General features: G+C 36.3%; 106 protein-coding genes and 6 tRNA genes (2 of these 112 cut by a window edge). 75 read left to right on the top strand and 37 right to left on the bottom strand.

The annotated features are described in order from the left end of the window. Nucleotides 1-1,251: the 5' portion of a sigma-54 interaction domain-containing protein gene (locus tag BXY82_RS00830; protein WP_133756289.1), read on the bottom strand. Its footprint begins 18 nt before the window's first position; only the first 1,251 of its 1,269 coding nucleotides appear in the window; it begins with the start codon at nt 1,249-1,251; its stop codon lies off the left edge, out of view. Nucleotides 1,252-1,309: 58 nt separating this feature from the next. Continuing rightward, nucleotides 1,310-2,755 carry a tRNA (N6-isopentenyl adenosine(37)-C2)-methylthiotransferase MiaB gene (gene miaB / locus BXY82_RS00825; RefSeq protein WP_133756288.1) on the bottom strand — a complete coding sequence of 482 codons (1,446 nt, stop codon included), beginning with the start codon at nt 2,753-2,755 and terminating at the stop codon, nt 1,310-1,312. A gap of 165 nt (nt 2,756-2,920) precedes the next feature. Here miaB and BXY82_RS00820 point away from each other — a divergent pair, with 165 nt between their 5' ends. The 9 genes from BXY82_RS00820 (at nt 2,921) to BXY82_RS00780 (ending at nt 14,802) form a co-directional block, all read left to right on the top strand. Further along, complete coding sequence (locus BXY82_RS00820) at nt 2,921-3,703, top strand: hypothetical protein (RefSeq protein ID WP_133756287.1); 783 nt, start codon at nt 2,921-2,923, stop codon at nt 3,701-3,703. 73 nt (nt 3,704-3,776) lie between these two features. Beyond that, entirely contained in the window at nt 3,777-5,003 is a 1,227-nt protein-coding gene (locus BXY82_RS00815) for an LVIVD repeat-containing protein (RefSeq protein ID WP_166643239.1), read from the top strand. A 150-nt stretch (nt 5,004-5,153) separates the two neighbouring features. Then, nucleotides 5,154-7,670 carry a type I DNA topoisomerase gene (gene topA / locus BXY82_RS00810; protein ID WP_133756285.1) on the top strand — a complete coding sequence of 839 codons (2,517 nt, stop codon included), beginning with the start codon at nt 5,154-5,156 and terminating at the stop codon, nt 7,668-7,670. Between the two features lie 3 nt (nt 7,671-7,673). Beyond that, complete coding sequence (locus tag BXY82_RS00805) at nt 7,674-8,840, top strand: formimidoylglutamase (protein WP_133756284.1); 1,167 nt, start codon at nt 7,674-7,676, stop codon at nt 8,838-8,840. Nucleotides 8,841-9,011: 171 nt separating this feature from the next. Further along, nucleotides 9,012-10,382: a T9SS ring complex lipoprotein PorK/GldK gene (gene porK / locus BXY82_RS00800; protein WP_166643257.1), complete on the top strand. Its 1,371-nt coding sequence runs from the start codon at nt 9,012-9,014 to the stop codon at nt 10,380-10,382. A 63-nt stretch (nt 10,383-10,445) separates the two neighbouring features. Beyond that, on the top strand, nt 10,446-11,069 hold the full coding sequence (gene porL, locus BXY82_RS00795; protein WP_133756282.1) for a type IX secretion system motor protein PorL/GldL: 624 nt from the start codon (nt 10,446-10,448) through the stop codon (nt 11,067-11,069). Nucleotides 11,070-11,116: 47 nt separating this feature from the next. Beyond that, complete coding sequence (gene porM, locus BXY82_RS00790) at nt 11,117-12,661, top strand: type IX secretion system motor protein PorM/GldM (protein WP_133756281.1); 1,545 nt, start codon at nt 11,117-11,119, stop codon at nt 12,659-12,661. 67 nt (nt 12,662-12,728) lie between these two features. Then, nucleotides 12,729-13,628, top strand: a complete 900-nt coding sequence (gene porN, locus BXY82_RS00785; protein ID WP_133756280.1) for a type IX secretion system ring subunit PorN/GldN — start codon at nt 12,729-12,731, stop codon at nt 13,626-13,628. 124 nt (nt 13,629-13,752) lie between these two features. Further along, entirely contained in the window at nt 13,753-14,802 is a 1,050-nt protein-coding gene (locus tag BXY82_RS00780; RefSeq protein ID WP_133756279.1) for an NAD(P)/FAD-dependent oxidoreductase, read from the top strand. Between the two features lie 47 nt (nt 14,803-14,849). On the opposite strand, the gene BXY82_RS00775 is transcribed toward BXY82_RS00780, so the two are convergent. Then, nucleotides 14,850-15,242: a DUF983 domain-containing protein gene (locus tag BXY82_RS00775; RefSeq protein ID WP_133756278.1), complete on the bottom strand. Its 393-nt coding sequence runs from the start codon at nt 15,240-15,242 to the stop codon at nt 14,850-14,852. Between the two features lie 83 nt (nt 15,243-15,325). On the opposite strand from BXY82_RS00775, the gene BXY82_RS00770 reads away from it, so the two are divergent. The 27 genes from BXY82_RS00770 to BXY82_RS00640 all read left to right on the top strand — a co-directional run bounded on the left by BXY82_RS00770 (nt 15,326) and on the right by BXY82_RS00640 (nt 42,384). Next, nucleotides 15,326-17,233: an ABC-F family ATP-binding cassette domain-containing protein gene (locus BXY82_RS00770; RefSeq protein WP_133756277.1), complete on the top strand. Its 1,908-nt coding sequence runs from the start codon at nt 15,326-15,328 to the stop codon at nt 17,231-17,233. A gap of 4 nt (nt 17,234-17,237) precedes the next feature. Then, the gene (locus tag BXY82_RS00765; RefSeq protein WP_133756276.1) at nt 17,238-17,420 is read left to right on the top strand and encodes a CPXCG motif-containing cysteine-rich protein; all 183 of its coding nucleotides are present in this window, start codon (nt 17,238-17,240) and stop codon (nt 17,418-17,420) included. Nucleotides 17,421-17,503: 83 nt separating this feature from the next. Further along, on the top strand, nt 17,504-18,784 hold the full coding sequence (locus BXY82_RS00760; protein WP_133756275.1) for a DUF2851 family protein: 1,281 nt from the start codon (nt 17,504-17,506) through the stop codon (nt 18,782-18,784). Nucleotides 18,785-18,919: 135 nt separating this feature from the next. Then, the gene (locus BXY82_RS00755) at nt 18,920-20,125 is read left to right on the top strand and encodes a S8 family peptidase (RefSeq protein WP_133756274.1); all 1,206 of its coding nucleotides are present in this window, start codon (nt 18,920-18,922) and stop codon (nt 20,123-20,125) included. Between the two features lie 74 nt (nt 20,126-20,199). Continuing rightward, nucleotides 20,200-20,427, top strand: coding sequence for a PspC domain-containing protein (locus BXY82_RS00750; protein ID WP_133756273.1), 228 nt, complete (start codon nt 20,200-20,202; stop codon nt 20,425-20,427). 274 nt (nt 20,428-20,701) lie between these two features. Continuing rightward, nucleotides 20,702-22,771: an amino acid carrier protein gene (locus BXY82_RS00745; RefSeq protein WP_133756272.1), complete on the top strand. Its 2,070-nt coding sequence runs from the start codon at nt 20,702-20,704 to the stop codon at nt 22,769-22,771. Between the two features lie 12 nt (nt 22,772-22,783). Continuing rightward, nucleotides 22,784-23,677: a ComEA family DNA-binding protein gene (locus tag BXY82_RS00740; protein WP_133756271.1), complete on the top strand. Its 894-nt coding sequence runs from the start codon at nt 22,784-22,786 to the stop codon at nt 23,675-23,677. A gap of 19 nt (nt 23,678-23,696) precedes the next feature. Continuing rightward, nucleotides 23,697-24,863: an acyl-CoA dehydrogenase family protein gene (locus BXY82_RS00735; protein WP_133756270.1), complete on the top strand. Its 1,167-nt coding sequence runs from the start codon at nt 23,697-23,699 to the stop codon at nt 24,861-24,863. A 216-nt stretch (nt 24,864-25,079) separates the two neighbouring features. Next, entirely contained in the window at nt 25,080-26,504 is a 1,425-nt protein-coding gene (locus BXY82_RS00730; protein WP_133756269.1) for a carboxypeptidase-like regulatory domain-containing protein, read from the top strand. 189 nt (nt 26,505-26,693) lie between these two features. Continuing rightward, a complete protein-coding gene (gene rpsU, locus BXY82_RS00725) occupies nt 26,694-26,888 on the top strand; it encodes a 30S ribosomal protein S21 (RefSeq protein WP_133756268.1) in 195 nt (64 codons plus the stop codon). A 94-nt stretch (nt 26,889-26,982) separates the two neighbouring features. After that, entirely contained in the window at nt 26,983-27,885 is a 903-nt protein-coding gene (locus tag BXY82_RS00720) for a tyrosine-type recombinase/integrase (protein ID WP_133756267.1), read from the top strand. A gap of 95 nt (nt 27,886-27,980) precedes the next feature. Further along, nucleotides 27,981-28,283: a ribosome hibernation-promoting factor, HPF/YfiA family gene (hpf, locus tag BXY82_RS00715; protein ID WP_133756266.1), complete on the top strand. Its 303-nt coding sequence runs from the start codon at nt 27,981-27,983 to the stop codon at nt 28,281-28,283. A gap of 112 nt (nt 28,284-28,395) precedes the next feature. Continuing rightward, nucleotides 28,396-28,469: transfer RNA gene (locus BXY82_RS00710), tRNA-Thr, on the top strand. A 91-nt stretch (nt 28,470-28,560) separates the two neighbouring features. Continuing rightward, nucleotides 28,561-28,642 (top strand) — tRNA-Tyr (locus BXY82_RS00705). A gap of 176 nt (nt 28,643-28,818) precedes the next feature. After that, a tRNA-Gly gene (locus BXY82_RS00700) sits at nt 28,819-28,891 on the top strand. A gap of 160 nt (nt 28,892-29,051) precedes the next feature. Then, nucleotides 29,052-29,123 (top strand) — tRNA-Thr (locus BXY82_RS00695). A 70-nt stretch (nt 29,124-29,193) separates the two neighbouring features. Next, nucleotides 29,194-30,381 carry an elongation factor Tu gene (gene tuf / locus BXY82_RS00690; protein WP_133756265.1) on the top strand — a complete coding sequence of 396 codons (1,188 nt, stop codon included), beginning with the start codon at nt 29,194-29,196 and terminating at the stop codon, nt 30,379-30,381. Nucleotides 30,382-30,442: 61 nt separating this feature from the next. Beyond that, nucleotides 30,443-30,515, top strand: a tRNA-Trp gene (locus BXY82_RS00685). 88 nt (nt 30,516-30,603) lie between these two features. Further along, on the top strand, nt 30,604-30,798 hold the full coding sequence (gene secE, locus BXY82_RS00680; RefSeq protein ID WP_133756264.1) for a preprotein translocase subunit SecE: 195 nt from the start codon (nt 30,604-30,606) through the stop codon (nt 30,796-30,798). Nucleotides 30,799-30,812: 14 nt separating this feature from the next. Next, entirely contained in the window at nt 30,813-31,370 is a 558-nt protein-coding gene (nusG, locus tag BXY82_RS00675; RefSeq protein ID WP_133756263.1) for a transcription termination/antitermination protein NusG, read from the top strand. A 68-nt stretch (nt 31,371-31,438) separates the two neighbouring features. Continuing rightward, entirely contained in the window at nt 31,439-31,876 is a 438-nt protein-coding gene (gene rplK / locus BXY82_RS00670) for a 50S ribosomal protein L11 (protein ID WP_133756262.1), read from the top strand. A gap of 12 nt (nt 31,877-31,888) precedes the next feature. Further along, a complete protein-coding gene (gene rplA / locus BXY82_RS00665) occupies nt 31,889-32,578 on the top strand; it encodes a 50S ribosomal protein L1 (RefSeq protein ID WP_133756261.1) in 690 nt (229 codons plus the stop codon). A gap of 18 nt (nt 32,579-32,596) precedes the next feature. Next, a complete protein-coding gene (gene rplJ / locus BXY82_RS00660) occupies nt 32,597-33,118 on the top strand; it encodes a 50S ribosomal protein L10 (RefSeq protein WP_133756260.1) in 522 nt (173 codons plus the stop codon). Nucleotides 33,119-33,177: 59 nt separating this feature from the next. Continuing rightward, nucleotides 33,178-33,552, top strand: a complete 375-nt coding sequence (gene rplL / locus BXY82_RS00655) for a 50S ribosomal protein L7/L12 (RefSeq protein WP_133756259.1) — start codon at nt 33,178-33,180, stop codon at nt 33,550-33,552. A gap of 125 nt (nt 33,553-33,677) precedes the next feature. Next, nucleotides 33,678-37,490, top strand: coding sequence for a DNA-directed RNA polymerase subunit beta (gene rpoB, locus BXY82_RS00650; protein ID WP_133756258.1), 3,813 nt, complete (start codon nt 33,678-33,680; stop codon nt 37,488-37,490). A gap of 93 nt (nt 37,491-37,583) precedes the next feature. Continuing rightward, nucleotides 37,584-41,885 carry a DNA-directed RNA polymerase subunit beta' gene (gene rpoC, locus BXY82_RS00645; protein WP_133756257.1) on the top strand — a complete coding sequence of 1,434 codons (4,302 nt, stop codon included), beginning with the start codon at nt 37,584-37,586 and terminating at the stop codon, nt 41,883-41,885. Nucleotides 41,886-42,066: 181 nt separating this feature from the next. Continuing rightward, nucleotides 42,067-42,384 carry a DUF3467 domain-containing protein gene (locus BXY82_RS00640; protein ID WP_133756256.1) on the top strand — a complete coding sequence of 106 codons (318 nt, stop codon included), beginning with the start codon at nt 42,067-42,069 and terminating at the stop codon, nt 42,382-42,384. 55 nt (nt 42,385-42,439) lie between these two features. Here the strand turns inward: BXY82_RS00640 and BXY82_RS00635 are convergent, their stop codons facing one another. Both BXY82_RS00635 and BXY82_RS00630 read right to left on the bottom strand, forming a co-directional pair. Further along, entirely contained in the window at nt 42,440-42,667 is a 228-nt protein-coding gene (locus BXY82_RS00635) for a (4Fe-4S)-binding protein (RefSeq protein ID WP_133756255.1), read from the bottom strand. Between the two features lie 214 nt (nt 42,668-42,881). Further along, nucleotides 42,882-44,471: a peptide chain release factor 3 gene (locus tag BXY82_RS00630; protein WP_133756254.1), complete on the bottom strand. Its 1,590-nt coding sequence runs from the start codon at nt 44,469-44,471 to the stop codon at nt 42,882-42,884. 127 nt (nt 44,472-44,598) lie between these two features. Between BXY82_RS00630 and idi the strand changes: the two genes are divergently transcribed. The 5 genes from idi (at nt 44,599) to BXY82_RS00605 (ending at nt 47,006) form a co-directional block, all read left to right on the top strand. Next, nucleotides 44,599-45,126 carry an isopentenyl-diphosphate Delta-isomerase gene (gene idi, locus BXY82_RS00625; RefSeq protein ID WP_133756253.1) on the top strand — a complete coding sequence of 176 codons (528 nt, stop codon included), beginning with the start codon at nt 44,599-44,601 and terminating at the stop codon, nt 45,124-45,126. Next, nucleotides 45,123-45,533 (top strand): 6-pyruvoyl trahydropterin synthase family protein, encoded by a 411-nt coding sequence (locus tag BXY82_RS00620; protein ID WP_133756252.1) that lies wholly within the window; start codon nt 45,123-45,125, stop codon nt 45,531-45,533. Before idi ends, BXY82_RS00620 begins: the two co-directional genes overlap by 4 nt. A gap of 24 nt (nt 45,534-45,557) precedes the next feature. Then, complete coding sequence (locus BXY82_RS00615) at nt 45,558-46,529, top strand: type I phosphomannose isomerase catalytic subunit (protein WP_133756251.1); 972 nt, start codon at nt 45,558-45,560, stop codon at nt 46,527-46,529. Nucleotides 46,530-46,604: 75 nt separating this feature from the next. Beyond that, nucleotides 46,605-46,874, top strand: coding sequence for a hypothetical protein (locus BXY82_RS00610; RefSeq protein WP_133756250.1), 270 nt, complete (start codon nt 46,605-46,607; stop codon nt 46,872-46,874). 58 nt (nt 46,875-46,932) lie between these two features. Further along, nucleotides 46,933-47,006, top strand: a tRNA-Thr gene (locus tag BXY82_RS00605). A gap of 204 nt (nt 47,007-47,210) precedes the next feature. Here the strand turns inward: BXY82_RS00605 and BXY82_RS00600 are convergent. The 5 genes from BXY82_RS00600 to BXY82_RS00580 form a co-directional block, all read right to left on the bottom strand. After that, nucleotides 47,211-49,538 carry a transglycosylase domain-containing protein gene (locus BXY82_RS00600; protein WP_133756249.1) on the bottom strand — a complete coding sequence of 776 codons (2,328 nt, stop codon included), beginning with the start codon at nt 49,536-49,538 and terminating at the stop codon, nt 47,211-47,213. Between the two features lie 104 nt (nt 49,539-49,642). Further along, nucleotides 49,643-50,335, bottom strand: coding sequence for a DUF4369 domain-containing protein (locus BXY82_RS00595; RefSeq protein WP_133756248.1), 693 nt, complete (start codon nt 50,333-50,335; stop codon nt 49,643-49,645). A 51-nt stretch (nt 50,336-50,386) separates the two neighbouring features. Next, entirely contained in the window at nt 50,387-51,601 is a 1,215-nt protein-coding gene (locus tag BXY82_RS00590; protein WP_243835709.1) for a DUF819 family protein, read from the bottom strand. A gap of 713 nt (nt 51,602-52,314) precedes the next feature. Further along, a complete protein-coding gene (locus BXY82_RS00585) occupies nt 52,315-53,235 on the bottom strand; it encodes an alpha/beta hydrolase (RefSeq protein ID WP_133756246.1) in 921 nt (306 codons plus the stop codon). A 367-nt stretch (nt 53,236-53,602) separates the two neighbouring features. Beyond that, nucleotides 53,603-54,199, bottom strand: a complete 597-nt coding sequence (locus BXY82_RS00580) for an alpha-ketoglutarate-dependent dioxygenase AlkB family protein (RefSeq protein WP_133756245.1) — start codon at nt 54,197-54,199, stop codon at nt 53,603-53,605. 33 nt (nt 54,200-54,232) lie between these two features. Between BXY82_RS00580 and BXY82_RS00575 the strand changes: the two genes are divergently transcribed. After that, nucleotides 54,233-54,913, top strand: a complete 681-nt coding sequence (locus BXY82_RS00575) for a M15 family metallopeptidase (RefSeq protein ID WP_133757380.1) — start codon at nt 54,233-54,235, stop codon at nt 54,911-54,913. A gap of 9 nt (nt 54,914-54,922) precedes the next feature. On the opposite strand, the gene BXY82_RS00570 is transcribed toward BXY82_RS00575, so the two are convergent. The 4 genes from BXY82_RS00570 to BXY82_RS00555 all read right to left on the bottom strand — a co-directional run bounded on the left by BXY82_RS00570 (nt 54,923) and on the right by BXY82_RS00555 (nt 58,745). Then, nucleotides 54,923-56,806: a M1 family metallopeptidase gene (locus tag BXY82_RS00570; RefSeq protein ID WP_133756244.1), complete on the bottom strand. Its 1,884-nt coding sequence runs from the start codon at nt 56,804-56,806 to the stop codon at nt 54,923-54,925. A gap of 49 nt (nt 56,807-56,855) precedes the next feature. Continuing rightward, nucleotides 56,856-57,215, bottom strand: coding sequence for a DoxX family protein (locus BXY82_RS00565; protein WP_133756243.1), 360 nt, complete (start codon nt 57,213-57,215; stop codon nt 56,856-56,858). 6 nt (nt 57,216-57,221) lie between these two features. Then, nucleotides 57,222-58,220 (bottom strand): peptidase associated/transthyretin-like domain-containing protein, encoded by a 999-nt coding sequence (locus BXY82_RS00560; protein WP_243835644.1) that lies wholly within the window; start codon nt 58,218-58,220, stop codon nt 57,222-57,224. Between the two features lie 180 nt (nt 58,221-58,400). Further along, a complete protein-coding gene (locus BXY82_RS00555; protein ID WP_133756242.1) occupies nt 58,401-58,745 on the bottom strand; it encodes a DUF6249 domain-containing protein in 345 nt (114 codons plus the stop codon). Nucleotides 58,746-58,886: 141 nt separating this feature from the next. Here BXY82_RS00555 and BXY82_RS00550 point away from each other — a divergent pair, with 141 nt between their 5' ends. Together BXY82_RS00550 and BXY82_RS00545 are read left to right on the top strand one after the other, a co-directional pair. Beyond that, nucleotides 58,887-59,477, top strand: a complete 591-nt coding sequence (locus tag BXY82_RS00550; RefSeq protein ID WP_133756241.1) for an RNA polymerase sigma factor — start codon at nt 58,887-58,889, stop codon at nt 59,475-59,477. Next, nucleotides 59,458-59,871, top strand: a complete 414-nt coding sequence (locus BXY82_RS00545) for a hypothetical protein (protein WP_133756240.1) — start codon at nt 59,458-59,460, stop codon at nt 59,869-59,871. The genes BXY82_RS00550 and BXY82_RS00545 overlap by 20 nt, the downstream gene beginning before the upstream one ends. On the opposite strand, the gene BXY82_RS00540 is transcribed toward BXY82_RS00545, so the two are convergent. The 5 genes from BXY82_RS00540 to BXY82_RS00520 form a co-directional block, all read right to left on the bottom strand. Next, nucleotides 59,868-60,194: a DMT family transporter gene (locus tag BXY82_RS00540; RefSeq protein ID WP_133756239.1), complete on the bottom strand. Its 327-nt coding sequence runs from the start codon at nt 60,192-60,194 to the stop codon at nt 59,868-59,870. The genes BXY82_RS00545 and BXY82_RS00540 overlap by 4 nt on opposite strands. A 45-nt stretch (nt 60,195-60,239) precedes the next feature. Beyond that, the gene (locus BXY82_RS00535) at nt 60,240-61,481 is read right to left on the bottom strand and encodes a DEAD/DEAH box helicase (RefSeq protein ID WP_133756238.1); all 1,242 of its coding nucleotides are present in this window, start codon (nt 61,479-61,481) and stop codon (nt 60,240-60,242) included. A gap of 62 nt (nt 61,482-61,543) precedes the next feature. Then, nucleotides 61,544-61,696, bottom strand: coding sequence for an SsrA-binding protein (locus BXY82_RS00530; protein ID WP_133756237.1), 153 nt, complete (start codon nt 61,694-61,696; stop codon nt 61,544-61,546). A 704-nt stretch (nt 61,697-62,400) separates the two neighbouring features. After that, nucleotides 62,401-64,140 (bottom strand): M56 family metallopeptidase, encoded by a 1,740-nt coding sequence (locus tag BXY82_RS00525; RefSeq protein WP_133756236.1) that lies wholly within the window; start codon nt 64,138-64,140, stop codon nt 62,401-62,403. A 2-nt stretch (nt 64,141-64,142) separates the two neighbouring features. Beyond that, a complete protein-coding gene (locus tag BXY82_RS00520) occupies nt 64,143-64,511 on the bottom strand; it encodes a BlaI/MecI/CopY family transcriptional regulator (RefSeq protein WP_133756235.1) in 369 nt (122 codons plus the stop codon). Nucleotides 64,512-64,763: 252 nt separating this feature from the next. On the opposite strand from BXY82_RS00520, the gene BXY82_RS00515 reads away from it, so the two are divergent. The 6 genes from BXY82_RS00515 to BXY82_RS00495 all read left to right on the top strand — a co-directional run bounded on the left by BXY82_RS00515 (nt 64,764) and on the right by BXY82_RS00495 (nt 73,790). Beyond that, on the top strand, nt 64,764-65,717 hold the full coding sequence (locus tag BXY82_RS00515; protein ID WP_133756234.1) for a calcium/sodium antiporter: 954 nt from the start codon (nt 64,764-64,766) through the stop codon (nt 65,715-65,717). A 120-nt stretch (nt 65,718-65,837) separates the two neighbouring features. After that, nucleotides 65,838-68,024, top strand: a complete 2,187-nt coding sequence (locus BXY82_RS00510; RefSeq protein ID WP_133756233.1) for a glutamine synthetase III family protein — start codon at nt 65,838-65,840, stop codon at nt 68,022-68,024. Between the two features lie 244 nt (nt 68,025-68,268). Continuing rightward, the gene (locus BXY82_RS15400) at nt 68,269-68,421 is read left to right on the top strand and encodes a hypothetical protein (RefSeq protein WP_166643238.1); all 153 of its coding nucleotides are present in this window, start codon (nt 68,269-68,271) and stop codon (nt 68,419-68,421) included. 306 nt (nt 68,422-68,727) lie between these two features. Continuing rightward, nucleotides 68,728-69,906 carry an AIR synthase related protein gene (locus BXY82_RS00505; protein ID WP_133756232.1) on the top strand — a complete coding sequence of 393 codons (1,179 nt, stop codon included), beginning with the start codon at nt 68,728-68,730 and terminating at the stop codon, nt 69,904-69,906. Between the two features lie 34 nt (nt 69,907-69,940). After that, nucleotides 69,941-71,041, top strand: a complete 1,101-nt coding sequence (locus BXY82_RS00500) for a DUF3078 domain-containing protein (RefSeq protein ID WP_243835643.1) — start codon at nt 69,941-69,943, stop codon at nt 71,039-71,041. Between the two features lie 196 nt (nt 71,042-71,237). Then, complete coding sequence (locus BXY82_RS00495) at nt 71,238-73,790, top strand: adenosylcobalamin-dependent ribonucleoside-diphosphate reductase (RefSeq protein ID WP_133756231.1); 2,553 nt, start codon at nt 71,238-71,240, stop codon at nt 73,788-73,790. Nucleotides 73,791-73,842: 52 nt separating this feature from the next. Here the strand turns inward: BXY82_RS00495 and BXY82_RS00490 are convergent, their stop codons facing one another. Then, the gene (locus BXY82_RS00490; RefSeq protein WP_133756230.1) at nt 73,843-74,502 is read right to left on the bottom strand and encodes an ATP-binding cassette domain-containing protein; all 660 of its coding nucleotides are present in this window, start codon (nt 74,500-74,502) and stop codon (nt 73,843-73,845) included. A 565-nt stretch (nt 74,503-75,067) separates the two neighbouring features. Here BXY82_RS00490 and prfA point away from each other — a divergent pair. Genes prfA through BXY82_RS00470 form a run of 3 tightly spaced genes read left to right on the top strand, consistent with a single transcriptional unit; the run spans nt 75,068 to nt 77,790 of the window. Then, nucleotides 75,068-76,144 carry a peptide chain release factor 1 gene (gene prfA, locus BXY82_RS00480; protein ID WP_133756228.1) on the top strand — a complete coding sequence of 359 codons (1,077 nt, stop codon included), beginning with the start codon at nt 75,068-75,070 and terminating at the stop codon, nt 76,142-76,144. Nucleotides 76,145-76,177: 33 nt separating this feature from the next. After that, the gene (gene pyrF / locus BXY82_RS00475) at nt 76,178-76,993 is read left to right on the top strand and encodes an orotidine-5'-phosphate decarboxylase (protein ID WP_133756227.1); all 816 of its coding nucleotides are present in this window, start codon (nt 76,178-76,180) and stop codon (nt 76,991-76,993) included. 14 nt (nt 76,994-77,007) lie between these two features. Beyond that, nucleotides 77,008-77,790 carry an ABC transporter substrate-binding protein gene (locus BXY82_RS00470; RefSeq protein ID WP_133756226.1) on the top strand — a complete coding sequence of 261 codons (783 nt, stop codon included), beginning with the start codon at nt 77,008-77,010 and terminating at the stop codon, nt 77,788-77,790. Here BXY82_RS00470 and BXY82_RS00465 read toward each other — a convergent pair. From BXY82_RS00465 to BXY82_RS00455, 3 genes are all read right to left on the bottom strand, one after another. After that, nucleotides 77,765-77,992 (bottom strand): hypothetical protein, encoded by a 228-nt coding sequence (locus BXY82_RS00465; RefSeq protein ID WP_133756225.1) that lies wholly within the window; start codon nt 77,990-77,992, stop codon nt 77,765-77,767. The two genes, BXY82_RS00470 and BXY82_RS00465, sit on opposite strands and share 26 nt — an antisense overlap. Nucleotides 77,993-78,067: 75 nt before the next feature. Then, a complete protein-coding gene (locus tag BXY82_RS00460) occupies nt 78,068-78,271 on the bottom strand; it encodes a Lacal_2735 family protein (protein ID WP_133756224.1) in 204 nt (67 codons plus the stop codon). A gap of 239 nt (nt 78,272-78,510) precedes the next feature. After that, nucleotides 78,511-79,215, bottom strand: a complete 705-nt coding sequence (locus BXY82_RS00455) for a DUF4197 domain-containing protein (RefSeq protein ID WP_133756223.1) — start codon at nt 79,213-79,215, stop codon at nt 78,511-78,513. A gap of 282 nt (nt 79,216-79,497) precedes the next feature. On the opposite strand from BXY82_RS00455, the gene BXY82_RS00450 reads away from it, so the two are divergent. Both BXY82_RS00450 and BXY82_RS00445 read left to right on the top strand, forming a co-directional pair. Further along, nucleotides 79,498-82,920 carry a methylmalonyl-CoA mutase family protein gene (locus tag BXY82_RS00450; protein WP_133756222.1) on the top strand — a complete coding sequence of 1,141 codons (3,423 nt, stop codon included), beginning with the start codon at nt 79,498-79,500 and terminating at the stop codon, nt 82,918-82,920. Nucleotides 82,921-83,527: 607 nt separating this feature from the next. After that, nucleotides 83,528-84,067, top strand: coding sequence for a sigma-70 family RNA polymerase sigma factor (locus BXY82_RS00445; protein WP_133756221.1), 540 nt, complete (start codon nt 83,528-83,530; stop codon nt 84,065-84,067). Between the two features lie 36 nt (nt 84,068-84,103). Here the strand turns inward: BXY82_RS00445 and BXY82_RS00440 are convergent, their stop codons facing one another. Next, entirely contained in the window at nt 84,104-84,499 is a 396-nt protein-coding gene (locus BXY82_RS00440) for a hypothetical protein (protein ID WP_133756220.1), read from the bottom strand. 119 nt (nt 84,500-84,618) lie between these two features. Here BXY82_RS00440 and BXY82_RS00435 point away from each other — a divergent pair, with 119 nt between their 5' ends. Then, complete coding sequence (locus BXY82_RS00435) at nt 84,619-85,062, top strand: Lrp/AsnC family transcriptional regulator (protein WP_133756219.1); 444 nt, start codon at nt 84,619-84,621, stop codon at nt 85,060-85,062. Between the two features lie 18 nt (nt 85,063-85,080). Here BXY82_RS00435 and BXY82_RS00430 read toward each other — a convergent pair whose 3' ends face one another. Together BXY82_RS00430 and BXY82_RS00425 are read right to left on the bottom strand one after the other, a co-directional pair. Then, entirely contained in the window at nt 85,081-86,052 is a 972-nt protein-coding gene (locus BXY82_RS00430; RefSeq protein ID WP_133756218.1) for a YpdA family putative bacillithiol disulfide reductase, read from the bottom strand. 1 nt (nt 86,053) lies between these two features. Then, on the bottom strand, nt 86,054-87,286 hold the full coding sequence (locus BXY82_RS00425) for an MFS transporter (RefSeq protein WP_133756217.1): 1,233 nt from the start codon (nt 87,284-87,286) through the stop codon (nt 86,054-86,056). A 262-nt stretch (nt 87,287-87,548) separates the two neighbouring features. Here BXY82_RS00425 and BXY82_RS00420 point away from each other — a divergent pair, with 262 nt between their 5' ends. Further along, on the top strand, nt 87,549-88,151 hold the full coding sequence (locus tag BXY82_RS00420; protein ID WP_133756216.1) for a DUF1684 domain-containing protein: 603 nt from the start codon (nt 87,549-87,551) through the stop codon (nt 88,149-88,151). Between the two features lie 50 nt (nt 88,152-88,201). On the opposite strand, the gene crcB is transcribed toward BXY82_RS00420, so the two are convergent. Both crcB and BXY82_RS00410 read right to left on the bottom strand, forming a co-directional pair. After that, nucleotides 88,202-88,570 (bottom strand): fluoride efflux transporter CrcB, encoded by a 369-nt coding sequence (gene crcB / locus BXY82_RS00415; protein WP_133756215.1) that lies wholly within the window; start codon nt 88,568-88,570, stop codon nt 88,202-88,204. Then, entirely contained in the window at nt 88,567-89,535 is a 969-nt protein-coding gene (locus tag BXY82_RS00410) for a GyrI-like domain-containing protein (protein ID WP_133756214.1), read from the bottom strand. Before BXY82_RS00410 ends, crcB begins: the two co-directional genes overlap by 4 nt. A 92-nt stretch (nt 89,536-89,627) precedes the next feature. Here BXY82_RS00410 and BXY82_RS00405 point away from each other — a divergent pair, with 92 nt between their 5' ends. Continuing rightward, complete coding sequence (locus BXY82_RS00405; protein WP_133756213.1) at nt 89,628-91,676, top strand: dipeptidyl-peptidase 3 family protein; 2,049 nt, start codon at nt 89,628-89,630, stop codon at nt 91,674-91,676. A gap of 123 nt (nt 91,677-91,799) precedes the next feature. Here BXY82_RS00405 and BXY82_RS00400 read toward each other — a convergent pair whose 3' ends face one another. Beyond that, nucleotides 91,800-92,231, bottom strand: coding sequence for a hypothetical protein (locus tag BXY82_RS00400; protein WP_166643237.1), 432 nt, complete (start codon nt 92,229-92,231; stop codon nt 91,800-91,802). A gap of 339 nt (nt 92,232-92,570) precedes the next feature. Continuing rightward, nucleotides 92,571-92,756: a hypothetical protein gene (locus tag BXY82_RS00395; RefSeq protein WP_133756211.1), complete on the bottom strand. Its 186-nt coding sequence runs from the start codon at nt 92,754-92,756 to the stop codon at nt 92,571-92,573. A 127-nt stretch (nt 92,757-92,883) separates the two neighbouring features. On the opposite strand from BXY82_RS00395, the gene BXY82_RS00390 reads away from it, so the two are divergent. Beyond that, complete coding sequence (locus BXY82_RS00390; RefSeq protein ID WP_133756210.1) at nt 92,884-93,273, top strand: pyrophosphohydrolase domain-containing protein; 390 nt, start codon at nt 92,884-92,886, stop codon at nt 93,271-93,273. A gap of 67 nt (nt 93,274-93,340) precedes the next feature. Here the strand turns inward: BXY82_RS00390 and BXY82_RS00385 are convergent, their stop codons facing one another. Next, nucleotides 93,341-94,408 (bottom strand): branched-chain amino acid aminotransferase, encoded by a 1,068-nt coding sequence (locus tag BXY82_RS00385; protein WP_133756209.1) that lies wholly within the window; start codon nt 94,406-94,408, stop codon nt 93,341-93,343. 114 nt (nt 94,409-94,522) lie between these two features. Between BXY82_RS00385 and BXY82_RS00380 the strand changes: the two genes are divergently transcribed. The 14 genes from BXY82_RS00380 to BXY82_RS00315 all read left to right on the top strand — a co-directional run bounded on the left by BXY82_RS00380 (nt 94,523) and on the right by BXY82_RS00315 (nt 107,691). Beyond that, on the top strand, nt 94,523-95,029 hold the full coding sequence (locus BXY82_RS00380) for a DUF4920 domain-containing protein (protein WP_133756208.1): 507 nt from the start codon (nt 94,523-94,525) through the stop codon (nt 95,027-95,029). A 3-nt stretch (nt 95,030-95,032) separates the two neighbouring features. After that, nucleotides 95,033-95,737, top strand: coding sequence for a tRNA (5-methylaminomethyl-2-thiouridine)(34)-methyltransferase MnmD (mnmD, locus tag BXY82_RS00375; protein WP_133756207.1), 705 nt, complete (start codon nt 95,033-95,035; stop codon nt 95,735-95,737). Between the two features lie 176 nt (nt 95,738-95,913). Then, nucleotides 95,914-96,834 carry a TIGR01777 family oxidoreductase gene (locus BXY82_RS00370; RefSeq protein ID WP_133756206.1) on the top strand — a complete coding sequence of 307 codons (921 nt, stop codon included), beginning with the start codon at nt 95,914-95,916 and terminating at the stop codon, nt 96,832-96,834. A gap of 290 nt (nt 96,835-97,124) precedes the next feature. Next, the gene (locus BXY82_RS00365; RefSeq protein WP_133756205.1) at nt 97,125-97,655 is read left to right on the top strand and encodes a nucleotide exchange factor GrpE; all 531 of its coding nucleotides are present in this window, start codon (nt 97,125-97,127) and stop codon (nt 97,653-97,655) included. A gap of 43 nt (nt 97,656-97,698) precedes the next feature. After that, nucleotides 97,699-98,820, top strand: a complete 1,122-nt coding sequence (gene dnaJ / locus BXY82_RS00360; protein ID WP_133756204.1) for a molecular chaperone DnaJ — start codon at nt 97,699-97,701, stop codon at nt 98,818-98,820. A gap of 256 nt (nt 98,821-99,076) precedes the next feature. Next, nucleotides 99,077-100,003, top strand: coding sequence for an ABC transporter ATP-binding protein (locus tag BXY82_RS00355; protein ID WP_133756203.1), 927 nt, complete (start codon nt 99,077-99,079; stop codon nt 100,001-100,003). 3 nt (nt 100,004-100,006) lie between these two features. Next, the gene (locus BXY82_RS00350) at nt 100,007-101,320 is read left to right on the top strand and encodes an ABC transporter permease (RefSeq protein WP_133756202.1); all 1,314 of its coding nucleotides are present in this window, start codon (nt 100,007-100,009) and stop codon (nt 101,318-101,320) included. 7 nt (nt 101,321-101,327) lie between these two features. Continuing rightward, nucleotides 101,328-102,170, top strand: a complete 843-nt coding sequence (locus BXY82_RS00345; RefSeq protein WP_133756201.1) for a mechanosensitive ion channel family protein — start codon at nt 101,328-101,330, stop codon at nt 102,168-102,170. A 4-nt stretch (nt 102,171-102,174) separates the two neighbouring features. Further along, complete coding sequence (locus BXY82_RS00340; protein WP_133756200.1) at nt 102,175-103,059, top strand: hypothetical protein; 885 nt, start codon at nt 102,175-102,177, stop codon at nt 103,057-103,059. Between the two features lie 2 nt (nt 103,060-103,061). Further along, nucleotides 103,062-104,225: a sigma-54-dependent transcriptional regulator gene (locus BXY82_RS00335; protein WP_133756199.1), complete on the top strand. Its 1,164-nt coding sequence runs from the start codon at nt 103,062-103,064 to the stop codon at nt 104,223-104,225. A gap of 6 nt (nt 104,226-104,231) precedes the next feature. Then, nucleotides 104,232-104,786 (top strand): hypothetical protein, encoded by a 555-nt coding sequence (locus BXY82_RS00330; protein ID WP_133756198.1) that lies wholly within the window; start codon nt 104,232-104,234, stop codon nt 104,784-104,786. Between the two features lie 53 nt (nt 104,787-104,839). Next, nucleotides 104,840-105,718, top strand: a complete 879-nt coding sequence (locus BXY82_RS00325) for a PPK2 family polyphosphate kinase (RefSeq protein WP_133756197.1) — start codon at nt 104,840-104,842, stop codon at nt 105,716-105,718. Nucleotides 105,719-105,814: 96 nt separating this feature from the next. Then, the gene (locus BXY82_RS00320) at nt 105,815-107,218 is read left to right on the top strand and encodes a M20/M25/M40 family metallo-hydrolase (protein WP_133756196.1); all 1,404 of its coding nucleotides are present in this window, start codon (nt 105,815-105,817) and stop codon (nt 107,216-107,218) included. A gap of 8 nt (nt 107,219-107,226) precedes the next feature. Next, entirely contained in the window at nt 107,227-107,691 is a 465-nt protein-coding gene (locus BXY82_RS00315) for a type II secretion system protein GspG (protein WP_133756195.1), read from the top strand. Between the two features lie 72 nt (nt 107,692-107,763). Here the strand turns inward: BXY82_RS00315 and BXY82_RS00310 are convergent, their stop codons facing one another. The 3 genes from BXY82_RS00310 to lysA form a co-directional block, all read right to left on the bottom strand. Continuing rightward, complete coding sequence (locus BXY82_RS00310) at nt 107,764-108,537, bottom strand: DUF1206 domain-containing protein (RefSeq protein WP_133756194.1); 774 nt, start codon at nt 108,535-108,537, stop codon at nt 107,764-107,766. A 172-nt stretch (nt 108,538-108,709) separates the two neighbouring features. Then, the gene (locus BXY82_RS00305; RefSeq protein WP_133756193.1) at nt 108,710-109,747 is read right to left on the bottom strand and encodes an AI-2E family transporter; all 1,038 of its coding nucleotides are present in this window, start codon (nt 109,745-109,747) and stop codon (nt 108,710-108,712) included. A 101-nt stretch (nt 109,748-109,848) separates the two neighbouring features. After that, a complete protein-coding gene (lysA, locus tag BXY82_RS00300; protein WP_133756192.1) occupies nt 109,849-111,060 on the bottom strand; it encodes a diaminopimelate decarboxylase in 1,212 nt (403 codons plus the stop codon). 239 nt (nt 111,061-111,299) lie between these two features. Here lysA and sucC point away from each other — a divergent pair, with 239 nt between their 5' ends. Further along, the gene (gene sucC, locus BXY82_RS00295; RefSeq protein ID WP_133756191.1) at nt 111,300-112,490 is read left to right on the top strand and encodes an ADP-forming succinate--CoA ligase subunit beta; all 1,191 of its coding nucleotides are present in this window, start codon (nt 111,300-111,302) and stop codon (nt 112,488-112,490) included. A 109-nt stretch (nt 112,491-112,599) separates the two neighbouring features. Here the strand turns inward: sucC and BXY82_RS00290 are convergent, their stop codons facing one another. Together BXY82_RS00290 and BXY82_RS00285 are read right to left on the bottom strand one after the other, a co-directional pair. Further along, a complete protein-coding gene (locus BXY82_RS00290) occupies nt 112,600-112,860 on the bottom strand; it encodes a DUF1456 family protein (protein ID WP_133756190.1) in 261 nt (86 codons plus the stop codon). Nucleotides 112,861-112,909: 49 nt separating this feature from the next. Next, nucleotides 112,910-113,719 carry an alpha/beta hydrolase gene (locus tag BXY82_RS00285; RefSeq protein ID WP_133756189.1) on the bottom strand — a complete coding sequence of 270 codons (810 nt, stop codon included), beginning with the start codon at nt 113,717-113,719 and terminating at the stop codon, nt 112,910-112,912. Nucleotides 113,720-113,983: 264 nt separating this feature from the next. On the opposite strand from BXY82_RS00285, the gene BXY82_RS00280 reads away from it, so the two are divergent. Then, nucleotides 113,984-114,385, top strand: coding sequence for a TerB family tellurite resistance protein (locus BXY82_RS00280; RefSeq protein WP_133756188.1), 402 nt, complete (start codon nt 113,984-113,986; stop codon nt 114,383-114,385). A 203-nt stretch (nt 114,386-114,588) separates the two neighbouring features. Here the strand turns inward: BXY82_RS00280 and uvrB are convergent, their stop codons facing one another. Beyond that, nucleotides 114,589-115,343, bottom strand: partial view of an excinuclease ABC subunit UvrB gene (gene uvrB / locus BXY82_RS00275; protein ID WP_133756187.1) — the end only. The gene runs 1,249 nt beyond the window's last position; the window shows 755 of its 2,004 coding nt (coding positions 1,250-2,004); its start codon lies beyond the right edge, outside the window — the gene reads right to left on this strand; its stop codon occupies nt 114,589-114,591.

Here is a 115,343-nt window from a genome sequence, read left to right as displayed (position 1 = left end):
AATTTTTCTATATAATGTACGCTCGCTAATGCCCAATTCAGCAGCTGCCAGTTTGCGTTTCCCTTGATGACGTTCTAATGATTTTTTAATCAATTCCAATTCTTTGTCATGAAGTGATAAGGTTTCTTCCTCTTCAACTTCTTCCGCAAAATAATACTTATCATTGGATTCATCAATAGCTTCTGACAGTTGATTCATTTTTTCTGGAATGGATAGCACTTCCAAATCTTCAATAGTATCTTCGTAGTTTTCTTCGTCATCTTCATCACCATAAATTTTTTGAATCAAACCTTCATTCTTTTTCTGAACATCATGAGTAGTGCCACTTTTCATCAGTTCCATGGTCAATTTTTTCAGATCATTTAAATCGCCTTTCATATCAAATAGCACTTTATAAAGTATCTCGCGCTCACTGCTAAAATCGCTTTCGCTCTTCGAATTTTTTATGACCGCTGGGAGATTATCCTCATAATTGGGTAAATATTCCTTTAAAGTCGCCGCATTAATAGTCCGGGTTTGTTCTAAAACGGAGATTTGTTCAGCAGCATTGCGCAATTGTCTGATGTTTCCATTCCATCTATTTTTTAAAAGCACCTCAACTGCTTCTTCTGTTAGTTTTATCGTTGGCATCTTGTATTTAAGTGCAAAATCACTAGCAAACTTTCGGAACAATAAATGGATATCCTCTTTCCGTTCGCGTAATGGAGGAAGGTGGATCTCAATTGTGCTAAGCCTATAATAAAGATCTTCTCTAAATTTTTCTTTTTTAATGGCTTCAAACATGTTCACGTTAGTAGCCGCTACAATACGCACATTTGTTTTTTGAACTTTACTGGATCCTACCTTAATAAACTCGCCATTTTCCAGCACACGTAGTAAACGTACCTGGGTAGTTAATGGCAACTCACCAACTTCATCAAGGAAGATAGTACCGCCATCAGCTACTTCAAAATAACCTTCACGGGTTTGGGTGGCTCCGGTAAACGCGCCTTTTTCATGACCAAAAAGTTCGCTGTCAATAGTACCTTCTGGAATTGCACCACAGTTTACCGCTATGTATTTTCCGTGTTTGCGATGCGACAATTGGTGTATAATTTTTGGAATGCTTTCCTTACCAACACCACTTTCTCCAGTAACCAACACTGAAATGTCTGTTGGGGCAACTTGGATGGCTTTTTCTATAGATCGGTTGAGTTTGGGGTCATTCCCAATAATTCCGAAACGTTGTTTTATGGCTTGAATTGATTCCATTTAAATAATATTATGAATACTTTTATAATTAGTAATAAATGTTTAGACTTAAGTTTTCTTAGTCATTCATCGCATAACCAATAGCTTCTCCAATTAAAGTAGCGCTTGTACAATCTGTAATGTTAACATTTACCAAGTCGCCAATTTGGTACTGTGCTTTTGGGAATACGGCCACTACATTTTGAGAAGTTCTTCCTGACCATTCTTGATTCGATTTTTTCGATTCCCGTTCAATCAACACCTCTACTGTTGTGTTTAAAAATGCTTTCGTCCTGTATTCGCTATGCTGTCTTTGTAATTGAACAATGTCATCCAATCGTCTTTTTTTAATCGCTTCAGGAACATCATCTTCCATTTTTCGTTCAGCTAAAGTTCCCGGACGTTCTGAATAGGTAAACATATATCCGAAATTATATTTTACATACTCCATTAAACTTAAGGTATCCTGATGGTCTTCTTCCGTTTCAGTTGGGAAACCTGCAATCATGTCTTGAGAGATGGAGCAGTTTGGTAAGATGCGTCTGATATTGTCTATAAGTTCAAAATATTCCTCACGTGTGTGTAGACGATTCATTTCCTTAAGAATTCTGTTGCTGCCACTTTGCACAGGTAAATGGATATGGTCACAAATGTTTTTGTGCTTTGCCATTGTTTCAATCACATCCAAAGTTAAATCCTGAGGATTGGAGGTTGAAAAACGGATGCGCATTTTAGGATACGCCTTAGCACATAAATCAAGCAAATTGGCAAAATTTACGGCTGTGGCCTTTTGAATATCACTAGCTTTGTCAAAATCCTTTTTGAGTCCGCCGCCATACCACAAGTAGCTATCTACATTTTGTCCTAGTAGTGTAATTTCTTTAAATCCTCTATCCCATAGATCCCTAACTTCTTCTAAAATACTTTGTGGATCACGGCTGCGCTCTCGTCCACGCGTAAAAGGAACTACGCAAAATGTACACATGTTATCACAGCCACGGGTTATGGATACAAATGCTGATACGCCGTTAGAGTTTAGTCTCACTGGAGATATGTCGCCATAAGTTTCATCTTTGCTCAAGATGACGTTAATAGCGTCTCGCCCTTCTTCAACTTCTGCCAATAAATTAGGAAGGTCTTTGTAAGCGTCAGGACCAACAACAAGATCTACAATTTTTTCTTCTTCTAAAAATTTGCTTTTTAAACGTTCAGCCATACAGCCTAGTACCCCAACCTTCATCTTTGGATTGATGCGCTTAACGGCGTTATATTTTTCAAGTCTTTTACGAACAGTTTGTTCAGCTTTATCCCGAATAGAGCAGGTGTTTACCAATACCAAATCTGCCTCATCCAGGCTTTGAGTGGTATTATAGCCGTTTTTAAGAAGAATGGACGCCACAATTTCACTGTCACTAAAGTTCATGGAGCAGCCATAACTTTCTATAAAAAGTTTTCGGGTGTTACCATTTTTAGGTTCGAGTACTAGAGATTCTCCTTGTTTGCTTTCGTCAATAATTTTCTCCATAAGGCTTTTAAAACGTCTGAATTTGAATTTTTACACTTCTATAAAATGCAACTGCAAAGATAAGATTAATTTAATGATTGTGACAAAGTGACAGTACTTAAAAATGTTTTGATTTTGTTAAATATTTATGGTTTCTTTGAATACTAACCAACTAAAAACCAAAAAATGACACCAAATGAATTTCAATCCAAATTGGCTAACGCAAAGGCCTTAGATTTTGGAACACTATTTAATCAATCGATAGAACTCTTTAAGAAAAGCTGGTTACAAGGCTTTTTGATGCAATTGTTTATCATGATTTTGATGTTGCCTTTTATACTTATCATATATGTACCTCTAATTATGGCAATTGTCGCACAATCTGAATCTGGAGATTTTGATCCTAATAATGTCAACGGATTGTTGGAAGGCTTTACAGTGGTGTACGGATTGTTGTTTTTCTTGGGCATAATGGTTGTTGCTGCCATGCAATTGGCACTTAATGCTGCTTTTTTCAGGATACTAAAAGCGTTAGATGAGGGTGCAGAAGTGCGTACCTCAGATTTATTTTATTATTTGAAAGGTGCCTATTTCGGAAAATTACTGCTGCTTATGTTTGTAACCGTATTAATTGCAGTTCCAGCAGCCTTGGCGTTTTATTTACCATTGATATACGTAATGGTCCCTCTCGCTTTTTTTGCTGTAATTTTTGCATTTAATCCAGAATGGTCTGTGGGGGATATTGTGGCTTCCAGTTTCAGACTTGGCAATAAAAAATGGGTTTTAACATTTGGGCTCCTTGTTGTTTCGTATATATTAATGATGATCCTCACTTTGGTAACCTGTGGTATAGGAAGTTTGTTTTTAGCGCCATTTATGTTTCATCCTATATATTTTATATATAAGGAAACCATCGGATTTGAAGATACTAGTGAATTGAACCAAATAGGTATTAAGAAAGAATTTTAACGCAACCTTTTCTAATTCCGGGCATCTATTAAGTAGTGTTATTCAGTCATCTACTTTAATACCGCCAATGCTTATGAAACCGTTATTATTTGTTCTTATTATTATTAGTCTGTTTTCGTGTCAAACTGACGATGCAGATTATGAAATGGTAGCTGTGGCTATTCCTGAAATGATGTCCAAGTCTGAATTTAGAAAGTCGGTTAAAGTGCAGGCTGCCAAACCTACAGTAAATGTTGGTAAAATTTACGCTTACCAAGATTTCATATTTATAACTGATGCATTTAAGGGGGTACATATTATTGATAATTCTAATCCGTCAGCACCAAAAGCTATCGCTTACTTAAAGATTCCTGGCAATGAGGATATTTCTATAAAAAACAATTATCTCTACGCTGACAGTGCAACGGATCTAGTTGTTTTTGATATTTCAGATATTACTAACGTACAAGTTGTTGATCGGTTAGAAGATGTGTTTTCAATTTATGACTATCAAATTCCTCGTGATGCAGAGTATGCCGACTTTAGTAATTATGATTTTGAAAACAACGTTGTTATCAGTTGGCGCATCGTGAAAGAACGGCGTGAAAAGGTTGATAATAGTTTGTTAGTATTTAATGATGCGGCATTTTCAACTGCAGCAGAAAGTAGTGTTGGTGTTGGAGGGTCCTTAGCACGTTTTCAAATTATAGACAATTATTTATATACTGTTGGATCTTCAGCCCTTTCCATATTTAATATTTCAAATTTGGCGAACCCTATATTTGAGAACTTACAGTATGCAGGATGGAGTATTGAAACCATGTTCTATGCAGATCATCATTTGTATTTGGGTGGGACCAATGGGATGTATATTTACAGTTTAGAAAATTCTAACATCCCAGAATATGTGTCACAATTTGTACATTGGGAAGGCTGCGACCCTGTTGTGGTAGATGGCAATTATGCATATTTAACACTGAGAGGTGGTAATGCTTGCGGCCAAATGGAAAGTGTGTTGGAAGTTATCGATATAACTGACAAAACCAATCCCACTTTGGCGAGTAGACATATTTTAGACAACCCTTATGGTTTAGGGTTTAAAGGTGCAGCGTTGTATGTGTGTGATGGTACTTCTGGCCTAAAAGTTTTTGATAAGACCAATCCTTTAGAACTTCAGCAAACCCAATCATTTACAGATATTTATGCTAAGGATGTCATTCCACTACATAATAGTCTCTTAATGATAGGGGAAAAAGCCCTGTATCAATATAGTTACAATGAAAATGCCTTACAATTGATAAGTACATTTCATCTCGATTAAAATGCTCTTCACAATTTTAAAAGCCTGAATGTTCAGGCTTTTTTTGTTTGTCATCAGTATTCGGTAAACGGCATATAAATAGGCTTAAATTTTTTAAATTAGGCTGAATAATTATTTTTCATATACATTTGTAGCCACAAAAAATCAGATATGGCGAAGAACTTAGTTATTGTTGAGTCCCCTGCGAAGGCTAAAACTATTGAGAAATTTTTAGGTAAAGATTATAAGGTAGAGTCCAGTTTTGGACATATTGCCGACTTGCCTTCAAAAGAATTAGGGGTGGATGTTGATGGCGATTTTAAACCTAAATATGAAGTTTCCAAAGATAAAAAAGCAGTTGTAAAAAAACTGAAAGACTTAGCAAAGAAAGCCGATATGGTTTGGTTAGCGAGTGATGAAGACCGCGAGGGTGAGGCCATTGCTTGGCACTTAGCTGAGACACTAAAACTTGATAAAGCTAAAACTAAACGCATTGTTTTTCATGAGATTACAAAAACTGCTATTCTTAAGGCGATAGAGAATCCGCGTGATATTGATTATCATTTAGTAGATGCGCAACAAGCACGACGTGTATTGGATAGGATTGTTGGGTATGAATTATCACCAGTATTATGGCGCAAGGTTAAAGGCGGACTCTCAGCAGGTCGCGTTCAATCTGTTTCTGTAAGATTGATTGTAGAGCGCGAAAGGGATATTCAAAATTTCACTCCAGAGGCATCGTACAGAATTGATGCTGAATTTTCAAATGAAGACGGGCAATCCTTCAAAGCAAAACTTCCTAAAAACTTTGCAACCAAAGAGGAGGCTTATAAATTTTTAGAATCAAATGCTTCAGCCTCATTTAAAGTAGCTGAACTGGATAAAAAACCGGCAAAGAAATCACCAGCGGCCCCATTTACAACTTCTACATTGCAACAAGAGGCATCACGTAAATTGTATTTTTCAGTGTCCAAAACCATGACCATGGCACAACGCTTGTACGAAGCTGGGTTGATTACCTATATGAGAACTGATAGTGTCAATCTATCTGATGATGCCCGTAAGGGCGCAGAAGCTGAAATTAAAGAGGCTTACGGTAACAAATATAGTAAACCACGTAATTATAAAGGTAAGAGCAAAGGCGCACAAGAGGCGCATGAGGCTATTAGACCTACTGATTTTTCTGTACATACGGTACAGTTGGATAGAGATCAGGCAAGATTATACGATTTGATTTGGAAACGGGCTATTGCTTCTCAAATGAGTGAAGCTGAATTGGAGCGTACCAACGTCAAGATTAGCGCCTCTACCCATAAAGAATTATTTGCCGCCAACGGCGAAGTCATCACTTTTGATGGTTTTTTGAAAGTGTATTTAGAAGGTACTGATGATGAAGAAACTGAACAGGAAGGGATGTTACCAGCAATGCGCACTAATGAAACCTTGCTCAATTCTTACATAACAGCTACTGAGCGTTACACCCGACCACCATATAGGTACACTGAGGCCTCCTTAGTTAAGCAATTGGAAGAACTGGGAATTGGTCGTCCATCAACCTATGCACCAACCATTTCAACCATCCAAAACAGAAATTACGTAGAGAAAGGTACCGTAGAAGGTATAGAGCGAGATTACACACAGTTGACTTTAAAAGAAGGGAAAGTTAAAGATATACAATTGTCTGAAAAAGTAGGTTCAGATAAAGGGAAGTTGGTGCCAACAGATATTGGTATGATTGTAACTGATTTTCTAGTCAATCATTTTGAAAGTATCCTTGATTACAATTTTACGGCCAAAGTAGAAGCAGATTTTGACGAAATTGCTGAGGGTAAGGAAGATTGGACCAAAATGATGAAGAATTTTTACAAAGATTTTCATCCACAGGTGGAAGATGTGCAGGAAAATGCTGAGCGCGAATCTGGAGAGCGTATCTTGGGTACAGATCCGAAAACCGGCCGTCAGGTAAGTGTGCGATTGGGCAAATTCGGACCAATGGTTCAAATAGGAACGGTTGAAGAAGAAGAAAAGCCATTATTTGCCAGTTTGTCACCAGATCAGCAACTAAACACGATTACCTATGAAGAAGCTATGGATTTGTTTCAGCTGCCAAAATTATTGGGCACATATAAAGGAGAAGAAGTTGAGGTTAATAACGGTCGTTTTGGACCTTACGTAAAATTTGGAGATAAATTTGTGTCCTTACCAAAAGGAATGGAAGCTTTAAATGTAGAATTGGACCTTGCCATAGATTTGATAAAGGAGAAGGAAAAGGCAGACGCACCCATATATATGTATAAAGATTTACCCGTGCAAAAAGGTAAAGGTCGCTTTGGTCCGTTTATCAAATGGAATGATATGTTTATAAACGTCAACAAAAAATACGATTGGGATAATTTGTCTGACGAGGATATCGTACAATTGATAGAAGATAAAATTCAAAAAGAAATTGATAAGGTCATTCATAATTGGGAAGATGAGGGTATACGTATTGAAAAGGCCCGTTGGGGAAGACACAACATTGTAAAAGGTAAAACCAAAGTTGAGTTGGACAAGTCTGTAGACGTTTCTGAATTTACTTTAGAAAAAGCCAAAGCGCTATTAGAGGCTAAAGCACCTAAAAAGAAAACCGCTAAAAAAGCTACAAAGAAAAAAACGACAAAGAAAACAGCATCTGCTAAAAAGAAATAATTCATGACGTTTAACTTTCTATCGCCAGTTTCAGACGTTGTATTGGCTCAAAATGAGTTGTTGTTGCCGCAGACCCTAGGTAAAAAATTGAAAATACATACCAAAGCGCATGGTCTTCCTGATCTCGATAACGTGAAAATTGCCATTATTGGAGTTCTTGAAAATAGGAATGATGTTAATTATATAGGGGCCGAGGTAAACTTAGATGCTATACGAACTGTCTTTTACAATCTGTATCCAGGCAATTGGCACACTAATTTAGCTGATTTGGGTGATATTTTGAAGGGCGATAGTGTAGAGGACACGTATTTTGCCTTACGAACTACTATAACTATTCTGCTTGAGAAAAAAATCATCCCAATAATTTTAGGAGGAAGTCAAGATTTAACCTATCCTATATATAGAGCATATGATAGTATTGCCCCAATGGTAAATGTGGTGAACGTGGATAGTAACTTTGATTTAGGCGATTCCACACAGCCTATAAAAAATAATAGTTATTTAGGAAAGATCATATTAGAACAGCCTTATAACCTTTTTAATTACTCCACCATCGGTTACCAAACCTATTTCAACTCACAAGAAGAAATAGATTTGATGGAAAAACTTTATTTTGAAGCTTATCGCTTAGGAGAGGTCTCCAATGCCATCAATTTAGTTGAGCCTGTCATGCGAGATGCACATATTGTAAGTGTGGATTTAAAAGTGATAAAAGCCTCTGAAGTCTCTAAACCGCAAAAATATTCGCCAAACGGTTTTGATGGTAAGGAGATATGTACCATTGCCCGATATGCCGGAATCAGTAATAAAGTAGGGTCTTTTGGGATCTATGAGTACCAAAACGCCGCTGAAGATCATGTTACTGCCATGTTGGTAGCCCAAATTATGTGGTATTTTATTGAAGGCGTAAATTGCCGGGTAAGTGAAAATGTATTAGATGACACAGTTAACTACCAAAAGTTCAACGTGTTAATTGACGATGATGAGCTTGTTTTTTATAAAAGCAATAAAACGGGGCGTTGGTGGATTGAAATTCCTTTTTTACCAGATGTCAATAATAAATTAAAGAAGCATACGTTATTACCTTGTACATATGAGGATTATACAGAGGCGATGCAAGGTAAAATCCCCGAGAGGTGGTATAAAGCCTACAAAAAGAACACATATTAGGTCTTTATAACAACCTAAATTTCATCGATGAAATGCTTGCTTTTTGGGATGAAATGCAAAAAAAGTGAAAAAAAAATTGTTTTTTTGAAAATATATAGATATGTTTACTCCCTCAAAAAATACAAACTGAACATTTAAGACTAAATAATTTAACCTCGAGTTTATATGAATATGAAGAAGTTCGCTTTATTAACCGCTGTTTTAGCTCTATTAGCTAGTTGTAATTCTGGAGACAGAGGAGAGCTGGTAGGAGTTAAAGGAAAGAAATGGCATCCAGAAAAACCTTACGGAATGACCCTAGTACCTGGTGGTTCTTTCATTATGGGTAAATCTGATGATGATTTGGCCGGCATACAAGATGCTCCAACCAAAACTGCCACAGTTAGAGCCTTTTACATGGACGAAACTGAAATTACAAATAGTGAATACCGTCAGTTCGTGAACTGGGTTAGAGATTCTACTATTAGAACCAAATTGGCAATCATTGCTGATGAACTAGGTTTGACTCCTGGAGATGGAGGTACCGGAGAATTTGCATTTAAAGATGCAGATCCTGAAAACATGACTGTATATGAAAAGTACATGTATGATAACTATAGTGGTTTAGGCCCTACAGGTTACGAAGGCCGAAAACTCAACAAGGATGTAAAACTGATTTTTGATACCAGTAAATATCCTGACGAGTACTACGCTGAGGTTATGGATACCATGTATCTTCCTATAGAAGAATCATATAATGGTCAGCGTACTTGGGATGTTAAAAAATTTAAGTTTCAGTACACGTATATGGACATTCAAAAAGCGGCTAAAAACAGAGATTTGAAACGTAAGGACGTATTAATTACTGAAGAGGTTGCAATATATCCTGATACTACCGCTTGGATCAGAGATTTTGCTTACTCTTATAATGAACCAATGCATAATGATTATTTCTGGCATGATGCTTACGGCGAGTATCCAGTTGTAGGTGTATCTTGGAAACAAGCTAATGCATTTACAAAATGGAGAACATTATACAAAAATGCTGATCAGAAAAGTAGAGGCAAACAACATGTCAATTCTTTCAGACTACCATCTGAAGCGGAATGGGAGTATGCTGCTCGAGGCGGATTACAAGGTGCAACATTCCCTTGGGGTGGGCCTTATGCTAAAAATGACAGAGGTTGTTTCTTGGCAAATTTTAAACCTTTACGTGGAGATTACGCGGCAGATATGGCATTATATACTGTTGAGGCAAAGTCTTATGAGCCTAATGATTACAACTTATATAATATGGCTGGTAACGTATCAGAATGGGTAAATGGATCTTATGATCCAGCATCCTATGAATACATGTCTACTATCAACCCTAATGTGAATGATCCAAATAATCAACGTAAGGTAGTGCGTGGAGGTTCATGGAAAGATGTGGCTTACTTCCTACAAGTAAGTTCAAGAGATTATGAATATGCAGATTCTGCCAGAAGTTATATCGGATTTAGAACTGTACAGGATTATATGGGTACAGATATTACTTCAAACGCAGCAATTAACAACAATTAATACAACCAAAACTAAATATTAATCTACTTAAGAAATCTATCTTAACTAAAACACACACACATTATGGCAATTAGTAAAAAAGCAATGAACATGGTATACGGCCTCGGTGCCGCAGTAGTAATTCTCGGTGCCCTTTTTAAAATCATGCACTGGCCAGGAGGAAATGAAATGCTTATCGCAGGATTGGTAACGGAGGCCCTAGTATTCGCAATTTCGGCATTTGAACCTGTTGATAACGACTTGGATTGGTCATTGGTATACCCTGAATTAGCGGGTGGACAAAGTATTGATAGAAAGAAAGAACAACCTAAGGATGCAGAAGGTCTTTTATCTAAAAAATTAGACGAGTTACTTAAAGATGCAAAAATTGATGGCGAGCTTATGGCAAGTTTAGGAAACAGCATTAAAAACTTTGAAGGCGCTGCAAAAGGTATTAGCCCAACTGTAGATTCTATTGCTGCTACTAAAAAGTATGGTGAAGAAATGTCCCTGGCCGCTGCGCAAATGGAATCATTAAACAGTCTTTACAAAGTACAGATGGATTCTGCAAGTAGACAAGCTGCTATCAATGAAGAAGCTGTTGAGAACGCTGAGAAACTTAAAGAGCAAATGAAGTCTTTGGCGTCTAACCTATCATCTTTAAATGGTGTTTACGGTGGAATGCTATCAGCAATGAACAGAAACTAATTAGGAATTAGTCGATAACCAAACCAACAACTAAAAAACTAATTAGAATGGCAGGAGGAAAATTATCCCCAAGACAAAAAATGATTAACCTTATGTATTTAGTGTTTATCGCAATGATGGCACTTAATATGTCCAAAGAAGTGCTTTCAGCATTTGGGTTAATGAACGAAAGAATCAGTGATTCTAATGCATCGGCAACTGTACGTAATGCTGCCTTTATGCAAGGTTTAGCAGATAAGGTGGAAGAGCAACCAGCTAAATACCAACCATTAAAAGCAAAAGCAGACGCTATTGATAAGCTGTCATCTGACTTCAATTCTTATATAGAGAATGTAAAAACGGAATTATTGAAATCTGTGGATGATCCATCTGAATACGAAAAAATGGATCGAACTGATTTCCTTGATGAAAAATGGTTCACTGGCGATAGAGTTACTAAAGCTGGTGAAGAGTTTTTAGCTCAGATTAAAGCGTATCGAGAAGGTGTTATTGAGATTTTAGGTGAAGACAATAAAGATATTCAAGCCGATATTCAGAAGAAATTTGCTACTGAAGATGTTAAAACATCTGAAGGTATTTCAAAGGGATGGTTAAACTATCACTTTGAAGGTTTCCCGATGGTAGCTTCTTTAACTAAATTAACTCAAATGCAAGCGGATGTTAAGACGGCTGAATCTGAAGTATTATCTTCTATGTTAGCAGGTAAACTTAAAATTGAAGCTTCCTTAACAAACTTTGACGCGATTGTTGTACCGGACAAAACTGCCTTCTTTAGTGGAGAAGAATTTACTGGAACAATAATTCTAGGAAAGAAAGATCAAACTTTAAGAGCTGATAAAGTTATCATTAACGGTAAAGAACTTTCTCCAGATGCAATGCAAGCTGGTAAAACCTTATTGAAGTTTCCTGCCGGTGGAGTAGGAGAAAGAGAGATTGTTGGTGAATTTCAGTTTAAAGAAGGAGATTCTATCATTACCATTCCTGTAAAAAGTAGTTATGCTGTAGTTCCTAAACCAAACTCTGCAACTATTTCTGCAGACAAAATGAACGTAGTATACCGTGGTGTAGCCAACCCTATGACAATTTCTTTTGCGGGTGTGCCTGATAATAATGTTAACGCATCTGCACCGGGTCTATCTAAAAGCTCTGGTACTGGAAAATATGTTATGAACCCTGGTTCTGGTAAGGAAGTAACCATTAATGTAACAGGAACGCTACCTGATGGCACTAAAGTAAGTGACAGATCTACATTTAGAATTAAGGATATTCCTAAGCCATCTGGTACAATTGCTGGACAACCGGATAACGTGAGTCTACCAAAAAGTAACGTAGAAATTGCAACTGTTGATGCAAAGTTATTTGATTTTGACTTCGATTTAAATATCAATGTAACCTCATTTAAGATAAAAGTCCCTGGTCAACCAACGGTTACTGTTAATGGTAACAGAATGAACGATCAGGCAAGAAGTGCGCTTCGTAAAGCCTCTAGAGGTGATGCGGTACAAATCTTTGAAATTAAATCACAAATTCAAGGCAATAGCAACATAAAATTACTTCCGGCGTCTCCAGTATTTATAGAAATATCTAATTAATATACTATAGGTATTGTTGCAACGTTGAATAAGAATGAAGGTAACATCCCAAATAATAATAAAAAAGATGAAATTAAAATATTGTTTATTAACCGTTTTAAGTATGGGGTTGGCAGTGAGTTCGTTTGGTCAAAGCAACCTGCTTAACGCTAAGACACCAGATGAGATTGGTGTAAAATCTGATGCTCAAAAAGCAATGGATAACGACAAACCGCTTGAATACGGTTATGTTGATGATAGAGATATCATGTTTTCAAAAATGACTTGGGAAAAAATTGTTCTAGATGAGCGTGTCAATTTTCCACTCTACTATCCTGTAGACACGAATAATATAGGATCTAATAGACGATCTTTATTTGATGTGTTATGGAAGAACGTAAGGGAAGGAAAGATTAAGAATGTTTATGATGATTCTTATTTTACTACAAAACGTAACCCTAGAGATATCCAGTCTATCATGTCAAAAACTGATACCTTAGACATTGGATACCAACAATACAACTCTGAAGGCTTTGTCTCTCCAGAATACATCATCAAAAGAGATATTCAGTCTTATGACATTAGTGCTTACCTAATTAAGGGATTATGGTACTTTGATAAGCGTCAAGGCGAATTAAAATACAGGCTCTTAGGTATTGCTCCAGCAGCGCCTGATGTTAACTTTATTGATTCAGAAGATGAAGCCAACAAGCAACCAATTGCATTATTCTGGGTGTTTTATCCTGAAGTTAGAGATGTTTTGCATCAAGCTAAAGCATTTAACAACAAGAATAGTTCTATGCCATTCTCGTATGATCACTTGCTGAATTCAAGACGTTTTAATGGATACATGTACAAAGAAGAAAATGTATATGGAGACAGAGAGGTTAAAGAGTATGTGGCTGACAACGCATTAATGCAGCTTTTGGAATCTGATCGGATAAAAGATAAGATTCGTGATTTTGAACAAGACATGTGGGCCTATTAAAGTAGGGCCATTATATAAAAAGCAACGTCCACTTTTAAAGTGGACGTTTTTTTTGGTTTAGAGTGACCATCTTCAGGTTCTCTATAGTTTTAATTAACTGCAATTAAATAGTACTTTTGTGGATATGAAACAGGTAGATTATATAATTGTTGGTTGTGGCTTAGCGGGTATTTCATTTTGTGAAGAGCTTAGAGCTCAGAACAAATCATTTGTCGTGTTTGATGATCATTCTCAACAATCTTCCATTGTCGCTGCTGGATTATATAATCCGGTCATACTAAAACGTTTTACCGCGGTTTGGAAGGCTAAAGAGCAATTAACACTTTCAGCTTCCTTTTATGAACACTTAGAAAAGTTATTGGGCGTCAAGTTGGATTACAAACTTCCTGTGTATAGACGGTTTGCATCCATTGAAGAACAAAATGATTGGTTTACTGCCTCAGATCAACCTACATTGGCCGTATATCTGCATCCCAAAGTCATGAGCAATACAAATCCCGCTATTGAAGCCCCATTCGGATTTGGAAAAGTGCTGGAAACGGGTCGTATTGATACGTCAACTCTACTTCAGCATTATAAGCTCTATCTAAAAACCAATAACAATTATATTACTGAACGTTTTGATTATGCTGCACTTTCAATAGACGAGTCGCATGTGAATTACAAGAATATTAACGCTAGATTTGTGGTTTTTGCTGAGGGTTTTGGTATGGTTCAAAACCCATTTTTTAATCACTTACCGCTCAATGTTGCAAAGGGTGAAGTCCTGACCATTAAAGCGCCGGAACTGAAAATGGAATTCATCTTAAAGTCGTCCATTTTTGTGGTGCCTGAATTGGATGATTGTTATTCGGTAGGAGCCACTTACAATTGGGAAGACAAAACCCATGCCATCACGTCCAAAGCTAAAACCGAACTTATAGAAAAGTTAAAAGGTTTGCTTAGTTGTCAATTTGAAGTGCTGAATCAAGTTGCCGGCATCCGACCCACTGTTAAAGATAGAAGGCCTTTAGTGGGAAAACACCCTAAGCACCATAATATTGCAATTCTCAATGGTTTGGGCACTCGAGGGGTAATGATTGGTCCGTATGTGGCCAAAAGTCTATTTCAGCATTTAGAATATGGCACAGCACTTGAACGCGATATTGATATCAAGCGATTCCATTCGAAATAGCCATGCCATGTGCCTTTAATTGAACACAGCTATTATCAGTAAATTTATTATTTGGGATGTTTTTTTGCGAGGTTCTCATCAAAACTCATAAACATATTAATCCAAATGTTGCGAGACAAGCGCATGATAATTGGCATGAAAACCACTAGGGTAATCACAATGACAATAAATGCTGTGGTAAGTGTAGCACTAAAAAAGAAAAAACTGATAATAAAGGCAGCTACTGCAAACGCCACACCCAAACCATAACTCACATACATTGAGCCAAAAAAGAAAGAAGGCTCCATACGGTATTTGGTCTGACAATGGGAGCATTTTTCCTTGATTTTAAGTGTGTCAGCCATCATATAAGGATTCGGATTAAAATACATGGATTCCTCATGACATTTCGGACAGGTGCCCGTAAAAATACTATATAGTTTACTTCCTTTATTTATCATGGATAATGTTTACTTTTGCATTTTCAAATAAATTACAAAATTAAGATTTTTAAAATCAATGTTTTGTAACAATCCTTACAATAATGCTCAATATACATAATCTTTCCATTTCATTTCAGGGAGAATACCTTTTTGAAGATATCACTTTTAGACTCGGCGCCGGTGACCGGATTGGCCTTATCGGAAAAAATGGTGCAGGTAAATCTACCATGCTCAAAATTCTATCGAAAGAAATGGAGCCAGATTCAGGACAAATTGCTGCTGATAAAAATTTGAGCATTGGTTTTCTAAAACAGGATATTGATTTTGTTTTGGGTAGAACTGTGTTGGAAGAGGCCTATGAAGCCTTCCATGAAATTAAGGAACTAGAGGCCAAAATAGAGCATATCAATGAGCAATTGCTATTACGCACAGATTATGAAAGCGAACTATATCATCAACTGATGGTTGATTTGAGCGAGTTTCAGCACCAATATGAAATTATTGGCGGTTACAATTATCAAGGTGAAACAGAAAAGATTCTTCAAGGCTTAGGTTTTAAGCGCGATGATTTTAATAAGCTGACAGATACTTTCTCTGGTGGTTGGCGTATGCGTATTGAGCTAGCCAAACTATTGCTTCAGAATAATGATATCCTTTTATTGGATGAGCCTACCAACCATTTGGATATTGAATCTATAATATGGCTTGAAGGTTTCTTAAAAAATTATATTGGTGCAGTGGTTATTGTATCGCATGATAAGATGTTTTTAGATAATGTGACCAATCGTACTATTGAGATTTCCCTTGGAAGAATTTACGATTACAAAAAAGCATATTCAGACTATTTGGTACTTCGTAATGAACTTAAGACCCAACAACTGGCATCACAAAAAAATCAGCAAAAGCAAATTGAACAAACTGAAAAACTAATTGAAAAGTTTAGAGCTAAAGCTTCTAAAGCAACCATGGCACAATCGCTTATCAAAAAATTAGATCGTATGGATCGAATTGAGGTGGATGAGGATGACAATAGTGTGATGACGCTAAACTTTCCAGTTTCAGTAACACCAGGTAAAGTTGTGGTTGAAGCTGACCACATTTCTAAGCGCTACGGCGACTTGCAGGTGTTAAAAAATATTCACCTTAATGTAGAACGCGGGAGCAAGATTGCTTTTGTTGGTCAAAATGGTCAAGGAAAATCTACTTTGGCTAAAATTATTGTAGGCGAATTGAAGTATGAGGGCCATTTAAAGCTCGGTCATAATGTGCAAATTGGATATTTTGCCCAGAATCAAGCAGAATATTTAGATGGAAACAAAACCGTATTGGATACTATGATTGATGCTGCTAATGAGAAAAACAGAAGTAAAGTCCGTGATATCCTCGGGTCATTCCTTTTCAGAGGAGAGGAAGCAGATAAGTATGTAAAAGTCCTTTCGGGTGGTGAACGTAACCGATTGGCCCTGGCAAAATTATTATTGCAACCCTTTAATGTGTTGGTAATGGATGAGCCTACCAATCACTTGGATATAAAATCTAAAAATGTCTTAAAGGAGGCACTTAACAGATTTGAGGGCACACTAATCTTGGTGTCACATGATAGGGATTTTCTACAGGGTTTGACAAATAGTGTATATGAATTTAAAGAGCAACGCATCAAGGAATATTTAGGTGATATCGATTTTTATTTAGACCAGCGTAATGTTGAAAACTTAAGAGAGATTGAAAAACGTGATGTGGTTAAGGAGACCCCTAAAGAAACCAATAAGCAAACTTACGAAGATCAGAAGAAGTTGAAGTCCTTGAACAATAGATTAAGTAATGTAGAAGCAAAAATTACGCAACATGAAAAGGAGATCAAGTTGATGGATGCCAACTTAGCAAATGATTATGATAAAACAACTGCCGACCCAAAGTTTTTTGAGCGCTATAAAAACAAAAAGGAAAAGCTTGCTAACTTAATGCAGGAGTGGGAAACCATTCAAGAAGAACTTGAGCAAGTCAGTTAGTAGAATGGAAGAACATTTTTTTCAATGTCCACATTGTTGGGAAGCCATATCCATGCTGATCGATTTATCCATCATACAACAAGTTTATGTTGAAGACTGTGAAGTATGCTGCAATCCAATTGAAATATCGGTTTCTATTTCTGATGCCATCATTACAAATTTTAATGCACAAAGCATTGAACAATAAGATTATTTTGAAACCTATTTTCAAATTAAAATAATTTTTAAAGCCATGTAAAACCTAGGCTCAAATATCTTAAATTTAAAGATATGCAAGAGGCTTTTCTACATTATATATGGCAATTTAAAAAGTTTGACACAGCGTCTCTGCAAACCACGCGTGGGGAAGCCATTATATTAAGAAATACCGGTTATCCAAATACGCATGGTGGTCCAGATTTTTTCAATGCGCAATTGGAAATTGATGGAATTACCTGGGTGGGCAATGTTGAGATACATATAAAATCTAGTGATTGGTACGTTCATAGCCATGAAATGGATTCTGCCTATGATAATGTCATTTTACATGTGGTTTATGAGCACGATACTGAGGTCTTTATAAAAAATAATGCGGTTGTCCCTACGTTAGTGCTAAAGGATATCATCCATACTAATTTACTTCGCAATTACGAGAAGTTGTTAGTATCTTCCCATAAATGGATCAATTGTGAATCAGATTTTGCCAATATTGATGAGTTTTTAATGAACAATTGGCTAGAGCGACTCTATATTGAGCGTCTAGAAAGAAAGGCGATTGTTATAGACGATCTGTTAAAGGCCACCAAGAATGATTGGGAAGCGGTACTTTTTACGCTTTTGGCTAAAAATTTCGGACTTAAAATAAATGGGGAGGCGTTTTTGATGATGGCCAAATCCTTTAAGTTTTCAATCCTGAGAAAATTACAAAGCCAACCACTGCAATTGGAAGCATTACTCTTTGGACAGGCTGGCGTTTTAGATAAAGATCATGAAGATGCTTATTATGTAAGCTTAGTAAAGGAGTACCAATTCTTAAAACAAAAATTTAACCTTCCTGCCACTAATGTCATTCCGCTTCAGTTTTTTAGGTTGCGTCCTCCCAATTTCCCAACCATTAGACTTTCTCAACTTGCAATGTTATACCATCAACATCCTAATGTTTTCACTAAAGTGATGACGGCTGAGACTTTAGAAGATATCTATCGACTTTTCAGTATCGGTGCCTCTGAGTATTGGGTTACGCACTATACGTTTTCAAAGACTTCTAAAGCTTCAAGTAAAATGCTCACCAAAAATTTTATTGATCTACTCCTTATTAATACGCTATTGCCTTTAAAATTTAGCTATTTAAAATTTCAAGGAAAGCAGCCCACTGAATCTGTACTAAACTTTGCCCAAAGCCTCAATTCAGAGAAAAACAATATTATCACATCTTATAATAAGCTCAAACCTATTTCAAAATCAGCTTTGATTTCTCAAGCATTACTGCAACTCAAAACTGAGTATTGTGAGAAAAATAACTGTATGCACTGTGCTATTGGACATTCCCTCATGAAAACTGAGGAGCAATAGTTTGGGATTATGACATAATGTAAATATAATGGAAATGTTAATATTTAGGTGTTTTGTCGAAAACTTAAAGATTTGTTAAAATATTTGATAAATTAACTTTAATTTGAAGCATTATAAACTTTTAAATATTAAAAAATGAAGATTAAATCAATTTTAAAGTATTCACTAGTTGGTGTTTTGAGTATGACACTGATTAATTGTCAAACCGATTCGAATGAGGATCCTATAGTAGATGCTGAGAATGTTACATTTGAAGACTCACAACCAATACCAGGCAGTTATATTATAGTTTATAATGATATCCATAATAAGATGGCACCGCTTCAAAAAGCAGAATCACCTGAGGTTTATGAGCGTCAAATGCAAGATTTAAAAGCTATGTTTGTTGAAGAATTTAAACTTGCAAAATTGACGGAGGCTTCAATTACTCAAACTTTCGGTCATGTATTAAATGGCTTTGCTGCTAATTTATCTGATGAACAGTTACGTCTTTTAAAAGGCGATTCTCGGGTAAAAAGCATCGAGCGGGATATGACCATTAAAATATCACCTTACAAAGGAAAACCAGGTAGTGGTGGAAGTACAGAAGAACAACAATTGCCGTATGGTACTATAAGAGTAGGGGGTGGTACTACAGCCTCATCTCATACAGCATGGGTAATAGATTCAGGAGTAGATTTAGATCATCCAGATTTAAATGTTGATGTTACTAGAAGCAGAACTTTTTTAGGAGGAAATTCGACACCAGACGATCAAAATGGTCATGGGACGCACGTTGCCGGTACTATTGGAGCGCTTAACAACTCTATAGGTTCCGTAGGTGTAGCCCCGGGTACATTGATTGTTGCAGTTAGAGTGTTAGACAGACGCGGTAGTGGTTCTACTTCAGGAGTTATTGCCGGTGTAGACTATGTAGCTGCAAATGCAAATAGTAATGACGTTGCTAATATGAGTTTGGGGGGCGGTGTGTCTACAGCCCTTGATAATGCTGTACTTGCAGCATCCTCTAGTTTAAAATTTGCTTTGGCTGCTGGTAATGAATCAGATGATGCCAACAATCATTCTCCAGCGAGAGTAAATGGTAATAACATTTATACTATTTCCGCAATGAATTCAAGTGACAATTGGGCTTCATTTTCTAACTATGGATCTGCAGTAGATTATTGTGCACCTGGGGTGTCAGTATATTCCACTTGGAAGAATGGTGGATACAATTCAATTAGTGGCACTTCAATGGCGGCCCCACATGCCGCTGGCGTTCTATTATTAGGAAACCCATCTTCAGATGGTACGGTAAATGGAGACCCAGATGGCAATCCGGATCCAATCATTCATAATTAATTTAAAATTTATTAAAATGGCCACTTTATTAAAGTGGCTTTTTTTTATGGTTAAAATTTTTCAACTTTGTAGTGATGAACATTTTCTATAAAGCGTTACTATATTTTCAAAAACGTGGGTATTACGTTTGTCAGCGTATAGCTGATCGGTTGGGCATTCGTGCCAAGGTGGTGCGCATATCCTTTATGTACCTTACTTTCGTTACTGTTGGTTTTGGTTTCGCGCTTTATTTATTCTTCGCTTTTTGGATGCGCATCAAAGATTTAATCTATACAAAAAGATCTTCCGTTTTCGATTTATAAGTGATGGTCCTATAGTTATGATACAAAATAATTACAGAAAATCATAGTCTATATACATTCTAGTTTTTTGGTTCAGTGAAGGTTGAACTGGAAAAGCTTTTGGTTAGGGGTGCGTAAAAAAATAAAACGTATAAAACATCAGAATCTCTTTCAGTCTTCTTAAGAATTACGAAGTTTTTCATTTTAACAAGCAAACCTTTATAAAATCATTTTTTTTTAGCATCTTGTGGTGTTTTTAACCAAATATTATAACTAACTAATACAAAATTCACTTATGAAGAATTATCTTCTTACCCTATTTCTAACCCTGTTTCCCGTTTTATTTTTTGCTCAAGATTTGGAAATCCGTGGAGAAGTAGTAAATCCATCAGAAAGTATTAATGATGGTGAGATTACTATTACTGCAACAGGCGGCGTTGCGCCTTATTCGTATAGGTGGAGTAATCAAAACACACCCTTAACCTCAAATAAGGCCGTTGGATTGACCGAAGGTGTACCCTATTCAGTTGTTGTAACAGATGCAGTTGGCGATACAAAAACTTCAGTCTATACAGTAAAAACTGGTGCAATAACAGAAGTATTTAATGGTACGATGACTCCTGCAGTGGCTGCATTAGGTGCGGTATTGTTTTGGGATCCTTTTGCAGCAATAGGTGTGTATGATCCTGTAGTATATGCAGATGTGAAACAAATTGGTATCCCTGATTGGACTAATGAGGTAGAAAATAAATACACACTTAAACAATGGTTAAAACCAGAAGGGGCGAGAGTGTCTAGAGATGTTCCTATTGCAATTATTACAGATAAGAATGGTAAAGAGATTACCGTAAATGCTTCTGCACAAGGCACTTTAAAACATCTTACTGCTGAAGGTAAAGTAATTTATAACTCAGATAATACTAAGCACGTAATTGAACAAGGCGCCCATAACTTTGCACAAGTTGTTTATGAAAAACCAGCAGTTTTAACGCATCCTAACGGAGATCCGCTGACAAAACCTATTCCATTCATTGTGATTTGGTTGGTGGTAGGAGCTGTGTTCTTTACAATTAGAATGGGGTTCATAAATTTTAGAGGCTTTAAACATGCTATAGATTTAGCACGTGGAAAATATGATGATCCTAATGCACCCGGACAAGTGACGCATTTTCAGGCCTTGGCAACAGCTGTTTCAGGAACTGTAGGTTTGGGTAATATTGCCGGTGTGGCGGTAGCAGTATCTGTTGGTGGTGCCGGCGCAACCTTTTGGATGATTGTTTGTGGACTTTTAGGTATGTCTACAAAATTTGTGGAATGTACTTTAGGTGTTAAATATAGAGATATCCTACCTGACGGACGTGTATTTGGAGGCCCTATGAATTATTTGCGTTATGGCCTTGAAAAACGTCAAATGAAGGGTGTAGGTAAGGTTTTGGCCGGATTATTTGCTGTACTTGCAGTGGGAGCTTCCTTTGGTGGAGGTAACATGTTTCAGGCTAATCAATCGTTTGAGCAAATGGCAGGGCAGTTCCCAGTATTAGCGGGCAACGGATTTTATTTTGGTATCGTTACCGCCATTTTGGTGGGGGTCGTAATTATTGGAGGAATTAGTAGTATTGCTAAAGTGACAGGAAAAGTGGTACCCGTTATGGCAACCATTTACATAGTAGCTGCCTTAGCTGTTATTATTATGAACATTCAAAATATTGCGCCAGCATTCTCAGCTATTGTTGACGGCGCTTTTAGTGCCTCTGCATTAAAGGGAGGTGTAATTGGAGTATTAGTTGTCGGATTTCAAAGGGCAGCCTTCTCGAATGAAGCAGGTGTGGGTTCTGCAGCGATTGCACATAGTACAGCAAAAACCAATCACCCACCATCTGAGGGGTTTGTGGCTTTACTGGAACCTTTTATTGACACAGTTGTGGTATGTACATTAACAGCTTTAGTTTTAATTTTTACGGGCATGCATGAGGTAGAAGGCTTAGCAGGTGCGCAGTTAACATCTGATGCTTTTGGTAGCCAAATCTCTTGGTTCCCGTATGTTTTAGCGGTGGCAGTTTTCTTATTTGCATTCTCTACAATGATATCTTGGTCTTATTACGGCATGAGAGCTTGGACATACTTATTCGGAAAGAGTAAAAAAATTGAATTCATTTATAAAATGTTATTCTTAATATTCGTGGTCATTGGTGCATCAGTAAGTTTGGGAGCTGTTTTGGATTTCTCAGATATGATGATCCTAGCTATGTCATTTCCAAATATTATCGGATTATACATCATGTCTAAAGAAGTCAAGATTGATTTGGATTCATATATCGAAAAGTTAAAGGCCAATTTGCTTTTTAAAAGACAGGAGCCTAAATAATTAAATTTTAACATGGCAATCAAATCCCATTTCAAGTTTTCTAACAGTCAACGGAATGGGATTTTTTTATTGGCCATACTTATCGTTATTTTTCAGGGCATCTATTTCTTTGCGAACTTTACACCTGTACATGTTGAATCTGACGCTAGACAACTAGAGTCTTTTAGAAATCAAATTGATTCTTTAAAACGATTACAAGCCGAAAAAAACATCCCTAAAGTGTATCCCTTTAACCCCAATTACATAACAGATTTTAAAGGCTATACCTTGGGTATGACCCCTGAGGAAATTGACCGGTTACTCGCCTACAGAGCCAAGGACCAATGGATTAATTCTGCATTGCAATTTCAGCAGGTTACAAAGGTTTCAGATTCTCTATTAGCGGTTTTGCAACCATTGTTTAAATTTCCAGAATGGGTAACAGAACCTAAAACCAAAACATCATGGATAGATTACAATAAACAGCCCAATTTGAAAAATTATGGACTAAAAGCTGACCACCTGAAATTAGATCTCAATACAGCTACCGCTCACGATTTGCAAAAGGTGAATGGTATTGGCGAAAAATTGTCTGACAATATTATCAAATACCGAAATAAATTTAAGGGTGGTTTTATATCTGAAATTCAACTTCAGGATATTCACGGGTTAACACCAGAAGTCATTGCCCGTGTAACAAATGATTTTGCAGTAAAGACACCCAGACATGTGGAGCGGTTGGATCTAAATACAGCTACCAAAGATCAATTGGTAACCATTCAGTATATAGATTATGAAGTAGCACACTATATCATTGAACAGCGCACCTTGAGAGATGGCTTCAAATCATTTGATGAGTTGCTAATGGTTAAAAACTTTCCAATTCAAAAATTTGAGATAATTAAGTTATATTTGAAACTTAATTAAACGACAAAAAAAACACTATATGAATAGCATGTACTTCACAGAAGAACATCAACTTTTTAGAAAAAGTTTACAAGATTTCTTAAAGAAAGAAGTCGTTCCTCATATTGACAAATGGGAGAAAACCGGAACCATTGAACGGTTTATCTGGAAGAAATTTGGAGAGATGGGGTTTTTCGGAATCAATTATCCAGAGGCTTATGGGGGCATGGATCTCGATTTGTTCTATACCGTCATTTTTCTTGAAGAATTACAAAAAGTAAATTCAGGTGGATTTGCCGCAGCAATGTGGGCACATGCTTATTTGGCTATGACGCATTTGAACAAGGAAGGAAGTCATGACATAAAAGAAAAGTATTTAGCGCCTAGTATCAGTGGCGATAAAATAGGCTGTCTTTGTATTACGGAGCCTTTTGGCGGTAGTGATGTAGCCGGGATGCGTACTACGGCAATCAAACAAGGTGATAGTTATGTTATTAATGGGTCAAAAACCTTTATTACCAATGGTATTTATAGTGACTATTTAGTAGTTGCTGCCAAAACAGATCCTGAAGCGGGCCATAATGGAATGAGTATTTTTGTTATGGACAGAGATACTCCTGGAATTTCATCTTCAAAATTGGATAAGTTAGGATGGCGCGCATCCGATACTGGAGAAATTGCGTTTGATAATGTGACCATTCCTGCGGATCAATTGATGGGGGAAGAAGGCAAAGGATTTCCATACATTATGCAACACTTTGCTTTAGAACGATTGATCATGGGGATCAACGCCCACGCCAGAGCTGAATTTGCATTGGAATATGCAGTTCAGTATATGTCAGAGCGCACAGCTTTTGGTAAAACTATTGACAAATTCCAAGCTTTACGACACAAGGTGGCCGATTTTTATACTGAGATGGAAATTTCCAAAGAATTCAACTATTCTGTGGCCTATAGACTTAATAAGGGGGAATATGTAGTTAAAGAGGCGACGATGTCTAAACTACATGCCACAAAAATGGCTGATGATGTTATTTATGGCTGTCTTCAATTTTTAGGTGGCTATGGGTATATGGAAGATTATCCAATGGCACGTTTACTACGCGATAGTAGACTCGGTCCCATTGGTGGCGGTACTTCTGAAATTTTGAGAGAAATTATCGCCAAAATGGTAATCGATAAGAAGGATTATAAACCGGCAACGTAGTTTTTCTGATTATCATTTGGCGAACATTTCCAATGGAATTATCGCCAAAATGGTAATTGATAAGAAGGATTATAAACCGGCAACGTAGTTTAAAACAAGATTACGACTGGAACAACAAACGAAAGCCTCATTTTAGTGATTCAATTCTGCTTAAATGAGGTTTTTTTATTTTTAACCAAACAATAAACGTGATAAATTCTTAATAGCCATCAGCACATGCGAGTAAATTATTTCAAACACCTACTAACGTTATCAATTTGCTTTTTTTGGTTCTCCGCCGTTGCGCAGAAGGAACTCAAAAATAAAATTTCTGATTTCGGAACCTTAATGCCTATTGAAAGTGCGAGTATTTACGTTCAAAATACTACCATAGGTACAGTAAGTAATGCCGATGGTAAATTTGTTCTACAGGTGCCCAATCAGTTCCTAAATGACACCTTGGTGATTTCGTCCATTGGTTTTAAAAGTTATAAGACCCTAGTCAACGAATTTGACAATACACAAGAGATCTATTTGGAAGAAGATATTGCCTCTTTGGATGAGATTGTATTGGTGGCTGAAACCCGTCCTAAAACAGGAAATGATATTGTGCTCAAAGCACTTGAACGATTAGCCGTGAATATGCCTGAACAACCTTATCTACAAAAAGGGTTTTTACGTCATAAAGAACGCAATAGGAGAGAATTTAAATGGCTCATAGAGAGTGCCATTACAGTATATGATTCCAGTTATACTTCTCCAGCAGTGTCAAATCTCAAAATTAATGTAGATCAGGTTAGAAAAAGTTACGATTTACGTGATGTAGACAGCTTATTGACTTATACGGCATATTTGAAGGAGAAAACAAACAGAGGAAACCTACAAGCGCGAAACTTAAGGAGGGATACGATTAAAACCTCTACCTTGGTCAAAGCCATCAAATGGAATGATACCCGAATTAATGGGCTTCAAAATTTATTTGAAAGCAAGTTGAACGTATTTAGGAATGCCAATTCCAAACGCGCACTGTTTGGAGAGGATGTTTTGGATACGCATCAATTCAGGTTGGACACCATCTTGGTGGACAATGATCGTAAACTGTATAAGATTGAAATTGCGGAGAGTCATCAATTTATTAATCTAGAAACTAAGGGTGTATTTAATGATGGGTATCAGGCCAAAGGCTGGCTTTATGTTTATTATGACACTTATGCCATCAAAAAATTGGAATATGAGTTGATTGCAGCATCCAAAGCCCAAAAGAGTAGGAGCAAAACGTTATTTGATACGCAGATCAACCATAAATTGATCATGACCTTTAGGGAGTACCAAGAAAAAATGTATCTAAATTATATATATTATGAAACACCAAAATTGGTGAATGTGGGATACAAGCCAACAAAACCAGGTGAGATCATTGAGGGCCAACCAAATACTGATGAACGCTTTTATTATACGGTACAGGAATTGTTGTTTACAGAAATCATTGTAGATCCTGAAAAAGTAGATGGTGCTTTGCAACAATCATGGGACCCAGATATATTTGCAGTCAAACCTTACAACAAGGAGTTTTGGAGAAATTACAATACACTCTTGGAAAGCGAAGAAGATGAGAAATTGATTCAAGATTTGACAAAAAGGTCGTCACTGTTTAAAGATTGATTTAATTGTACTACAAGTTGAACTTAAAAAAAGTAATGTATTAGGGGTCCTATGAAAATACAGTGTCCTCATGAGGTATTATATGACTACTGTTCTATCAATAAAAATTTTAAATAATTAATTGCAGATTATAATTAACTTTTTATATTTGCAGCCTGAAAATTCTAAAAGAGAGGAGGTTAAGACACTATGTTAATAATACCAATTAAAGAAGGAGAAAATATAGATAGAGCGTTAAAACGTTACAAACGAAAGTTTGACAAGACGGGTACAAAGCGTCAATTGCAGTCTCGTAAACAGTTTACAAAGCCATCTGTAGAACATAGAGCGTTGATTCAAAAAGCTCAATATGTACAACGTTTAAGAGATCAAGAAAACGTATAAGCGGCTTATTGAAATTAATAAAAGAGATTCCTGCATGAGCAGGAATTTTTTTTTGCCTTATATTTAAACATCAAAGTTATAAATAGGTTCAGATATGTCCGAAGTAAATACCGAGTTCTCTTATTTTTCAGAATATTTGCTTCACGAAAAAAAGTATTCAACATTGACAGTCAAGGCATATATAACAGATTTGAATGCATTTCTGCATTTTATAACTGAAGTATATGGTTCTGACACCCTTCAAGATGTTCATTACTCTCAAATTAGACGATGGATTGTGCAGTTGGTAGAAGCTAAAATCTCCAATAGAACAATTAACCGAAAAATCTCCTCATTAAACTCGTATTATAAGTTCTTAATTAAGACAGGTAGTTTAGAGGCAAATCCGCTATCTAAGCATAAAGCCTTAAAAACCGCTAAGAAAGTACAAATTCCATTTTCACAAAAAGAAATGGATGATGTAATGCATATTTTAGAGTCTGAAACCGATTTTGAGGGGGTTAGAAATAAATTGATTGTGGAATTGTTCTATGCCACAGGAATTCGACGTATTGAATTAATTGAAATAACGCTTAAAGACCTTGATCTTCCCAATAAAACTTTAAAAGTACTTGGTAAACGAAACAAAGAACGCTATATCCCTTTAATTGACTCTGTGTTACAGACTGCAAAATCGTATTTAAAATTAAGAGAAGCGATTACAACCGTCAAAAATCAAGAATATTTGTTTTTAACCAATAAAGGGTTAAAAATATATGAAACGCTTGTTTACAGAATTATAAATGAGTATTTTAGTAAAGCATCTTTAAAGGTAAAAAAGAGCCCGCATATATTGAGGCACTCATTTGCGACGCACTTGTTAAATGAAGGTGCTGATTTAAACGCTGTTAAGGAATTGCTCGGACATTCGAGTCTCGCAGCGACCCAGGTATATACACATAACAGTATTGCCGAATTGAAAAAAGTGTACGAAAGTGCGCACCCTAGAAGTAAATAACAATAGCTAATGTCTAACCCAAATGAAGGCATAAATTCGTGAACTTATAGTGAACTAATTTTGTGCTGTGAATTTATTCAAAAAAGAATCAACAGATGAAAGTAAACATGCAATCAGTTAACTTTAGTGCAGACAAAAAGTTAATAGACTTTATTCAGAAAAGAATGGATAAATTGGATTTGTTTTATGATAAAGTCATACAATCTGATGTCTATTTAAAAGTTGAGAATACCAGCGATAAGGAAAACAAAGTATTTGAGGCAAGAGTCAATGTGCCAGGAGATAGTTTTGTGGTAAAAAAGCAATGCAAGACATTTGAAGAAGGGGCAGACATGGCCGTTTCATCGTTAGAAAGACAACTTAAAAAGCGAAAAGAGAAGCTCCGATCACATATTTGAAAAAAAATTTTAAAAAAAATAAAAAAAATGTTTTGAATACTTAAATATTTCTATACATTTGCAGTCCGTTAGAAATAGCGGGCTTTTTTATTGAAGGAAAAGGTCATAAAAAGCCGATGTAGCTCAGCTGGCTAGAGCAGCTGATTTGTAATCAGCAGGTCGTGGGTTCGAGTCCCTCCATCGGCTCAAAAAACTCTAAGAGTTTTTGGGATTGTTTTCCTTCGATAAATGCACTGGGAAAGCCAGTGGCAAGTTCATTAAGTAAGATTGATTTATTGGGGAGATACTCAAGCGGCCAACGAGGGCAGACTGTAAATCTGCTGACTACGTCTTCGCAGGTTCGAATCCTGCTCTCCCCACAAAATTTTTGAATAAGTTGTTGTAAAAATGCTTACTTTTGCAAAACTTAATTCTGAGGTTTTTGTTCGATGTCATTCGAACAAGATTAATGAGCATAGCGCGTTAGCACAATCAACAAGATTATGTTCATTTAGATCATGAAATATGAGGTTTCTAAAATGAAATTTCTAGAATTGCGGGAGTAGCTCAGTTGGTAGAGCGTCAGCCTTCCAAGCTGAATGTCGCCGGTTCGAACCCGGTCTCCCGCTCTAAAAGTGAAAATGTGGTCACGTATTATACGTAGATCCGCTCTTAAAAGAGGATATCATCGCAACAACTTGGCGTGGTGTCCTGCTCTAGATTAATTTACGAGTTGCGTACTGTGATTTACGAATCGTAGATCTGAAAATCGGCTATCGTAAATGAACCGCCGGTGTAGCTCAGGGGTAGAGCGTTTCCTTGGTAAGGAAGAGGTCACGAGTTCAATTCTCGTCATTGGCTCTTTTTTTTTTGAATAAGCAAAATTAAATTTTTGAACACTAATATAAATTAAGATTAAAATAAATTAAACATGGCAAAGGCAACTTTCGATCGTTCAAAACCACACCTTAACATAGGTACTATTGGACACGTAGATCACGGTAAAACAACTTTAACTGCTGCTATTACTAAAGTATTAGCTGATGCAGGTTTTTCAGAAGCAAGATCATTTGATCAAATTGATAACGCTCCAGAAGAGAAAGAAAGAGGTATTACAATTAATACATCTCACGTAGAATATGCAACAGCAAACCGTCACTACGCTCACGTTGACTGTCCAGGTCACGCGGATTACGTAAAGAACATGGTTACTGGTGCTGCTCAAATGGACGGTGCTATTCTTGTGGTTGCTTCTACAGATGGTCCTATGCCACAAACTCGTGAACATATCCTTTTAGGTCGTCAGGTAGGTATTCCTCGTATTGTTGTATTCATGAACAAAGTGGACATGGTTGACGATGAAGAGCTATTGGAACTAGTTGAAATGGAAATTAGAGATTTGTTGTCATTCTATGAATATGATGGTGACAATGGTCCTGTTATTCAAGGTTCTGCTTTAGGTGCACTTAATGGTGAGCAAAAATGGGTTGATTCAGTATTACAATTAATGGAATCTGTTGATGCGTGGATTGAAGAGCCAGTTCGTGATATGGACAAGCCGTTCTTAATGCCTATTGAAGATGTATTCTCTATTACTGGTCGTGGAACTGTTGCTACAGGTCGTATCGAAACTGGTGTTGCTAAAACTGGAGATCCAGTTGAAATCATTGGTATGGGAGCTGAGAAATTGACTTCTACTATTACTGGTATTGAAATGTTCCGTCAAATTCTTGACAGAGGTGAAGCTGGAGATAACGCAGGTATCTTATTAAGAGGTATTGAGAAATCTCAAATCTCTAGAGGTATGGTTATTGTTAAGCCAGGATCTGTTACACCACATGCTAAATTTAAAGCTGAGGTTTATATCTTGAAAAAAGAAGAAGGTGGACGTCATACTCCATTCCATAACAACTACCGTCCACAGTTCTACGTACGTACAACTGATGTAACTGGAAACATTATGCTTCCTGATGGTGTTGAAATGGTTATGCCAGGAGACAACTTGACTATCACTGTTGAATTAATCCAAAAGATTGCAATGAACGTAGGTTTACGTTTCGCTATCCGTGAAGGAGGTAGAACAGTAGGTGCAGGTCAGGTAACTGAAATTCTAGACTAATTATAATGGTCAAAATATTAATTAAGGCGTCTTGAATTTTCAGGGTGCCTTGATTATGTTTACGGGTTTAGCTCAGTTGGTAGAGCACTGGTCTCCAAAACCAGGTGTCGTGAGTTCGAGTCTCTCAACCCGTGCAAAGTAATTTAGACTATGTATTAGTCATAGTTTTAATGAAGTTAATAAAGAATTAGAAGCGTTCGCTTTAAAATAAACACAACCGTAATGGCAGGATTTGTAAATTATATTTCAGAATCTTTTGGTGAATTAAAGAACAATGTGACTTGGCCAACTTGGGCTGAAGCACAACGTTTAACCATAGTAGTAGCTGTTTTCTCAATAGTATTTGCATTGGCAATATGGGGAGTGGATACTGTGTTTAGTGGAGTTATCGAAGCTTATTTCGACTGGATTAAGTAAAATACAAAAAGAGAATGTCTGAAACTAGTGGAAATAAAAAGTGGTATGTTGTAAGGGCTGTTAGTGGTCAAGAAAACAAAATTAAAGCCTATATCGAAAACGAAATTGCCCGTTTGGGTCTTGAAGATTTCGTAGATCAGGTTTTGGTGCCTACTGAAAAAGTCATACAGATCCGTAACGGAAAAAAAATCAATAAGGAAAAAGTTTATTTTCCTGGTTACATTATGATTCAAGCCAATTTGAGTGGCGAGATTCCTCACATTATAAAATCTATAACAAATGTTATTGGATTTTTAGGTGAAACAAAAGGAGGAGAGCCTGTGCCCTTAAGACAATCTGAAGTGAATAGAATGTTAGGTAAGGTGGATGAGCTTACAGTAGATGCGAATGCAAACGTTGCCATTCCATTTACTATTGGTGAAACCGTAAAAGTGATCGATGGTCCATTCAACGGTTTTGATGGTACCATAGAAAAGATAAATGAGGAAAAGCGTAAACTTGAGGTAATGGTGAAAATCTTTGGAAGAAAAACACCACTGGAATTAAGTTATATGCAAGTTGAAAAAGTTTAATAATTGTTACAAATAGATCGTATGTCTTTCAGCTTCCAATGGAGAGATATGCAACTAAAATTTTAAAAATGGCAAAAGAATTAAGTAAAGTAGTTAAGCTACAAGTTCGGGGAGGCGCAGCGAATCCATCGCCGCCGGTAGGACCCGCTTTAGGAGCTGCTGGAGTTAATATCATGGAATTCTGTAAGCAATTTAATGCGAGAACTCAGGACAAGCCAGGTAAAGTATTACCTGTTGTAATTTCTGTTTTCAAGGATAAATCGTTTGATTTCGTTATTAAGACTCCACCAGCTGCGGTACAATTATTGGAAGCGGCCAAAGTAAAAAAAGGATCTGGAGAACCGAACAGAAAGAAGGTAGCAAAAGTAACCTGGGATCAAATTAAAGCTATTGCGGAAGACAAAATGCAAGATTTAAATGCATTTACCTCAGAAAAAGCTATGGATATGGTTGCTGGAACAGCAAGATCAATGGGTATTACTGTAACAGGTAAAAAACCTAATTAAAAAATTTCTGAAATGGCAAGAATAACAAAAAAGCAAAAAGAGGCTAGAGCTAAGGTTGATAAGAACAAACTTTATTCTCTTGAAGAGGCTGCAACTTTATTAAAAGAAATCACTTATACAAAGTTTGATGCTTCAGTGGATATCGCTGTAAGACTTGGAGTAGATCCTCGTAAAGCAAACCAAATGGTAAGAGGTGTAGTTTCTTTACCTCACGGAACAGGAAAGGACATGAAAGTTCTTGCATTGGTGACCCCTGACAAAGAACAGGAAGCTAAAGATGCAGGCGCTGATTATGTAGGATTGGATGAATACCTTGAGAAAATTAAAAATGGTTGGACAGATGTTGACGTTATCGTTACCATGCCTGCAATCATGGGTAAATTAGGTCCTTTGGGTAGAGTATTAGGCCCAAGAGGTTTAATGCCAAATCCTAAAACAGGTACGGTGACTATGGATGTTGCTAAGGCAGTGGCAGAAGTAAAAGCTGGTAAAATTGATTTTAGAGTTGATAAAACAGGAATCGTTCACGCTCCAATTGGAAAGGCATCATTTACTGCTGATAAATTGAAGGAGAATGCCAACGAATTGTTGACAACCTTAATCAAAATGAAGCCTGTAGCGGCTAAAGGTGTATATGTAAAGAGCATCTTTTTGTCAAGTACCATGAGTCCGAGTATATCAATTGATACTAAAATAGGTTAGTAGTTAAACTTTAATATTATGACAAGAGAAGAAAAATCACAAGTTATTAAAGAGTTGACTGCTCAATTAGCGGATAATACACATATCTATTTAACAGATATTTCTGGATTAAACGCAGGAACTACTTCAAATTTACGTCGTGCATGTTTTAAAGCAAACATTAAAATGGCCGTTGTAAAAAATACATTGTTGGCAAAAGCTATGGAAGCTTCTGACAAAGATTTTGGCGAATTGCCTACAACTTTGGTCGGCAATACTTCTGTAATGTATTCTGAAACTGGAAACGCTCCAGCTAAGGTTATAAAAGAGTTCCGTAAAAAGTCTAATAAGCCTTTGCTTAAAGGCGCTTTTATAGAAGAAGCAATTTATATTGGTGATGATCAGTTAGATGCCTTAGTTGATATCAAGTCTAGAGAAGAGTTAATTGGAGAAATTGTAGGATTGTTACAATCTCCAGCTAAAAATGTTATCTCTGCACTTAAATCAAGTGGTGGTAAAATAGCAGGCATCGTTAAAACATTATCCGAAAGAGAAGGATAATCAAACAAGTACGCACTTAAACAAATTATATTTTATTAAAATTATTAAAACGATAGAAAATGGCAGATTTAAAAGATTTCGCAGAAAAATTAGTTAACTTAACAGTAAAAGAAGTTAATGAATTAGCTACAATATTAAAAGATGAGTACGGTATCGAACCAGCTGCTGCTGCAGTTGCAGTTGCTGCAGGTGGTGGTGCTGGTGCTGAAGCCGCTGAAGAGCAGTCAGAATTTGACGTAGTTCTTAAAGCAGCTGGTGCTTCTAAATTGGCAGTTGTTAAATTGGTAAAAGAATTAACTGGTTTAGGCTTGAAAGAAGCTAAAGAATTAGTTGACGGTGCACCAAGCAACGTTAAAGAAGGTGTTTCTAAAGATGAAGCAGAAGCTTTAAAAGCTCAATTAGAAGAAGCTGGAGCAGAAGTTGAGCTTAAATAAGCTTAGCCCAAACTACAATTTATGGTTTAGGTCTTCCGAATGTTCGGAATGACCTAAACCCTTTTGTGTATATTAAAAGTACATAAAAAAACTACTATTTTTTTTAATCAAAATCTCGTTCATCGATGTTAGCACAAAAAGCTGAAAGATTAAATTTCTCTTCTATTGTAAATAGAACGGATTATCCTGATTTTTTGGATATCCAAATAAAATCCTTCCAGGATTTTTTCCAATTAGAGACTAAATCTGAACAAAGAGGGAATGAAGGTCTCTACAACACCTTCATGGAAAACTTCCCAATTACCGACACTCGCAATCAATTTGTTTTGGAGTTTTTGGATTATTTCATTGATCCGCCAAGATATTCAATTGAAGAATGTATTGAAAGAGGATTAACATACAGTGTGCCATTAAAAGCGCGTTTGAAATTGTATTGTACAGACCCTGAACATGAGGACTTCGAGACCATTGTTCAAGATGTGTATTTAGGTACAATTCCTTACATGACGCCTAGTGGAACTTTCTGTATTAATGGTGCTGAACGTGTTGTCGTTTCACAATTGCACAGATCTCCTGGGGTTTTCTTCAGTCAATCTTTCCATGCGAATGGAACTAAATTATACTCTGCCAGAGTTATTCCTTTTAAAGGATCATGGATTGAATTCGCTACAGATATCAATCAAGTGATGTATGCGTATATCGATCGTAAGAAAAAATTACCAGTTACTACCTTGTTTAGAGCTATCGGCTTTGAACGTGATAAAGACATTCTTGAAATCTTTGACCTTGCTGAAGAAGTTAAGGTGTCCAAATCGGGACTTAAAAAGATTATTGGTCGTAAATTGGCAGCACGTGTGTTGAACACTTGGCATGAAGATTTTGTTGATGAAGATACCGGTGAAGTAGTTTCTATTGAACGTAACGAGATTGTACTTGATAGAGATACTGTATTAGATAAGGACAATATTGAAGAGATTCTTGAGGCTGATGCAAAAACTGTTCTTTTACATAAAGAAAGTGCGCAGCAAGGTGATTATTCTATCATCCATAATACATTACAAAAAGATCCAACAAACTCTGAAAAAGAAGCTGTTGAGCATATTTACCGTCAATTACGTAATGCGGAGCCGCCTGATGAAGAGACTGCACGTGGTATTATTGACAAATTATTCTTCTCTGACCAACGTTACTCTTTAGGTGAAGTAGGTCGTTACAGAATGAACAAGAAACTACAGTTGGATATCGGTATGGATAAGCAAGTGCTTACCAAATTAGATATCATTACTATTATAAAATATTTAATTGAGTTGATCAACTCTAAAGCTGAGATTGATGATATTGACCACCTTTCTAACCGTCGTGTACGTACAGTAGGTGAGCAGTTGTCTCAACAGTTTGGTGTTGGTTTAGCACGTATGGCACGTACTATTCGTGAGCGTATGAACGTGCGTGACAATGAGGTGTTTACACCTATTGATTTGATTAACGCAAAGACCTTGTCTTCTGTAATCAACTCATTCTTTGGAACGAATCAGTTGTCTCAATTTATGGATCAAACCAATCCATTGGCTGAGATTACCCACAAACGTCGTTTATCAGCATTAGGACCTGGAGGTTTATCTAGAGAGCGTGCAGGATTTGAGGTTCGTGACGTTCACTACACCCACTACGGCCGTTTATGCCCAATTGAAACTCCTGAGGGCCCTAATATTGGTCTGATTTCTTCACTTTCTGTGTATGCAAAGGTGAATGGGATGGGCTTCATTGAGACACCTTATCGTAAAATTACTGACGGTGTTGTTGACATTAAAAATCAACCTACATATTTGAGCGCCGAAGAGGAGGAAGATATGTTGATAGCGCAAGCAAATATCAAGATTGATACGGATGGTAAAATTACTGAAGACAAGATTATTGCACGTCAAGAAGGAGATTTCCCAGTTATTGATCCAGCTAACGCAAATTATACAGACGTTGCACCTAATCAAGTTGCTTCTATTTCAGCTTCGTTAATTCCATTCTTGGAGCACGATGACGCCAACAGAGCCTTGATGGGATCTAACATGATGCGTCAAGCAGTACCCTTATTGCGTGTTGATGCACCAATTGTAGGAACTGGATTAGAGCGTCAAGTAGCTTCAGATTCTAGAGTGTTGATCAATGCTGAAGGAGATGGAACTGTTGAGTATGTTGATGCCAACGAGATTACAATAAAATACGAACGTACAGAAGAACAAGCAATGGTAAGCTTTGATAGTGATACCAAAACCTATCCATTAGTGAAGTTCAGAAAAACCAATCAAGGCACGTCTATTAACTTAAAACCTATTGTAACCAAAGGTGATAAAGTTAAAAAAGGACAAGTACTTTGTGAGGGTTATGCTACTCAAAACGGAGAGCTTGCTCTAGGTCGTAACATGAAAGTGGCGTTTATGCCATGGAAAGGTTACAATTTTGAGGATGCGATCGTGATTTCTGAAAAAGTAGTTCGTGATGATATTTTTACATCAATTCATATTGATGAGTATTCATTAGAAGTAAGAGATACCAAATTAGGTAACGAAGAATTAACTAATGACATTCCTAACGTTTCTGAAGAGGCTACTAAAGACTTGGATGAAAACGGTATGATTCGTATTGGTGCTGAGATCAAACCAGGTGATATCCTTATCGGAAAAATTACACCAAAAGGAGAATCTGATCCAACACCAGAAGAAAAATTATTAAGAGCAATCTTCGGTGATAAGGCTGGTGATGTAAAAGATGCGTCTTTAAAAGCATCTCCATCATTACACGGTGTAGTTATTGAGAAGAAATTATTCTCAAGAGCCGTAAAAGATAAACGTAAGAGAGCTAAGGATAAAGAAGATATTGATGCATTAGAATCAGTTTACTACAGAAAATTTGACGACTTAAAAGCAGTTTTAGTCGATAAATTATTTGCTATTGTAAACGGTAAGACCGCACAAGGAATCTTTAATGATCTTGGAGAGGAAATCATTCCAAAAGGTAAGAAGTATACCTTAAAAATGTTAAACTCAGTAGATGATTATACGCATTTAACTTCAGGAGTTTGGACTACTGACGACCATACTAATGCTTTAATTGCAGATTTGATCCACAATTACAAGATTAAGGAAAATGACCTTCAAGGTTCATTGCGTCGTGAGAAGTTTACAATTTCTGTAGGAGATGAGTTGCCAGCAGGAATCATCAAATTAGCTAAAGTTTATGTTGCTAAAAAACGTAAACTGAAAGTTGGTGATAAAATGGCAGGTCGTCACGGTAACAAAGGTATCGTAGCGCGTATTGTACGTCAGGAGGATATGCCATTCTTAGAAGATGGAACTCCGGTAGATATCGTATTGAATCCACTTGGTGTACCTTCTCGTATGAACATTGGTCAAATCTATGAAACTGTTCTTGGATGGGCTGGTCAAAAATTAGGTCGTACGTATGCAACACCAATCTTTGATGGTGCTACCTTAGATCAAATTAATGAATTGACAGATGAAGCTGGAATTCCACGTTTCGGACATACATACTTATATGATGGTGGTACGGGAGATCGTTTTGATCAACCTGCAACTGTTGGTGTAATTTATATGTTGAAATTAGGACATATGGTTGATGATAAGATGCACTCACGTTCAATTGGGCCATACTCATTAATTACACAACAACCATTGGGTGGTAAAGCTCAATTTGGTGGTCAACGTTTTGGTGAGATGGAGGTATGGGCACTTGAGGCTTATGGCGCATCTGCAACACTACGTGAGATCTTAACAGTAAAATCTGATGATGTTATCGGTAGAGCAAAAACTTACGAAGCAATTGTTAAGGGAGAGCCAATGCCAGAACCAGGACTACCTGAATCTTTCAACGTACTTATGCACGAATTGAAAGGATTAGGATTAGATATTAGATTAGAAGAATAATAAAACAGTCGGCAGTCGCCAGTAAACAGTCCTTAGTTATGAGTATAGCTGAAGACTGAGGACTGAAGACTGCAAACTGAATACTATAAAGAAATGGCAAGAAGACAAGATAAGAATACAGTACAGAGGTTTAACAAAATCTCCATTGGTTTAGCGTCTCCAGAGTCTGTTTTAGCAGCATCTCGTGGTGAGGTTCTTAAACCTGAAACTATTAATTATCGAACACACAAACCAGAAAGAGATGGTTTGTTCTGTGAGCGTATTTTTGGTCCTGTAAAGGATTTTGAATGTGCTTGTGGTAAATATAAGCGCATCCGTTACAAAGGAATTGTTTGTGACCGTTGTGGTGTTGAAGTAACTGAAAAGAAAGTACGTAGAGACAGAGTAGGACATATCAATTTGGTAGTACCTGTAGCGCATATCTGGTATTTCCGTTCATTACCAAACAAAATTGGATATGTATTAGGATTACCTTCCAAGAAATTGGATATGATTATTTATTATGAACGTTATGTGGTAATTCAACCAGGAAATGCTAAAAATGTTGATGGAGAACCATTACAACGTTTAGATTTCTTGACAGAAGAAGAGTATTTAACTATTCTTGAGTCAACGCCACAAGAAAATCAGTACTTAGATGATAATGATCCAAACAAATTCATCGCCAAAATGGGTGCTGAATGTTTGATTGACTTACTTTCAAGAATTGATTTGAATGATTTATCTTTTGAATTACGTCATAAAGCTAACACAGAAACGTCTAAACAACGTAAAACTGAAGCGTTAAAACGTTTACAAGTTGTTGAAGCTTTCCGTGATTCTAACGCTAACCGTGAGAATCTACCTGAGTGGATGATCATGAAGGCGATTCCTGTAATTCCACCAGAATTACGTCCATTAGTGCCTTTAGATGGTGGTCGTTTTGCGACTTCAGATTTGAATGATTTATACCGTCGTGTCATTATTCGTAACAACCGTTTGAAGCGTTTGGTTGAGATCAAAGCTCCAGAAGTAATTTTACGTAATGAGAAACGTATGTTGCAAGAATCAGTAGATTCATTATTTGACAACACACGTAAAGCATCTGCAGTTAAAACAGATTCTAACAGACCATTAAAATCTTTATCTGATTCATTAAAAGGTAAGCAAGGTCGGTTCCGTCAAAATTTACTTGGTAAACGTGTGGATTATTCAGCACGTTCGGTAATCGTCGTTGGACCAGAATTAAAATTATTTGAATGTGGATTGCCTAAAAATATGGCAGCAGAACTTTACAAGCCATTCATCATCAGAAAACTTATTGAGCGTGGTATTGTTAAAACTGTAAAATCTGCAAAGAAAATTATAGATAGAAAAGAGCCTGTAGTTTGGGATATTTTAGAGAATGTTTTAAAAGGACATCCTGTTCTTTTAAACCGTGCTCCAACGTTACACAGACTAGGTATTCAAGCCTTCCAACCTAAGTTAATTGAAGGTAAAGCTATCCAATTGCACCCATTAGTATGTACGGCGTTTAATGCCGATTTTGATGGGGATCAAATGGCAGTGCATTTACCTTTAGGACCAGAGGCTATATTAGAAGCACAATTATTGATGTTGGCTTCCCATAATATCTTAAATCCAGCTAACGGTTCTCCTGTTACTGTACCTTCTCAAGACATGGTTCTTGGTCTTTACTATATGACCAAGGAACGTAAATCTACAGATGAAGTTAAGGTGAAAGGTGAAGGTTTAACATTCTATTCTGCTGAAGAAGTAAATATTGCTTACAATGAAAAGATGGTTGATTTGAATGCCTCTATCAAAGTAAGAACTGAAGACTTTAACGAAGAAGGAGAGTTAGTTAAACAGATTGTACAAACTACTGTAGGACGCGTTCTTTTTAATGAAAAAGTACCGGAAGCAGCAGGATACATCAATCAAGTATTGACTAAAAAATCATTGAGAGATATTATTGGTAACATTTTAAAAGCTACTTCTGTTCCTGAAACAGCTGAGTTTTTAGATGAAATCAAAGATTTGGGATATAAATTCGCTTTCCAAGGTGGATTGTCATTCAGTTTAGGAGATATTATTATCCCGCCAGAAAAACAAAGTATGATTGACAACGCCAACAAACAAGTTGATGGTATTATGGCCAACTATAATATGGGTCTTATTACTAACAATGAGCGTTACAACCAAGTTATTGATATTTGGACGTCTACAAATGCTGAATTGACTGAATTGTCAATGAAACGTATCCGCGAAGATCAACAAGGATTTAACTCAGTGTATATGATGCTTGATTCTGGTGCTCGTGGATCTAAAGAACAGATTCGTCAGTTAACCGGGATGCGTGGATTGATGGCAAAGCCTAAAAAATCTAATGCAGGTGGTGGAGAGATTATTGAAAATCCAATCCTTTCCAACTTTAAGGAAGGTCTTTCAATTTTAGAATACTTTATCTCTACTCACGGTGCTCGTAAAGGTCTTGCCGATACCGCACTTAAAACGGCAGATGCTGGTTACCTAACACGTCGTTTGGTAGATGTATCTCAAGATGTGATTATCTATAGTGAAGATTGTGGAACATTAAGAGGTATTGAAGTTTCTGCATTGAAGAAAAATGAAGAGATTATTGAATCTCTTGAAGATAGAATTGTTGGTAGAACATCATTGAATGATGTGTATGATCCATTAACTGAAGAACTTATTGTAAGAGCAGGCGATCATATTGACGATGCTGTTGCAAAACGTATTCAAAATTCGGCTTTAGAGTCAGTAGAAGTGCGTTCAGCATTAACGTGTGAAGCTACTAAAGGTATTTGTTCTAAATGTTACGGACGTAACCTTGCTACCGGTAAGATGGTACAAAGAGGTGAAGCTGTTGGTGTAGTTGCTGCCCAATCAATTGGAGAGCCAGGTACACAGTTAACACTTCGTACGTTCCACGTGGGGGGTATTGCAGGTAACATTTCCGAAGAAAATAAATTGACCGTTAAGTTTGACGGTATTGCAGAAATTGATGATTTAAAAGTCGTAAAAGGAACTGACAATAATGGTGATGCTGTTGATGTTGTAATTTCTCGTACTTCTGAATTTAAATTGGTGGATGCTAAAACTGGAATCACTTTAAGTACAAATAATATTCCTTACGGATCATTCATCTACTGCAAACCGGGAGATAAAGTGAAGAAAGGTGATGTGATTTGTTCATGGGATCCATATAACGGAGTTATTATTTCTGAGTTTGCTGGTAAAGTAGCTTATGAAAATATTGACCAAGGAGTGACGTACCAAGTGGAAATTGATGAGCAAACAGGTTTCCAAGAGAAAGTAATCTCTGAATCTAGAAACAAGAAATTAATTCCAACATTGCACATTCAAGATTCTAAAGGTAACGCTATACGTTCTTATAACTTACCAGTGGGTTCTCACCTTATGATTAATGATGGAGAGAAGATTAATGTCGGTAAAGTATTGGTAAAAATCCCTCGTAGATCAGCTAAGTCTGGCGATATTACAGGAGGTTTACCACGTGTAACTGAGTTATTTGAAGCACGTAACCCTTCTAATCCAGCTGTAGTAAGTGAGATTGATGGTGTGGTTTCTTTTGGAAAAATTAAAAGAGGTAACCGTGAGATTATCATAGAATCTAAATTAGGTGAGGTTAAGAAATACTTGGTGAAGCTATCTAATCAAATTCTTGTTCAAGAAAATGATTATGTTAAAGCAGGTATGCCATTATCTGATGGTTCTGTAACTCCTGATGATATCTTGAATATTAAAGGGCCTTCTGCAGTTCAGCAATACTTGGTAAATGAAGTACAGGAAGTATACCGTTTACAAGGAGTGAAGATTAATGATAAGCACTTCGAGGTTGTTGTAAGACAAATGATGCGTAAAGTTAGAATCATTGATTCTGGTGATACGATTTTCTTAGAAGATCAATTGGCACATAAATCTGATTTTATTGAGGAAAATGATAAAATCTTTGGAATGAAAGTCATTGAAGATGCTGGAGATTCTAAAACTCTTAAACCAGGACAAATTGTTACAATGCGTCAATTAAGAGATGAAAACTCTTTAATTAGAAGAGAAGATGGTCAGTTGGCTGTTGCAAGAGATGCACAACCAGCTACCGCGACGCCAATATTACAAGGGATTACTAGAGCTTCATTACAGACCAAATCGTTTATTTCAGCAGCATCGTTCCAAGAAACGACTAAGGTACTTAACGAAGCAGCAGTAAGCGCTAAGGTAGACGAACTGGAAGGCTTGAAAGAAAACGTAATTGTTGGACATAGAATTCCTGCCGGAACTGGTGTAAGACGTTATGAGAATATCATCGTTGGTTCTAAAGAAGAATTCAACCAAATGATGAAAGCTAAAGAAGAGTTAAATTTTAATTAATGAGATGCCACTTCTGTTTTTTACAGAAGTGGTTAATCAAATTATCCCAACGAAAGTCGGGATCTCTTGAATAAATTGACAATTTTGAATGTTTATTAATCTAATATTTGAAATTGTCAATGCATTCAAAACATGAATTTTTAAAACACAAGATTTCTGCAGTCGCAGAAATGTATGAATTATGAGCGATATTAAAGACGACCAAAAGCAAGGACAAATCAATATTGAATTAGATGAGAAAACAGCGGAAGGAATCTATTCCAACCTTGCCATTATCAATCATTCGGTTTCAGAATTTGTAGTTGATTTTGTAAGCATTATGCCAGGAACTCCTAAAAGCAAAGTGAAGTCACGAATCATTCTGACACCACAACACGCCAAACGGTTGCTTAAGGCACTGGGCGAAAATGTAAAGCGTTTTGAGAACGCGCATGGAGAAATTAAAGATTATGAACAACCTCCAATACCATTAAATTTTGGTCCGACAGGTCAAGCATAAATAAATAAAAGCCCTTTGAATATTATTTCAAAGGGCTTTTTCTTTTTAGAAATAGTTAGGCTAATTTCTCATTAATAATACACTTCAAAGCTCCAGAAGGACATTTTTTAACTTGGTTGACAATCTTTTGCAATGGCGCACCATCTACATCAATCCAAGGAATTACTGAATTACGAAAAACATCCGATAATTCTTTTGCACAACGACCAGCATTCGTGCAAACACGAGGTTCATAAGTAATCGTAATATCTCTATTACTATACTGATTCACATTTGTTTCCATAAATAGTTCAATTTGGGGTTTGATACTATCTCGAGTTAAGATAATGCAGCATTACAATGCTAAATATTAATCTTATTACGATTAAATGTAGTTAAAAATCGTTGAAATGCAAATTAAATTAAGAATATTCGATGAAATGCAGCAATTGGATTTACAAATAACAAGAATGCCACAGGTAACATCACGGAATTTTATTATTAATCTTAACGGGTCTTTATTTATATTCCGACGTAAAATGGAATTTAATGCTTGGATATTTTTGTTGGGTCATTTGTAATGAGAATTGGGAGTCCGCTAAAAACACCAACTGATCTTCTTTATCTTTCGCTAAATACCTATGCTTAACTCTTAAAAATTCTTTGTATTCTTCATTCTTTATATCTGTGGGTTCTACCCAACAAGCTTTATAGACATTTAGATTCTCATAGGTGCATTTTGCACCATATTCATGTTCCAATCGGTATTGGATCACCTCATATTGTAATGCGCCTACGGTGCCAATAACTTTCCTGCCGTTGAGTTCTAAAGTAAATAATTGTGCGACCCCTTCATCCATTAATTGGTCAATACCCTTAAATAATTGTTTGGACTTTAGAGGGTCCGCATTGTTAATATATCTAAAGTGTTCTGGAGAGAAGCTAGGAATCCCTTTATAGTTTATATTTTCGCCTTCGGTAAGGGTATCTCCAATTTTGAAATTGCCAGTATCGTGCAAGCCTACAATGTCTCCAGGGTAGGAGATGTCCACAATTTCCTTTTTCTCCGCAAAAAAGGCATTCGGACTTGAGAACTTCATTTTTTTCTTATTTCTTACGTGTAAGTATGGTTTATTACGCTCAAACGTACCAGAGACAATTTTTATAAAGGCCAATCGGTCGCGATGATTAGGATCCATATTGGCATGAATTTTAAAGACAAACCCAGAAAAATCGGTTTCGTCAGGCTGAACCAAGCGTTCTTCACTTTGTTTAGCTCTTGGCTTAGGAGCAATATCAATAAAGCAATCCAACAATTCACGAACACCAAAGTTATTTAGTGCAGACCCGAAAAATACGGGTTGCTGGTGGCCATTTAAATATTCATCCCTATTAAAGGTTGGATAAATACCTTCAACAAGTTCTATTTCTTCCCGTAAGGTATGTGCAGCCTTTTCTCCTATAAGTTTGTCTATTTCTGGCGATTCCAAATCGGAAATTTCAATTGTCTCTTCAATATTTTTACGACTGTTACCGCTAAACAAATTGATATTCTTTTCCCAAAGATTATAGATCCCTTTAAAATCATAGCCCATACCAATCGGAAAGCTCATGGGTACAACATTTAAGCCTAGTTTCTGCTCAATTTCGTCTAACAAATCAAAAGCATCTTTACCCTCGCGGTCCATTTTATTGATAAATACAATCATAGGAATGTTCCGCATCCTACACACTTCTACCAACTTTTCAGTTTGTTCCTCTACACCTTTTGCAACATCTACCACAACAATAACACTATCTACAGCAGTAAGCGTTCTATAGGTGTCTTCAGCAAAATCCTTATGCCCAGGCGTATCTAAAATATTGACTTTTGTGCCCTCATACTCGAAAGCCAATACTGAAGTAGCTACAGAAATTCCACGTTGGCGTTCTATTTCCATAAAATCACTTGTAGCACCTTTCTTAATCTTGTTGCTTTTAACGGCGCCAGCTTCCTGAATGGCACCTCCAAATAGCAATAATTTTTCAGTAAGTGTGGTTTTTCCGGCGTCTGGATGCGCAATAATTCCGAAAGTTCGTCGTCTTTCAATTTCTGTTTTAAAACTCATATTCTGCATTAAAATGGGTTGCAAAGATACTATTATTGTCTACAAAATTAGGGGTACCCGTACACCGATTTTTATTTTAAGACAACATTGGTTCTTTTTATTACTTTTGTTGGTAACTTTGTTGGTTATGATAGAAGAAAAGGTAATACTCGTTAATGAAAAAGACGAGCAGATAGGCACAATGCCGAAGATGGAGGCGCATGAAAAAGCACTATTGCATCGCGCTTTCTCCGTTTTTGTTTTTAATAATAAAAATGAATTGATGTTGCAACAGCGTGCATCACATAAGTACCATTCTCCACTTCTATGGACCAACACCTGTTGCAGTCACCAAAGAGTTGGTGAAACCAACATTCAAGCAGGGAAACGCAGATTGATGGAAGAAATGGGTTTTGAAACCGAATTGGAGGACACAATTTCATTTATCTATAAGGCACCATTTGATAATGGATTGACAGAGCATGAGTTTGACCATATTCTAGTTGGTAATTATGAAGATGCACCCAACATTAACCCCGATGAAGTTGCGGCATGGAAATGGATGCCCTTGGAAGCGGTTAAAAAAGACATGGTGAAACATCCAGAAATTTATACGGCGTGGTTCAAAATCATTTTTGAAAAATTTTATCAACACATAAATAGAGTGGCGTCATGATGGTTACTGTCAGCAGAAAAGCGCATTTCAACGCGGCACACCGGTTATTTAAAAAGGAGTGGAGTGATGCTCAAAACGAATCCGTTTTTGGCAAATGCAGCAATCCAAACTATCATGGGCACAATTATGATCTTATTGTGAGTGTTACTGGTGAAATAGATCAAGAAACAGGTTTTGTCATAGACATGAAAGTATTAAAAGATATCATTAAGGAAGAAATTGAAGAGGCTTTTGACCATAAAAATTTAAATGTAGAGGTTGAAGAATTTAAGAATTTGAATCCTACCGCTGAAAACATTGCTGTAGTCATCTACAATAAACTTAAGCCGAAGCTGAAATCAGGTTTAAAATTAACTATTACCCTCTACGAAACACAACGTAATTTTGTGACTTATTCAGGATCATAATACCTTACGCTAAACACAATTATTTTGAAAACGACTTTATACCCCCTCAAATTTCACCCCATTTTAAAAGATAAAATCTGGGGTGGCCAAAAATTAAAATCGCTATTATATAAAGGTTCTAATTTGCCCAATATAGGTGAAAGTTGGGAAATAAGCGATGTTGACGGAGATACATCAATTGTTTCAAACGGGAGTTTGGAAAATCAAACTCTAAAACATCTGCTAAGTACTTTTAAGGCGGATCTTATTGGGGTGAAAAATTATGAGAAATTTGGAAACAAGTTTCCCTTACTTATAAAATTTATAGATGCTAAGCAGGATTTGTCCATTCAATTGCATCCTAATGATAAATTAGCGGCCAAACGTCATAATTCTTTTGGAAAAACAGAGATGTGGTACGTCATGCAAGCAGATAAAGATGCCAATTTGATTGTTGATTTCAACCAGAAAATGACACCTGATTTGTATTTGGAACACCTCCATAACAAATCGCTCACTGAAATCCTAAATTTTGACAAGGTTAAAACGGGCGACACTTATTTTATTGAAGTAGGGAGGGTGCATGCCATTGGGGCTGGTGTATTGCTGGCTGAAATTCAACAAACAAGTGATATTACTTACCGCATTTACGATTGGGAGCGCACGGATGATGCTGGCAACGCACGAGAACTACACACGGATTTGGCCATAGACGCTATAGGTTTTGATATGCCTGACAATTTTAGGGTGTCTTATAAAAAGACAGCCAACCACTCTAACCCTATGGTGAGTTGTCCGTATTTTACTACCAACTTTCTAAAAGTAGATACTACGCTTAAAATAGAAAATACACACGACTCATTTATGATATACATTTGTGTGGAAGGCCAGGCTGAAATTAAAACGGACACCTATTCATTACAATTAACAAAAGGGGAAACGGTATTGGTTCCTGCAGCATTACAAACCTTTGAAATAACTGCAAACGATGCAACATTATTGGAAGTTTATGTGTAGTTAAAATATCCCCAATCCGTTATGCAAGACACGGTTTAATTGACTACTTTTGTAAAAATTTTAAAATCAAGAAAAATGGCAAATGTTAGAGACCTAAAAAAAGATATTAACTACGTATTAGGAGATATTATTGAAGCGGCTTATGTTTGGGAATATACACATACTGGTAAAGACACTAAAAAAACTGAAGCGATAGTTGATGAAGCTATTGAAACGTTTGACGAGTTGATCGCTAAGGTAAACGATAAAACTGTTGAAAACAAAAAAGCACACTTTAAGCAAGTTAACGCTGAACTAGAAACTAAAGGACGTGCGTTGATTGAAAAACTCAACAACTTAGGTTAATTTTTATTTTAAAAGATTTGCAGATATTATTTTCGAGATTATATTTGCACTCTCTTAAGCCGATGTAGCTCAGCTGGCTAGAGCAGCTGATTTGTAATCAGCAGGTCGTGGGTTCGAGTCCCTCCATCGGCTCTTTTAAAACCTCTCATTTTGAGAGGTTTTTTATTACAATGTTGTTTGGACAAGAGGTAAATCCTGAGTGCTGAGACTGCTTTATTGCAGTCTTTTAAAATGACCATAAGAAATGAAATGGCGTTGTGACGTCATATGTTTTTGTGAAGTATGGTTGAAGTCAACCAGTTGTCTTACATAATAAGGTATGTTTTTAAGTACATTTTATTCGTCCTTATCCTTCTTCTTCAACCATCCAAAAATACCACCGCCTTTCTTTTTCTTTTTTTCTTTCTTTTCAAATCTACGTTCCTTTTTATTACTGCCAAAGAGGCGTTTAAAAAAACCATCGGTTTTGGTCGGATCGCAATTCAGGGCATTTAAAACTGCTTCAGAAGGGTTTTCAAAAGATGCTCTGGTAATACGGTTATAATTGGTGTCGGCATTTAATTTTTGCAGGTATTTTGCAAAGATAGGCAGTGCAGAATTAGCGCCTTGACCTAATCCGGTAGAGCTAAATCCAATTTGTTGATTGTCATTGCCTACCCAAGTTACTGTTACAAGTTTAGGCATAATGCCAACAAACCAGCCATCTTTATTGTCCTGTGTTGTTCCGGTCTTTCCCGCCAATGCATTTGGTAATTGGTAGGTGGATCTTAATCTGGTGGCTGTGCCTTCATTAACTGTTGCTTTCATGAATTCCAACATCACCTGCCGTGTCTCATTACTGAAGGCCATTCTATTTTGCTCTTGCTCTGGATGTAAATCTTTATAATCTGCGATAATATTTCCGTCTTTATCTTCTATTTTGGTTATAAAAATAGGAGTGGAGGCCTTACTGCCATTTACAAAAGTGGTATAAGCTTTAGCTAATTCCAAAACTGAAAGATTTGAAGATCCCAATGCAATAGACGGAACCGCTTCAATGTGACTTTCAATACCCATTTTCTTGGCTTGATCAATAACATTTCCGAGCCCTGTTTCATAGAGCACTTTAACAGCAATGGTATTGATGGAGTTGCTTAAAGCCATTTGAAGCGAATAATTAAGGTCTTCATCAACAGGACCACCAGCATTGGTTGGTCGCCAATTGTTTACATCGGTATAAGTTATGGCTTTAAGTGGAAAATATGTACACGGATCCATGCCTTGTTCTAAAGCGGCAGTATACACAAAAGGTTTGAAGGTGGAGCCTACCTGACGTTTGCTCTGTACTATATGGTCAAACTGAAAAAAATTATAATTAATGCCTCCCACATAAGCTTTTATCGCCCCCGTTGCTGGATCTAAAGAAACGAGTCCGGCGTTTAAGAATTTGGAGTAATACTCCAAACTATCTAAAGTAGACATAGAGGCTACAGTGGTTTCATCCCACGAAAAACGATCAATTTGATGCGTGCGTTTCATTGCGTCTTCAATAGCCTTATCATCTAAACCTTGAGCCTTAAGTTTTTTATAAGATTTCAAACGCTTTTTAGCGGACTCAAACGCTGCCTTGCCTTTAAGCCAAGGTGCATTTTGGCCGTAGGCTTTTTCAAATTGCCGCTGCAAATCGCTCATATGCTCGGTCATTGCAGCTTCTGCGTAGCGTTGCATTGTATTGTCTAATGTGGTATGAATTTTTAAACCGTCATGGTAAATATTATACATCTCACCGTCGGGTTTTCGAAATTTTTCCTGTTTTAATAAAGTGTCGAGTTGCTTTTTTATTTCAGCCCTGAAATAGGGTGCTAAACCCTCATTAGGGGAGTAGTTTTGGTAATCAATAACAATACTGTCAGACTTAGCTTTGTTGGCTTCTTCTACGTTGAGATAGCCATACTTTTGCATTTGGTGGATGACCACATTTTTCCGAGCTCTGGATTTCTCCGGATAACGACGTGGATTGTAGCTATTGTTGGCTTTTAATGACCCTACCAAGGTGGCCGATTGTACAAGCGTTAAATCTTTGGTGTGCGAATTAAAGAATTTTTCTGAGGCACTTTCAATACCGTAAGTATTATCTGGGAAAGGCACTGTATTGAGGTATAGTGTAAGGATTTCTTCCTTTGTATAAAGTCTTTCAATACGTCTAGCAACAATGGTTTCTCTGATTTTGTTAACGACAATTCCAAATGGACCGTAATCTTTTCTTCCAAAAAGATTTTTGGCCAATTGGAGTGTAATTGTACTGCCACCACCAGATGAATCGTCAGACAATAATATGCTTTTAAAGAACACGCGTAGTAGACTCTTACTATCGATACCGCTATGTTCATAAAACCGAACGTCTTCTGTAGCTATTAGCGCGTCAATTAAATGTTGAGGAAAGTTGTCGTAGGTTATAGATTGTCTGTCGTAGACGTAAATTTTGCCAATCAAATCATTATTGGCATCGAGTACCTGGGTAGCCTGACTTTGGTTTAATTGTGCCAGATATTTGGAGTTCGGAATTTTACCCCATAATCCAAAGTAAATACTTGCATAAAAACATATAAAAAGAGCTAAGAGAATGCCTATTCCGTAGCCTATTCTCTTAGCCCATTTGATAACGTTAACTTTGGTAATAGTCATTATTTATAAAGTCTTTACACAATAACGGATATCCTTGTTAAGTATTTCAATCGAGTTGCTGTTTCTGTAGTGAGCCCGATTAAGGTTTTTATACCCTATGGTAATTACTGTTTCTTTCGTTCCGCAATCAATTTTTGTAATGCTTTACCGTATTTAGATGATTTTATTTCTGGTGTTAAAGCATTATTTATGGTATCTAGATATTTTACACTCGCATCTGAAATTTCTGAAACTGCTAAGTATGGTGCAATTTCACTGTCCTTATTATTCATAGCATAATTGATGGTAAACAAGTATTTTCTCAGAAGTAAGTTATTGTATTCTTTATAACTTGAATCCATCAATAAAGAATCCTGACTTCTTCGGGCTTCCAAATTATTTTTTATAAGTTCGAGGTTTTTGTCCTTAAATCTATCCATCATCTTATTATATTCCTCTAATTTTTCTTGTTGTTTAGAACCTTTAATCTTTGCATCAAGATAGAAATTTTTTAAGGTGGTATTGATTTCGGTAGTTCCAAAATCAGCAAAAAATGGAATAATACCTGATTCCTTTCCATTTTTATCTAAGGCTAAGTAGAGTACTTCGGGGCCTTCTAAATTGGTGTGAAGTTCAAATTCCGGTTCACCGTTTATTTTTAAGGAATCAATTGTAACTAGCACAGTATCATCAATTCTTTGAAGATAAACGGTGCCTTTTTTTAAATTTTTTATAGATCCTTTAAGGGTGAAATTGGAATTGTCTTTAGCACAAGATGCTACAAAAAGTAAACTGAGTATAAATACGAATCTTTTCATTTAAATTTTAAAATTTTGGTGGGCAAATATCTTATAAAATTCCTTTATATACTAACCTACGGCAACTATTCTCATCAACTCAGCGCATAAAAGGGCGCCATAGGTTCCTACTACATAACCAAACACGGCTAAGAGCGCACCAACCGTTGCCAACGATGGGTGGAAGGCTGCAGCAACCACAGGTGCAGAGGCTGCCCCACCAACATTTGCCTGACTTCCAACAGCCAAGAAAAAGTAAGGCGCTTTAATCAATTTGGCAATAACAATAAGAAGTACGGCGTGAATGGTCATCCACACTAATCCAATTAAAATCAAGCCTGGATTTTCAAATATTTTTCCTAAGTCCATTTTCATTCCAATAGTTGCCACCAAAATATAAATGAAAATGCTTCCAATTTTACTGGCGCCTGCGCCTTCATAATTTTTTGCCGGTGTAAATGACAATAAGATTCCAATAAAAGTGGCAATAGATATCAACCAGAAGAATTGACTTCCAAAAGAGGATAAAGCGCTTCTCGGATTGCTTACTGCTTCAAAATTATTGGATAGGTAGGTAGAAATATGGTCAGCTCCAAAATGGGCAATGCCTACAGCGACAAATGCAAACATCAATATGATTAGTAAATCTGTTAAGGATGGGATGCGGGTGATTTTTTCGCTAAAATTTTGAACTTTCTTTTGTAGTTCATTAATGGCAGTATTGTCTGCTTTTAACCAATTGTCAATTTTTTCACGTTTTCCAATGCCTAGTAAAAGTACAGCCATCCATATGTTAGCCACAACAATATCTACCAAAACCATGCCCCCGTACAGTTCTTGATTAAATCCGTAAATCTCGAGCATAGCGGCTTGGTTGGCACCACCGCCAATCCAACTACCTGCCAAAGTTGCCAATCCACGCCATACAGCGTCAAAACCTGCACCTCCAACCGTTTCTGGAGAAAAGGTAGAGATGATCAATATTGCAATTGGCCCACCAATGATAATGCCGATAGTTCCCGTAAAGAACATGACCAAGGCTTTCCAGCCCAAATTAAAAACGGCTTTTAAATCAATACTGATTGTAAGGAGGACTAAGGATGCTGGTAATAGATATCTACTCGCAATATAATACGTTTCCGAAACATCAGCCGAGATTAATCCTAATGAGTTGAATACTGCCGGAATCATGTAGCACATTAGAAGTCCTGGAATGTATTTATAGAATTTTGGCCAAAATCCTTGCTTTTTAGATTCTGTGTAAAAGACAAATCCAAGTGCCAACATCAACAGGCCAAAAACAATAGCATCATTTTTAAACAACACAAATTGATTCACTGTAGATGGTTTAATCTTGCTGGACAGTGTGAGTGGCGCATCATTATTATAAAATGTACTCTCATTTATAACAATTAGATTTTCTTCGGAAAATCGGCTATTAGTGTTCAGTTTTAAATCTAGTAATTTCTCTTTTTTGGTAATTGAAATAGGTCCTTCACTTTGATAATCAATTGTATAGATGGAGCCTGCAGAGGAAAACTTTAAGGTGCCTCTAGAAAATTTTTCATTGAGAACAATTTGATTGATGACCAATGATGGATTTGTAGTAGATAGTTTGATTTGGAACCTGTCGAATGTAGTAGAATCTATAGCGACGGGAACATTAAAGTTTTCTGAGTAATTCTCGCTAGCCTTATCAATTATTAAGGATTGAGCCTTAATGGTTGCTGAAGATAGGCATAGTAGACAAAAAACTAGTAGCAATTTAAAATATGAACGCATGTATTGTGGATTTGAGTCGCAAAATAAGGATAATTATTCTGATGACAAATTTAAATATGGCACGGAATTTGAAAAGCTATTAGTGTAATTAATTATGCTCTATATTACAAAAAAGGAGTAGTTAACCTTTAGAGAAGTTAATATTACATTTTGGTTGGTTAGTTAGTAAAAAAGCACCTTGAAAGAGGTGCTTTTTTTATCACTAATACAGATGGGGTTTATGTATTGATAAATTCTACAATAGAATTTACGAGCGCTTCCGAAATCTTTCCATTAGAATCATTATACGATTTTGCGTTTTCTTGATCATCGCCCTGTATAATAAAGAGCACATGGTTCATATTGTCAATAAGCTTGAGTTTGGACTGACTAGAGGCGTTGTGTAACAACTCCGCTTCGGCTGAGCTTACTTGTAAGTCTTTCGTACCATTAATTAGTAGAATTGGAATTTCTAAAGATTTGATAACTTCGGCTGGATCATACTTCATCCAACTCATCATAAATTCCTGAACACTACTGTCAAAAATTGATGCGAGGGCAGGAGGGTAATCGGTAGTTTTTTTTCCACTTTTTAATATATCAAAAGCGCGCTTGGTGTCTTCAGTAAACATCGGTGCTGTTTTCTCAACCTGCTCTATTATTACAGCGTCTATAGATTGGCCCGCACCCGCTAGAGAAATGATACCATCTACACCCTCCTGTGCCGCCAACATACCTATTAAACTGCCTTGACTATGCCCGATAATATAGAGGTGTTTAAATTCTTGTTTGGATTTGAAAAAATTGACCACCGCTATGGCATCTGAAATGAAATCGTCAAACTTTATATTTGGATCGACAGATTTCATTTTTATCTGTTTCACAATACGCTTGTCATACCTAAACGTGGCAATACCACTTAGAGCCAACTCTTGAGCAAGTTTTTTAAGATTATTAGTTTTTAAGAAATTCTGATTCCCGTCTCTATCTGTTGGGCCGGAACCACCAATGATGATGGCTAATTTGTCAGCACCAGAATTTGGAACCATGAGACTACCATCAATCCATTTTGAAATAGCCAATTCCTTTTCTGAATAATCTGTTGCTTGACCATAGGAAAGAATGGTGGTTAGGCTTAAAAAAAGATATATTGTTTTCATACCATTTATTTTATAGTAACGAAGATACGTCACCACAATTAATTTATATGATGAAACGGTTAAATATCAAAAATATGATGTGGAATTATAACTTTATTTCAGACATCAAGAATGTATTTTGTCGTTAAAATGTCGCTTTTCATCATCAAATGTTAAAATTATATGTATTTCATCGATTTATTATGTATTTGAACAGATGGATTCAATAATAGTTCTATCTTTGAAGTGTACCGAAATTTAGGTTTTTGTACAATGGATTAATTAATTAATATTTGCATATGTTGTTGACTTAGCAACCCTAAATCTACACATCATAAAAAACGCAAATTAGAAGAACCGAGGTTGAGGGACCTCGGTTCTTTCTTTTTTATATGGTTCTAAAGGTAAGATTAATACGTTCACCCACCTTCTTTTTGGTCTTCGGAACTTGGTGCAACCAAAAATGTTGCATTTCACCTTTCATAATTAATAAACTTCCAGATTCTAGTAGGAGTTTATATCTTTCTGTCTTTAGAGTGCGATGTTTAAAATGAAAACTTCTTGTGGCTCCAAAACTTAGAGAGGCTATCACTGGGTTTTTTCCTAATTCTTTCTCATTATCAGCATGCCATCCATTACTGTCAGCACCATGCCTGTATAAATTTAGTAAAACCGTTGTAAATGTGTGGCTGCAATAGCGTTCAACCTCTGTTTTAATTTGCATCAGTGGTTCTGACATTAGTGTTGGTGTCATGATAATGTTTGAATAAGCATACGGTTTCGAGTTGGTAGCAAATAAGGCGGTTAACCGGGGTTGAATATGAGTTTTTCCAAAAATTTTTATAACATCTTGCTGCCAGGGAGTTGAATCTTTGAGAATTTGAAAGATATGTTCTGCCTTCTCTTTAGTATAGAAATTAGGAATGTAAAGAACTTCTGCATTTGGTAGTATGAGATGCGTTTTTTCAGCAGAAAATAAGTTCATAGTTTAATTTTTATCTAAATTAGCATAACTATGATGAAAAACAAAGGATTGATTTTAGTGTTCGTGGTCTTGGGCTTTGCCTTTACAAAATTGCCAATTACCCCCCTTCCTGAGGGTTTTGTTTATGTTGAAGATTACATACCTGATCTGGATGTAGAATTGCGCTACTTCACTGAACATAATTTTGTAGGCCATAAGATTGATGGCTATCATGCCAACAAATTAATTTTGACGAAAGAGGCTGCTATAGCATTGCAAAAAGTACAAGAGGCGCTTAGATCCCAAAATCTTTGTTTGAAGGTATATGATGGTTATCGGCCACAACAGGCCGTGAATCATTTTGTGGCATGGGCCAAGAATTTGGAGGATACAATCACTAAACGGGAGTTTTACCCTGAAGTTCCAAAACAACATTTGTTTAGTGAAGGTTATATTGCTTCCAAATCAGGGCATAGTAGAGGGAGTACTATAGATTTGACCATTACTGATGGCGATACGGGAGAGCCATTAGATATGGGTGGTGACTATGATTTTTTTGGAGAACAATCATGGTTATCTTATGCACACATTTCAAAGGTCCAACAACAAAATAGGCATCTTCTCCAAACAGTTATGCAAGCTCATAACTTCAGGAATTATCCAAAAGAGTGGTGGCATTTTACCTTAAGATGGGAACCTTTTCCGGACACCTATTTTGATTTTCCAGTGGAATAGTCTAAAAGATTACTTCAGCAACTCTTCCTCTTCAGGTTCTGGCTCATAGCCTAATAAGTCATCTATAGTAGTTGCAGTAACAGAATGGTAATTTGGTCGAGATTTCTCGTAAATTTTCAAAGCATCTTCCAACCTATTATTTCTTTTAAAAGCTTTAAAAATTGTTTCCACATACCAACGGCGGCCCACAGAAGTTAAAAAAGCTTCAATCTTTTGATCTACATTATTTCCGTGGTAATCATGATTTAAGGCTTGCTCATACCACACCATCTGGATATAGGAGTTGCTAGAGTTGGTAAAATTAAAGGCGGAGTCTAGATGTTTCATCTGATCAACCGTCATCGTTTTTGGGAAATTTCTGATGAAATAGACCCATTCTTGTGAGGTCCATTCTGTGGTAATTGATGTATCAATTTTGCCAGTGGTTAAAAATTCTTCTAGAGTCCGTTTGACATTTGTAAACTTGTCAGAATTAATAACCGCCTGATTTTCAGGCACCCCAGGTTGATTGATCCATTCGTCCATGTTAAAAGTGATTTGATGTTTCTCTAGCAAGTTGGTATTGAGATAAGTTCCAAACTTTTCTGTAGTCATGGTAGAAAACGCATGTTCCTTAAAATACTGTTTCAAAAAGGCATCAAATTTGTCGCGGCCAACAGTTTCTTCCAAAGTTCTTAGCAATAGATAACCTTTATCATATGCAATACTGTTCATGCCATCATCAGGGTTTTTACCTTTCAAATCCAATTTTAACTTAGTGGCATTTGGGGTATCCTTTAGACTTTCCAATTCTTCATCTAAATCTTGACGGCTTATTAATGCCAGCATATCGGCACGTTCTTTACCATATAGAGCCTCCATAATGCGCATTTCAAAGTACACTGTAAACCCTTCATTAAGCCAAAAATCATTCCATGTTGCATTGGTCACCAAATTCCCTGACCATGAATGCGCTAATTCATGCGCTATCAATGAAGTTAAACTTTTATCGCCAGCAATTACAGTAGGGGTTGCAAAAGTCAATCGCGGATTTTCCATACCTCCAAAAGGGAAGCTTGGTGGTAATACAATCACATCAAACTGATCCCAGGCGTATTTGCCATAAAGCGCTTCTGCCGCAGCTACCATTTTATCCATATCTGAAAATTCATCGTGCACCTTAGTCAGCATTGTTTTTTCTGCATAAACTCCCGTACGTTCACTAATGGCCTTATATTCAAAACTTCCTACGGCTAGAGCAATGAGATATGCCGGAATAGGTTGTTTCATTTTAAAATGATAAAGTCCATCTTGAGATTTTTCCTTCGGATTCTCAGCGCTCATCACGGCCATCAATCCTTTAGGGACTTTAACATTGGCTTCATACGTTAATCGGATTTGTGGACTGTCTTGAATAGGAATCCATGTTCTGGTTAAAATTGCTTGACCTTGAGTAAAGAGAAAGGGATGGGTTTTGTCAGCGGTTTGCTGTGCTTTTAACCATTGTAATGCTTCGGTGTCTTTTGTAGTTTTATAAACAATTTCAATTTGTTTTGTGTTTTTGCCAATCGTAACCGTTAAAGCTTGTCCTAATTGTTTGTCCTTGGCTCCCAATGAAAATTCAGTTTCTTTGCCATCGGCAGTAACAGATTCAATGTCTAAATGCTTTGAATCTAAAACAATTTGGGTGCTGTTATTGTTTTTGATATCATAAGTGGCTGTTCCACTGATAATTTCAGTCTCAAAATTGACTGAGATATCCAGTTTTAGATGCGTAATAAATGCATTATTTGGCTTAGCATAAGAGTGTGATTCTTCTACATAGGTATACACTTCTGGTTCCACTACTTTTGGTTGCCCACAACTTGTCATAATCAGTAAAATAAAGTACAGTAAAGCGTTTGATGGTTTCATATTAGTTTAAACAATTAAGATTTCGAAGATACTATATTAATGGTAGAAATTAAAGAGCTAAATAATAGTACGCCCAATACATCAGACCAAATTGCAAAGGAATTCTTAGAATCAGAACCCACTGTGGAATGCCAGCGCCTGCTTTTTTGCTGGATAGCATATAAAAGTGTACCAATAAAAACACCATGAGCATGGCAATGATACCCGAAATAGCACTGTTTTTTGTCTCAGGGAAGCACAAACCTATGCCCAACATAATTTCTGCCAAACCGCTTAATAAGACTAAGAGTTTAGGATTAGGTAAATATCTTGGCATAATTCTGAGATACATTTTAGGCTTAATAAAGTGCATCATCCCAGCTAAAATATAAATTGCGGCCATAAGATAGAGGTGCCAAGGGTAAATCATATAGAGTTAGTCTTTATAAACGTTAAAAGTTATGCCCATGCCATAGTTGTTAAGGCCTGCTTGCAATAAGGTGGATTGAAATCCACTATTTGTCTCAAATCTGGTCCAATTATTTCCGTTCACAAACACCCGTTTAATATAGGTATTATTTTGAGGAATTTTATCGGTAAATGGGAGTAACGGTCGAAAATTAGTTGGAATTTTTACTATGCTGCCATCTCTCGATTTGATTTCTTTATACTTCTTATTTGATAACAATTTACCGTTGCTGTCTGTATAACCTAAAACTTGAAGGGATACAAAGATGCCTGATTGTGGTATAAATATATCTTCTTCTGACACATCAAAAATTATGGCATCACCACCTTTTTCAGTTGCTCTAACCACTAGTGTCTTGTATGTGAGTTCTTTGCCTGGATAGCCGTTCTCGTTATTGTAAAATTTCATCTTAAATAAAGTTGAAAATGATTTTTTGTCAGCATTGGAACGTTTTCTTTTCTCCCAGTCCTTTGACTCTAGAGTCACTGGAAAGTGTACTTTGGTGATTTTTTTTAACGCTTCGTCAGGATTGTTGAAATACACAGCAATTTCAGATTCTATAGTGGGCAACCAACAATGGTAGTAATCGTCATCTAAATATGGTTTAATGTCTTCCACTTTATATTTGCGATCTAATTTTGCAGTGATTAATACTTCGTCCAATGCATTAGTTTCAGTTTGCATCTGAATAATTTTAGGCAAATTTGTGGTCGCTATTTTCAATTCTTTATAGCCTAAGGCAGAGATGTACAGAGTATCAATGTCTGGATAGAGTTTTTTTGAAAAGACAAATTCGCCTTCATCATTGGCAAATAGTCCGTTGCCATTGTTGAAGGAAACTGTAGCATAAGAGACAGGATACTGAGATTGTGCATCTGTAATTTTTATTTGTGAAAAACTGAAAGAAACACACAATAGGGTGAGTAAAATGAACGTCCGTTTTAAAACTGTTTGAAATATGGTCATTGATCCTTTTGTATCTAATTTTTATATTGGTACAGGTTAGCAGGTGGCAATACAGGAGTGTAAACTTTTGTATGCTGAATTATAAATTAACGCTTAAGACTTTAAAGATACATTTATTAATAAAAAAAACGGCCAACAAAATGTTAACCGTTTGATGAAGACAATTTTTAAAATAAGGAATTATTCCTTTTCGAGGTTTTTTGTCATATTGAAACCTATTAATAATCCAAGCCCTGCCATAAGAAAAATGGTAGCGGGATAAATGGCACCATTAAATGTCGTATAATTTTCAATAATCAAGGCGATAAAAATTCCCAATCCTATACCCATAAGGAGTAATGCCAAATTTAAAATGAGAACTTTCCATATAGGGGCGGTTGTTTGCTTTCCTCTCATAAAAATACTGGCATCAGCGCCCTTTTCTATCAGTGCCAAACGCTCTTTGTTTCGTGTTGAAAAATAAAGATAAAAGATGCCAAAAAAGGCTGCAATGAAAAGTGGCACAATAATAAATTCTGATCTCATAGCTGTTCGTTTTTAATTGATTAATTTTAGTTCGTTCATTACTTATGACGACCTGTTTTGGATTTAGGTTACATTAAATTCATTATATTTATTTTTAACTTCCTTGTAACCTCTTCTCAATTTTAATCGTCTTACCTTAAAATGACCACCAAGGACGACCACATCTATATTGACCAAATTCTGAATGGTGATGCCAATGCATTTGCCATTTTGGTAGATAGGTATAAAAATCTGGTGTTTACATTGGCGTTAAAAATGCTTAAAAATAGGGAGGAGGCTGAAGAAGCTTCGCAAGATACCTTTATAAAGGTTTTTAAATCGCTACATAGCTTTAAGGGGGAGTCAAAGTTTTCAACATATATTTATAGAGTAGCTTACAACACCTGTCTTGACAGCATCAAAAAGACCAAGAAACATCAGAACGATATGCCGATTGATAAATTTACAGAGCATCAAGTCCAGACTATAGATAATGCCTTAAATACTTTGACCGAGATGGAATACCAAAAATCAATTAAAGATTGCATTGCCTTGTTGCCAGAGATGGACGGCTTTCTTTTGACCTTATATTACTTTGAGGACTTATCTTTAATTGAAATAGCAACTGTGGTCAATTTGGACCCAAACACTGTAAAAGTGAAACTACATAGAAGTCGAAAAAAATTATTGACTATTTTTAAAGTACGATTGGAACCAGAAATGATTGCTTATTATGAAGGACAACGCAGATAGATTATTGGAGAGTGTTGTAGAAAAGGTGATGAAATCATCACACATTGAATCTCCGTCCCCGGATTTTACGAAGATGGTCATGTCATATGTCAGCACTAAAAGTACCGCAACTGTATATCAACCATTAATTTCCAAAACAGGTTGGCTAATTGTTTTTGGCATTGCGACTGCTTTTGTAATTTATGTTTATTTGAGTACAGGAACTGATACCAGCGAATGGTTTGAAGCTATTGATTTTTATGTGATTGCAACCACTAACATCACCAATTTCTTTTCTAAACTGAAGTTGGAGCAGGTAACGTCTTACGCAATGCTTGTTTTTGGATTGATGCTCTGCGCACAAATACCTATATTAAAATACTTTATTGATAAAAGACAAAGGAAATTCTCTTAATTAGAAACAAATTTTAAACCTACAATTGAAAGAATAAGGGTTGCCAGAAAAAAAACACGCCAAAAGTCAGCCGATTCCTTAAAGATAAAAATGCCCACTAATACAGTTCCAACGGCCCCAATTCCCGTCCAAACCGCATAAGCCGTCCCAATTGGCAAAGTCTCGGTAGCCTTAATTAAAAGGAGCATGCTAATGGTCAGGCATACCACAAAACCAATATACCACCACGTTGCGGCAGTACCCGATGCATATTTTGCCTTACCCAAGCAGGCGGCAAAGCCCACTTCAAATAAACCCCCAAGAATTAATAGTATCCAATTCATGTTATTTTTAAATCTTTTTATGAGCAATGATAAATGGCATGTGTTTTAATACCATCGCTTTTTCTTGCTTTTAGAGCCTTGTCCTTTACGCCCTTTTTTGTGTTTACTACCCGTTTTTTTAGAGGTGTGAATTATAGGTTTCGCTTGTGGATCTAATGGGTAAGGGTGATCATCCTCTACCGGAATTTGAGTATTAATCAGCTGTTGAATACTTTTAACGTAGGTCTTTTCGTCAGCTGAACAAAACGAAAAAGAAGTACCAAAATGTCCCGCACGTCCTGTTCTCCCAATACGGTGCACATAGGTTTCCGGAATATTAGGCATATCAAAATTAACTACTGCATCCAGCTCATCAATATCTATTCCTCGTGCGGCAACATCTGTGGCAATTAAGATATTGGCTTGGCCGTGCTTAAATTTACCTAATGCTGCCTGTCGATCACTTTGAGACTTATCGCCGTGGAAACTTTCTACTTTATAGCCATTTTTAAGTAAGGTCTGTTCTAATTTATCTACGCCAAATTTTGTGCGCCTGAATATTAGGATATTCCCTTTAATGGTATTTCGTAACAGATGAAGGCAAAGTTCAATTTTATTCCGTTTTGGAACATAGTACAACACTTGACTCACATTTTTAGCGGCTGATGAGGTAGGCGTTACTTCAACACGCTCGGGCGATTTTAATATTGAAGTCGCCAATTGCTCCACTTTATAAGGCATAGTGGCCGAAAATAATAATGTCTGTTTGTTTTCAGGGCAGAGTCGCACAATTTTGGTAACATCATCAATAAACCCCATATCCAACATCAAATCTGCTTCATCTAATACCAAGGTTTCTACATAATCTAAGTTGATGATGTCCTGCTTGTGCAAATCGAGTAATCGTCCGGGTGTAGCAATCACAATATCTACACCTTTTTTTAAGAGATCAATTTGAGGTTCAATAGATGTACCCCCAAAAATTACCATGGTTTTCAAATTGGTATGGGCACTGTAGGTTTTGAAATTTTGAGATATTTGTATGGCCAATTCTCTGGTTGGACTGATAATTAAAGCGCGTATTTTTTTTCCTTTCTTTGATTCCATTTGTTTGTCAAAAAGGAGCTGTAAAATTGGCAAGGCAAAAGCAGCGGTCTTTCCTGTTCCGGTTTGTGCGGATGCAATGACATCTTTGCCAGCTAAAACTAAAGGAATTGTTTGTTCTTGAACTAAAGTTGGTGTGTCGTACCCAGATTCAGTTACTGCTTTTAAGATAGTTTTATTGAGTTGTAAATCCTTAAATGACATTATCGATTATTTTCTGCAAAGATAACAGAAAATAAAGTGGCAATTTGTAAGGGAAGTGCGTATTAATCTATAGCTTGTTTCGTTACAAAAACGCGCCATCCAATGATGGCCATTTCCAATGTGGACGCTTTTGAGAGGTCAAGACCCTTTTTTGAGTAGCTTGGGAGCAGTACTTTGTTGAGTTTTGCTAATATTTTGAAGAAGTTTTTTTTCATGGAAACCTAATATTGCGTTTATTACAAAGATAAAACTTTTAATGCTTAAATATTTAACAATACAGAGGTGTGGTTAAACTAAGTATAAACTCATTCTAGAACTGAGTTTTGCTTAGTGTTTTTTGTTTACTAAATCGAAAAAACAATATCGATTATAATTTTGACAATTGTGATCATGAGCGTAGTATTTAGATGGTTCATATATAAGGTTTAATTGCAATTGCCTTATGAAGATATAGGATTTACATTCTAATATCCAAATACTTAGGTTGTTATTAATAAATTTGACTTTATGTTTTATAGTAAAATTATCAATTACATTTCGAATTTTACAATAAACTCTTGATTAAAGTTATATATTGAAACAGAATTGTATATGTAAAGTTTTATACTGTAAGAATTGAAGGGGTCATTTTGTGGTGTTTTGTAATACATAGGCGAATTTCGTCCTGAAAATTGAAGTAATTGCGAATTTTATCTTTTATCGCGAGACAATCTATCTGAATCGGAATGTCGAGTTTAGTAATACATAGTCCAAGCGTCGACTCCATTTTATTGGGACAAAGCTATCTGTAGAAGGTAATGAATATCCAATGACGGATATGTCTAACAAATTCAGATGGTTTATATAAAAAAATGGAGCCGAAGACACTTGACAGCTAAGTGTTCTTCGCTCCATTTTGGATACGTAATTGTAATCTTTGTTAAGGTTTTGTAGTGATTATGATCACGCCATTTTTTCCCTTAGCTCCATATTTTTTGATCGCGGCATTATTTTTTAAAACTTCAACAGATTCAATGCTGTCAGGACTTATGGACTCCATAGCCGATTTATCGATTTCTTCGCCATCTAAAATATATAGAGGCTGCGCATGAGTGTCCAAATCTTCTTTAAGATGAATAATTATGACACCATTTTTTCCTTTTTCCCCATATTTTTTGGTATCACTCTCATCCTTCAAAACATTGATTGAGGCAATAGTGTTCGGGTCTATGGCGTTCATCTGCTGATCAGTGAGTTCCTTGTCATTTAAAAGGATTAGAGGTTTATTTTTTTGATAGTTATATTTAGAGGCCTCATTGTCATTATTTTTGATAATTATGTCTTTCCTCTGATTTGAGTTTCTGTTGTGAACTTTGTCTGTGGTATTAGAAATAAAAACGGAATCTTTACTCACTGAATTAGATTTAAATTTATTGACAAGGGTTAAGATTGGCTCATTCTTGGAATCAGTTTCAAAACCCGCTATTTGAGCGCTGTCATCGTTCTTAATTTCTATCGTTTGACTCAGGGCGGAAGTTTGATCTCCAATACTGATACTGTCGTTGGAAGGATTCATTGAAATCTCAATGGAAGTAATGGGCTTGGATGAATTTTTTAAATGCGTTACAAGTTTGCCCTTATATTTATACGCAATATGAATGCCTGTAATTTCATTTTTTGAATTGCGTTCTACACTCTCAAAAGTTATAGAGGCACCTTTATGGTTAAGTTTATCCTTTATCATATCCAATTGCTCTTTTTTGGTGTCTTTTGTTAAAATAAACTTTAGAATGTTTTGCTGATCGTTAGGAGTGGATACGTTGGTATCTGAAGTGGTCTGGGCGATGGTTTCGGTATTGAAGGTCGTGGCAAAAAGAGCCAAAATAGGGATGATTGTGCTGTATTTCCAAGTGTTCATAAGGCTTGATTTTGTTTTGTGTAACATAAGGATTCTTTTTTTTATGGTTGAATTATAAAATGGGTTTATACTGATATATTGTGCTGCTGGTATACTCGTTTTAAGCAATAGTTTTTGATAGCGCTCATCACAGCACGTACGTTTTTGGGTATGATGATCGGCAATAAACTCTAGATTTTGTTTGAGCGCTGTCTTGTACAACCATACAAAAGGATTACACCAAAACACAACGGTTGCCAGGTCCATGATAAGAACGTCTACGCTGTGGTTCTGAAATGCGTGCACTTTTTCATGTTCAAGAATGAGTTGGCGTTCTTGCGCATCAAATTGCGTCGGATTGTAAATGACCCATTTAAAAAATGAAAACGGCGCGGGGTTTTGTGTCGTTTCTAAAATGGTATAGCCATCACCTTTAGTTTTATGATGTTTTTTTATAAGGGAAATTATTGAAAAAAGTTGGACAATGAATCTCCCTAAAAAAAAGCTTAAACCTAACACATAGCCCCATAAAAGGAGTGTTGTCAGATCAAGAGTTTGAGAGCTTGGTGGGGTGGTTGTTGTGGTTGCCGCAAATACAGTAGTAGGTGTTGTAGAAACTTCAATATAAATAGGAATTACCATTAAAGGAAAAATCACAGCAGTAAGCAGCCCCAATAATAAAAACCATCTGTTGGCGTCATAAAACGTTTCGCGTTGCAGAAATATGATGTAACAACCATAGAAAATGGTCATTACGGCACTTGCTTTCAGAAAATATTCCATAATTATGAGGTTTTATTTTTTTTTTCAATGAGTGCAATAATTTCTTTTAGTTCATCAACACTTATTTTTTCTTCCTTTGCAAAAAATGACACTACGTTTTTATAAGAATTATTGAAGTAATTTTCGATAGCTGTACTCATAAAGCGCTTTTTATAAGCTTCTTTTGTAACTATCGGGTAATATTGGTGGGTTTTGCCATACGCATGATAGCTAACATATCCTTTGTCTTCTAAATTCCTAATGATGGTAGATAAGGTGTTATAATGAGGTTGGTCTTGTTTAATTTCCGATAGGACATCTTTTACGAAAGCTTTTTTGAGTTTCCATATAATGTGCATGATCTCTTCTTCTTTATTGGTGAGTTTTTGCATGGTCGTGTATATTTAAAATGACAGAATTTATTCTGAACGAAACAAATATAACTATTTTTCTAGTTAATCAACTATTTTAATAGTTATTTAACTGAATTTATAGTTTTTAAATTTTTAATAACCGTTAAATTGGCTTGTGATATGCAGTGCAACAACTTTAATATGGTGCCGTAGTATAGAAAATTTAAGATTGACAAACGGCAATGCTTTCTACATAATACGATTATAGTATCTTCGCAAAAAAAAATAATTATGAGCATTGTCTGGGTTGTATTAGGATTGGTCCTATTGGTAGTTGGAGGTGAATTTTTAGTGCGTTCATCAGTAGCACTATCATTTAAATTTAATATCTCCAAACTTGTTATTGGAATGACTGTAGTGTCCTTTGCAACTTCAGCGCCTGAATTATTGGTGAGTTTGCAGGCCGCCTTAGATGGGTCTTCAGATATTTCATTAGGAAACGTTATCGGGTCAAATATTGCCAACATCGGATTGGTGTTAGGGATTACAGCGCTCATTTCGCCATTGGGAGTGGATAAAGACTTTTATAAGCTCAATTGGCCTATGATGATGTTGCTGTCTATAGTGCTCTATTTTATGTTGCAAAGTGGTTATATCTTAGACAGATGGGAAGGTGCTGCGTTGCTGATTTCAATAATTATATTTCTTGTGGTCTTAATTAGGCGTTCTAGAAATGCTCCAAATATAGAAATAGATGATGTGGACGATACGCTGCAAGTCACCTCTGGCTTTAAGATAATTGTTTGGTTGTTAATCGGTGGAGCAGCGTTGTATTTTGGAAGTGAATGGCTGGTTTTTGGAGCTAAAGAAATGGCCGTTTCTTTTGGGGTGAGTGAGCGTGTTATCTCTGTTACCATGGTAGCCATTGGCACAAGCGTTCCTGAGCTGGCCGCATCAGTTATTGCAGCTTTAAAAAAAGAGAAAGCAATTTCACTTGGAAATTTAATTGGATCCAATATATTTAACATCGCCTCAGTTCTTGGTATTACCGCTATAATTCAACCAATTGTTGTGAACAGTCCTAAGATCTTGACCAGTGACATGTTTTGGATGATTGCCTTTGCATTTGTGTTATTGCCCATGGTATTTCTACCTAAAAAATTAGAATTGGGAAGATTGAAGGGGTTTATACTACTATCGGCCTACTTAATTTTTATCTTTTTAGCCTTCTATATCGAAAATTAGGGGGTAAAAACTGAGAATATCATAATTTTTAATGTTACACCCTAAATATTTTAGGGTATAAACATGATTTATATCATTTTTTTATACTTTTGTCCTATAAGTTTAATAAAATATATAATTATGTCAACCCTACGTTTCCACGCAATTAAAAAAACTCTCGATCGTAAACCAGTCCATGTAGAAGAAATTGAACGACGTTCAGAACTTTTCGGAAGAAATGTTTTTAATGAGGCCACTATGCGCCAATTTCTGACTAAAGAAGCATTTAACAGCGTCATGGCTGCCATGCAGAATGGAACTAAAATAGACCGATCAGTGGCTGACCATATATCCACAGGGATGAAAGAATGGGCCATTTCTAAAGGTGCTACACATTATACCCACTGGTTTCAGCCGTTAACCGGCTCTACTGCTGAAAAACATGATGCATTTTTTGAGACCATAGGAAACGGATTGGCTATTGAAAAATTTGGTGGTTCACAATTGGTGCAGCAAGAACCTGATGCATCAAGTTTTCCCAACGGAGGAATTAGAAACACTTTTGAAGCTCGTGGTTATACGGCTTGGGACCCTACCTCTCCAGCGTTTATTTATGGCACAGCACTCTGTATACCTACAGTTTTTGTATCGTACACGGGTGAAGCTTTAGATTACAAAACACCATTGTTACGTGCGTTATATGCTATGGATAACGCAGCCGTTGCCGTTTGCAAATACTTTGATAAGAACGTCAAAAAAGTAAATACCTCTTTAGGGTGGGAACAAGAGTATTTTTTAGTTGACAGTGCTCTGGCCGCCTCGCGCCCAGATATTGTACAAACTGGCCGCACGCTTTTGGGGCACTCTGCCGCAAAAGGACAGCAGTTAGACGATCATTATTTTGGTTCTATTCCAGCAAGGGCCTTGGCGTATATGAGAGATTTGGAGAAAGAGTGTATGCTGTTAGGAATACCGGTTAAAACAAGACATAATGAAGTAGCTCCTAACCAATTTGAATTGGCGCCTATATTTGATGAGGCCAATTTGGCGGTTGACCATAATTCTTTATTAATGGATGTGATGGATAAGGTTTCAGAGCGTCATAATTTTAAGGTGTTGTTCCATGAAAAACCATTTGCTGGGGTTAATGGGTCAGGCAAACATAATAACTGGAGCTTAAGTACTGATACTGGAGTCAATCTGTTGGGCCCGGGTAAAACCCCAATGAGCAACTTACAATTCTTAACCTTTTTTATCAATACGATTAAAGCGGTAAATGACAATGAAGAGCTACTCAGAGCTGCCATTGCTTCTGCGGGTAATGATCATCGTTTGGGAGCAAATGAAGCGCCGCCGGCTATTATGTCGATTTTTATTGGGGAGCAATTGACCAATGTATTGAATGAATTGGAAAATGTGACCGACGGTAAATTGTCACCTCAGGAAAAAACAGACCTAAAATTAAATGTTGTCGGTAAGATTCCTGATGTATTGCTTGATAACACGGATAGAAATAGAACCTCCCCATTTGCTTTTACGGGTAATAAATTTGAATTTAGAGCTGTGGGTTCTACAGCCAACTGTGGAAATCCGATGACAGTCCTGAATACTATTGTAGCTAAGCAATTGACTGATTTTAAAGTGGAAGTTGATAAATTGATCAAGAAAAATGCGATGAAAAAGGATGATGCCATTTTTAACGTGTTAAGAGAATACATTAAAAACTCCAAAAAGATTCTTTTTGAAGGAAATGGGTACGGCGAAGCATGGGAGAAGGAAGCTAAAAAACGCGGACTTAGCAATCATAGAACAACGCCAGAGGCTTTAAAGGCCAAAGTGTCTAAAAAAGCCATCAAACTTTTCGAGGAAATGGGGGTCATGAATAAAGTGGAATCCGAGGCGCGTTATGAAATTGAGATGGAAGACTATGTGATGCGTATTCAAATTGAAGGCCGTGTGTTAGGGGACATTGCCCGTAACCATATTGTGCCAATTGCCGTGCAGTATCAAAACAGATTGATTAAAAATGTTGTGGGTTTAAAAGAAATATACGGTTCAGAATTTAAAAAATTCGCACAGGAGCAACTCAATTTAATCGAAGATATTTCTGGACATATTTCGTCAATCAATTCTGATGTTACCAGAATGACAGATGAGAGGCGTACGGCTAATTTGCTAGAAGATTATGAACAAAAAGCGCATGATTATTGTCATAAAGTGAAACCTCTTTTTGATAGCATTCGATACCATTGTGATAAATTGGAATTATTGGTAGATGATGAAATTTGGCCAATGACAAAATATCGCGAATTGTTGTTTACTAACTAAAAATAATAGTGCTTTTAAATACAATGAAAGACTCCTTTTACAGGAGTCTTTTTTTATTAATTGTTGTTAATAGACTTAATGTACGTGTGTTCACATATTGAAATACATGGGAAAACTGTATTTCGTCTTGTTAAATTGCATCTAGTCGAAATTATCAATAAAGCACCAAAATAACTCTTTAGAGACTGATTTGTAGAGGGTTATTTTCTTACATTTGTAATGCTATTAATCAATAATTATTAAGATGAAAAAACTTATTCTAAGCTTTGCGGCATTGGCATTTGCTACTTATTTGTTTTCTCAAGACGATTCAGACAACGCAACAGAAAAAGATTCATATTCTGCTGCAGTGGTAATGCAAGATGGATTTCACAACGATACTAAACTTTCACAATAAGGAATAGATTCTACTAACGGATATTCATCTTTTTAATCTCATTAAGAAAACTGTGTAAAGGACAACTAATTGAAAAAATTAGTTGTCCTTTTTATTTTGTTTTAATTCAATACTTAATGCTTATACATAAGCATTTAACTTTTAACTAGGCTTCCGGTATAAAATTCGTGCTATACATTTGAGTATGGTTCCGGTTAAAGATGCTACCGGAAAGTTATTCATTTATTTGTATGCAACGCTAATTCAAAACTGTTTTAAGGGGAAAACTAAAATACAATCCTTATTTTTGTCAATCCAATTAAAGTTATGAGTCAAGACGTTAGTAAAAGATATGCACAAAGAGGTGTTTCGGCTTCAAAAGAAGACGTTCACAATGCTATAAAAAATATTGATAAAGGGCTATTTCCACAGGCATTTTGTAAAATAGTCCCAGATTATCTCACTAATGATGAAGAATACTGTTTGATTATGCATGCTGATGGAGCGGGTACAAAATCTTCTTTAGCATATATGTACTGGAAAGAGACAGGAGATGTATCGGTGTGGAAAGGTATTGCCCAAGATGCATTGATAATGAATATTGATGATTTGTTGTGTGTGGGAGCCACTAATAATATTATGCTGTCATCTACAATAGGCAGAAATAAAAATTTAATCCCTGGCGAGGTCATTTCGGCCATTATCAATGGTACTGAAGAATTAATTGCCGAGTTGAATACTTTTGGTGTTACTATTCATTCTACAGGTGGAGAAACTGCTGATGTGGGAGACTTGGTTAGAACTATAATCGTAGATTCTACTGTAACAGCGCGCATGAAACGTGCTGAAGTTATTGACAATGCAAATATTAAAGCCGGCGATGTGATTGTTGGATTATCATCTTCAGGTCAAGCAAGTTATGAAACTTCGTATAACGGAGGTATGGGGAGTAACGGTCTTACTTCTGCACGTCACGACGTATTTCATAAATATTTGGCTGAAAAATTTCCGGAAAGTTTTGACGCTTCTGTACCTAACGAATTAGTGTATTCAGGAAATGTAAAATTAACTGATGCTGTTGATGGGTCTCCGATAGATGCCGGCAAATTGGTGCTGTCTCCTACGCGTACCTATGCACCTATTATCAATAAAATTTTATCTAAATATAATTCCTCTAATATTCATGGTATGGTGCATTGTAGCGGTGGTGCGCAGACCAAGATTCTTCATTTTGTAGACCGCCTTCATATCATTAAAGATAATTTATTCCCAATTCCGCCGTTGTTTAAATTGATTCAAGAACAATCCAACACCAATTGGAAGGAAATGTATCAAGTGTTCAACTGTGGTCATCGTATGGAGCTTTATGTGTCCCCAAGTATTGCTGATGATATTATAGCAATATCAAAATCATTTAATGTAGAGGCGCAAATTGTTGGCAGAGTGCAAGACGCTGCTAAGAAGCAGTTGACCATTACTAGTGAATTTGGTGTGTTTGAATATTAAACGCAGACTAATCTAACTATTAAAATCCTGCTTAATGAGAAAGATTTTTATGATATGCACAGTATTGCTATGTCAATTTTTAAACGCTCAAACCACAAGTCCGGAGAAGGATTCAGTTGCCATTGCAAAATCTGATTCTTTAATTTTGGCTAAGGCTCGACTAAAAGCCGCTGAAAAAGCGGTGGCAAAAGCAAATGCCTTAGCTATAGATTTGGCGGTTGCAAGGGCAAAAATTATTGCCCAATATAAGGCAGATTCCCTAGCAGCCATAGAAAAACCGAAATGGGTTCAAAAAAATAGGGCTAGTGTGGATATTAGTGAAGTAACCTTTGTAAACTGGAATGCTGGGGGTAGTAATTCCATATCTGCATTACTGGGTCTTAATTCCAGTTTAAATTATAAATACAAGGATTTTTATTGGACCAATAAAAGTAAGGTTCGGTACGGTCTTCACAAGCAGGAGGATCAGAAGTTGAGAAAAACAGAAGATATTATCGAGTTGTCCTCTAACATCGGGTACCGACAGGATTCCTTAACAAACTGGTTTTTTTCAGCTCAGTTTAATTTCAAAACACAATTTACAAATGGGTATAAATACCCGAACAGAGAACGTGCTATCTCTAAATTTTTGGCGCCTGGATATATGTTTGTCGGTGCTGGTGCTGAATATGGGAAGGATATGGAAAAATTTTCTTTTTATTTCTCGCCATTAACTGTCAAGACAACCTATGTGTTAGATCGAGGATTAGCTGATAAAGGGGCTTTTGGGGTCGATCCGGCTGTTTATGATGATGAGGGAAATGTGCTTAGAAGGGGGAGAACCTCTAAAAATGAAGTAGGAATTTTAGTCACTAATTATTTCGAAACCGGAATTTTTGAAAATATTAATGTTTCTAGTAAAACAAGTTTGTATACCGACTACCTCAATAGTTTTGGAAATATTGATGTGGATTGGTTGGTGAATTTTGATTTTAAAGTCAACCAATATGTAAAAGCATCTCTTGGGTCTCATATAAAATACGATGATGACATCAAGATTTTAACGCCTACTGACATTAAAGACAAGTACGTAGAGAACGGTGCCAGAGTGCAATGGAAGCAAATCTTAGGCATTGGTGTAGCTCTCGATTTCTAATTTGGATATACCAATTATAATTTTTAAAATTTGTTAACTTTTTCATGTTGATAAATTCGTAATCACCTAATAATCACTTAATTAAGTTGTTTTTGTTGTAAACTTCATGATTTCGATCATGTTGCAAGTTGTTTATTTTTTGTTACTTTACACTCTCAAAAGAAATGTTCCACAACCAATTAAAGCACGAAATTAAATGAAAGTAGACACGCTATTGCCTCCAACCACAACCTACACACAAGATGAAGCTTTTGAAGCTGCCTTAAAATATTTTAAAGGCGATGATTTGGCCGCAAGAGTTTGGTTAAATAAATATGCCCTTAAGGATTCTGACGGTAATATTTATGAATCTTCTCCAAATGCCATGCATACACGAATTGCAAAAGAAATTGCACGTGTTGAGTCGAAGTATGAAAATCCGATGTCAGAACAAGAAGTATTTGATCTCATCAAAGATTTTAAATACATTGTACCACAAGGAAGTCCAATGGCAGGTATTGGAAATCCCTTTCAAATTGCTTCACTGTCCAACTGTTTTGTTATTGGAAATGACGGTAATTCGGATTCCTACGGTGGGATCATGAAAATAGATCAAGAACAAGTTCAGCTTATGAAACGTCGTGGAGGTGTGGGTCACGATTTGTCTCACATTCGTCCAAAGAGTTCGCCTGTTAAAAATTCTGCTTTAACTTCTACCGGAATTGTGCCATTTATGGAGCGCTATTCCAACTCTACAAGAGAAGTTGCTCAAGATGGTAGGCGAGGAGCGCTAATGTTGTCTGTTTCTATAAACCATCCTGATGCAGAAGATTTTATCGATGCTAAATTAGAGCAAGGAAAAGTTACTGGTGCAAACGTTAGTGTACGAATTGATGATGATTTCATGAGAGCTGTAAAGAATAATACACAGTATACTCAAAAATATCCAATTTTTAGCGACAATCCTAAGTTTTCAAAAACCATTGATGCCAATGGTATTTGGAAAAAAATTGTTCATAACGCCTGGAAATCAGCAGAACCTGGTATTTTATTTTGGGATACTATTATTAATGAATCCGTTCCAGATTGTTATGCTGACTTAGGCTATAAAACGGTGTCTACAAACCCGTGTGGTGAAATTCCGCTATGCCCTTATGATTCCTGTAGGTTATTAGCTATTAATTTATTTTCATATGTAGAGCGGCCATTTACAAAAGAGGCTAAATTTAATTTTGAACTTTTTAAGGAGCACGTCGGCTATGCACAACGTATTATGGACGACATTATCGATCTTGAATTAGACAAGATTGATAATATTTTACGGAAAATTGATGAAGATCCTGAGGGTGATGAAGTTAAAGCCACAGAAAGAAATTTATGGGTCAATATCCGAACTAAGGCTGAAGAAGGTAGAAGAACTGGAGTAGGAATTACTGCTGAAGGAGATATGTTGGCAGCTTTGGGCATTCAATACGGTAGTAAGGAAGGTAATGAGTTTTCTGTTGAAGTTCATAAAACCCTCGCGCTTGCAGCTTATCGCTCGTCAGTGGATTTGGCAAAAGAGCGTGGTGCGTTTGCATTTTTTGATATTGAAAGAGAGAAAAATAATCCGTTCATTCAACGATTAAAAGAGGCGGATAGTAAATTATATTACGACATGTCAGAATATGGCCGTCGTAACATCGCTCTATTGACCATTGCTCCAACAGGAACAACCAGTTTGATGACCCAAACATCATCTGGAATAGAACCTGTTTTTATGCCTGTTTATAAAAGACGTCGTAAAGTGAATCCAAATGATAAGGAGGCACGTGTAGATTTTGTAGATGAGGTTGGAGATTCTTGGGAAGAATATGTGGTGTTCCATCACAGATTTAAAGAGTGGATGGAAGTCAATGGATTTGATCTCACTAAAAATTATGCGCAAAAAGAATTGGATCAGCTCATTAAAAAGTCGCCTTATTATAAAGCCACTTCAAATGATGTAGATTGGATGAGTAAAGTGTCTATGCAGGGTGCTGTTCAAAAGTGGGTGGATCACTCGATCAGTGTTACCATTAATTTGCCAAATGATGCTACTGAAGACTTAGTTGGTAAGCTTTATATGGAAGCCTGGGAAGTAGGTTGTAAGGGTGTTACAGTGTATAGGGACGGTTCAAGATCTGGAGTTTTGATTTCCAATGATGAAAAAAAGGACGAGGACACAGAAACCTTAACAACGTTTCCTACCAAACGTCCTCAAGTACTTAAAGCTGATGTGGTAAGATTTCAAAACAATAAGGAAAAGTGGATTGCCTTTATCGGGTTGATTGATGGAAAACCTTACGAGATCTTTACAGGGCTTGCTGATGATGAAGATGGAATTTTAATTCCGCGTTGGGCTAATGAGGGGGTTATTATCAAAAATAGAAACGAAGATGGGACATCGCGCTATGATTTCCAATATAAAAACATTAGAGGATATAAAACAACTATTGAAGGACTCTCTCACAAATTTGATCCTGAATATTGGAACTACGCCAAATTGATCTCTAGTACCTTACGCCATGGGATGCCAATTGATAAAATTGTAGATTTAATTAACAGTTTGCAGTTGGATACAGAATCTATCAATACTTGGAAAAATGGTGTGGTAAGAGCCTTGAAACGTTATGTAGAGGATGGAACTCAAGTTAAAGGGCAGGCATGTAGTAATTGTAATTCAGAAAATTTAATCTATCAGGAAGGTTGTTTGACCTGCAAGGATTGTGGATCTTCTAAATGTGGATAAACAATTTAGATTTCAAAAAAGAAAGGGGACTAAAAAGTTCCCTTTCTTTTTTTTAATTGCCATCAGGATGTAGATACTTAAAATCTTCAAGCTCTGTTTTAGACTCTATTGTTCTCGTAGAACCATTGTGGATTAAATAGAGGGCATCACATATAGCAGTGACATCTTTATAATAATGGTCAGTAAGCAAAATGGCTTTTGTTGTTTTCTCGGCTACTATGAGTTCTTTTATTTTTTCAACGTATAGAGGAGCAATGTTGGAAAAAGGTTCGTCTAATAACACTACATCACTCTGCATTTTCAAAACTGCGTAGGTTTCAATTACACGTCGTTCTCCGCCAGAAATAGTGTTAAGTTTATAATTGTAAAATTGTGAAAAGTTTTCAAAATAGCTTATAAAGTCCTGCCACTCTAAGTGTAAAAGTTTAAATAGTGTCTTTATTTTGAGCTTACCTGGAGCCATGTCATGTTGTGGTAGGTAAACCATATTGCCTTTTTTGTAAAACGGTTGTAGTAAAGGCAACCCATTAATTCTTATAAACTTGTATTTGGGTCGTAATGATCCAAATAAAATTTGCAACAGACAACTTTTCCCAGATCCATTACGTCCCAGAAGTCCAACAATAGTACCTGTTTCAATTTTGAGATAAACCCCGTTTAAAACACGGCGTGTTTCGAAATTTAATTCTACACTATCCAATTCAATAGTCATACAAATGCTTTCATTAAGAGCAGGAAGGTGAGTGTTATCACAATATCAACAATGTATAGTGAGCAAAAAAGTCTCAAGGTTGAAATTCCCAAATTTTTGTAAAATATGAGCTTTCGTTTAGCACTGGTTTCACGTACCAAATACCAAACAAAGAAAGTCAGAAATAATTTGGTAATGATACTTGGTAAAATATAAGGGTTGAAAATGAGGATCATCACATTGACCGCCATAGACCATAAAAAAAATGGTTTATAAAACAATAATATAGCTCCCAAACGCTGTGTCATAACATGCAAACGTTATTATCATATAATTATTTCAGAAGCGCTATAAATGTAATATGCTTAGTTGGTTATCTTCAATGAACTAGACGTCCATTTTGAATCTTATTGGGATAAAATAACGAGAATTGGGTTTCAATTCCTCATCAGAAGCACTTGGTTTTTTTGTCCCATAGCATCACCTGAAATTAATAATGCATTCTGTTTTTTCTTTAGTTGGTATTGAAATTTCCTTATTTAGAATTAAGAAATTATCGTACTTTTGCATCACAATTAAACCATACATGTTAGACAAATTACAAATAGTAAAGCAACGTTTTGATGAGGTTAGTGATTTGATTATCCAGCCAGATATTATGACTGATCAAAAGCGTTATGTAGAACTCAATAAAGAATATAAAGAGTTGCGTAAACTCATGGATAAACGCGAGGAGTATATTGAGTTGACTAACAATTTGGCTGAGGCGCAAGAAATATTGGATGACGGGAGCGATCCTGAAATGGTTGAAATGGCTAAAATGCAATATGACGAGGCGAAAGAAGGTATCCCTAAATTGGAGGATGATATTCGTTTTATGTTAATACCTAGAGATCCTGAAGATGCGAAGAATGCCGTTATGGAACTCCGTGCAGGTACTGGTGGTGACGAAGCGAGTATTTTTGCGGGAGATTTGTTTAGAATGTATTCTAAATATTGCGAAAGTAAAGGGTGGAAAGTTGATGTGGTAGATTATAGTGAAGGTACTAACGGTGGCTATAAAGAGATACAATTTGAGGTTTCTGGAGATGATGTGTACGGGACATTAAAATTTGAGGCGGGTGTGCACCGTGTGCAACGTGTACCACAAACAGAAACCCAAGGACGTGTGCATACAAGTGCTGCTACGGTAATGGTGTTCCCGGAAGCTGAAGAGTTTGATGTGGAAATTAATCCTAAAGAAGTGCGTATTGATTTTTTCTGTTCTTCAGGTCCAGGAGGTCAATCTGTAAACACGACCTATTCCGCTGTACGTTTAACACACATTCCAACAGGGTTAGTCGCACAATGTCAAGATCAAAAATCGCAACATAAGAATAAAGAGAAAGCCTTTAAAGTCTTGCGATCGCGTTTATATGAAATGGAACTTGCCAAGAAAAATGCCGAAGATGCAGAAAAAAGAGGGTCTATGGTAACCTCTGGAGATAGAAGTGCCAAAATTAGAACCTATAATTATTCTCAAGGTCGCGTAACGGATCATAGAATTGGCTTAACACTTTATGATTTAAGCAATATTGTTAATGGTGATATACAGCGTATAATTGATGAGCTGCAATTGGCCGAAAATACCCAGAAATTAAAAGCAAATACTGATATAATTTAAAAACAAGCCTCTTTTTTGAGGCTTTTTTATTGTATGACAACACAACATCTTGTAACACAGATTAAAAAAAAGAATTCCTTCCTTTGTATAGGCTTGGACGTCGATTTAGAAAAAATACCACAACATTTGTTGGCTGAGGAAGATCCAATTTTTGCATTCAACAAGGCCATTATTGATGCTACACATCATTTGTGTGTTGCATATAAACCGAATACGGCATTTTATGAGGCCTATGGTTTAAAAGGATGGCAATCTCTTGAAAAAACAATTCAATACCTCAATAAGAACCATCCTGAAATTTTTACAATAGCCGATGCCAAACGTGGTGATATTGGTAACACAAGCCGAATGTACGCCAAGGCATTTTTGCAAGATTTAGGTTTTGATAGTGTTACGGTAGCGCCTTATATGGGTAAAGATTCGGTTGAGCCTTTTTTAGAGTTTAAGGACAAGCATACCATACTTTTGGCATTGACGTCTAATGATGGCGCCTTCGATTTTCAAACAAAGCATATGGAGGGAAGGGAAGTCTATAAGCATGTTTTGGAAACTTCAAGATCATGGAGAAATGCTGATAACCTCATGTATGTTGTTGGGGCAACCAAGGCGGAATTCTTGGCAGACATCAGAACTATAATTCCAAATAGCTTTTTATTGGTGCCAGGTGTTGGGGCTCAAGGTGGCAATCTACAGGAGGTATGCAAATACGGCATGACGGATGATGTGGGACTGTTAATCAATTCATCACGCGGGATTATTTACGCCTCAAATGACGAACACTTTGCTGAAGCTGCTGCTCGAATAGCGGCAGAGTTACAGCAGGAAATGGCTGCTATATTGAATCAATAATAAAATGATTTAAAATGAAGGATCAACTTCATAGATCTGTTAATTTAATCCACACCCCAAAACGTATTGTCTCCTTGGTACCTTCCCAAACGGAACTGTTGGTTGATTTAGGTCTCGAAGAGGCTATTGTTGGTATTACAAAATTCTGTGTCCATCCCAATCATCTCCTTCAACATAAAACTGTTGTTGGAGGGACTAAGCAAGTTCACCTTAGTAAAATTAAGGATTTACATCCGGATCTCATTTTGTGCAATAAAGAGGAGAATACGATAGCTATGGTTGAGGAGCTAGAAAAATTAGCCCCAGTGCATATTAGCGATGTCAATACTTTTGAAGATGCTATAGGATTGATTGAACAATATGGACTGCTTTTTTCGAAAGAACAAACAGCATATAGATTAATAAATAGTATACAAGAAAAAAGAAGGGAGTTAGCTGCTTTTATAAAAGATAAACCAAAAAAAAGTGTGGCTTACTTCATTTGGAAAAACCCATGGATGGTGGCGGCAAGTGAAACGTTTATAAATGAATTATTAACAGAAAGTGGCTTCCTAAATTATTTTGGAAGTCAGCAGCGTTATCCTGAAATTCTCCTAAATGCTAAATTACCTGAATCTCCAGATCTTGTCTTTTTGTCCAGTGAACCATTTCCATTTAAACAAGAACACAAATTAATCATCCAAGACTATTTCCCTAAGGCCACCATAAGTATAGTAGACGGTGAGATGTTTTCTTGGTATGGATCCCGATTACTAAAGGCGTTCGATTATTTTAAAACGCTGCATCAACATCATTAGATTGAGCATTTTTCAGATTCAGTATGATTTTTCTCAATTTGGATGCTTCATGATAGAGAAAGTCACTCAAACTCGTATCTGTTTGTAGCATATTGTAAGCTTCTTCTGTAAACTTTAAATAATTGTTCTCAATATCCTTTAAATTTAAGACCTCATTCAGGCTAAATTTTATTTTTCCGACTTTACAAAATTGTGTATTCATAGGTTATTAGGTTAAACTATAGATACGTAAGGAAGATGGTTAAAGACGTATTGAGAAAGTTAATTATTTGGTAAATTATGCCATGGTCTTGGGCCGTGATGTTTCCCGGTTCAAATATTTAAGTCGATTCAGTTTGTTTAAAAGCTTAATCGCTTTGTACTCTGAAATATCACTTAAGGCATGATCTGTTTGACGTAGGTTGTAAGCTTGTTCAACAAGTTGTTTGTAACGTGTTTGTAGTTGGGTTTGATGCGATTTAATTTCTAATAATTTTTTCATGACTACAACAGTTTGAAAGTTAAATATATTTAAAATTGTGATATGCAGCATGTTAAAAACGTAAAAACATTAAAAAAAAGGCCAGTTTATTTCTAAACCGACCTTTTTTGGATTCTGACTAACTCCTGCAAAACCAATCTAATTATAAAAACGATAGTTTATTTGGTGCATCAAAATTAAAACCTTTATAATTTTTTAAAGTTAAATTAGCATTACTGAATTATTAAATTGAAGGCCAATTAATCTTGAAGCGCAAAAACTCTTCGCAATAAATCAGTCGTTCTCGCGCCTATTTTATTTCTAATTTCATTTTCTTCAACAGCAATCATGGTATACACGCCTTTTAATGCTTCTTCGGTAACGTAATCTGTCAAATTAGGATTCACCTTATTTGTAAATGGAATGGCATTGTAACGGTTGATTAGGTTTTCCCAAATTTGATCTGCCCCTACTTTCGCAAATGAATTGTTGATTACCGGATGAAACTTATCATATAATGAGGTTTTGGTTTTTGAAGTGAGGTATTGTGTAGCAGCATCATCAGCACCTAAAAGAATTGTTTTAGCATCAGCAAAAGTGATTTCTTTTACGGCGCCTACAAAAATAGGAGTGGCCTCTTTAACGGCGTCCTCAGCCGCTCTATTTAATGCTTTTATACCTTCATCGGCCAAACTGCTCAATCCAATATCCCTTAAGCCTTTGTCAACCTTTTGTAATTCGGCAGGAAGTAAGATCTTGACCAGATCATTTTTATAAAAACCATCAGTTTGCGTTAATTTTGTAACTTGTTTTTCGATACCAAAATCGAGTGCCTGCCTTAACCCGTTAGCTATATCTGTATTACTCATAACACCACCTTGCGGTAAGGAGTCCACTACACTTTGTAGTTCTGCACAAGAATTTAAGGTAAAAATGGTAAATAGTATAAATAGGGATTTTTTCATAACAATTGATTTTTATTAGTGTGTTCAAAAATAAATTAAATAGTTTTAAATTATGATTGTTTAGGGCTTTTAAACACTATTCATGCCGAAGTATTGGAATTCGCTCCTCGAATCTTAAAAATAGTCTCTATTTACTGGCTAAATATATAATTATACAGTAGTCGTGATCAGAAAATTGGTGGGATGATGATGGTTAATCCTTCACTAAACTATTGACAATAAATGTGTGCTTCTTTTATAAAATCTGTAAATTTGCGAGAGGTATAAATCTAATTTTTACATATGATACAAGTAACACCCTATAAACCCAAACATAAAGTTAGAATAGTAACTGCAGCTTCTCTTTTTGACGGCCACGATGCCGCCATAAATATCATGAGACGCATCATACAATCAACAGGCGTAGAAGTAATTCACTTAGGCCATGATAGAAGTGTGGAAGAGGTGGTAAATACGGCCATTCAAGAAGATGCAAACGCAATTGCTTTAACTTCTTACCAAGGTGGACATAATGAGTATTTTAAATACATGTATGATTTGTTGAATGAAAAAGGTGCTGGCCATATCAAGATATTTGGCGGTGGTGGCGGTGTGATTCTACCTGAGGAAATTAAAGAACTCATGGATTATGGTATTACCAGAATCTACGCACCTGATGATGGACGGGAATTAGGGTTGCAGGGCATGATTAATGATTTGGTAGAAACATCTGATTACGCCATTGGTGATGTGCTTGGAAATGAAGTGGAGCAATTGAAAAGTAAGAACCCTAAAGCCATAGCTAGGATTATCTCTTCAGCAGAAAATTTTCCTGAAGTAGCGAAACCTATTTTAGATAAGATTCACGAAAAAAATAAAGGTTCCAAAACTCCTGTGCTCGGAATTACAGGAACTGGAGGAGCTGGTAAATCGTCATTGGTTGATGAATTGGTGCGTCGATTTTTAATTGATTTTCCTGAAAAGACCGTAGGCTTAATTTCTGTGGATCCATCAAAACGTAAAACTGGAGGTGCCTTATTGGGAGACCGTATTCGTATGAATGCCATTAATAGTCCACGTGTGTACATGCGTAGTTTGGCCACTAGACAATCCAATTTAGCTTTATCAAAGTATGTCAATGAAGCTATTGAGGTGCTGAAGGCCGCAAATTATGATTTGATTATTTTGGAAACATCAGGTATTGGTCAGTCAGATACTGAAATAATTGAACATTCTGATGTGTCACTTTATGTGATGACTCCCGAATTTGGTGCAGCCACACAATTGGAAAAGATTGATATGCTGGATTTTGCTGATTTGGTAGCCATTAATAAATTTGATAAACGCGGTTCATTGGATGCCTTACGTGATGTAAAAAAACAATACACGCGCAACCACCAACTGTGGGATGTGGACCAAAGTGATTTACCGGTCTTCGGAACTATTGCCTCTCAATTCAATGATCCGGGAATGAACACACTGTACAAGGCCATCATGGATAAGGTTATGGAGAAAACGGAGGCCGACTTGAAATCTACCTTTACCATATCGCAAGAAATGAGCGAAAAGATTTTTGTCATCCCACCGGCCAGAACACGCTACTTATCAGAAATTGCCGAAAGTAACCGTGCTTACGATAAAACGGCTACGGAACAGGTAGAAGTCGCTCAGAAACTCTATGGAATTTACAAAACACTAGAATCCGTAATAGGTAAGACACCAGAATTGGATAAAGCAGGTATTGATAGTAAGTCTATTTATTCAAAGTCAGAAACGCAAAATGATTTCGTTAAATTATTAATAGGCGAATTTGACCGAGTAAAGCTTAACCTCGATCCTTATAACTGGGAAGTGTTAATGGGATGGAACGAAAAAGTTAATTCATATAAAAATCCTATCTATTCATTTAAAGTGAGAGATAAGGAAATAAAAATTGAAACACACACAGAATCCCTTTCTCACATACAAATACCCAAGGTGGCTTTGCCAAAATACCAAGCTTGGGGCGATATCTTAAGATGGGTGCTTCAAGAAAATGTACCGGGTGAATTCCCGTTTACCGCAGGCTTATACCCTTTTAAACGCACCGGTGAAGATCCAGCACGTATGTTTGCTGGCGAGGGCGGACCTGAACGGACCAACAGGCGTTTTCATTACGTAAGTATGGGATTGCCGGCCAAACGGCTATCTACAGCGTTTGATAGTGTGACATTGTATGGCAATGATCCAGATCTACGTCCTGATATTTACGGGAAAATTGGGAATGCAGGTGTTAGTATCTGCTGTTTGGATGATGCCAAAAAACTGTATTCTGGATTTAATCTAACTCATGCCATGACCTCTGTGAGCATGACCATCAATGGTCCTGCACCAATGTTATTAGGCTTCTTTATGAATGCAGCAATTGATCAGCAATGTGAATTGTATATCAAGGAAAATGGATTAGAAAAAGAAGTTGAGACTAAAATTGCCAACATTTATAAAGAAAAAGGAGTTGACAGGCCAACCTATAATGGCGATTTGCCAGAGACTAATGATGGTTTAGGATTGATGTTATTAGGTGTTACTGGAGACGAAGTATTACCAAATGAGGTTTACCAAGATATTAAAACCAAAACGATTGCTCAGGTAAGAGGGACCGTTCAAGCAGATATTTTAAAAGAGGATCAGGCGCAAAACACGTGTATTTTCTCTACCGAATTCGCTTTACGATTGATGGGCGATGTACAAGAGTATTTTATTGAAAATAATGTCCGTAACTTTTATTCGGTGTCTATTTCTGGATATCATATTGCAGAAGCGGGCGCGAATCCAATTACCCAATTGGCCTTGACGTTGTCTAACGGATTTACTTATGTAGAGTATTATTTAAGTAGAGGGATGGATATCAATAAATTTGGTCCAAACCTGTCCTTCTTTTTCTCGAATGGTATCGATCCAGAATATGCTGTGATTGGTCGCGTAGCGCGTAAGATATGGGCTAAAGCGATGAAAAATAAGTATGGTGCTGATCCGAGAGCGCAAATGTTGAAGTATCATATCCAAACTTCAGGACGTAGTTTACATGCTCAGGAAATTGACTTTAATGATATCCGTACCACTTTGCAGGCCTTATATGCTATTTATGACAACTGTAACTCGTTACATACCAATGCCTATGATGAAGCCATAACAACGCCTACAGAAGAGTCTGTACGTAGAGCCATGGCCATTCAGTTGATCATCAATAAAGAATTAGGACTAGCAAAGAATGAGAACCCAATTCAAGGCTCTTTCATTATTGAAGAATTGACTGATTTGGTTGAAGAGGCAGTCTTGTTAGAATTTGATCGCATTACGGAACGCGGTGGTGTGCTTGGTGCGATGGAAACAATGTATCAGCGCAGTAAAATTCAGGAAGAAAGCTTGTACTATGAGACTTTGAAACATAACGGTGAGTTCCCAATTATTGGTGTCAATACGTTCTTAAGTAGTAAGGGCTCCCCAACGGTGATTCCGAAAGAAGTGATTAGAGCAACGGAAGAAGAGAAGCAATTCCAGATCAAAACACTTGAAAACCTGCACCAAAGAAATGACACTGATAATTTGTTAAGAGAGCTTCAGCATAAGGCCATAAACAATGAAAACATCTTTGAAGCTTTGATGGAAGTCTGTAAAGTATGCTCTTTAGGCCAGATAACAGATGCGTTATTTGAAGTTGGAGGTCAGTACAGAAGAAACATGTAAGCAGCGAACCAAGTTTTGCTTTTCGCAAAACTTGTGTGAGTCGCTTATCCCGCTTTTGAGCGGGATCTCAAGAGACTTAAGCCAAATCTTGAAGCGTACCTGTTTTTTTAAAACTTGCGTGAGTCGCTTATCCCGCTTTTGAGCGGGATCTCAAATAATTTAAGCCAAATCTTGAAGCGTACTTGTTTTCGCAAAACTTGTGTGAGACGCTTATCCCGCCTTTTTACGGGATCCTAAGAAATTTAAACAGAATGTCGAAACGCATTTAAACTAACGCAAAGCTTGTGTGAGTGGCTTATCAAACAAAAATCCAAATTTTAAAGTTCGTTCATCATTAGAAATTAATTAAATATTTAAAAATAAAACCCAGCAAATGCATCTTTTTTAAGCTTTTTACGTCTATTACATGAACCTTAAATATTAAATCTTATGAATACTAAAGAATGTGCGTGTAATTGCGATAATTGTCAAAGAGGAAATTGTGCAGGATGTACGTGTGAGAACTGTACCTGTAAAAACTGTAACTGTTAAGCTTAGTTTAAAATGGTAATTATGAGAGTCTGTTTTGTAATTTTATACTAAGCAGACTCTTTTTTAATACACGCAAATGAAAACACAAACTGTTTGGAATTTATATGCGGAAGATGTGAAGAACTTTATTTTAAGTAAAGTAAAGAACGATACAGTTGCAGATGACTTGCTTCAAGAAACCTTCATAAAAGTGCATATAAAACATGATACTCTGGAAGATGCCTCCAAGTTAAAAGCATGGGTGTTTGCTGTGGCACGATATACGGTGATGGATTATTTTAGACAACAGAAACTTGACGCTTTGGACACACGTGAAGATTTGGTGCAAGAAGGCCAGACAAATGAACATACTAAGGAAGATTGTTTACGTGGCATCATCAAAAATTTACCTAAGAAGTATAGAGACCCATTAGTACTGGCAGATATACAAGGACTCAAACAAACTCAAATTTCAGAGCGTTTAAATCGGCCTTTACCCACCATCAAATCTCAAATTCAACGTGGCCGAAAGCTTATATCAAAAGGCTTTGTAGACTGTTGTGATTTTAAACTTAATGATGATGGGTATTTAGTTGGCCAATTAAAGGAACGTGAATACTGTAAAGTATGTCACTAAGTTGATAAAGTTTGAATTATTTATAAATTTTAAAATTTATAAGGTCATCATCCACGTACGTTGTAAGCGTCTGAATTTTTTTAATTCACTTCTTAGAATTGGAAGGTAATCTCGACCGTTACTGTGACTTTTTTCCAAACGGCGGCAGTTTTTGTAAAGTAATGCTGTTAAACGTTCTAAGGTAGCAATATGCTTGTATTTCTTGTCAGAGTGACGCTCTAACTCAGCATTGACAATTTCAGGTGCTAATGAGGTTGACTGCTGAACGATATCTCCAGAAAAATAAATATGCTCATCTTCAGAACCGTCTGATTTTAAATATGATAAATCTTGATTCAAATAGGTAGAAATGCTTCTAGAGAGGGTAATAATATCCATGGCCTTTTTATAAATAGGCGAATCTGGCAGATGCGATGGAATTGGATACAACATTTTTACACAATAGTAATTTATCAAATTTACAGACAAAAGAAGAGCTATTATAATCGGTTTTAAAGTAATAGTGTATATTTGCTTTAATAATTAAAGCAATTAAGTTAATTTTATTTAATATGAGCATAGATACCCTTAATTGGAAGATTTTAACGTGTTTGCAGAATAATGCACGCCAATCTAATGCTGAAATTGGCCGACAAGTAGGAGTGAGTTCGCCCGCCGTTTCTGAACGAATCAAAAAAATGGAAGATGCCGGTATTATCCAAGGGTACCACGCTTTTGTGTCGCCATTTGAAGCAGGATACCAGCTCAAGGCCATTATTACCTTACGGGCATTTATGGGAATGCTTAAGCCATTTTTAGAAAAGGTAAAAACTTACGACGAGGTTCTGAATTGTTATAGAATTACAGGCAATGAAAACATTGTTATGGAAGTGGTCTTAAAAAACCAGAAACATTTGGAAAGTTTTATAGACCAGCTCATAGTTTATGGTGAAACAAAAACACAGATTGTATTGTCTCATGTTATAAAATACAACGAAGTACGGCCTATAAACTAAATACTTTAAGTTTTGTATTTAGGATCCTGATTTCAAAATGTGCTCAGCAATTAACTTTGCATGAATTCTGGAGTTTTCGATAAACCACTTATGTGTTTCTGTACCTCCACAAATAACACCCGCCAAATACAGGCCTGAAACATTGGTTTCCATTGTTTTTGGGTCATATTCTGGAAGTTGGGCCTTATCATTGGACAGGTCTATACCAGCGTCAGTCAAGAATTTAAAATTTGGACGATATCCGGTGAGGGCTACTACAAAATCATTTGTAAAACTGATCTCACCTTTTGGAGTCCTGATGGTAATATCTTTTTCGGTGATGTTCAACACATCCGAATTGTAATAAGCCGTAATGCTGCCTTCCTTAATTCTGTTGATAATATCAGGTCTTACCCAATACTTCACCCGTTCTCCAATTTCTGAACCGCGTATAACCATCGTTACGTTGCCACCTTTTCTCCAAATTTCTAATGCCGCATCTACGGACGAATTGCTAGCACCAACTACGACCACATCCTGCATGGCATAAGGATGTGCTTCATTATAATAATGGGTGACTTTTTCTAACCCTTCTCCAGGTACATTTAGAAGTTGCGGAATGTCATAAAACCCTGAAGCAATTACAACTTTTTCAACATTGTAAATGTTTTTTGATGTTTTCACTTCAAAGTAAGATTCCAATTTTTTAATGGCAGTCACTTCTTCATATAAATGAATATTTAGAGTATTTGAGGAAGCAACACGTCTGTAGTATTCAAGCGCTTCGTCTCTATTGGGTTTTGGATTGTTACTAATAAAGGGGATGTCATCAATTTCTAATTTTTCCGAAGTGGAGAAAAAAGTCATGTTTTTTGGATAATTAAAAAGGGAATTGGTCAAAGCACCTTTTTCCACTACAACATAATCCCAGTTATTTTTTTTACATTCCAATGCACAGGCAATACCGATGGGTCCTGCGCCAACTATTAAAACTTTATAAGAAGTTTTCATGTCAAATTATCTGTTTAGTGGCCAGCATTTGTTTTTTAAGATAGAGCAAAAGTCCTAACCCTAAAAGACCAAATACGCTCATAATCATCCAAGTATTATTAAAACCAAATTCATCAATTAAATGAAACCCGACATTATGCGCAAAAATGTGGGATATTGAAAAAGCAATGCTATATAACGCCATATACTGACCTTTAAGTCCGCGTTTTGCTCGGTCTAAAGCAAAGGAGTTAGAAAATGGAAATACAATCATCTCCCCAAAGGTCAGTAAAATCATACTAATAATAACAAAACCAAGCCACGGATTGATGACTAAAATAAGGAAACTCAAGCAAATTAATAACAATCCAAAAATCATTAATCCGATTTTTGTGTAGGATTTATTTTCAAACCATTTGATGAGCGGCATTTCAAATGTAAAAATTAATAAACCATTCATAGCCATTAGCAACCCAATTTCAAACTCGGTAAGTCCAACTCCCTCTTTATAAAAGTACGGAATAGTGGATATGAGCTGCAGGAATATGATGCCAAATATGACCATTGCCAATAGAAATATGATAAAGGATGTATCGGTATATGCCGATAGCGGTGTGGTGCTTTCCTCTGTATCCAATGCCTTTGATTTTTTTGGATGTAATACTTTTAACAACAGCAAACCTGCAATCATACATGAAAATCCGTCTATCCAAAATAAGGCACCATAATTCATGGTCGTAATGATAAGACCGCCAACCGCCGGACCTGCAGAGAATCCTAAATTAATTGCCAACCTTATTAAGGTGATGCTTCGGGTCTTATTCTCTGGTTTACTATACGCATTCAGCGCCACAAACATAGCTGGTCTAAACATATCTGCCACAGCCATAAGTATAAATATTCCTATACATACGGTAGCAAAAGTATCAAGATATTGCATCCCGATAAATAGGGTACCACTCAAGATTAAACTGATCACCATAACCTTATAATAACCAATAATATCCGTGAGTTTGCCACCAATCCATGAACCGACGAGCGAGCCAAAACCAAAGGCGGTCATTATCCAAGCCACGTCATCCAATGAAAAATTTAAATCAGTGGTCAGATATAAGGATAAAAAGGGGATGACCATGGTGCCCGCCCTATTAATAAGCGTTATAAATGCTAGCCACCAAACTTCTTTAGACAACCCTCTAAAGGTGTTGAGGTAGGCTTGTCCCACTGAATAATAAAAAAAATTGTAAAGTTTCATTGTTAGTTTGGTTTCGTCTCAAGCTCAATAAAAGAGAAAAAGGATCTTAAAAAAACAAAAGTCTGACAGTGATGTCAAACTTTTTTATTGTAATTAAAATGGTAATTCATCCTATATCATATAATTAGTCAAACGTCAGGCAGTAATGGCTCTTCTATGATAATAAATTACAGTATTTATTGGCATAATTCCTGTTTTTATTGACGTTCAAAGCTAGGGAAAATAAGTTAATGTTGTATTTTTACAAATCAATTATTTTAATATGAAAACGGTATATTCAGTGGTTTTTGGATTCTTGTTTTTTTGGAGTTGTGCTCAAAACAAAGAACCTATTCAGGGCGAAACAGAGTTTCAGAGAGAATTGAACGCCTCATTTAAAGATGCTTCAAAATCGCCGTTAAAGGACAAGGACCGTAGAGATTTTACTGGCTTGGACTTTTTTAAATTTGATTCGGCCTATGTGGTTCAGGCAACTTTTAAGAGAACCGAAGATGAGAAGCCATTTAAAATGAAAACTACCACAGATAGATTGGCTACTTATGTAAAATATGGTGAGGTGAGCTTCACACTACATGGTGCTACTTATCAACTAAATGTGTATCAGGATCAAGATTTATTGAATGATGAAGAATATGAGGACTACTTGTTTTTACCATTTTTGGACCATACCAATGGTGAGGAAACTTATGGCGCAGGACGTTATATCGATTTGAGCATTCCAGAAGGCAATGTTATCACTATCGATTTTAACACCGCGTATAATCCGTATTGTGCCTATAACGAGAAATATTCTTGCCCAATTGTACCTCGGGTTAACTATGTGGATGCTGAGGTTAGAGCAGGGGTAAAGGATTATAAGAAATAGATTTTTTTGAAGTTTGCAGTCTTCAGTCTTCAGTTGGCAGTTTTCAGTCTTCAGCTTTTTACCAAATACATGCCGCCGAAGACAGCTAGAAAACCAATTACAAAACTTGCGATTGTATAGATTGCAAAACTCATAAAATCTCCTGATTTTAAAAACACATGGTTTTCATAAGCAAAGGTTGAAAAGGTGGTAAAGCCGCCACAAAATCCCGTAGCAAGAAACAAAATCTGATTTTCGGAAAGATTATTGTTCTTCATGGCTAACCCAAGAATAATTCCTATAAACAGACTGCCTAAAATGTTAGCGGCAAAAGTACCATAAGGTATTCCAGTGCTCGCACTATTCAGGTACTTCCCAATTATATATCTGAGTATACTACCAATACCGCCACCAATAAAGACTAAAACTAATTGTTTCACAAGGCAATGGGATTGTCCAATTCTTTCTCCTTAATTGGAATATAAATCTCCGTAATCCAATCTGCAGGATTATCAAGACTAGCGTGATCATTCTTATACACCTCAAATGGGCTCATTCCTGACGTTTCCAAGTTGTTATCTTTTACATATTTTCGAGCAGTTTCCCAAGCTTCTTTAAGATGTGAAGAATTCCCCTTTAAAGTTACCTTAACAGCTCGAGTACGCTCCATATAACCGCTGAGTATATTGCTGTCTTCAGCAACCAGAATATTTTCGCTTACAGGAATGGCGTTACTCATAATAACATTTCCATTTTCAAGATTCATTTCAATATAAATGCTCATTGGCCTCCCGCTTGCAGTTATATTGTGACTGTTCATAAAAGCTGAAATCTCTTTAAATTGTTTAGCCATCGTGGCATTTTTATTATTGCCTGTAGAGGAAATTGTTTTATACAAATAAAATCCGCCGCCATAATCGGTCACACCATCACTTTTAACAGTGTAAACTGCCATGCTTTCAACAACTTCCTTATCTAAATTTTTTAAATCAGTTTTAAATTGTTTCGTCAATTCCTCCATACGGTCTCCAAATAAAGCAAATTTAGCTTTGGTCATAAATGATAATTTATCCGCAATAAGCATACGGGTTACCGTTGTAGATCCATCAGGGTTAGATTCAAACATCCATTTTAAATCTGATTGCTTTATACGTCCACTTGTAAAATTTTGGATAATTGAATCATTAGGATGCGATTGTTCAGTAGTAAATGTCTCTGACGATTTCCAAAAATAAGAGCGATCATTCTCTGTAGAATCAGCTACAGCATCAAACACGACAGATTTTGGCGCGGCTATGGTTGTGCTTTCTGAGATGGTAAAAGAATTAGGCTGGACAGCAACATAAATGGCCATCCCGATAAATGCAATTAACAGTAGAAATAGGAGGTATTTAAAAAATTTCATTGGTGGTAGTTGTAATGTTAATCAAAGATAGACAATTTTATAGTATCTTAATAAATATTACATTTGTTGGATACTAATTTAAAATTGTACTGATGAAATTAAAAATGATGTTCGGAATTGCATTGGCAATGAGTCTGACTTATTCCTGTAAAAACGAATCAAAAACAAATACGGACGCACAAACTACTGTTGCGTACAAAGACAAAACTGCACCCTTTGATTATAATGTTGAGCAATTTGCTGATATAAAAATTTTACGTTACCAAATTCCTGGTTGGGAGAATTTGACCTTGAAGGAACAAAAATTGGTGTATTATTTGACGCAGGCAGGATTGGCTGGACGAGATATTATGTGGGATCAAAACTACCGTCACAACCTGCAAATTAGAAGAGCTTTAGAAACTATTTACACGACCTATGACGGCGATAAATCTTCTGACGACTGGAAAAATTTTGAAACCTATTTAAAGCGTGTTTGGTTTAGTAACGGTATTCATCACCACTATTCCAATGATAAAATTCAACCTGAGTTTTCTCAGGACTATTTAAAAACCTTAGTGTCTGAAACTAATGTAACGTTAGAAGGAGAAGCTTTTAATGTCATCTTCAACGACAAAGATGCTAAAAAAGTAAACCAAGCAAAAGGCGTGGATAATGTGGCGCAATCTGCTGTTAATTTTTATGGACCTAATGTAACCACTGCTGATGTGGAGAAATTTTACAAAAATAAAAAATCACCAAATCCAGATAAGCCATTGTCTTACGGACTAAATTCTAAGTTGGTGAAAGAAAATGGCGTTGTTAAAGAATTAGTTTACAAATCTGGTGGACTTTACGGTTCTGCAATTGATGAAGTTGTAAAATGGTTGGAATTGGCTAAAGGTGTTGCGGAAAATAAAGCACAAGTTGATGCATTAGGGTTGTTAATTGAGTATTACAAAACTGGCGATTTACAAACTTGGGATGATTATAATGTAGCTTGGACAGCAGCAACAGAAGGAAATGTAGATTATATCAACAGTTTTATTGAGGTCTATAATGATCCATTAGGTTATAGAGGTTCTTATGAAAGCATTGTGCAAATCAACGATTTTGATATGTCTCAAAAAATGAAAGTGCTGTCTGATAACGCACAATGGTTTGAAGATAATTCGCCGTTGATGGATGCACATAAAAAGAAAAATGTTGTTGGAGTAACTTATAAGGTCGTTAATGTAGCTGGTGAGGCTGGAGATGCTTCTCCAAGCACCCCAATTGGTGTAAACCTACCAAATGCGAACTGGATTCGTGCCGCTGTAGGTAGCAAATCGGTATCCCTGGGAAATATTATCAACGCCTACAACAATGCAGGAAGTTCTGGCCGCTTGAAAGAATTTGTCCATGATGAGGAGGAACTTAAATTGGAAGAACAATACGGTCAAATTGCTGATAAATTGCATACTGCCTTGCACGAAGTCATTGGGCACGCCTCAGGACAATTGAATCCTGGTGTTGGTGAAACAAAAGAAACGCTAAAAACATATGCTTCTACTTTGGAAGAAGGACGTGCGGATTTGGTTGGGCTCTATTATTTATACAATCCCAAATTGCAAGAATTAGGATTGGTAGACGATTGGAAAAAAGTAGGAATGGCTGCTTATGATGGATATATTCGTAATGGATTGATGACCCAACTAATTCGATTGAATTTGGGTGACGATGTTGAAGAGTCCCATATGAGAAATAGACAATGGGTGAGTGCTTGGGTATTTGAAAAAGGCCAAAAAGATAACGTGATTGAAAAGGTATCACGCGACGGTAAAACATATTATAACATTAACGATTATGATAAACTTCACGCGCTTTTCGGTCAGTTGCTTCGGGAAACACAACGCATCAAATCAGAAGGCGATTATAAAGCGGTTGAAGCATTAGTTGAAGATTATGGTGTTAAAGTTGATCAAACTGTGCATGCAGAAGTTTTAAAAAGAAATGAGCAATTTACAGGGGCGCCTTATAGCGGATTCGTAAATCCTGTATTGGTTCCTGAAATGGATGACAACGGTGAAATTACTGCCATTAAAGTAACACAACCAGAATCTTTTCCAACACAAATGTTAGAGTACAGCAAAAAGTACAGCTTTTTGAAAGGCAATAATTAACTAATTAATTACATGATATTGAAAAGGGAAACTAAAATTTAGTTTCCCTTTTTTATTTTAGCTGAAATGCGGTCATTATAAGTTGATGAAAATAGGTGGAAGTAAAACTAGTTTATTTATATTTTATAATAAACCAACTCCGATTCCAAAATTTATTACGGGCAGGCCTGAACTTGAAATCCCTGGTATATCTGGAATTTCTTCATACGTTGTTTTTCCGCTAGACTTACTTTTTACTAGGATTTGTTCTGGTATATCTCCAAAACCATATCCAACTTCAAATCTGAAATAAAAAGCACGTCCAACCTTAACTCCGAGTTTAAGATTGACAGTGTTAAATTTTATTTCACCCGTGCCGTCTTCAGCACTTCCATCGTCAAATGTAATTTCTCGAAAAGTTCCTTCACTATCAAATGAAAAATAGGAAATACCGCCATAAATACCTTTTCCGGTGGATTTTAGATAAATGTTGGAGCCAATCTCGAAATTATTATAGTTGATTTCAGTCTCGTCAATTGTTTTAGATAGCGACATATAGTCAACAACTATTGCCATTCTATTGTTCATTAATGGAGTAACATATTCGGTATTTGCAGTAAGAATATTAGGAAGACCCGCTTTGATACCGATTCGGAGTGGTTTTATACCTTTAGTATTTATATCCGATTGTGATTGGAGACTACTAAATAGAAATGTAGACATTAATAATGTCAGGGCGATTTTTTGAAAATTTGATTATATTCATTTAGATAATTAATTGATTAATAGCATAATAAATTTAGGCTAAAGAATGAACTAAAATGAATCTTGAAAATGAAATATTTTGCTTCAAACGAAATATTTAAGTGAATTTAACTGTTAGGTAAGTTCAACTTAAGTGTTAAAATAGGATATTTATACGATAATGTACTTCACCACGCTTATCATCACAATAAAGGCAATAAAAGCCAACAGGATCCAAATACTCCCTTTATAATATTTTTTATGCAGTTTTAAGTCTTTCCGATAGGTGTAAAACAAGACAATGGCAAATACAATTGCAAATAAACCTCCAAAAATCAATTGACCATTTGTAAACATATAGCTATTTTTATGCAAAATTACTCAAACTATTATAATACTGGACTAGATAGTTCTAAAAATGGAAAGTTATTATGACTGTCATAACATATCCAATGTTCAAATCTCAATAAAAAAAAGTACCCTTATGAAAAAGAAACTTGAGGCAGTGACGCAATTTCACACTGCATTTAAAATTGGCCATAGAGAAACCCCAAAAGCTGATCTCGGGTTGGAGAAAAACATGCTCCGCTATAAGTTGATGCGAGAGGAAAATGAAGAATATTTAGAAGCTGCTAATTCTGATGATCTGGTTGAGGTGGCCGATGCTTTGGGAGATATGCTATATATTTTGTGTGGCACTATTATAGAACATGGTTTACAGCATAAAATTGAAGAGGTTTTTGATGAGATTCAAAGGAGTAATATGAGTAAACTTGGTGCAGATGGAGAGCCAATTTATCGAGAGGATGGTAAGGTTTTAAAAGGTCCTAATTACTTTGTTCCCAATATTGAAACTATACTCAAAGCTCAATAACACTAAAACCCCAATTGATAGTATCACTAAAAATTGGGGTTTAAATTAAAATTGGCCGGTGTAAGTCTTACACGCCATATCTCCAACCATGTTTGTCCTCTGTAAGATTATGTTGAATGTTCAACATGGTATCTTTTAAAGTATCAGCATATGAATTGTCAATATTTGGAAGCTCAAACAACTCCTCAGCATGTTCAAAAGCTGATATCGGACTGATAACTGCGGCAGTACCTGTTCCGAAAATCTCTTTTAGAGATCCTGCTTTTGCTGCATTCTTAAGTTCTGTAACTGTTATAGGACGCACTTCTACTTCAATCCCGTTATCTTGTGCTAATTGAATAATACTTTTGCGCGTAACACCATCTAAAATTCGATCACTTACTGGTGCCGTCACTAACTTATCGTTAATTCTGAAAAACACATTCATAGTACCCGCTTCTTCCAATTTTTCGTGGGTGTCAGCATCAGTCCATATAATTTGTTGGAAGCCTCTTTTTTGGGCAAGGCTTGTTGGATAAAATTGCGCCGCATAATTTCCAGCTGCTTTTGCAAATCCAACACCACCATTGGCTGATCGGCTGAATTTCTCTGCCACTAATACCTTTATTTTATCAGTATAATATGCTTTGGCAGGCGAGCAAATAATCATAAATCTGTAATTATTTGAAGGCGATGCAGAAATTGCTGGATCTGTTGCAATTATAAACGGTCTTACATATAATGAGTTCCCTTTTCCTGGCTTTACCCAGTCACTGTCCATTTGTAATAAAGTTGTTAAACCTTTAAAGAAGTATTCTTTAGGAAACTCAGGCATTGCCAAACGTGCTGAAGACTTATTAATTCTATTGAAGTTATCCTCAGGTCTGAACATCCATACCTTACCATCAGCATCTTTGTACGCTTTCATCCCTTCAAAAACCGCTTGTCCATAATGAAATACTCGCGCAGAAGGATCCATCGTCATTGGCTGATAAGGAATAATCCGTGGTGTTTGCCACGCACCATTTTCATAGTCACATATAAACATATGGTCAGTAAAAGTTCTGCCAAATGTCAAATTATCAAAATCAACAGCGTTAATTTTAGAAGTCTCTGATTTTACGATATCGATTTCGTGTGAAATTAGTTTTGTCATGTTTTTGTGTTTGATGGTGCAAATTTAGTCATTTCTTGCAGTATAAAAAATGAAAAAAATGTTTTAAAATAAAGTTATATTTGTGACGATAATTTTAATAGAAATCAACGAATTATGAAGAAATTACTGATTGTTTTTGGGTGTGTTTTGGCTGTGGTTGCCTGTAAGAATGAAACAAAAAAAACTGAAGTCAATACGGTAGAAAAGGAGACAGTTAAGTATACGTCTATAGGTAAAGAGATATCCGATGCGAATGCAAAATCAGTATCAGAAATGACAATGGCTTATAAGACGATGCGTTTAGGAGATACTATAGCTGCCAAAATGATTGGTAAAGTAGAAGAGGTATGTCAATCAAAGGGCTGTTGGATGAAAATCAATCTTGAAGACGGACACCAAGTAATGGTAAAGTTTAAGGATTATGGATTTTTTATGCCAAAAGATATTGCAGGACAAAATGTGGTGCTAAACGGCAAAGCCTATGTTAATGAAGTTCCTATAGATGAGCAACGCCATTATGCTGAAGATGCTGGTAAGTCTGCAGATGAAATAGCAGCAATTACTGAGGCAAACACAACATATTCGTTTGAGGCTGACGGTGTACTGTTAAAAGGAGAATAACACTTGCAACGACATATTATTACAACCGCTGATGGTTCAAAAACCATCCAAATAGAAGAATGGAATGAACAATACCATTCCATCCATGGTGCTATACAAGAAGCAAACCACGTGTACATTGCACATGGTTTGCTTTTCAGTTTAGAAACAAATGGATTTACAAAGACTGATAAACCTATAACAGATGAATTTGGCACACTTTCAATTCTTGAAATTGGATTAGGTACTGGGTTAAATTCATTTTTGACCTTATTAGAAGCAGAAAAATATCCGGTGAATATCTACTATCAAGGCGTAGAAGCCTTTCCTATATCTGAGGAAGAACAAGGCGCGTTGAATTATGTGAAAGAATTAAAGGTGGATCACAAGGCAGCCCTCTTTAATCGCTTGCATAGCAGTGCATGGGAACAGGAGGTGGAATTGACACCACATTTCACACTGCACAAACAACAATTACTGTTTATGGATATCACGGACAAAAATAAGTTTGATCTGATCTATTTTGATGCTTTTGGGGCGCGGGTACAGCCAGAACTTTGGACAGTTGCTATATTTCAATTAATGTATGATGCACTTAAAACAAAAGGGGTTTTGGTAACATATGCTGCCAAAGGAAGTGTGCGCCGTGCCATGCAGGAGGTTGGATTTAGTGTAGAAAAGCTGCCCGGCCCACCAGGAAAACGGGAAATGCTCAGGGCAATAAAGTGATAATATTAGACCAACGTGGGTTTTTCTGCATCGTCATAAGACTGCAATATGAATGTTATTTAACGAGATGACGTAGGCATACTCCATAAAGAGATATGTTAATTGTGTTAAACCTAATGTAAAGTCAGATATAATAGGAGGTGCATTTATTAACTTTATAAAAAGTAGAAAATTAAATGACTATATTAATTACGGGAGCTACAGGTTTAATTGGAAGGGAAATAGTAAAACGCTGCCATGAGCAAGGTATATCAGTACATTATCTTACCACTTCAAAGGATAAAATTCAATCTCAGGAGAACTACAAGGGGTTTTATTGGAACCCAAAGGAAGGGATCATTGATTCCAAATGTTTTAATAATGTAGATGCCATAATTAACTTAGCAGGCGCCACTATTGCCAAACGGTGGACGGACAGTTACAAGACTGTCATACTGAATAGCCGTATCAATACACTTCAATGTCTTAAAGACGCACTGTTAAAGGTCGAATCTCATCATATCAGGCATATTGTTTCGGCAAGTGCAGTAGGCATCTATCCAGATTCTTTTACAAAATATTATGAAGAAACAAACACTAAAGTGTCACCTACCTTTTTAGGCGAAGTTGTATCCGCATGGGAAAACGCAGTAGATGATTTCGAGGCCATGGGGTTGATGGTTTCCAAAGTGAGAATAGGCTTAGTTTTAGATGATAATGAAGGTGCCCTTCCACAAATTATGAAACCAACATCCTTAGGATTGGGTGCGGCATTTGGATCTGGAGATCAATGGCAATCGTGGATTCATGTATATGATTTGTCTAGGATTTTTGTCCATATCATTCAAGAAGAATTGGAAGGTGTATTTAATGGTGTGGCTCCAAACCCAATTACCAATACAGAGCTTACAAAAGGCGTAGCGAAAGCATTGCACAAACCGCTATTTCTCCCAAATATTCCCAAGTTTGCTATGAAGTTGGCCCTCGGGGAAATGCATATTTTACTTTTTGAAAGTCAACGTGTGAGTTCAAAAAAAATTGAAGAAACTGGTTTTGATTTTACGTATTCCAACATCCAACCAGCATTAGAAAATTTACTTCAAAAAAATGACATGTAAAAAATGTCCTGAATCATTTATTTTTAAAAATCTACTGATTCCTTTATGGCATATGTCTTTTGTATGAAGCTTAATAGGTTAATAGCTGTAAACGATACAATTCCCTACGTTAATCAACAAGTAGTACTACCCTAAATTACTTCCCTCGCTTCTGAATGCCATAGAAGCTACACAATATCTTAAATAACTTATGACTGTTCTAAAATATTTTGTGACATTTTGACATTTTTTGAATAATGGCAGTACTTTTGCCAATTGAAAAATGAAGATTTAAAATGAAGTTCAAAAAGATGAGCAAAAAAGATAGAGTAGAGGACGTTGAAACAAACGTTGAGGATCCTGTAAATGAAACTCCAATTACAGAGGAGTTGAGTGTTGAAGAACAGTTGCAAGAAGACTTAGGAAAAGAAAAGGATAAGTTTTTAAGACTATTTGCAGAATTTGAAAATTACAAAAAACGCACTACTAAAGAGCGTATGGATTTATACAAAACTGCTGGTCAGGAAGTGATTCTGTCGCTACTACCTGTTTTGGACGATTTTGATAGAGCGCTTAACGAAATGTCAAAATCAGAAGAAAAAGAGCTTTTGAAAGGTGTAGAGTTGATTCGTAATAAATTCAAAAACACATTAGAAAGTAAAGGATTAGAAGAAGTAGCCGCTGCAAAAGGTGATGCTTTTAATGCAGATTTGCATGAGGCCATTACACAAATCCCAGCCCCTTCTGACGATTTAAAAGGTAAGATTGTAGACGTTATAGAAAAAGGCTACAAATTGGGTGATAAAGTGATTCGTTTTCCTAAAGTAATTACGGGATCTTAAACAAGCGAGTGATTATTTAGGAATAGATTAGAAATACTATACAATGAAGGAAGATTATTACGACATACTGAAAATAGATAAAAATGCTTCAGCTAGCGACATTAAAAAGGCGTATAGGAAGAAGGCTATTAAATACCATCCTGATAAAAACCCTGATGATAAGGAAGCAGAAGAAAAGTTCAAACAAGCTGCTGAGGCTTATGAAGTCTTAAGCAACCCTGAAAAGAAGGCACGTTATGATCAATTTGGCCATCAAGCATTCCAAGGTGGCGGTGGTTTTAACGGTGGCGGCATGAATATGGACGACATCTTTAGTCAATTTGGTGACATTTTTGGAGGTGGCTTTGCCGGCGGCGGATTTTCAGGTTTTGGTGGTGGCTTTGGTGGTCAGCAAAGACGTGTTAAGGGAAGTAATTTAAGAATTAGAATTACCTTAACCCTAGAGGAAATTGCCAATGGTGTTGAGAAAAAACTTAAAGTTAAGCGTAAAGTTCAAGCACCGGGTACAACGTATAAAACCTGTACAAGTTGTAATGGTTCTGGGCAAGTAATGCGCGTTACCAATACTATTTTGGGACGTATGCAAACGTCATCGCCATGTTCAACATGTGGCGGCGCAGGTGAAATGATAGACAAAAAACCGGCTGATGCCGACGCTCAAGGTCTAGTACTTCAGGATGAAACTGTTTCTGTAAAGATACCTGCTGGTGTTGTAGATGGCATGCAACTTAAAGTGTCTGGGAAAGGTAATGAAGCGCCAGGAAATGGAATATCAGGAGATTTATTGGTAGCTATACAAGAGGAAGAACATGCCACTTTAAAACGTGAAGGAGATAATTTACATTATGATTTGTATGTTAGCCTTCCTGATGCTGTACTTGGCAACAGTCAAGAAATTGACACGGTTACTGGAAAGGTCAGAATCAAAATTGAACCAGGTGTCCAGTCTGGTAAAATTTTGCGTTTAAGAGGTAAGGGTATTCCGAGTATCAATGGGTATGGTAAAGGCGACTTGCTAGTCCATATCAATGTATGGACTCCAAAGACCTTAAATAAAGAACAAAGGGACTTTTTTGAAAGGATGAGAAATGACGAACATTTTCTTCCAAAACCTGAAAGTTCAGACAAATCGTTTTTTGAGAAAGTAAAAGATATGTTTTCATAACCAAAGGGTTATTTATTTAAAATGACTATATTTGAGTATCACTAATATTTTTAGTGATAATTTTTCTTTTTCATAGCAATTTTTTCCCATCCTTAATTTTTTAAGGGTGGGTTTTGTTTTTATAGGCAATTTTAGTTTGAAATTTTTTAAAGGAGATATTGCATTTCGGTTAAAAATTTGAGTGTATTGGCGTTTCTGAGTTCTAACATTTAATATCTTTACACATCTTTAAACTGTACTTTTCAAACCTTATTTTATGAACAACTTGTTGGTTGCTAATTCTGTTTCTAAGAGTTTTGGAGACTTTAAGGCATTAAATAATGTCTCTATTGAAGTTTCTAAAGGAAGCATCTTTGGGCTTCTTGGCCCTAACGGCGCAGGTAAAACCACACTTATCAGGATTATCAATCAAATTACTATGCCCGACGCTGGCGAAATTCTTTTAGATGGTTTGCCGCTAAAGCCACATAATATTAGAGATATAGGCTATCTGCCGGAAGAACGCGGTCTCTATAAATCAATGAAAGTTGGAGAACAGGCTATTTATTTAGCGCAGCTTAAAGGACTTACCAAACAGGAAGCTAAAGAACGACTTAAATATTGGTTTGATAAATTGGATATCGGCGATTGGTGGCATAAGAAAATTCAAGAGCTCAGTAAAGGGCAGGCCCAAAAGATTCAGTTTATTGTCACCGTTTTACACCGACCAAAATTATTGATTTTTGATGAGCCGTTTTCGGGTTTTGATCCTATCAATGCGTCTCTGATTAAAGATGAGATTTTACAGTTGAGAGATGAAGGTGCCACTGTAATTTTTTCCACACATCGTATGGAATCTGTAGAGGAACTGTGTGATCATATTGCACTTATCCATAAATCTAACAAAGTGTTGGACGGAAAATTAACAGATGTGAAGCGTCAGTTTAAGACCAACACCTTTGAAGTAGGTTTGCAAGCTGGAAATCCGGAATTGGTTAAGAAAGCCATTCAAGAACAATTTGAAGTATTTCCTGCCACATTTAAAAATTTGAGTGATGATATAAAAATGAATATTAAATTGCCTCAACATACATCGCCTAATGATTTGTTAAGTTTTTTAACCTCCAAGGCTGAAATTCATCATTTTGTTGAGGTCATCCCAAGTGCAAACGATATCTTCATTCAAACTGTAAAAAATAACTAAATAATGAATCATTTACCGCTGATCATTAAAAGGGAGTATTTGAATAAAGTGCGCAACAAGTCCTTTATCGTAATGACATTCTTAAGTCCGATGATCATGATTGCACTGATTGCCGTTGTTGCATACTTATCTCAGATGAACAATGATAAGCAGCGTACCATTTCAATCTTGGATGAAACAGGATTGGTTGCTGATGTTTTTGAAACATCTGAATTTACGACCTATACCATTATCAATTCCATGCCCATTGAGGGAGCTAAAGAATTAGTTAAGGCTAAAAACGACTTCGGATTGTTGTACATTAAAAAAAGTTCAGATTCCATTAATGTCGTAGAGTCTGTTAATTTCTTTTCAGATGATTCGCCATCATTAACCATAATTTCTGGATTGGAGCGTAAAATTGAAAAACGTCTGTCAGATATTAAACTACAAAATGAGGGTGTTGATATAGCTCAAATTTTAGCGTCAAAAACGAGAGTTAATATTGCTCAAGAAACATTTGAAGGAGAGAAAACCTCAAAAGTTGATAGTTATTTAAAATTAGCTTTTGGAGGTGCTGCAGGATATTTGTTGTTCATGTTTATTATTATTTATGGTAATATGATCATGCGTAGTGTTATTGAAGAAAAGACCAGCCGGATTATTGAAATCATCATATCTTCTGTAAAACCAATCCAGTTAATGATGGGAAAAATCATCGGAACTTCATTGGCAGGCGTCACCCAATTTATTATTTGGATAATTTTAGGAGGTGTACTGTTATCTGTAGTCTCAGCAATTTTTGGCATTGATATCATGCAGATGCAAACGCCCCAGCAGGAAATGATGAACCAAGCAATGTCAAATTCAGATGCTCAAAATATGGCTCAGGAGTTAATAACTGGGTTTGTCAATTTGCCAATTTTGAATTTATGTGTGGCCTTTTTATTTTTCTTTATTGGTGGTTATTTGTTGTATAGCTCCCTATATGCGGCTATCGGTGCAGCAGTTGATAATGAAACAGATACACAACAATTTATGATGCCTATTATCATGCCTCTTATTTTAGCGGTATATGTAGGTGTTTTTACAGTTATTGAAGATCCGCATGGTACGGTTTCTACGGTATTTTCATTTATTCCTTTTACTTCTCCAGTGGTTATGTTAATGAGAATCCCGTTTGGTGTTCCAATATGGCAGCAGTTATTGTCGTTTGCCATATTAGTTGGCACATTTACATTAACTGTATGGTTTGCGGCAAAAATCTATAAAGTAGGTATTTTGATGTACGGTAAAAAACCGACTTACAAAGAATTATTCAAATGGTTGAAGTATTAAAAAATCTATGGAAGAGCTTAAAGATTTTCTGAATTTATCAATTCATTTTAGCAAAGATATTGTCATTAGCGTACAAGATATTATAGTACTAGTTGTGGTTTTATTTATCGCCACAATAGTGCTCCGGCTGATCAATAAATTTATTACAAGAAATCTACCTTTACCAAACAAGAAAAAGTTCAACACCGTATTTTCTTATGGTCGATACTTGATTTATGTGATTATCTTATTTATCATGCTGCATTCATTTGGAGTACCCGTAACTGGTGTTTTTGCTGCCTCAGCGGCGCTATTGCTGGGAATTGGGTTGGCACTCCAAACCTTGTTTCAGGATATTATTTCAGGTGTTTTTATTTTGGTTGACCAAACGGTCCATGTTGGCGATATTATTGAGTTGGACGGAAAAATTGGACGGGTAGATGAAATTAAATTACGGACCACGAGGGCCACAACTGCAGATAATAAGGTGTTGGTAATTCCAAATCATTTCTACTTAACCAATAGCCTTTACAACTGGACACAAAATGGGGCTACTACTAGAGAAAATGTAACTGTTGGTGTGGCCTATGGAAGTGATGTGCAACTCGTCAAGAAAATTTTATTGGAAGTAGCCAGAAATCATCCAGCTGTTTTGGAAACACCAGAGCCCGCCGTTTTATTTACCGATTTTGGAGAGAGTTCATTAAATTTTAAAGTGGCCTTTACAATAAATGATAGTTTTAATGCACGTTTTCCTCAAAGTGATATGCGCTTTGAGATTGATAGATTATTTAGAGAACACAAGATTAGTATTCCGTTCCCACAACGAGATATTCATATCATAAGCGGTTCATCTGAAATTAATTCTTAGGCTTATGTCGCAACGCATAAAAATCACCATTGTTTTTTTGATACTGTTGTTAATCAGTACAAATTTATCAGCGCAAACATCAGATCTATTGAGAATTGAATACTTGCATCTTCCTAATAATAGTACTCAAAATTCGGTAAATAGATTTAGAGGACTTTTTCAATTGCCTTTAAAATTAAAAAACAATGGTTATCTTGTTGTAGGAGGCGACTATCGTTACATCGCCCTCAAATTTGACGACGTTCCTTTTAATACCACCGACCTTAATTCTATACAAACAATTGAAGGTTCTATTGGGTATCTGCATAAAATGAAGGATAATGATTGGTATTATGGATTTAAAGTAGGGATGCGTTTGGCATCTAATTTTAATTCTAAGCTGGTATCTGATGATTATTTGTATCTTGTTAGCACCTATGCTATACGGGATCGTACTAAGGAAGGAACAGCAGACAAACCGAATAGGTTGGTTTTAGGCTTAGATTATTCAACAACACCAGGCCGGAATTATCCGTTGCCTATTCTCAATTATTATAGAGAGTTCCATCCTAATTGGACGTACACCTTGGGGGTTCCAAAAACGAATGTGCGTTATAAATTTGACGACTCCAATCATGTACAGGCATTTGTAACCTTAGACAATTTTTTTGCCAACCTCCAAGAAGCAAAGTTACTCAATGGGAAACGCGCAGAAAACATATCCCAAACTATTATTCTAGGCGGATTGGGTTATGAACATTATTTTACGGAACACCTTTTGTATTATGGGTATGCCGCTTATAGTATTTCCAATGATTATAGATTGAGAAATAACAAAAGAGATGATATTTATACCATTGATGATAAAAATACACTCTATTTTAGAACAGGTTTAAAAATTAAATATTAAAAATGTCAAAAATATTAGTCATAGAAGACGAAGCAAGCATCAGAAGGGTATTGGTTAAAATTCTTTCTGAAGAAAACGATTCCTATCAAGTAGAAGAGGCTGAAGATGGTTTGGTGGGGATTGAAAAAATAAAAAAGGAAGATTATGATTTGGTCCTCTGTGATATTAAAATGCCAAAAATGGATGGTGTAGAGGTGTTAGAGACCGTAAAGAAAATTAAGCCAGAAACGACAATGGTGATGATTTCTGGGCATGGCGATTTAGATACCGCTGTCAATACGATGCGACTTGGAGCATTTGATTACATCTCCAAGCCACCTGATTTAAACAGGCTTCTTAATACGGTAAGAATTGCTTTAGATAGAAAAGAACTTGTTGTAGAAAACAAGATGCTCAAGAAAAAAGTGGGGAAAAACTTTGAAATGATCGGAGAAAGCAAAGCTATTTCCCACATTAAGGACATGATTGAAAAAGTAGCTGCTACTGAAGCTAGAGTTTTAATAACTGGGCCAAACGGTACAGGTAAGGAGCTTGTAGCGCACTGGCTTCATCAAAAAAGTGATCGTTCCAAAGGGCCTCTTATTGAAGTAAATTGTGCTGCGATTCCTTCCGAGTTGATTGAAAGTGAATTGTTCGGACATGTAAAAGGCGCTTTTACCAGTGCTGTAAAGGATAGAGCTGGAAAATTTGAGGCTGCCAATGGCGGAACTTTGTTTTTAGATGAAATTGGCGACATGAGTCTTTCTGCCCAAGCCAAAGTATTGCGCGCACTTCAGGAAAGTCGTGTACAACGCGTAGGTAGTGATAAGGATATAAAAGTGGATGTTCGTGTTGTGGCGGCTACCAATAAAAACCTTACTAAAGAAATAGAAGAGGGCAGATTTAGAGAAGACTTGTACCATAGGTTGGCTGTAATTTTGATACAGGTGCCACCATTAAATGATAGGCGTGAAGATATTCCGTTATTGATTGAATATTTCGCGAATAAAATAGCCGCTGAGAATGGTACTGCAGCAAAAAGTTTTAGTGATAAGGCCATAAAACAATTGCAAGACTATGATTGGACGGGAAATATCAGAGAGTTACGTAATGTTGTGGAACGTCTCATCATCCTTGGTGAGAAAGAAGTCAGTGAAAATGATGTCAATCTATTTGCTTCAAAATAAACAAAAATGATTAAACTGACCCAATATAACAGAAGAGCGCTTTACGGAGGTATTATTTCTGCTATAACCATGGGTCTGGGTGCCTATTTTATGGGTAATATTAGTGGGTATGAAGCTAAGGTCCTCATCAAATCATCATTGCCCGGTATCAATACCTTGTGTAACACAATAGCCTTAGCATCTGCCACCATTTTGGCGCTATTGCTTACCTTGCTTAGTGTAAGTTCAAGTACAAAATCCAAACTCACCAAAGAACATTACACACATATTTTGCTCATTGCCAAAATAGATACAGCTGTATTTATATTTTCCATTATATTTTTTCAATTTTTAAATATTCCCATAACTGAAGCTGATAATGTACCCAGTACGTGGTACACCACCATCTATTATGTAAGTTTGGCATTGTCGTCCATATTGAGTGGTGGGTTGATTAGTGTGGTGTTGATGTTATTTAACGCGGTAAGTAGTATGATTAAAATTGTAGGATTGGAAGTAAAAGATCACCCACTAATGATTCAAGATGATGAAGCTATAGAAGAAGATCAATCTAATGATTAAGCAAGATAAAAGTCATAAGTAGCTTAATACCGATATTCTTAAACAAAAATTTTATGAAAGCCATTAATACCGAAGATTTTAAAATTACAGAAGTTATTAATATTGAACAATTACAAACAAGTCTCGATTTAAACGCTTCAAAGGAAAATTTGAAGGACGGACTCAAAGATGTTCGTAAAAAATTAGGAAAAATTCAAGACAAGATGTACGCCCACGGAAAATATGCAGTCTTGGTGTGTTTACAGGGCATGGATACAGCCGGTAAGGATAGTTTAATTCGCGAGGTTTTTAAAGATTTTAATTCTCGCGGTGTCGTAGTGCACAGCTTTAAAGTGCCAACGAGTTTAGAACTCAAACATGATTTTTTATGGCGTCATTATATTGCCCTCCCTGCACGTGGAAAATTTGGTATTTTTAATCGCACCCACTATGAAAATGTGTTGGTTACTAAAGTACATCCATCTTATATTTTAAATGAAAATATTCCAGGAATTGACGCCGTAGAAGATATTGATGATAAGTTTTGGAGCAGACGCTTTGAGGATATCAATAATTTTGAAAAACATCTGGCAGATAACGGTACGTTAATATTTAAATTTTTCTTGAACATTTCAAAAACAGAACAGAAGAACAGACTGTTAAGACGTCTGGATCGTGAAGATAAAAACTGGAAATTTTCACCAGGAGATTTAGAAGAACGTAAACTTTGGAATGACTATATGGAATGTTACCAAGAGATACTGAATAGAACTTCAATGCCTCATGCGCCATGGTATGCTATTCCTAGTGATGATAAAAAAATAGCACGTTATTTAGTGGCGCGAATACTTCATGATACGTTAAAGACTTATAAGGACATTAGAGAACCTGAATTGGATGACGATATTAAGGCCAACATTGAATTGTATAGAGAACAATTAAGAAACGAATAATCCCCTTTAACTATGCAGCAGGACCGATTTTTAAACAGTTCATACAGTCTGATCTTAAGGGTTGCCGAAAGCTTATAATCACAATTAATACCGTTTATGAAATACTTCAACTTCATCTTCTTACTGGTTTTGACACTAGAAATTTCAGCCCAGTCAGATGCTGAAAACATTAAAAAAATTTATAGCCAATCTTTAACTGATGGAAAAAGTTATGAATGGTTACGCCATCTGTCAAATAATATCGGGGCCCGACTTTCAGGCTCCTATGGAGCAGAACAGGCGGTTGCTTACACAAAAGAAGAGTTAGAAAAGTTAGGGTTAGATAAGGTCTGGTTGCAACCGGTAATGGTACCTAAATGGATAAGGGGTTTGCCAGAATTTGCATATATAGAAACCAAACAGGGAAAAACAACACATGTTAATATTTGTGCCTTGGGTGGCTCTGTTGAAACACCCAATGGAGGCGTCCGTGCACAAGTTGTTGAGGTGATGGGTATTGATGAACTTAAAGCTCTAGGGAAAGACAGAGTGCAAGGTAAGATTGTGTTTTTTAACCGACCGATGCAAGCAGATTTGATAAATACTTTTGAAGCCTATGGTGGCTGCTCAGATCAGCGGTATTCTGGCGCTTACGAAGCAGGAAAATTAGGGGCTGTTGGGGTGATTGTCCGCTCATTGAATTTGAGGTTGGACGATTTTCCGCATACCGGTAGTATGACTTATGCCGATTTGCCAGTGTCCCAACGCATACCTTCAGCTGCAATTAGTACAAATGATGCCGAATTGTTGAGTACGATGTTGGCATTAGATCCGTCATTGAGCTTCTTTTTTAAGCAAAATTGCCAACAGTTGGATGATGTCCTATCTTATAACGTAATCGGCGAAATAACAGGGTCAGAATTTCCTGAGGAATATATTGTTGTGGGTGGGCACTTAGATTCCTGGGATCTGGGAGATGGTTCTCATGACGATGGCGCAGGAGTGGTACAGTCCATGGACGTATTGCGATTATTAAAAATAAGTGGCATCACACCTAAACGGAGCATTAGGGTGGTCTTGTTTATGAATGAAGAGAATGGGCTCAGAGGAGGTAAGAAGTATGCTGAGATTGCTAAATCTAAGAACGAGAAACACATCTTCGCACTAGAAAGTGATTCAGGCGGCTTTACGCCTCGTGGCTTCTCATTTGACTGTAGTGATGCCCAGTTCCAAAAGGTTCTAGGTTGGAAAGAATTATTTAAACCCTATCTGATACACTACTTCGAAAAAGGCGGAAGTGGTGCTGATATTGGACCTCTAAAGTCTGATGGAATTGTGTTGGCGGGTTTGAGACCAGATTCTCAACGTTATTTTGACCATCATCACGCGGCAAATGATACATTTGATGCGGTCAATAAACGAGAGCTTGAGTTAGGAGCGGCAACTATGGCGTCTTTAGTATATCTTTTCGATACGTATGGCACTGCTGTTGAAATTACTAATGACACTTTTAAGGACTAAATTATCTAATGGGAGGTATTGCTGAGGTCTTAGCCGAAATTCTAATGATTTTCCAAGATTTTAAATTTTGGATTAAGAGACGTCAACAGCGGGATTGCGTGAAAGAATCTGAACATCAAAAAAAGAAATTCTGGGCGCCCACAAAACATATTGTTCTTATACTTCTAATTATCATTCCGTCATTGTTTTTTGTACGGATATATCTGTTTTTGAATGGCAATTCAGAAAAGCAGACACTCAAAAAGTTGAATGAGGTGGTGTTACTATTAGGGCATGAAAAACAAACTAATGGAACGTATCCAGAACAGCTCAACTCCATTATGAGAAACAATCCATTATTAAGGGATGCGATTACGGACCATTGGAATCGTGAGTTTGAGTATTGCCGTCAGGATTCAGGCAAATCCTATCACATATTTTCCAAAGGAAAAGATGGAATTTCTGAAACAGAAGATGATGTCATTTTAAAATAGGGGGCCAGCGCTCAATTTCCTCTTATGTGCCTGTAATTAAAGCCTACCACCATCTCCACTAAAAAATTTCCATCACATATTAATGTATAAATACTTAGCTTTAACAAACATATACAATCCATAGCACAAGAGTCCAACAGACACAACACTTAGGACTATACCTCCAAACTTATGGTTCAGGAAATGAAAGGCATCTGTTATTTTGCTCAGTTCATCATTTCTAATCGTAAGACCCGTCCTAGCGGTTAAGAACGCCATAATACCAAAAACGACTGCACGGGCCAAGTGACCTAGGACACCAAATTTTAATAAAGTAGATTTCGATTCTTTAGGCATTTTTGAGGATTGCACATCTTCTTTAAAGCGATTAGAGAGAATGAAGTATATTTCAAATACACATTTTCCGGCTAAAATCAATCCCAAAATGACAGATATTAAACTACTGTATTGCGAGTTTAGAAGTGCAACTATGACATCCTGATTAGTCTCATAGTCACCTCCTAAGAAAATTTTTATAGCGATAAAAGCCAATGATCCGTAAAATACACCACCTGTAAAATAACCAGCGCGTTTGAGGAGACCATTAAAAGTGAACCCCAATTCTCGCGTATCAAAAAAAGTTTGATACAATCTCCAGAAAACATAACTGCTTAAGCCAAGAGCTATGACAGCTAATAAGACTTTTCCTAAGGGTTGATTGGCTAAGATCATTATGGCGCCTCTGGTTCCAGTTTTTTTTCCACCCCAATTAAATGCCGACAGGCCAGTCATTACCCCAATAATGATATACACCACTCCCATAGCAATTAATCCAAACCTCGCTATTTGTTCTTTATTTATATCCATGCCCGGTCAGGTTTATGATATTTAATAAATACTATTCCTTTTTAACTTCCAATTTAAAGGGTGAACGGATGACCTTTTTTTACAAAAAGTTGTTCCAATATATTGTGGGGATGCTAAATTGATTTAAGACAGATGGGGTTGGTCTTGATGCTAGTAAATCCGTTCAGGAAAACTAAAGAATTTTTCGTTTGCTAGAAGGCAATGCTTTCCCATATTCCTTTTTGTAAATGCTCACCAGCGCTAAGAAGAGACTGATTAATAAAGGCCCGAAAATTAACCCAATGAAACCAAAAATTGGAACCCCTACAATCACGCCTATTAAAGTAATTAATGGATGAACATCATCTAATTTTTTTAATACATAGAGTCTGATAATGTTATCAGTAGACCCTACCACAACAAAACCGTAAATCAAAATGGCCCATGCCTGAAATGTATCTCCAGAGGAAAGGCTAATTAAAAATACGGGAATAATACCAATGAGGGTTCCCACAAAAGGAATCATAGAACCTATGGTAACAATGACAAACCAAAAGAAAGGTTCGTCTATACCAAAAATTAAAAAACCAATGAGCGCTATGACACCCTGTGCAATTGCCACTAACGGAATGCCGATGGCGTTAGATCGCACCATGGTTTGAATTTCATTGCCAATTTCTTTGAGATTGACGTTATCTATTGGGATATATGCCGTTAAGGACTCTCGCAATTCTCGTCTATTGGTCAGCATGTAGTACAACATAAAGTACATTAAACCAATGGCTATAAAAGCATTAAATGTGCCTCCTACAAGGTTCTGTAAATTTTGGGACACCCAACTTGTAATAGCGGCCGTATCAATGTTTGAGCCAATGTCATAGCCTACATAATGCTGAATACTAGACAATTGTTCTTTAAATGCGGTAACTACCTGCTCACTATTATTAACGGCTCTTCCTATTTTATTGCTTAACATCCAAACAATGCCTGTAAGTGGAATGAGAATGCCAACAAATGAAATCAGCATAATTAATAAAGCTGCCAAAGTGGGATTCCACTTTTTACGTTTTACCAAAGTGGCCATCCATTTTCTAAACAATATATAGATGGTTATGGCTCCAAGCACACCAGTTAAATACGGGAGTAATTCTATAAATATTAAACTACCCATGAATAACATGAGCAGAATTACAAAAATTTGTCTAATTAATTTTGGTGGTATAGAATTCATTAAATGGCGTTATAAAATATTGGCACACAGTAATATTTAAAAAAATAAAGATACTATAAGTTTGCTAAATTCTTTAAATAATACGATCACACATGCAATAGTTATGAACCCAAATCAATTTCTACTTGGTTATGGGTAATATCATCAAAAGTCTCACGTTTTCTAATCAAATGGGCTTTTTTATTATGCCATAATACTTCAGCAGGTTTGTAACGGGAGTTGTAATTGCTCGCCATACTGAAGCAATACGCCCCTGCATTTTGAAAACTAAGGATATCCCCTTCACTAATTTCGTTAATCCGTCTATTATTTGCGAAGGTGTCCGTTTCACAGATATAGCCCACTACAGAGTAAAAGCGCTCACGTCCATTAGGATTGGAAATGTTAATGATTTCGTGCTGAGACCCATAAAGCATTGGCCTGATAAGGTGATTAAATCCTGAGTCAATTTGTGCAAAAACAGTAGACGTGGTTTGTTTGACAACATTTACTTTAGTCAAGAACACACCAGCCTCACTTACCAAAAATTTACCAGGCTCGAAAGCCAAAGTCAATTCACGACCATATTTTTTACAGAAAGTATTAAAACGTTTTGTTAACTTTTCACCTAACTCTTCAATGTTTGTTTCAATATCACCTTCTTTATAAGGAACTTTGAATCCGGAACCAAAATCTATAAATTCCAAATCCTTAAAGTGTAAGGCGGTATCAAATAGGATTTCACTAGCGTATAAAAACACATCAATATCAAGAATGTCACTTCCAGTATGCATGTGGATGCCATTTATATTCATCTTGGTGTTTTCAATGATGCGCAATAAATGAGGAATTTGATGAATTGAGATTCCGAACTTGCTATCAATATGGCCTACAGAAATATTAGTATTACCTCCAGCCATTACATGTGGATTAATCCTGATGCAAACTGGCGTTTTTGGATGGCGTGTACCAAATTGCTCTAGGATGGAAAGATTGTCAATATTAATTTGCACACCTAATTGTGCCGCCATCTCGATTTCTTCAAGAGACACACCGTTTGGGGTATAGATAATTTGTTCAGGAGAAAATCCTGCTTTCAAGCCTAATTTTACTTCTTGAATTGACACAGTGTCCAGTCCAGATCCAAATGTCTTAAAAAGTTTTAAAATGGATATGTTGGACAATGCCTTAACTGCATAATTTATTTTTAATGACTTGACCTTACTAAATGCAGAAGTTAAGCGTTTGTATTGAGCTTCAATTTTTTCTGAATCATAGACATAAACTGGACTTTCGAAGTCTTTAGCAATTTGTAATAAGGTTTTTTGTTCCATTTTTTATGAGAATTTTTAAGAGCGGTAAATCTAAATCCTTTTTTTTATTCAAGCATAAAGAAAACCCTAAAAATAACATATCCTATTATATAATGATTTAAGCCATAACAAACAATACTTAAATTTATTGGTTAAAACATTTATGTTGATTACTTTTGTGCTGCATAAAAATAGAGATTTCCGCTTAGTCTGAAACATTTTCAGAAACTTAATAACGGAACAATTATATACTGATCAATATGAATTTACACGAGTATCAAGGAAAAGATATTTTAAGCAGTTTTGGAGTGCGTATCCAACGTGGTATTGTCGCAAAAAACGCTAATGAAGCTGTTGCTGCAGCAAAACAATTGACCGCAGAAACCGGAACCGGATGGCATGTGATCAAAGCACAGGTTCATGCAGGTGGACGTGGAAAAGGTGGCGGCGTTAAGTTGGCCAAAAACCTTAAAGAGGTAGAAGAAATTGCAGGACAGATTATCGGAATGCAGTTGGTAACACCTCAGACTTCAGCAGAAGGAAAAAAAGTACACCAAGTTTTGGTTGCAGAAGATGTTTACTATCCTGGTGAGACTGAAACTAGCGAATTTTATGTGTCTGTACTTTTAAATAGAGGAACTGGACGTAATATGATTATGTATTCTACGGAAGGTGGAATGGATATTGAAACAGTTGCAGAAGAAACACCACACCTCATTTTTACAGAAGAAATTGATCCAGCCACAGGCATCTTGCCTTTTCAAGCAAGACGCGTTGCGTTTAATTTAGGTCTTGAAGGTACCGCGTTTAAAGAAATGACCAAGTTTGTCACAAATTTATATACAGCATACGTAAAATCTGATGCCTCTTTATTTGAAATCAATCCTGTATTGAAAACAAGTGATAATAAAATTATGGCTGTGGATGCTAAGGTGACTATCGATGATAATTCTTTATTTAGACATAAGGATTATTTAGATTTACGTGATTTACGCGAAGAAAGTGCTATTGAAGTTGAAGCAGGTGCTTTAGGTTTAAATTATGTTGACTTAGACGGAAACGTTGGTTGTATGGTTAACGGTGCAGGACTTGCAATGGCAACTATGGATTTAATTAAGCAAGCTGGTGGTGAACCAGCAAACTTTTTAGATGTTGGTGGTACTGCAGATGCAGCACGTGTTGAGGCAGCATTCAGAATTATTTTGAAAGATCCAGCAGTTAAAGCTATCTTGATCAATATCTTTGGTGGAATTGTACGTTGTGACAGGGTGGCACAAGGCGTTATTGATGCATATAAAAACATGGGCAATATTGAAGTGCCAATTATAGTACGTTTACAAGGTACAAATGCTGATATCGCTAAAAAATTGATAGATGATTCAGGCTTGGATGTTATGAGTGCTACTGAGTTCCAGGAAGCGGCTGATAAAGTACAGGCGGTTTTAGCGTAACGAGCTATTTAATATTAAAAGACCTCACAGGATGTAATAAACCTTGTGAGGTCTTTTTTTTGATTATAGTTTAAACATCATGAAGAATTCATAACTGGTTTGCATTGTCTTAGTCTTTCTTTTTTTTGGGTTTTGGTTTGTCTCCTTTTACAGGTTTAGGTCCGCGCAAATGAATGACTAAACCATTTAGAAAGTTGCGCAAAATCTGATCGCCACACTCCATATAATTGGGATGGTCTTCCTTTCTGAAAAAAGCACCAAGTTCGCTTTTTGAAATTCTAAAGTCTACAAGCTCTAGGATCTTAATAATTTCATCATCTCTCAATTGCAGTGCGACGCGCAGCTTTTTAAAAATATCGTTATTTGTCATTGTAAGGGTCTATTTTATAATTGAAACATTTTTATTTGAGTACTATGGATTACTGCTTACGTGTTAACCATTTATAGGCATCCGGAAAATTTTCTCGCCAAAGAGTCTCATTGTGCTGACCTCCTTGAATTGTGATCTTCATGAAATGGCTTTTGGTAACGCCTTTTTGCATTAAGAGTGCTACCATTTTATCAAGTTCTGTAATCATTGTGTCACTCTCCTCAGAACCTGCAAGAAAATAGAATCGTGAGGTAGCTGGGATATTCGATTTTGAAACCGCATCATATATATTATGGTTAAACCAAAATGAAGGTGAAAAGACACCCGCATTGCCAAACACTTCAGGATGTTTTATTACAGCGTAAAAAGATAAAAGCCCTCCCAAAGACGAACCAAAAATAGTGGTGTTTTTAGAATCTGGCTGAGTTCTATATGTTGAATCAATATAAGGTTTTAAGGTGTTTATTATAAAACCTAGGTATGTGTCGGCATTGCCACCCCCATACTTCTCATTGGCGTAGGGCGTTAATTCGTCCATACGTTTCTCATTACCATGTTCAATACCAATTATTATAGATGTATCATCAGCAATGGAATCTAAGTGTTCATCAATTTGCCACTCACCTGCAAAAGAAGTTTCTGCATCAAAAAGATTTTGGGCATCATGCATATAAACGGTAGGGTAGTGTTTGGAATTTTCTGAATACTTTTTGGGTAAATAAATCCAAATTTTTTTGTCAGACTGTAATTGTGGGGCCTCAATTGTAAATGTACTGACTCGTGAGGAGACGGTCTGTTGACCATGTCCAAGAAGGCTATAGGTTAAACCTACTGTTAATAGTAATTGTTTAAATGTCATGGCCACACGATATAATTTAGATAACAAATTTATGAATTCATAAGGATTACACGGTTTAAAATTGAGAATTGATGTTGCAAATAGCGCATTTAATATTAAATATCATAACTTATTAGTAAACAGAGTGTTATCTAGGTGTGGTGTATGAAATCAAAATAACCACGTTGAATTGCACATTATTTTTCGATAAGTTACTAATTATCAACGATTATCAAAATTTAAATAAGCCTAACTTTATAATGACAAAAATAGATTCCATCTGTTATGATAAACCGTATAGAAAAATTGAGTCTCCTTTCGGAAATGATTGCATTTGCTCAGACTGACGCATCCATCAAATCCATCGAATATAAATTTCTTTTAGGTGTTGCCAAACAATTAGAGATATCTCAAGATGACTTTGATTATTTATTTGAATCACCTGTTAGTTATGTCCATTTAAAATCGCACAGTGAACGTATTGTGCAATTTCATAGACTGGTCTTGTTAATGAATATAGATCAAGAAATCACTACAAAAGAACTGGTGAAACTGCATAATTTTGGATTGCGAATGGGATTAAGCCATGAATCCATAAATCGTGTGTTGGATTTAATGGAAAGTTTCCCCAACAAAATTGTCCCACCAGATTTTCTTATTGATATTTTTAAGATTCAGTATAATTGAATTGGCAATTAGCAGTTTTCAGTTGACAGTTTGCAGTCGGCAGTATGCAGCTGGGTCTCATTAATAATTCTAATTTGAAGTAAGATTAATTAATAGACTCAGGGACTTATTGGTAAAATGATATATACTTCAGTCTTCAGTCTTCAGTCTTAAGTCTTGAGTCTTCAATCTTCAGTCCTCAAACCTCAAATCTCAAACCCACATCACATTTTCAACTCCTCCAATTTGCTTTGATAGGCCTTAATATCATCCCTAAGCTGTGCAGCAATAATAAAATCTAATGCTTTTGCCGCTTGTTCCATCAACTTTCGCTTTTCGCGAATTTTCTTCTCTAATTGATCTTTTGTCAGATATTGGCTCTCAGGTTCCGCTGCCTTTGCAGCTTCAATTTCATAACTATATGTGCTAACTGAGTTCTTGGCCAAAATACTGTCTAAACTCTTGTTCAGTGCAGTTGGAGTAATGTTGTGCTTGGCATTATAGGCCATTTGCTTTTCGCGTCTGTAGTTGGTATCATCAATGGTTTGTTTCATACTACTCGTAATCTTGTCCGCATACATAATTGCTTTACCATTTAAATGTCTTGCAGCCCTACCAACGGTTTGAGTTAAGGACCGATTGGATCTTAAAAAGCCTTCCTTATCGGCGTCTAAAATAGCCACTAAGGAGACTTCTGGTAAATCCAATCCCTCACGCAGTAAGTTCACACCAACTAAAACATCAAAGAGACCTTTGCGCAAATCTTGCATAATTTCTACGCGTTCCAATGTATCCACATCACTGTGAATATAGCGAACTCTAATTTGAATCCGGTCTAGATATTTGGTCAATTCTTCGGCCATACGCTTTGTTAAAGTGGTAACTAAAATCCGTTCATCTTTTTCTACACGTTGGTGAATTTCATCAATCAAATCGTCTATTTGATTCAAGCTAGGTCTTACCTCTATAACAGGGTCCA

It is taken from the genome of Gelidibacter sediminis, assembly GCF_004364975.1.
GTDB lineage: Bacteria > Bacteroidota > Bacteroidia > Flavobacteriales > Flavobacteriaceae > Gelidibacter > Gelidibacter sediminis.
The sequence above is the reverse complement of the archived record's forward strand: the minus strand, read 5'-3'. Positions and strand labels throughout refer to the sequence as shown.

Coding starts and splice junctions, on each gene's coding strand:
- BXY82_RS00460 (WP_133756224.1), bottom strand. CDS start 78,271: ATGAAAAAATTATTAGAAATTAAATCGCATCAAACCCAACTACAAACA.
- BXY82_RS00525 (WP_133756236.1), bottom strand. CDS start 64,140: ATGGAATATTTTCTGAAAGCAAGTGCCGTAATGACCATTTTCTATGGT.
- BXY82_RS00365 (WP_133756205.1), top strand. CDS start 97,125: ATGAGCAAAAAAGATAGAGTAGAGGACGTTGAAACAAACGTTGAGGAT.
- dnaJ (WP_133756204.1), top strand. CDS start 97,699: ATGAAGGAAGATTATTACGACATACTGAAAATAGATAAAAATGCTTCA.
- hpf (WP_133756266.1), top strand. CDS start 27,981: ATGAAAGTAAACATGCAATCAGTTAACTTTAGTGCAGACAAAAAGTTA.
- BXY82_RS00370 (WP_133756206.1), top strand. CDS start 95,914: ATGACTATATTAATTACGGGAGCTACAGGTTTAATTGGAAGGGAAATA.
- BXY82_RS00595 (WP_133756248.1), bottom strand. CDS start 50,335: ATGAAAAGATTCGTATTTATACTCAGTTTACTTTTTGTAGCATCTTGT.
- BXY82_RS00565 (WP_133756243.1), bottom strand. CDS start 57,215: ATGATTTACCCTTGGCACCTCTATCTTATGGCCGCAATTTATATTTTA.
- lysA (WP_133756192.1), bottom strand. CDS start 111,060: ATGGAACAAAAAACCTTATTACAAATTGCTAAAGACTTCGAAAGTCCA.
- rpsU (WP_133756268.1), top strand. CDS start 26,694: ATGTTAATAATACCAATTAAAGAAGGAGAAAATATAGATAGAGCGTTA.
- rplL (WP_133756259.1), top strand. CDS start 33,178: ATGGCAGATTTAAAAGATTTCGCAGAAAAATTAGTTAACTTAACAGTA.
- BXY82_RS00570 (WP_133756244.1), bottom strand. CDS start 56,806: ATGAAACCATCAAACGCTTTACTGTACTTTATTTTACTGATTATGACA.
- BXY82_RS00580 (WP_133756245.1), bottom strand. CDS start 54,199: ATGAACTTATTTTCTGCTGAAAAAACGCATCTCATACTACCAAATGCA.
- BXY82_RS00385 (WP_133756209.1), bottom strand. CDS start 94,408: ATGACAAAACTAATTTCACACGAAATCGATATCGTAAAATCAGAGACT.
- BXY82_RS00470 (WP_133756226.1), top strand. CDS start 77,008: ATGAAGGATCAACTTCATAGATCTGTTAATTTAATCCACACCCCAAAA.
- BXY82_RS00445 (WP_133756221.1), top strand. CDS start 83,528: ATGAAAACACAAACTGTTTGGAATTTATATGCGGAAGATGTGAAGAAC.
- BXY82_RS00575 (WP_133757380.1), top strand. CDS start 54,233: ATGAAAAACAAAGGATTGATTTTAGTGTTCGTGGTCTTGGGCTTTGCC.
- BXY82_RS00510 (WP_133756233.1), top strand. CDS start 65,838: ATGTCAACCCTACGTTTCCACGCAATTAAAAAAACTCTCGATCGTAAA.
- BXY82_RS00405 (WP_133756213.1), top strand. CDS start 89,628: ATGAAATTAAAAATGATGTTCGGAATTGCATTGGCAATGAGTCTGACT.
- BXY82_RS00550 (WP_133756241.1), top strand. CDS start 58,887: ATGACCACCAAGGACGACCACATCTATATTGACCAAATTCTGAATGGT.
- BXY82_RS00435 (WP_133756219.1), top strand. CDS start 84,619: ATGAGCATAGATACCCTTAATTGGAAGATTTTAACGTGTTTGCAGAAT.
- BXY82_RS00585 (WP_133756246.1), bottom strand. CDS start 53,235: ATGAAAACAATATATCTTTTTTTAAGCCTAACCACCATTCTTTCCTAT.
- BXY82_RS00340 (WP_133756200.1), top strand. CDS start 102,175: ATGTCGCAACGCATAAAAATCACCATTGTTTTTTTGATACTGTTGTTA.
- BXY82_RS00420 (WP_133756216.1), top strand. CDS start 87,549: ATGAAAACGGTATATTCAGTGGTTTTTGGATTCTTGTTTTTTTGGAGT.
- BXY82_RS00355 (WP_133756203.1), top strand. CDS start 99,077: ATGAACAACTTGTTGGTTGCTAATTCTGTTTCTAAGAGTTTTGGAGAC.
- BXY82_RS00780 (WP_133756279.1), top strand. CDS start 13,753: ATGAAACAGGTAGATTATATAATTGTTGGTTGTGGCTTAGCGGGTATT.
- BXY82_RS00620 (WP_133756252.1), top strand. CDS start 45,123: ATGATGGTTACTGTCAGCAGAAAAGCGCATTTCAACGCGGCACACCGG.
- BXY82_RS00735 (WP_133756270.1), top strand. CDS start 23,697: ATGAATAGCATGTACTTCACAGAAGAACATCAACTTTTTAGAAAAAGT.
- BXY82_RS00515 (WP_133756234.1), top strand. CDS start 64,764: ATGAGCATTGTCTGGGTTGTATTAGGATTGGTCCTATTGGTAGTTGGA.
- secE (WP_133756264.1), top strand. CDS start 30,604: ATGGCAGGATTTGTAAATTATATTTCAGAATCTTTTGGTGAATTAAAG.
- BXY82_RS00500 (WP_243835643.1), top strand. CDS start 69,941: ATGAGAAAGATTTTTATGATATGCACAGTATTGCTATGTCAATTTTTA.
- BXY82_RS00750 (WP_133756273.1), top strand. CDS start 20,200: ATGAACATTTTCTATAAAGCGTTACTATATTTTCAAAAACGTGGGTAT.
- BXY82_RS00530 (WP_133756237.1), bottom strand. CDS start 61,696: ATGAAAAAAAACTTCTTCAAAATATTAGCAAAACTCAACAAAGTACTG.
- rpoB (WP_133756258.1), top strand. CDS start 33,678: ATGTTAGCACAAAAAGCTGAAAGATTAAATTTCTCTTCTATTGTAAAT.
- tuf (WP_133756265.1), top strand. CDS start 29,194: ATGGCAAAGGCAACTTTCGATCGTTCAAAACCACACCTTAACATAGGT.
- rpoC (WP_133756257.1), top strand. CDS start 37,584: ATGGCAAGAAGACAAGATAAGAATACAGTACAGAGGTTTAACAAAATC.
- BXY82_RS00805 (WP_133756284.1), top strand. CDS start 7,674: ATGACGTTTAACTTTCTATCGCCAGTTTCAGACGTTGTATTGGCTCAA.
- BXY82_RS00440 (WP_133756220.1), bottom strand. CDS start 84,499: ATGTTGTATCCAATTCCATCGCATCTGCCAGATTCGCCTATTTATAAA.
- prfA (WP_133756228.1), top strand. CDS start 75,068: ATGTTAGACAAATTACAAATAGTAAAGCAACGTTTTGATGAGGTTAGT.
- BXY82_RS00755 (WP_133756274.1), top strand. CDS start 18,920: ATGAAGATTAAATCAATTTTAAAGTATTCACTAGTTGGTGTTTTGAGT.
- BXY82_RS00630 (WP_133756254.1), bottom strand. CDS start 44,471: ATGAGTTTTAAAACAGAAATTGAAAGACGACGAACTTTCGGAATTATT.
- nusG (WP_133756263.1), top strand. CDS start 30,813: ATGTCTGAAACTAGTGGAAATAAAAAGTGGTATGTTGTAAGGGCTGTT.
- BXY82_RS00410 (WP_133756214.1), bottom strand. CDS start 89,535: ATGAAATTTTTTAAATACCTCCTATTTCTACTGTTAATTGCATTTATC.
- rplA (WP_133756261.1), top strand. CDS start 31,889: ATGGCAAGAATAACAAAAAAGCAAAAAGAGGCTAGAGCTAAGGTTGAT.
- BXY82_RS00730 (WP_133756269.1), top strand. CDS start 25,080: ATGCGAGTAAATTATTTCAAACACCTACTAACGTTATCAATTTGCTTT.
- BXY82_RS00315 (WP_133756195.1), top strand. CDS start 107,227: ATGGGAGGTATTGCTGAGGTCTTAGCCGAAATTCTAATGATTTTCCAA.
- rplJ (WP_133756260.1), top strand. CDS start 32,597: ATGACAAGAGAAGAAAAATCACAAGTTATTAAAGAGTTGACTGCTCAA.
- BXY82_RS00505 (WP_133756232.1), top strand. CDS start 68,728: ATGAGTCAAGACGTTAGTAAAAGATATGCACAAAGAGGTGTTTCGGCT.
- BXY82_RS00390 (WP_133756210.1), top strand. CDS start 92,884: ATGAAAAAGAAACTTGAGGCAGTGACGCAATTTCACACTGCATTTAAA.
- BXY82_RS00640 (WP_133756256.1), top strand. CDS start 42,067: ATGAGCGATATTAAAGACGACCAAAAGCAAGGACAAATCAATATTGAA.
- BXY82_RS00310 (WP_133756194.1), bottom strand. CDS start 108,537: ATGGATATAAATAAAGAACAAATAGCGAGGTTTGGATTAATTGCTATG.
- BXY82_RS00555 (WP_133756242.1), bottom strand. CDS start 58,745: ATGAGATCAGAATTTATTATTGTGCCACTTTTCATTGCAGCCTTTTTT.
- BXY82_RS00740 (WP_133756271.1), top strand. CDS start 22,784: ATGGCAATCAAATCCCATTTCAAGTTTTCTAACAGTCAACGGAATGGG.
- BXY82_RS00325 (WP_133756197.1), top strand. CDS start 104,840: ATGAAAGCCATTAATACCGAAGATTTTAAAATTACAGAAGTTATTAAT.
- topA (WP_133756285.1), top strand. CDS start 5,154: ATGGCGAAGAACTTAGTTATTGTTGAGTCCCCTGCGAAGGCTAAAACT.
- BXY82_RS00490 (WP_133756230.1), bottom strand. CDS start 74,502: ATGACTATTGAATTGGATAGTGTAGAATTAAATTTCGAAACACGCCGT.
- BXY82_RS00815 (WP_166643239.1), top strand. CDS start 3,777: ATGAAACCGTTATTATTTGTTCTTATTATTATTAGTCTGTTTTCGTGT.
- BXY82_RS00720 (WP_133756267.1), top strand. CDS start 26,983: ATGTCCGAAGTAAATACCGAGTTCTCTTATTTTTCAGAATATTTGCTT.
- BXY82_RS00350 (WP_133756202.1), top strand. CDS start 100,007: ATGAATCATTTACCGCTGATCATTAAAAGGGAGTATTTGAATAAAGTG.
- BXY82_RS00635 (WP_133756255.1), bottom strand. CDS start 42,667: ATGGAAACAAATGTGAATCAGTATAGTAATAGAGATATTACGATTACT.
- BXY82_RS00560 (WP_243835644.1), bottom strand. CDS start 58,220: ATGACCATATTTCAAACAGTTTTAAAACGGACGTTCATTTTACTCACC.
- BXY82_RS15400 (WP_166643238.1), top strand. CDS start 68,269: ATGAAAAAACTTATTCTAAGCTTTGCGGCATTGGCATTTGCTACTTAT.
- porK (WP_166643257.1), top strand. CDS start 9,012: ATGAAGAAGTTCGCTTTATTAACCGCTGTTTTAGCTCTATTAGCTAGT.
- BXY82_RS00765 (WP_133756276.1), top strand. CDS start 17,238: ATGGAAGAACATTTTTTTCAATGTCCACATTGTTGGGAAGCCATATCC.
- miaB (WP_133756288.1), bottom strand. CDS start 2,755: ATGGAGAAAATTATTGACGAAAGCAAACAAGGAGAATCTCTAGTACTC.
- BXY82_RS00455 (WP_133756223.1), bottom strand. CDS start 79,215: ATGAAAAAATCCCTATTTATACTATTTACCATTTTTACCTTAAATTCT.
- pyrF (WP_133756227.1), top strand. CDS start 76,178: ATGACAACACAACATCTTGTAACACAGATTAAAAAAAAGAATTCCTTC.
- BXY82_RS00495 (WP_133756231.1), top strand. CDS start 71,238: ATGAAAGTAGACACGCTATTGCCTCCAACCACAACCTACACACAAGAT.
- BXY82_RS00465 (WP_133756225.1), bottom strand. CDS start 77,992: ATGAATACACAATTTTGTAAAGTCGGAAAAATAAAATTTAGCCTGAAT.
- BXY82_RS00775 (WP_133756278.1), bottom strand. CDS start 15,242: ATGATAAATAAAGGAAGTAAACTATATAGTATTTTTACGGGCACCTGT.
- BXY82_RS00520 (WP_133756235.1), bottom strand. CDS start 64,511: ATGCAAAAACTCACCAATAAAGAAGAAGAGATCATGCACATTATATGG.
- BXY82_RS00610 (WP_133756250.1), top strand. CDS start 46,605: ATGGCAAATGTTAGAGACCTAAAAAAAGATATTAACTACGTATTAGGA.
- BXY82_RS00450 (WP_133756222.1), top strand. CDS start 79,498: ATGATACAAGTAACACCCTATAAACCCAAACATAAAGTTAGAATAGTA.
- porN (WP_133756280.1), top strand. CDS start 12,729: ATGAAATTAAAATATTGTTTATTAACCGTTTTAAGTATGGGGTTGGCA.
- BXY82_RS00745 (WP_133756272.1), top strand. CDS start 20,702: ATGAAGAATTATCTTCTTACCCTATTTCTAACCCTGTTTCCCGTTTTA.
- BXY82_RS00330 (WP_133756198.1), top strand. CDS start 104,232: ATGATTAAACTGACCCAATATAACAGAAGAGCGCTTTACGGAGGTATT.
- porL (WP_133756282.1), top strand. CDS start 10,446: ATGGCAATTAGTAAAAAAGCAATGAACATGGTATACGGCCTCGGTGCC.
- BXY82_RS00290 (WP_133756190.1), bottom strand. CDS start 112,860: ATGACAAATAACGATATTTTTAAAAAGCTGCGCGTCGCACTGCAATTG.
- BXY82_RS00305 (WP_133756193.1), bottom strand. CDS start 109,747: ATGAATTCTATACCACCAAAATTAATTAGACAAATTTTTGTAATTCTG.
- BXY82_RS00280 (WP_133756188.1), top strand. CDS start 113,984: ATGATAAACCGTATAGAAAAATTGAGTCTCCTTTCGGAAATGATTGCA.
- BXY82_RS00535 (WP_133756238.1), bottom strand. CDS start 61,481: ATGTCATTTAAGGATTTACAACTCAATAAAACTATCTTAAAAGCAGTA.
- BXY82_RS00600 (WP_133756249.1), bottom strand. CDS start 49,538: ATGACTATTACCAAAGTTAACGTTATCAAATGGGCTAAGAGAATAGGC.
- BXY82_RS00320 (WP_133756196.1), top strand. CDS start 105,815: ATGAAATACTTCAACTTCATCTTCTTACTGGTTTTGACACTAGAAATT.
- BXY82_RS00425 (WP_133756217.1), bottom strand. CDS start 87,286: ATGAAACTTTACAATTTTTTTTATTATTCAGTGGGACAAGCCTACCTC.
- BXY82_RS00590 (WP_243835709.1), bottom strand. CDS start 51,601: ATGTTGGCACTTGGATTTGTCTTTTACACAGAATCTAAAAAGCAAGGA.
- BXY82_RS00760 (WP_133756275.1), top strand. CDS start 17,504: ATGCAAGAGGCTTTTCTACATTATATATGGCAATTTAAAAAGTTTGAC.
- BXY82_RS00380 (WP_133756208.1), top strand. CDS start 94,523: ATGAAGAAATTACTGATTGTTTTTGGGTGTGTTTTGGCTGTGGTTGCC.
- BXY82_RS00285 (WP_133756189.1), bottom strand. CDS start 113,719: ATGACATTTAAACAATTACTATTAACAGTAGGTTTAACCTATAGCCTT.
- sucC (WP_133756191.1), top strand. CDS start 111,300: ATGAATTTACACGAGTATCAAGGAAAAGATATTTTAAGCAGTTTTGGA.
- BXY82_RS00400 (WP_166643237.1), bottom strand. CDS start 92,231: ATGGCAATAGTTGTTGACTATATGTCGCTATCTAAAACAATTGACGAG.
- BXY82_RS00345 (WP_133756201.1), top strand. CDS start 101,328: ATGGAAGAGCTTAAAGATTTTCTGAATTTATCAATTCATTTTAGCAAA.
- BXY82_RS00395 (WP_133756211.1), bottom strand. CDS start 92,756: ATGTTTACAAATGGTCAATTGATTTTTGGAGGTTTATTTGCAATTGTA.
- BXY82_RS00430 (WP_133756218.1), bottom strand. CDS start 86,052: ATGAAAACTTCTTATAAAGTTTTAATAGTTGGCGCAGGACCCATCGGT.
- BXY82_RS00820 (WP_133756287.1), top strand. CDS start 2,921: ATGACACCAAATGAATTTCAATCCAAATTGGCTAACGCAAAGGCCTTA.
- BXY82_RS00335 (WP_133756199.1), top strand. CDS start 103,062: ATGTCAAAAATATTAGTCATAGAAGACGAAGCAAGCATCAGAAGGGTA.
- idi (WP_133756253.1), top strand. CDS start 44,599: ATGATAGAAGAAAAGGTAATACTCGTTAATGAAAAAGACGAGCAGATA.
- BXY82_RS00545 (WP_133756240.1), top strand. CDS start 59,458: ATGAAGGACAACGCAGATAGATTATTGGAGAGTGTTGTAGAAAAGGTG.
- rplK (WP_133756262.1), top strand. CDS start 31,439: ATGGCAAAAGAATTAAGTAAAGTAGTTAAGCTACAAGTTCGGGGAGGC.
- BXY82_RS00540 (WP_133756239.1), bottom strand. CDS start 60,194: ATGAATTGGATACTATTAATTCTTGGGGGTTTATTTGAAGTGGGCTTT.
- porM (WP_133756281.1), top strand. CDS start 11,117: ATGGCAGGAGGAAAATTATCCCCAAGACAAAAAATGATTAACCTTATG.
- BXY82_RS00770 (WP_133756277.1), top strand. CDS start 15,326: ATGCTCAATATACATAATCTTTCCATTTCATTTCAGGGAGAATACCTT.